We start from the raw sequence: 115,343 nt of genomic DNA, 5'->3' as shown, positions 1-115,343 counted from the left end.
AGCTTATGGGTAGATCAAAAAAAGATGAGATATATTATTAGTAAAAAGCACCAGTAATTAGCTGGTGTTTTTTTGCTAATTAAAATAAAAACTTGGAATATTTAAATCTTTTTATAATAGAATCTTATTATAAAAGAAATATATGCCTTGCTAAAAATTTTATAAATTTTATTAGAAAGTTGTATACTTTTTTTAAAAACAGAATATATATATACTGTTAATAATAATTAGGAGGGTATAACGTGGACAGCTTTAATATATACAAGGATATAGCTGAGAGAACACAAGGAGACATCTATGTAGGTGTTGTGGGGCCAGTTAGAACAGGTAAATCAACATTTATAAAAAAATTTATGGACCTTATGGTAATACCAAAGATTGATAATACTTATAAAAAGGAAAGGGCAAAGGATGAGTTACCACAAAGTGGATCAGGTAAAAGCATTCATACAACAGAACCCAAGTTTGTACCAAATGAAGCTGTAGAAATAACTGTAGATGAGGATATAAAATTTAAAATTAGAATGGTGGATTGCGTAGGATACATTGTAAAAGGAGCATTAGGATATATGGATGGTGATGAGGCTAAAATGGTTAATACACCATGGTATGACTATGAAATACCTTTTGAAGATGCAGCTGAAATAGGAACAAGAAAAGTTATAACAGATCATTCAACAATAGGTCTTGTAGTAACTACTGATGGTAGTATTACAGGGATAGAAAGAGATGAGTACTTAGAAGCAGAAGAAAGAGTAATTAATGAATTAAAATCAATTAATAAGCCATTTATTATTGTACTTAATACTAAAAATATAAATTCTCCTGAAACTAGACAATTAAAAAAGGAGTTAGAAGAAAAATATAATGTAACTGTTCAAACTATGGACATTGCAAATATGAATGAAGATGATATAGAAGAAATTTTAAAACATGTACTTAAAGAATTCCCAGTAAAGGAAATTAATATTGATATGCCAACATGGGTAGAAAAGTTAGAACCTGATCATTGGCTAAAAAAAGATTTCTTTAACATAGTTAAGGAAATGTGTACAAACATATTTAGAGTTAGAGACATAAAGAAAACTTTAAGTTTATTAAAAGATGAAGAGTACTTAGGGGCAACTGAAATTACAGAAGTTAGTTTAGGAGAAGGAACTGCTAGGTTAATGATGAAACCAAAAGATGGAATATTCTATAAAATATTAAGTGAAATTTGTGATTTAGATGTAGAGTCAGAAAGTGATTTATTATCTTTAATTAAAGAACTTAACTTTGCCAAAAAAGAATATGATAAAGTTAAAGATGCTTTAATAGATGTAAGAGAAACTGGATATGGGTTAGTAGCTCCACAACTATCAGAAATGAAATTTGAAGAACCAGAAATGGTTAAACAAGGAACAAAATTTGGAGTTAAGCTTAAGGCATCAGCACCTTCATTACATTTTATAAAAGCAAATATAAAAACCGAAATAAGTCCTATAATGGGTTCTGAAAAGGAAAGTGAAGAACTTGTTAAATCTTTAATGGAGCAATTTGATAAAGATCCTTCATCATTATGGCAAAGTAATATGTTTGGTAAGTCTCTTGAAGTTTTAGTTAAGGAAGGACTACAAAATAAATTATATAAAATGCCTGAGGATGTACAAGTTAAGATACAAAAAACTCTTCAGAAAATTATTAATGAAGGTAACGGTGGTTTAATTTGTATTATACTTTAATATAAGTTAGAAATAGAGGATTGTATTAGATACAGTATGTATTTAATACAATCTTTTCTTTTGTGATAAAATAAAAATATAAAAATAGTCAATTTAATATGCTATATAGAATACAATATAATAAAAGTGTTTAAAATTGTTGCTTATGTTCAGTATGCAGAATTGAGGGGTATTATGGAAAGAAGATTTTGTACCTATAAAAGAGTTGGATACTTTAAACAAATAATGGCTGAATCTTTGGGGCTTAAATACACAGGTAATATTTATGCTTCGCCAGGGGTGCTTAAGCATATTAGAAAAAGGCATGGAAGACATTTAAGTAAAAAAGTTAGGGATAATATAATTGAAACTATGAAGAATGTTATTGAAGACCCAGATTATGTTGGAATATATAAGTCAACTGAAGAAGAAATTTTAGTTGAACTTATAAAAAAAATAGATAGAAATATATTGGTTGGTATAGAAATTGATAATAATACTGATTATATTCAAGTATTAACCATGTATCCAATTACTGAGGCGAAAATAGATAGTAGATTATATAGTTGAAAACTTATTAAATGGGAAGATATTAAATGAGTTGAAAGATTTTTACTGAAAATGTATAATAAATATATTGATTTTAAATACTGAGATTATTGAGGTGAGAAATGGCTCCTCACGCGCTGGATGCAGTAAACAGAGATGCAGGATACGCCGCCCTGCCTATAATCAATAAATAACTTTTGGGAAACCAAGAGTTTTTTTATATATCGTATTAACATAGGAGGAATTATGAAAAAAATAGCAGTAGTTTTTAATGGTGGAACTATTTCAATGAAAGTTGACGAAAGAATAAAAGCAGCAGTACCTAGTTTAACAGGAGAAGAAATAATGTCTATGGTAACTGGAATAGAGGAGTTTGCAGAAATAGAATCATATAGCTTTTCTAGTATGCCATCCCCTCATATGTCTGTAGAAAATATGCTAGAGCTTAGTAAATTTATTAAAGGGTTAATTGATAGTGATGATTGTGATGGTGTAGTAGTAACACATGGAACAGATACATTGGAAGAGACAGCATATTTATTAGATTTAACATTAGATACAGAAAAGCCAGTAGTGATTACAGGAGCTATGAGGAGCAGTTCAGAACTTGGTTATGATGGACCTTCAAATTTAGCAGCGTCTATTTGTACAGCTATATCTGATGATTCAAAAGGGAGAGGAGTATTAGTATGTTTTAATGGGGAGTTAAATTCAGCGGCAGAAGTTACTAAAGCAAATTCCATGGCGTTAAATGCTTTTAAAACTCCTAATTTTGGACCAATAGGAATTGTTGATAATAATAATGTTATATTTTACAGAAAAACAAAGAAAGTCTGTACTTATAGTGTAAATAATATAGAAGGGGACGTAGCTCTTATAAAATGTGTAGCTGGAATGAACTCTGATTTTATAGAATTTTCATTAGAGAAGGGATCTAAAGGAATAGTTATAGAAGCTTTAGGAAGAGGAAATGTCCCACCTCTTATGATAGAAGGAATAAAGAAAGCATTAGTAAAAAATATTCCTGTTGTTGTTGTTTCAAGATGTTTTGAAGGAAGAGTATTTGAATCATATGGATATGAAGGTGGAGGTAAAATGCTTAAAGATTTAGGTGTTATATTTGGTGATACTCTACCAGGACAAAAAGCTAGAATAAAACTTATGTTAGCTATATCGGCAGGTTTATCTATAGAAAGTATAGAGAAACATTTTGAATAAATCGAACGTTCGTTGAAATAAATAAAAATTTATACGTTTATATTGACACAAAAAGAAGTATTATATATAATAATATTCGTAAACAGAAATAACTCATATAAATATGATAATAAGGATCATACGTTTCTACCAAGATACCGTAAATATCTTGACTATGAGTGCGAATATTAAATAGATTATTTTATATAATGTACATAAAAGGTTGTTTTATGTAGTATATATTATATATGTCTATTTCCGCAATGAGTTATTTTAATATATAAACTCATTGCGTTTTTTTTATTAATTTCTAGGAGGTTAAGTATGGAAAACTTATCAATTAAAGAACAGGTATTACCTATTCTGACAAATAAAAATGTTAATTTTAAAAAAGAAATTGTAGCAGGAATAACCACATTTTTAACTATGGCATATATCATTGTAGTTAATCCTAATATATTATCAGAGACAGGTATGCCAGCTGGACCTTTAGTTACTGCCACATGCTTATCAGCAGCTTTTGGATGTATTTTAATGGGGTTGTTTGCTAATTTACCTTTTGCTTTAGCATCTGGTATGGGACTTAATGCATTTTTTGCATTTTCAGTAGTTTTAGGACAAGGAATTTCATGGGAAATGGCATTGACAGCAGTTTTTGTTGAAGGTATTATATTTATATTATTATCATTATTTAAGGTAAGAGAAGCTGTAGTAAATGCAATTCCTGTAAATATGAAACATTCAGTTACAGCTGGAATAGGTATATTTATAGCTTTTATAGGCTTAGTCGGATGTGGACTAGTTGTTAATGACGACGCAACATTAGTTGCTATGGGAGAGTTTACTCCAGCAGTAGTTATTGCCTTAGTAGGAGTTGTAGTAATTGCTGTATTAGATAAAAAACAAGTTAGAGGATCAATTTTGTTTGGTATTCTAATAAGTACATTATTAGCTTGGGGATTTGCATTTATAAAGCCAGAAGAAGCAGCGAATTTAGGTATGTATCTTCCAAGTGGTGTGTTTAAGTTTGAAAGTATTGCACCAATAGCAGGGAAATTGGATTTTGGATTTATTACAAGTAAAGAAACTATAGGAACTTTTATAGCTGTAGTATGCACATTCTTGTTTGTAGACTTCTTTGACACAGTAGGAACACTAGTTGGAGTAGCTTCAAGAGCTAATATGCTAGATGAAGAAGGGAAGGTTCCTAATGTAGGTAAAGCGTTGTTGGTAGATGCAGTTGCAACTACTGCAGGGGCTGCAATGGGAGTTTCAACAGTTACAACTTATGTTGAAAGTTCAACTGGAGTAGCAGCAGGAGGAAAAACTGGATATACAGCTATAGTTACAGGGATTTTATTCTTAATTTCTATGTTTTTTTCACCAATCTTTATATCAATTCCAGCATGCGCTACTGCACCAGCATTAATATATGTTGGATATTTAATGCTTGGAGCAGTTAAAAATATAAATTTTGATAATATTACTGAAGGGGTACCAGCGTTCTTAACAATAATTACAATGGCATTAACTTATAGTATCGGAGATGGCTTAACTGTAGGAATATTATCATATGTAATAATTAATGTATTATATAATGTTTTCTTTGCAAATAAAGAAGAAAAAGTAAAGATATCTTGGGTTATGATATCATTAGCAGTAATATTTATTTTAAAGATAGCATTCCTTGGATAATTTATATAAAATTAATATAAATTAAATATGAAAAGAATTAACCCTTTCATATTCGTAAATCCCTAAAATAAAGAAGTAGGCTTAAATTAGTCTACTTTTTTGTTTGTAATAGGCTGAATTTAAATGTTAATATTTTGTTAACAAACCATTGACATTAGTAGTTGATGTAAATTAATATATGATATATAGTAAAAGAAAAAGTAAAACCTTGGAGGAAGATATGGTTAAAAGTATGACTAGCTTCGGAAGAGCAAGTAGTAGTGAGGGAAGCAAACATTTATTTTCAATAGAAATGAAAAGTGTAAATAGTAGATATTTAGATATAAATGTTAGAATGCCTAAAAGTATAATTGCTTTAGAAGAAGATATTAGAAAAATAGTTAGTGAAACACTTTCAAGAGGGAAAGTAGATATTTTCATTAATCAAAAAAGTTATTCAAAGGGTGACGGAGTAGCAAAGGTGAATTTAAAGCTTGCAGAAAGTTATTTAAATTCCTTAAAAGAATTAGAAAGTACTTTTGGAATAAAAAATGATATAACCATAAGTCAATTAGCAAGATTCCAAGATATAATAACAGTAGTAGAAGAAGAGGATTCAATTGAGGAAATAGCTACTACTATCAAACCTCTTATAAAGGAATCACTTTTAATGATGGATAAGATGAGATCCATTGAAGGAGAAAAACTAAAAGAAGATATATTAAACAAAGTAAATGATATAGAGTTACTAGTTAAGAAAATTGAAGAAATATCTGAAACAGTTCCAAAAGCATATAGAAAAAAATTAGAAAATAGATTAAAAGAATTAACTCAAGGGTTAGAAATAGATGAAAGTAGAATAGCTCAAGAAATAGCTATATTTTCGGATAAAGCTTGTGTAGATGAAGAAATTACAAGACTTTATAGTCATTTGAATCAAATGAGAAAAACATTTGAAGAAGAAGGAACAATAGGAAGAAAACTTGACTTTATAATTCAAGAAATGAACAGAGAAGCAAATACAATAGCTTCAAAATCAAGTGATATGGATATGACTAATTTAGTCATTAACATAAAAAATTTAATCGAAAAGATTAGAGAACAAGGACAAAATATTGAATAATTAGGAGGAAAGCCATGGGAATTAAGTTAATTAACATTGGATTTGGAAACATAGTTTCAGCAAATAGATTAGTTGCTATAGTAAGTCCAGAGTCAGCACCTATAAAAAGAATAATCCAAGAAGCTAGAGATAGAGGGATGTTAATAGATGCAACATATGGTAGAAGAACAAGAGCTGTTATAATAACAGACAGTGATCATGTTATATTATCAGCTGTTCAACCAGAAACTGTAGCACACAGACTTGTAGCTAAAGACGAAGCTGTAGATGAGGTTGATGAATAATGCATAAAAAAAATAGGGGAGTTTTAATTGTTATTTCAGGTCCATCTGGAGCAGGTAAAGGCACTATTTGTAAAGAATTACTAAAAAACAATGATAACTTATACCTTTCAGTGTCAGCAACAACAAGAAATCCAAGAGAGGGAGAAATTGATGGTGTAAACTATTATTTCTTAACTAGAGAAAACTTTTTAAAAAGAGTAGAAGAAAATGATTTTTTAGAGTATGCTGAAGTATATGGTAATTGTTATGGTACACCAAAATCAAATGTTGAAAAGATGCTTGAAGAAGGTAAAGATGTTATATTAGAAATAGATATTCAAGGAGCATTAAAAGTAAAAGAAAACTTTAGTGAAGGTGTATTTATATTTGTACTTCCTCCATCAATGGAAGAGTTAAAACAAAGAATAATAAAAAGAGGAAGTGAAACAGAAGAATCATTAATGCGAAGATTTAAGTCTGCATATAAAGAAATAAACTATGTTTCAAAATATAACTATGCAGTAGTTAATGATACTCTAGAAGTTGCTGTTTCAAAAGTAGAAGGAATTATAGCAGCTGAAAAATGTCGAGTTGATAGAATAAAAGATAATACAATATTAGATTCTAAGGAGGGTTTAATTCATGAACAACTCTATGATTAATCCATCAATAATGGACTTATTAGAAAAGGTAGATGATAGATATTCACTAGTAATAGTGACTTCAAAAAGAGCAAGACAATTAATAGATGGTAAAGAAGCACTTATAAAAACAAAATCACATAAACCATTAACTATAGCAATAAATGAAGTTAATGAAGGTGCAGTTGGATACGAAAGACCAAAGGAAGGCAATAAATAATTATGAAAAAAAAGTGTGTATGCATAGGAGTAAGTGGAGGAATAGCTGTTTATAAGGCTCTTGATATTATAAGTGCACTTAGAAAAAAAGATGTAGAAGTAAGAGTTATTATGACATCTTCTGCAAAAGAGTTTGTAACTCCATTATCTTTCCAATCTCTTAGTCAAAATATGGTAATTACAGATATGTTTGCAGAGCCAAAGGCTTGGGAAATTCAGCATATATCACTAGCTAAAAAAGCAGATTTGTTTTTAATTGTGCCAGCTACAGCTAATATAATAGGTAAAGTTGCAAATGGTATAGCAGATGATATGCTATCAACTACTGTTATGGCAACTAAGGCTAAAGTAATATTTGCCCCAGCAATGAATACAAATATGTATGAAAATCCTATAGTTAAAGGAAATATAAAGAAACTTAAGGATTATGGATATGAGTTTATTGAACCAGAAGCAGGAAGGTTAGCCTGTGGAGATACAGGAAAGGGTAAGCTTGCAGATGTTAATACAATTGTAGAGAAAGTTTTAGAAGAGCTTGAAGGTAGTAATAAAGAAAAAGATCTTCTAGGAAAAAAAGTATTAATTACAGCAGGGCCAACTAGATCTCATATAGATCCAGTAAGATATATAACTAATAGATCAACTGGTAAAATGGGTTATGAAATCGCTAAAGAAGCAAGAGATAGAGGGGCAGAAGTTACTTTAATTTCAGGACCAACTTCTTTAGAAAATCCAAAAGGTATTAATTTTATAAAAATTGATACAAATGAGGAAATGAAAGATATTGTGTTACAATATTTCCATAATAGTGATATTGTTATAAAATCTGCAGCTGTTGCAGATTATAAGATAAAAGAGTATAGCAATAAAAAGATTAAAAAAGGTGATGGGGATTTAAATTTAGCTTTTACTAGGGATAATGACATTCTTCAGTTACTTGGAAATGAAAAAACAAATCAGATACTAGTAGGTTTTGCAGCTGAAAGTAATGATGTTTTAGAAAATGCTAAAAGAAAACTATTTAAGAAAAATCTAGATTTTATAGTAGCAAATGATATTACAAGTAATGAAACAGGCTTTGGAAGTGAAGACAATAAAGTTATTATCATATCTAAAACAGGAAAAGAAGTGCATTTAGATAAAATGAGTAAAAGAGAAGTGGCATCAAATATTTTTGAAACTATTTTGGGAAAGCGCTAATTGCGCTTTCTTCTTCTTATAATGGAAAGTTTGAAATAAACCTAAATAAAAAGGTGATAAAATTGAAAATATATGCAGATATAATAGTAAATAGCGATGCATTAGATATAGATAGAACATTTACTTATGAGGTACCTGAAAATTTAAAAAAGTTAGTAGAAATTGGTCAGTTAGTTAAAGTTCCATTTGGTATTAAAAATAATATTACTTATGGTTTTATTATAAATATTATAGAGAAAGAACAAATTGCAGGAATTAGAATAAAAAAGATAAAATCAATTTTCTTACAAGATCCTATATTAACAGCTGATGATTTTAAATTAATTAAATTTTTACGGGAAAACTATTTATGCAAGTACATTGATGCTATAAGGATTATGATTCCTCACGGAGTTTTACGAGGAGTTAAACCTAAAAATAAAAAAGTTATAGTTTTTGTAAAAGATATACTTGATTATAAAAAAAATCAAAGATATAAAGATGTATTAGAATTCGTAAAGTCTAATAGCAGAAAGTTTACTAAAGCTGAATTAACAAAAGAATATTCATTATCTTTGTATAAAATAAATAAACTTATTGAAGAAGGATATATAGAAGTAGAAGAAGAAAAAGTAAATAGATATAATAGTAAAGCATATGATAATTTTGATGAAAAACCATTAACAGAAGAACAATTTTTGGCTCTAAAAAAAATAAAATCTACGGATAAAAATATTATTCTTCTAAAAGGTGTTACAGGTTCAGGAAAAACAGAAATTTATATGAGACTTGTTGATGAAGGATTAAAGGCTGGAAAATCTTCTATAATATTAGTGCCAGAAATATCATTAACTCCACAAATGATAGAAAGGTTTAAAGGTAGGTTTGGAAATGAAGTAGCTTTATTCCATAGTAAGCTTTCAGACGGAGAACGCTTTGATGAATGGTATAGAGTAAAAGAAGGTAAAGCTAAAGTAATTATAGGAGCAAGAAGTGCAGTATTTTTACCAGCCAATAATATTGGTTTTATAATTGTAGATGAAGAGCATGAAAATACTTATAAATCAGAACAAAATCCTAAATATCAAACAAAGGAAGTTGCAGAGTTTATAAGTAAGTTAAAAGGATGTAAAGTTATATTAGGTTCAGCAACTCCAAGTATTGAAAATTACTATAGAGCAATTTCAGGGGAAATAGAACTTGTTGAATTAAAGAATAGAGTAGATTCAAAAGATATGCCCAAAATGGAAATTGTTGATATGAGGAGAGAATTAAAGTCTGGTAATATATCATTATTTAGTAGTAAATTATATAATGAGATAAAAGAGGCATTAGATAGAAAAGAGCAAATAATATTATTTTTAAATAGAAGAGGATTTTCTACTTTTGTTTCATGTAGAAGCTGCGGATATGTATTTAAATGTCCAAATTGTGATATTTCTATGACTTATCATAAAAATGGATTTTTAGTTTGTCATTATTGTGGTAAAGTAGAAAAGCAGCCTAAACTTTGTCCAAAATGTCAAAGTAAATATGTGAAATTTTTTGGAGCAGGAACACAGAGGGTAGAAGAAGAGGTTTTAAAATATTTTAAAAATGTCAAAGTTTTAAGAATGGATGCAGAAACCACAAAAAACAAGAACTCTCACGAATTAATATACAATTCTTTTAAAAATGGAGAAGCTGATATTTTAATTGGTACACAAATGATATCGAAAGGTTTAGATTTTGAAAATGTTACACTTGTAGGAGTTTTAGCCGCTGATATTTCAATAAATGTACCTGATTTTAGAGCAGCTGAACGAACTTTTCAAATAATAACTCAAGTTTCAGGAAGAGCTGGAAGAGGAAATAAAGAAGGAAAAGTAATAATACAAACATATACACCAGAACATTATAGTTTATTGTATGCAAGGAATTATGATTATGAAGGATTTTATAATGAAGAGTTTGCAATAAGAGGTTTGATGTCTTATCCGCCTTTTGGTAAAATACTATTAGTCAATGGTATATCGAAAGATGAGGGTAAGCTTAAAGCTTTTATGAATAGCATAAGTATGGAGTTTAGAAATATAAAAAAAGAATATGAAAATATAGAAATGTTAGGGCCTGTACCATGTATAATAACTAAAATAAAAGAAAATTATAGATGGCAAATTTTATTTAAAGGAGATATTTCTATAGAATTTTGTAAAAAAATTAAGGATAGACTTTATGACTTAAATAAGAATGTATATAATGAAATTAGAGTAACTATTGATATCAACCCAAATAATTTAGCATAGGAGGAAATGAAATGGGAATTAGAAATATAAGAAAAAATGGAGACGAAGTTTTAAGAAAGAAATGTAAACCAGTTGAAAAAATAACAAATAGAACACTACAAATATTAGATGACATGGTAGATACAATGTATGAAGCAGATGGCGTTGGCCTTGCTGCACCTCAAATAGGAATACTTCAAAAGATGTTTGTAATTGATGTTTATGATGGAGAAGGCGTTAGAGTTTTTATAAATCCAGAAATATTAGAAATGAGTGGTTCTCAAACAGGAGAAGAAGGGTGTCTTAGTATTCCGGGTGAATTAGGAGAAGTAGAAAGAGCAAATTACGTTAAGGTAAAGGCTTTAAATGAAAAAGGAGAAGAATTTACTTTAGAAGCTACAGAACTTTTAGCAAGAGCTATTCAACATGAAAATGATCATTTATATGGAAAATTGTTTATAGATAATATTAAATAATTTTTGGAGGACATCTTATGAAGATAGTATTTATGGGAACACCAGATTTTTCAGTTCCTTCTTTAAAAAAACTTATAGAGACTTATGGAGTGCAAAGTGTTTTTACTCAACCAGATAAACCAAAGGGTAGAGGAAAGAAAATGACCTTTTCACCAGTAAAGGAAGTTGCACTAGAAAATAATATACCAGTATATCAGCCTATAAAGCTTAAAGATGATAGAGAGTGTATAGAATATTTAAAAGAATTAAAACCAGATTTTATAATAGTTGTAGCTTTTGGTCAAATACTAACTAAAGAGGTTTTAGATATACCTAGATATGGATGTATAAATCTTCATGCATCATTATTACCTATGTATAGAGGTGCAGCACCTTTAAATTGGGTAATAATAAATGGAGAAAATAAGTCAGGGAATACAACTATGTTAATGGATGTAGGTCTTGATACAGGAGATATGCTTTTAAAAAATGAAGTAGATATTACGGAAGATATGACAGCTGGAGAACTTCATGATATATTAATGAGTACAGGTGCAGATCTTCTAATAGATACTATTGAAGGCTTAGTAGATGGATCTATAGTTCCTAAAAAGCAGGAAGGAGAAACTTTCTATGCTAAGATGTTAAATAAGGAGCTTGGACAAATAAACTGGAATAATTCAGCTAAAAATATCAATAATTTAATTAGAGGATTGAATCCATGGCCAATTGCGCATACTAAATATGAAAGCCAGCCTATGAAGATTTATAGTAGTAGTGTTTTAAATGAAAATAGCAGCAAAACTCCAGGAACTATATTAAATGTTACAAAACAGGGAATTAAAGTTGCTACTAGTGATGGGGTATTATTAATAAGAAAAGTACAGTTTCCAAATGGAAAGCCTTTAACTATAGAACAATATATAAATGGAAATGAAATTAAAGAAAATATTATTTTAGGATAATAATTTTAAGGAGTGGATGTTATGTTTTATCCAGGTTTTTATTTTGATACAACATATCTAATTTTAATTCCAGCAGTTATAATAGCATTTTGGGCTCAAATGAAAATAGATAGTACTTATAAAAAGTATAAAGATGTTAGAACTGTAAATGGAAATACTGGTAGTGAAATTGCAAGAAATATATTAGATTCTGCTGGACTTTTTGATGTAAGGTTAGAAAGAGTAAATACAAATTTAGGGGATCATTATGATCCAACGGCAAGAGTAGTTAGACTTTCTCCAGAAGTATATGATGGAGCTACTATTGCAGCAGCAGGTATAGCAGCACATGAATGTGGGCATGCAATTCAACATCAAACTAGTTATAAACCATTAGTTTTAAGAACTAAGATAGCACCTGTAGTTAATATAGGCAGTCAACTTTCAATAATCTTATTTATGATTGGAATATTTTTTAGTTCACCTATGTTAGCTAAAATAGGTATTATATTCTTTGGTGCAGCTGTTATATATCAAATAGTAACACTTCCAGTAGAATTTAATGCTTCAACTAGAGCCCTTTCTATTTTAAAAAGTCGAGGATTTTTATATGCCGATGAGGTAAAAGGAGCTCAAAAAGTATTAGATGCAGCAGCTATGACTTATGTTGCAGCTACATTAATGGCTATTTCTCAATTAATTAGGTTAATAGCTTTAAACAATAGATATAATGATAATTAAAGAGGTATAAAGATGAATATTAGAAAACTAGCAAGACAAATAGTTCAAAGAGTTTTAGAAGAAGGAGCATATTCAAATATAGTCCTTTCAAAAGAACTTAATAATAATGAAATATCAGATTTAGATAAAGGATTAATAACAGAAATAGTATATGGAACTTTAAGAAGAAAGAAAACTTTAGATGTTATAATTGGAAACTTCGTAAAAGATATTAAACTTATGGATGAAACTGTATTAAATATATTAAGGGTTGCAATTTACCAAATACATTTTCTAGATAAGATACCAGAATATGCAGCTTGTAATGAAGCAGTAGAAGAAGCTAAAGAGGTTTCTTTAGAAGCTTCAAAGCTTGTAAATGGAATTTTAAGAAATTATATAAAGGATGAAAAAGATTTAGTTGTACCTGGAAATAGAATAGATGAATTAGCATATAAATTTTCTCTTCAACCATGGATGATAAGACTATTTATTAAACAATATGGAGAAGAAAGAACATTAAAGCTTATGGCAGGATTAAATGAAACTCCTAAAGTAACAGTAAGAGTTAATAGTGTTAAAGCTGATTATGATGAAGTTTATGAGAAATTAGAAGCAATGGAATATAATATAGAAGAAGGATATGCTTGTCCAGAAGCTATTGAAATAATAGGTGGAAAAGGTTTAGAAAGTAATGAATTATTTAGAGATGGTTTAATAACTGTTCAAGATGAAAGCGCTATGCTTGTAGCTCCTATTTTAGATATTAAAGAAGGAGATTTAGTTTTAGACCTTTGTGCAGCACCAGGTGGAAAAACTACACATATTGCAGAACTTTTAAATAATACAGGAGAAGTTTTAGCTTTTGATTTACATGAAAATAAATTATCTTTAATAGAGGAAAATGCAAAAAGATTAGGATTAACAAATATAAAATGTAAAAGCATGGATGCATCTAAATTAGATGTTAAATATGTATCATCATCAGATAAGGTTCTTATTGATGTTCCATGCTCAGGACTTGGAATTATAAGAAAGAAGCCAGAAATAAAATGGAATAAAACTAGACAACAATTAAAGGATCTAGTACCAATTCAAAGAGAAATAATGGAAAATGCATGGCAATATTTAAAGCCTAATGGAACTTTAGTATATTCAACATGTACATTAAATAAAGAAGAAAATGAAGAAAATATACAATGGTTTTTATCAAAGCATAAAGATGCAAAGGTAGAAAAAATATTTATAGGTAACAATAGTAATTTTATATATAATCAAGATGGAACATTAACAATATTACCAAATGAACATATGGATGGATTCTATATTGCTAAAATACAAAAAACAATGTAGGTGAAAAAATGAAAAATATATTAGATTATACTTTAGAAGAGCTTAGTATTTGGATGAAAGAAAATAATGAAAATGCTTTTAGAGCAAAGCAAGTTATTTCTTGGTTGTATAAAGAAGTTTGGGACTTTTCGGATATGAGAAATATTTCCAAAACTCTTCAAGATAAGTTAACTAGTAATTTTTATATTGGAATTCCTAAGATAGTAGATATGTTTGAATCTAAAATAGATGATACTAAAAAGCTCTTACTTGTCTTTAAAGATGGAAATATTATTGAAAGTGTAATTATGAAATATAAACATGGTTATTCTATATGTATTTCAACACAAGTTGGGTGCAGGATGGGTTGTAAATTCTGCGCTTCAACCCTTGATGGAAGAGTAAGGGATTTAACTGCAGGAGAAATATTATCTCAGATAATGGTTGCACAAAAGATTATAGGAGAAAGAATTTCAAATGTAGTATTAATGGGAAGTGGTGAACCATTAGATAATTATGAAAATGTACTTAAATTCTTAGAGTTAGTGAATGCTGAGTATGGATTAAATATTGGACAAAGACATATTACACTTTCAACTTGTGGATTAGTACCGAAAATATATGATCTTGCTGATAGAAAATCAAGCATAACTTTAGCAATTTCTCTTCATGCATTTAGTGATGAAAAAAGAAGAGAAATTATGCCAATAGCAAATAAATATTCCATTAAAGAGATATTGGAAGCTTGCAAATATTACATAGACAAAACTGGAAGGAGAATAACTTTTGAATACTCATTAGTTTCAGGAGTTAATGATGGGTTAGAAGATGCGAAATCTTTAGCTAAACTCTTAAAAGGATTATTATGTCATGTAAATCTTATTCCAGTTAATGAAATAAAGGAAAATACTTTAAAAAGACCTTCTAAAAAGACTATTATAAATTTTGAAGAAATCTTAAAAAATAATGGAATTGAAGTTACAGTAAGAAGAGAAATGGGAAGCGATATTAATGCAGCTTGTGGTCAATTAAGACGTAAGTTTTTAGAAACCCAAATATAAGGAGTGGGTATTAATGGTTGGTATAAAAAGTGATGTTGGCAATGTTAGAAAATTAAATGAGGATTACGCACTATATAAAGAAGGGGATAAGTATAAGATTTTCGTGGTAGCAGACGGGATGGGCGGTCACAATGCCGGTGAAGTGGCAAGTGAGATGGCATCAAGAAAAGTTATAGAGTTTATTGAAAGTAATTTTAACTATGAAAATAGATATAATATATTAAAAGATGCTGTAGAGTATGCAAACCTTAAAGTTTACGAGTTTTCACATGGAGAAGCAGAATACAGAGGCATGGGAACAACTTTAACAGCATGTTTGGTAACTAAGGAGTTTATTCAAGTTGCAAATGTTGGAGATAGTTCTTGTTATGGAATAAAAGGTGAGAAATTAAAAAAAATAACTAGAGATCACTCATTAGTACAAGAACTGTTGGATTTTGGAAGTATTACTGAAGAGGAAGCAGAAAAGCACCCGCAAAGAAATATAATTACAAGAGCCATAGGTACTAAAGAGTGGGTTGAAGTAGATATATTTAAAATTAACCCAGATGAGTATGATCTATTTCTATTGTGTTCAGATGGTTTAAGTAATGAAGTAAAAGGAAATGATGTGTTATCAATTTTAAGCGAATACTCAGATTTAAATAAAATTTGTGATATTTTAGTAGATTTGGCTAAATCAAGGGGCGGAAGAGATAACATTACAGTACTATTATTTGAAGGAGAGGTGTAGAATGATAGGGATGATATTAGGAGATAGATATGAACTTCTTGAAAAAGTTGGCGAAGGTGGAATGTCAGAGGTTTTTAAGGCTAAATGCAATAAGTTAAATAGATTTGTTGCAGTTAAAATACTTAAAAAAGAGTTTTCTAATAATGAAGAAATATCAGAAAAATTTAAAAGGGAGGCAACTGCCATTGCCAATTTATCAGACACTAATATAGTTAATGTTTTAGATGTTGGCAGTCAAAATGATATTAATTATATTGTTATGGAGTATATAAATGGTAAAACATTAAAGGATGTTATTCAGTATAGTGGAAAGCTTAGTTATAGTACAGCTATAAAAATAGGACTTCAAATAGCTAAGGCGTTAGAGTGTGCTCATAAAAATAATATTATTCATAGAGATATAAAACCACAAAATATATTAGTAACAGAAGGTGGAGAAATAAAGGTTACAGATTTTGGAATTGCCAAATCTACTGATTCATCAACAATAACAAATACAACAAGCATAATAGGATCAGCTCATTATTTATCACCAGAGCAAGCTAAAGGTACTTATATTGATTTTAGAACGGATTTATATTCATTAGGAATAGTTTTATATGAGATGGTTACAGGAAAACTTCCTTTTGAGGGGGAATCCCCAGTTACAGTAGCTCTTAAGCACTTACAAGAAGAACCTGTATCACCTAAAAGTTTAAATCCAGCTATTCCGGATAGTTTAAATAAGCTTATATTAAAGGCTATGGAAAAAACTCCTATAAAAAGATATCAAAGTGCAAAAGAAGTTATACAAGATCTTCAAAAAATACAACAAAATCCAGATGTTATTATTGGAGAAAAAGCTTTAAATGATAATCAACATACAATCGTAATGACACCAATTATATCAAATGATGATAAAACAAAACAAATGTCAAGTTTAAAAGATGAATATTATGATGATGACTATGATGATGACTACGAAGAGTATGAAGAAGAAGATGATGATGATGATGGATTTTTTAAGAAGAAGAACAAAAAAGAACCTAAACTCAAAAAGAATAATAATTCAAAAAAGATAGTTTTAATATTATTAAGTATAGTAGCTTTACTTGGAATAGGAATGGGAGCATTTATGTTATCTAAAGGTTTTGCCAATCAAGATGTAACAATTCCTAATATAGAAGGTAAGAAGGTTGAAGATGCTAAAAAAGAACTTGAGAAAATTGGATTAGAAATTGAAGAAGTAGGAGTTGAAAAAAGTGACAAACCTGAAGGAACAATAATTAATGTTGATCCAAAGGTTGGAACTTCCATTAAAAAGAAATCAAAGGTTAAAGTTATTGTATCAGGTGGAGAAGAAAAATTTAAAATGCCTGATTTTAGAGATTATGAAGTTACAAATATAAAACAATATTTAGATTTACAAGGCTTTACTAATTATACTATAACAGAACAATTTAGCGATAATGTAGAAAAAGGATATTTTATAAGTCAAAATCCATCTGCTAAAACAGAGATAAAAAAAGATACTAAAATAGATATAGTTATAAGTAAAGGTGAGGAAGTAAAACTTGTTAAAGTTCCAAATGTTCTAGGAGAGGCTGAAGATGAAGCAAAATCATCTTTAGAAAATCTTAAATTAAAAGTATCAGTAGAGTATAAAACTACAAATAAAAAAGAAGAACATGGAAAAGTACTTTCACAAACAATAGTAAATAGTAAGGTAGAAGAAGGAACTTCAGTTACTATTGTAGTTGGAAAATATGAAGAAAAAGAAATTAATATTATTGAATTGGGTATATATGTAAATATGCCAATAAGTGAAGCTAAAACACTTCTTGAAAATAAGGGTATAAAATATGTAATTTCAGGAGAAGGCGATTTAATAGCTGACTTTACAAAAAGTATAAAAGAAGGTGGAACAGTTACATTAACTACTAACAAGAAACAAACTATTCCTCCAGATAATAATACTGGAGGAGAAGATAAACCACAAGAAAATCAAGTTAATAATCGCCGTTAAAAAAATCAGCATAATGCTGATTTTTTTATTTAAAGGTGAAATATAATTTAATTTATATATAATATAAAAAATTATTTGCATTTTTTGGTGAAATCTGTTTATTATAAATAAGGAGAATAAAATATATGGAGGTATTATGAAAGGAAAAATAATTAAGGGAATAGGTGGATTTTATTACATTAAAACCGAAAAGGGGCTTATAGAATGTAAAGCAAGAGGTAAATTTAGACATAGAGATATGAAGCCCATCGTTGGAGATAATGTTATTATAAATGTTGAAAATGGTAAAGGAGTTATAGAAGATATATTAGAAAGATCTTCAGAACTTATAAGGCCTACTATAGCAAATGTCACTCAAGCCTTTGTTGTTTTTGCAATTAAGAACCCAGATATTAATTTTGATCTTTTAAATAGATTTTTAATTCTTTGTGAACATAATAACATAAAATCAATAGTTTGTTTAAATAAAGTGGATTTAGTATCAAATGAAGAAAGAGAAGAAATAAGGAAAAAAATTAATGATATAGGTTATGAAGTATTATATATAAATGCAAAAAAAGGCGAAGGAATAGAGAGTCTTAAAGAAAAACTTAGGGGAAATGAAACAGTTTTATGTGGTCCATCAGGAGCAGGAAAATCTACACTAATAAATAAACTAATAAATAGAGATCATATGGAAACAGGAAAAGTTTCAGATAAAATAGGAAGAGGTAAGCATACAACTAGACATAGTGAGCTTATAGAGATATCTGATGGTTATTTAGTTGATACACCAGGTTTTTCAACTTTAGAAGTAAATTTTATTGATAAGGAAGAACTTAGATATTGTTTTCCGGAGTTTGAAGAATATAATCATAATTGTAAATTTAGAGGATGTCTTCATAACAAAGAACCTAAATGTTCAGTTAAACAAGCTGTTCAAGAGGGGAAAATTAATGAATATAGATATAAGTTTTATATTAGAACTTTAGAAGAAATAATGGATGGGAGGAATAATAAATGGTAAGGATAGCACCTTCAATTTTATCAGCAGATTTTTCAAAATTAGGAGAAGAAATACAAAGTATAGACAAGGCAGGGGCAGAGGTAATTCACATAGATGTAATGGATGGTTCATTCGTTCCTAATATATCATTAGGATTACCAGTTATAAAATCAATAAGAAATAAAACAAGTAAAATATTTGATGTACATTTAATGATAGATAATCCTGCAAATTTTATAGATGCTTTTGTAGAAGCGGGAGCAGATATAATAACAATTCACTATGAAGCAGACAGACATATAGATAGAGCAATTCAATATATTAAATCAAAGGGAGTTAAGGCAGGAGTTGCTATAAATCCTGGTACGCCTACAACTGTTTTAAAGGATATAATAGGCAATTTAGATATGGTTCTTATTATGTCAGTAAATCCAGGTTTTGGAGGGCAAAAATTTATTCCATATGCTTTAGATAAAATCAGAGAAGTAAAGGAAATGAGTAAAATTTCTAATAATGATTTATTAATTGAAGTTGATGGCGGTGTAGACAAGACAAATGCAAAGGCGTTGATAGAAGCAGGAGCTAATGTTTTAGTTGCCGGTTCAGCTGTTTTTGGTAATGGGAAATATGAAGAGAATATAAAAGCGCTAAGAGGATAATAAATGAAAGCTGTTATTGTTTCAGGGGGAAAAGCACCTTCAGAGAAGATTTTAAAAAACGCAATAAAAAATGCTTCTATTATTATAGGAGCAGATAAAGGTTGTGAAGTACTTTTAAAAAATAATATAACTCCAAGTTATATATTAGGTGATTTTGACTCAGCTTCAAAAGAAACAATTTTAAAATTTGAAAACCTTGGTGTTCCCAAAACCAAATTTAAAGAAGAAAAAGATTTTACAGATACAACTAGTGCCTTTAATTTAGCAATAGATAAAGGTTGTACAGAAATATTGCTTCTAGGAGCTACAGGAACTAGATATGATCATGTATTAGGTAACATAGGCCTTTTATTAAAAGCTATTAAATTAGATATAAAAGCAGAAATAATAGATGATAATAATAGAATATATCTAATTAATAAAAATTGTACTCTTTATGGAAATTATGGAGATACAATATCATTTCAAGCTTACTCAAAAAAAGTAATTGGACTTACTATAAAAGGATCTAAATATAATTTATATAATTATGATTTAGAGATAGGAGATTCTTTAACTGTATCTAACGAATTTTTAGATAGTCCTATTGAAATTAGTTTTAAAAATGGTCCATTAATGGTTTTATATACAAATGATTAAACTTTTTTAAAAAAGTAATCACTCAATTCTTATATGCTGCATACAATAAGTATATAGGAGTGAGTGATTTTTTTATTAAGATAAGGGGGAAAAGAAATGAAGATAATTGCTATAAAGTTACCAAAATTTTTATCAAACTTTATAAAATTTTTTAGAAGAAAATAATTAGTACATATGAGAAAATTAGACTATATGTATAATAAATAAAGAGTTAAAATATACTCTTTATAATGTAAAAAATGCAATTGATTAATCAATTGCATTTTTTATCTGAACTTATATTGCTCTTTGAACCTTACCAGATCTAAGGCATCTTGTACATACATGAACTGTTTTTGGTGTTCCATTAACTAAAGCCTTTACTCTCTTTATGTTAGGAGCCCAAGTTCTCTTTGATTGACGATGTGAGTGGGAGTATTGAGTTCCTGATACTACACCCTTGTTACAAACTTCGCATCTTCTTGCCACTTGAAAACACCTCCTTATGTTGTGAAGATAATTTCTCTTCAATAGGACAGATTACATTTTATCACATAAAGCAATAATTTTGCAAGTAAAAATTAAAAAAACTTGAACATAATATAAAATATGATTAATTTCTAAAGGAATAGAAGGGAATTATCAAAATACTACATATAATATTTACACTTGAATAATAATTATAAGTAATATAGAATATAGTATAAGGATATTTATAAGGAGGAGTCTATTATGGTAGGATATTCAAATGAACTTGGAAATGTACATTACTCAGAAGAGGTATTAGCCAAGATAGTTGGACTTTCAACAATGGAATGTTATGGAGTAGTAGGAATGGTTTCTAAGAATGCTACAGAAGGTTTCTGGGAACTTATGAGAATAGAAAATTTAAGTAAAGGCGTTAAGCTAAACTTTAATGATGATGATAAATTATTAATAGAATTATTTGTTATGGTAGAGTATGGAACTAAAATTTCTGTAATAGCTAATAATATAATACAAAAAGTACGTTATAGCGTAGAAAACTTTACTGGTTTAAAAGTTTCATCTATTACAGTAAATGTTCAAGCCGTTAGAGTCTAGGAGGTAAGATGATGAAATATCAAAAAATAAATGGCCATGATTTTTATAATATGGTTGTTAATGGTAGCAATAGATTATTAGAGCAAAGTGATTTTGTTAATTCGTTAAACGTATTTCCAGTTCCAGATGGAGACACCGGAACAAATATGTCAGCAACTTTTAAGGCAGCAGTTAAGGAAATAGAAGGAATTAATTCAAATTCTATAGGAGAAATGTCTAAGAAACTTGCGAAAGGTGCTCTTATGGGAGCAAGAGGTAACTCTGGAGTTATTCTTTCTCAAATACTTAGAGGAATTTCAAAAGGCCTTGAAGGTAAGGATGAAGTTGATGCAATAGAATTTGCAATAGCTTTAAAGGAAGGTAGTAATTCAGCATATAAGGCTGTTATGAGACCAACGGAAGGAACTATTTTATCAGTTATAAGAGCAGCAGCAGAAGGAGCTATTGTATCGGATTCACAAGACTTAACAAGTCTTATGGACACAGTTGTTTTAGAAGCTAAGAAAATGTTAGATAAGACTCCGGAATTATTACCAGCTTTAAAAAAGGCAAAAGTAGTAGATTCTGGTGGAATGGGCTTATATATAATTCTTAAAGGGATGTATGATGCTTTAAGAGATAATATAAAAGCAGAAATTAAGGATATAAATCCATCACAAAGTGCAAGTGTTGCAAAAGGAATAGAAGATATAGATATTAAATTTGGATATTGTACAGAGTTTATTGTATTAGGAGATGCAAAAAAAGCAGAAGCATTTAGGAGTGAAATAGAACCTTTAGGGGATTCAGCAGTGGTTGTAGGATATGAAGATGTAATAAAAGTGCATATCCATACAAATGATCCAGGAAATGTTTTATCAAGAGCTGTTAAGTTGGGAGAATTGTCAAAAATAAAGATAGACAATATGAGAGAAGAACATAGAGAACTTATGGAAAAAGAATTCTATAATAATGAAGAAGTGGCAGTTGTTGAAGAAACTGAAATGAAAAAATATGCTTTTATTTCAGTAGCTATGGGAAGTGGAATTACAAACATATTTAAAGATCTTGGTGTTGATTATGTAATTGAAGGTGGCCAAACAATGAATCCATCAACTCAAGATATAATGGAGTGTGTGTCAAAAATAAATGCTGAACATATATTTATACTTCCAAATAACAAGAATATAATTATGTCTGCAAATCAAGCAGCAGAAATTTCAGATAAAGATGTAAGAGTAATAGAAACAAAAACTATTCCTCAAGGAATAACATGTATTACTATGTTTAACCATGAGGGTGAAGTTGATGAAAATGAAGAAGCATTAAAAGAAGCTATAAGTATGGTTAAAACTGGATCAGTAACATATGCTGTTAGAGATACTGAAATTGATGGTATAGAAATAAAACAAGGAAATATGTTAGGTCTAATGGAAGGTAAGATTAAAAAAGTTGGAGAAGACTATTTTAATGTTGCAGAAGAAATTTTAGAAGAAATGATAGATGAAGATAGTGAACTTATAACAATATTTTATGGTAAAGATGTAGATGAAGAAAAGTTAAATGAATTTATGGCTAAATTAGAAGAAAAATATAGTGACTTCGATGTTCAATGCTATAGTGGAGAACAACCACTTTATTATTTTATAATGTCAGTTGAATAATAATTTTATTTAATTTATAAGCACAGGGTATTAAACTGTTTACAGTTAATAATACCTTGTGCTTTAATATTATATGATGATTTATTAGAGGTGAGTATATGAATATTTCAGAAGATATATCTTCTGTAAAGGGAGTAGGACCTAAGCTTACAGAAAGACTAAATAAATGTGGTATTTTTACAATTTTAGACTTATTATTATATTTTCCAAGGGATTATGAATTTATAAGAGGAAATATAAGTTTTCAAGAAATAGATGAAAATGAAAAGCAGATATTATCTTGCAAAGTAATTGAATTTGGAAAAGATATAAAGACAAAAACCGGAAAAACTATATCCACAATTAATTTTCACTATATGGGTCATTTAGTTCAGGGGAAATGGTTTAATCAAAAGTATATAAAGTCTTCATATAGAATTGGAGAAACGTATGATTTAGTTGGGAAATTTAAGAAAATAGGAAGTAAACTAGAAATAATAAATCCTATAATAGGATGTAAAGAAGCTAAAAATAATGAAATAATACCTAAATATCCTTTAAAAGGAGATTTAACAGATAGAATTTTAACAAAGTTAATTAATCAGGTTTTACAGGAAATAATAATTACAGAGAATTTACCTAAGGATTTAATTGAAAAGTATAACTTATATTCTTTAGATAAAGCAATTAGAAATATACATTTTCCAAGTGGGAAAAATGAATTAGATATGTCTATAACTAGACTTAAATTTCAGGAGTTATTCACATATTCTATGAAGCTACTATTATTAAAAAATAAATTGAGAAGTAGTAAAGGAATAAACTTTAAGTGGGTAGATGAACTTAAAGACTTAAAAGAATCCCTTCCATTTCAATTAACAGAAGCTCAAACCAAAGTTGTTAGAGAAATATTAAGGGATCAAAAGAGTATATATTCTATGAATAGATTAGTTCAAGGAGATGTAGGAAGTGGGAAAACGATAGTGGCATTAATTGCTATGTTTAATGTTGTAAAAAATGGATATCAAGCGTCTTTAATGGTGCCTACAGAAATACTTGCAAATCAACATTATGAAGAAGCAAAAAAATTATTTGAAAATTTTAATGTAGATATAGAATTATTAACTGGAAGTACAAGTTTGAAAGAGAAAAGAAGAATAAAAGAAAAGATATCATCGGATAAGGCTTTTATTGTAATAGGAACTCATGCACTTATTCAAGAAGATGTTGAGTTTAAAAATTTAGGTTTAGTTATTACAGATGAGCAACATAGATTCGGAGTAGAGCAAAGAAGTAAGCTTATTAATAAAGGAAGGAGACCAGATGTACTTGTTATGACTGCTACTCCAATTCCTAGAACATTAGCTTTATATTTATATTCAGACTTAGATGTTTCTATAATAGATAAACTTCCTCCAGGTAGAAAAAAAATAGATACTAAGTTCTTTAATGATGATAAAAGAAATTTGGCTTATGAATTAGCTCTTAGTGAGATTAATAAAGGAAGGCAAGTTTATATAGTATGTCCTCTTATTGAAGAAGATGAAAAATTAGAGTTAAATTCAGTAGAAAAATTATTTTCAGAATTGAAAAGCGGTGTGTTTAAAGATACTACAATAGAAATTTTGCACGGAAAAATGAAAGCGAAAGAAAAAGATGAAATTATAAATAGATTTAAAGAAAATAAAACCAAATTAATTATATCAACAACGGTAATAGAAGTTGGAGTGAATGTTCCAAATGCTTCAGTAATGATAATCGAGAACTCAGAAAGGTTTGGATTAGCACAATTGCATCAATTAAGGGGAAGAGTAGGAAGAGGTGAATATGAATCATATTGCATACTTATAGGTAAAGCTAAAAGTAAGATTACTAAAAAAAGAATGGAAATAATGACAGAGTCGACAGATGGATTTTATATATCCGAAGAGGATTTAAAGCTTAGGGGTTCAGGAGAAATGTTTGGTTTAAGACAAAGTGGTGATGAAGGACTAATACTTGCAGATATATATGAAGATATAAATATTTTAAGATGTGCAAGAGGTGAAGCAAATAGGCTTTTAAATTCTAAAGAAATTGAAGCTATTAGAATATGCAAAGAAATAGCAAAATCAATAGAAAGATGGAGTAGATATATTTGTTTTAATTAAATAAATTGTATATATAAAAATATTATGATAAAATTAGAACAATAGTACCTAAGGAGGAATTCAAATGAGAATAATAGCAGGAAAAGCCAGAGGACGTAAGTTAATCCCTCCTGCAACTATGGAAACTAGACCAACTTTAGATAGAGTAAAAGAAGCTATGTTTAGTATTATTCAGGGGTATGTACCTGATTCTGTAGTTATTGATGTTTTTGCAGGAACAGGAAGTCTTGGGTTAGAGGCGGCAAGTAGGGGAGCTAAGGAAGTTTATTTAGTTGATAAGAGTCAAATAACATTTCCTTTACTTAAAGAAAATATTGAAAACTTAAAGTTTGAAGATTTCTGTACTGGACTAAATATGGATTCATATGAAGCTTTAAGGACTTTAGCAAAAAAAGATAAGGTGTTTGATATAATTTTCATAGACCCACCTTATTGTAAAGAAATGATACCAGAAGCTATTAAAATAGTTAAAGAAAATAACTTACTAAAAGAAAATGGTATAATTGTAACTAAAATAGATTCTATAGAAGATATATATGAAGGTTTTGAAGATATAATATTAATAAGAAGTAAAAAGTATGGAAATACAACAATTTGTTTTTATAAATATAAGTAGAGGATAGGTTAAGGGGGATAAAAATGAAAGTAGCAGTTTATCCAGGAAGCTTTGACCCTATAACAAATGGACATTTAGACATTATAAGGCGAGGTGCAAAGGCTTTCGATAAACTTATAGTGGCGGTTTTGGTAAATGTAGATAAAAAAGGGTTATTTAGTTCAGAAGAAAGGGTTTCTTTAATAAAGAAAGTAACTAAAGATTTAGATAATGTAGAGGTTTTAAGATTCGAGGGGCTACTGGTTGATTTTGCAAGGCTTAATAATTCAAATATTATTTTAAAGGGATTAAGAACAGTTTCAGATTTTGAGTATGAGTTTCAGATGGCTCTTATGAATTCAAAATTAGACTCAAATATAGAAACAGTTTTTATGATGACATCATCTGAGTATTCATATGTAAGTTCTTCTTCAGTAAAACAAGTTGCTAAGTTTGGGGGCTGTATTAAGGGTCTTGTTCCAGATGAGATTATTCCAGATATTATAGATAAAATAAGATAAAAGAGGGGTGGATTTTTTTATGGATAAGCAAGAATCAAATATACTTGAACTTTTAGAGTATCTACAAGAAATAATAGATAATGCACCAAAAGTTCCTATTACAGGAAAGACTATGATAGATAAAAGAGAAGTTGATGAAATAATAGATCAAATAATAAATTATATGCCGGATCAACTTAAAAAGGCTAAGTGGGTAGTAAGTGAAAAGGATAGAATACTTCAAGATGCACAAAAAGAGTATGAAAACTTAAAAAAAGATACATTTGAATTAATGAAAAAAAATGTAGAAAATCATGATATAGTTAAAGAAGCTAAAATAAGAGCAAATGAAATAATCGCCCTAGCACAAAGGGATGCTAAGGCAATTAGACTAGGATCAAGAGAGTATTCTAATGAAATTTTAACGCAGCTTGATAGAGAAATAGAAAGTAAGAAAATAGCCTTAATTCAAACTATGCAAACTTCATTTGAACAGGTGGCAAAGGAAATTGATGAAAGTATGTCTCAAGCAGCAGTAGTTATAAAAGAAAATATAGCTGAATTAAGAAGTATGTAGCTTCTTAAATGTTTTAAATATAACTTTAAAAATTAAAGTTAAAGTTAAAATTAATATTACTGGTATAAAAGATATAAAATTATTAGTATATATTTTTTCAGTTGAAACAATTATGCTTGAAGTTGTAGTTGTTGTAATTAATATTTTTGAAGCAAAAAAAGTTATAAAAAAACTTAAAATACCTTGGATGAATTTCCATAATATATATTTACCTAGTGGAGGATTACATTTACTAACAACAGAACTTACTTGGGCTATAACTGATAAACTTGAAAAGGAACAAATAAAGCTTATAATACTAAGTTGTAAACTAATAGGAAGAGATGTTGTAGATATTAATTTACAACCATTAGTAAATTCTATACTTCCTAAAAAAAGTCCATATAAAGAATCAGCCGGTAAGTTAATTAGATTCTCCAAATTGTGTAAAACAATGCTTATTTGAGCATTGTTTTTTATTATGCTTATAAATACAGAAAACATAACTACAAAAGCTCCAACAGTAAGCGTTGTATTTATTCCGCTTTCAATTGCATCTTTTAAAGCAGTACCAAAGTTTTTACTTTTAAAATTTGGAGTAATATTATTAGTTATTTGGCAATTACTATAGTTTTTCTTTGTTAAAAATCCTACAATGATTATAGATAAATAATTAGCTATAAGTAAAATATACCCATATTTGGCATTAGAAAGCATAGCTGCTCCTACTGAACCTATTAAAAAAATAGGACCTGCATTTGTTGCTATATTTAGCACACGTTGATATTCTTTTTCGTTTATATATCCCATTTCATATATGTCGCTACAATATTTTGCGCCAAGAGGATATCCACATAAAAAACTAGCTGCAATAGGAAAAGAACAGGCTTTAGATAAACCTAATGGTTTGCAAAATAAAGGTCCCATTATTTTTGAGTATAATTCTATACCATCATAGGATATTAGAATACTACAAATAACAGTAAAGGGAAAAATAGTTGGAACTATTGCCTTAAGTACAAGAGAACAACCAGTTAATGCTGCTGTCATACAGTCCTCTAAATTAATTATAAATAGAATAATTAAAATTGTAGTACAAAAACATACTATGTAATTTTTTTTTATGTTTAATAGCTTTATAAATAAAATACTCAATATAAAAATTAAAAGCCATAAAATATAAATACTATACATACGAAATCACTCCCATCTATAGTATTTATATGCTGATGGCTTAACTTTATTAATGTTTTATTATAGGAGATTTCAGATAATCGCTAAGAGGATTTAATTTATTATTTAAAATTGAATAACATTTAGTACTTTGGATATCGAGATTAAGTAATGGGTTATCTATATTCCTCGGTAATTTTGTTATTATAGGTATAGAAGATTTATTTTTCATTTCCTTTAAAATAAATTTTCCATTACTATTAAAAGCTAGTATTCTTGCATAAAGATTTTCAGTGTTTAGTAATTGGTTACTATCAAAAAGGTCCAAACCTATAAAAATTTTTGTTAGTATTCTAGATATTTTTGTATAAGTATATCTTTTACTTTTAATATTAAACAAAAGTTCTTTAAAAGAATTGCTAACATATATTTCTTTTAAAATCTTTTTATCTAGGCCTTCTGAAATATCTAAAAGATTGTTAAATTTTACACAGTTAGATATTAATTTATATTTTATTAGATTAAACATTTTTTCTTCAAAAACAAATTCATAATTATTATCTTTTAAATTTTTTAATATTTCATAAGATTTATAAGGCATAGAAGATTTAATGTCATTTAATGATCCTGAATTTTTTATAGATTCTCTTATACTGGTAGCAGAAGAAAAATCATTATTTAATGTTTTATCGTTATAGGTTCCTCCAACTCTTGTTAAAGTAAGAGGATTAATATTGCTATTTAAACGAATTAAAGTTTTTATGTATTCAATTCCTAAAATATTATTAGAGTTATTTAGAATTTTAGATATATCAATATTATTGGTAAATTCTTTTAGTGAATTTTCTCTAGCTTTTGCATAGGTAATTCCTTTTTTAAGGTTAGATTTTAATAAATTTTTAAACTCTAAAGGTTCATAAGCTAAAATTTTAGAAATATTTATTAACTCTTCAATGTTTCCGCTTTCACTACCAAAGAAAATTGAATTAACTACACCTAAAGAGTCAAGAATAGTAACTGAACCTTTTGCGAAAATTTCAGCAGAGGATAAAGCATAAAAGCTAGGAAGTTCTATAACTAAATCAACTCCATTTTCAATAGCCATTTCTGCTCGTGCCCATTTATCAATTATAGCTGGAGCACCTCTTTGAATAAAGTTACCACTCATTATACATATTACTCCATCACAATTGGTTATTTCTTTTGCTGAATTTAAATGATATAGATGCCCACTGTGAAATGGATTATATTCTGTAATTATTCCTGTTATATTCATATTTACACTCCTTAATGGAAATTATAAAAAATATTATAGCACAAAAATGACGAATTTAATAAGAATAATAAGGGATAAATACTAGAATAGAAATGATTTTTGGGATATTTCAGAAAATTTTCAATATAAAGAATTAATTATTTGAGGAAATTTTTTGTTGAAAATTATAGTCATTTAGGGGTATATTAGTAATAAGAAGATGGTAGGCATCTTTTTTTGAAAGGAGTAATGATTATGGAGCTAATGGAAAAATTATGGGATGCAGCTAAAGATGACAAGAAAAGAATTGTTCTTCCAGAAGGGGATGAAGAAAGAACTATAGTAGCAGCTGAAAAAATAGAAGAGCTAGGTCTTGCATATCCAGTTCTAATAGGAGACGAAGAAAAGATAAATGCAAAGGCTAGTGAATTAGGGGTAAACTTAGAAGGGGTAGAAATAATTAATCCAAATAAATCAGATAGATTAGAAGATTATGTTAAAGCCTTTTATGAATTAAGAAAGAACAAAGGCATGACTATGGAAAAAGCTGAAATGATAGTTAAAGATCCACTTTATTTTGGTACTATGATGGTTAAACTTGATGATGCAGATGGAATGGTTTCAGGAGCAGTTCATACAACTGGAGACCTTTTAAGACCAGGTTTACAAATAATAAAAACTGCTAAAGGGGTTTCAGTAGTATCAAGTTTCTTTATTATGATGGTGCCAGGCTCAGAATATGGAGAAGGCGGAATGTTATTGTTTTCAGACTGTGCTGTAAATCCAAATCCAAATGCAGAACAATTAGCTGCAATAGCAATAGCTACAGCAGATACAGCAAGAAACTTATGTAAAATTGAACCAAGAGTTGCTATGTTATCTTTCTCAACTATGGGAAGTGCTGATCATGAAATGGTAGATAAAGTGAGAAAAGCAACTGAAATTGCAAAAGAATTAAGACCAGATTTACTTATAGATGGAGAATTACAATTAGATGCAGCTATAGTTGAAAAAGTTGCAAGACAAAAAGCACCAAATAGTAAGGTTGCAGGAAAGGCTAATGTATTAGTATTCCCAGATTTACAAAGTGGAAATATTGGTTATAAATTAGTTCAAAGATTTGCCAATGCAGAAGCAATAGGTCCTATGTGTCAAGGTTTTGATAAGCCAATTAATGATTTATCAAGAGGATGTAGTTCAGATGATATAGTGAATGTTGTTGCATTAACGGCAGTTCAATCACAAAAGTAATTTAAAATTGAAAGGGGCTATAAATATGAAAATATTAGTAATTAATTGTGGTAGTTCATCATTAAAATATCAGTTAATAGATATGAACACCGAAGAATCTTTAGCGCAAGGAGTTGTCGAGAGAATAGGACTTGATGGTTCTATTTTAACTCAGAAGGTTGAAGGTAGAGATAAATACAAAATAGAAAAACAAATGAAAGATCATAAAGACGCTATAAAACTAGTGTTAGAAGTACTAGTAGATAAAGAACATGGGGTTATAGCATCTATGGATGAGATAAGTGCAGTAGGCCATAGAGTAGTTCATGGAGGAGAAAAATATTCAAAATCTGTTTTAGTAGATAATGAAGTTATAAAAAATATTGAAGAATGCTTTAAATTAGCACCTCTTCATAATCCACCAAATATGATAGGAATAAATGCTTGTAAAGAATTAATGCCTAATACACCTATGGTAGTTGTTTTTGATACTGCTTTTCATCAAACAATGAAGGAAGAGGCATATATTTATGCTCTTCCTTATGAGTTGTATGTAAACCATTCAATAAGAAAATATGGTTTTCATGGAACTTCACATAAGTATGTTTCAGAAAAGGTTGCAGATGTTTTAGGCAAAAATGTAAAGGATTTAAAAATAATTACTTGTCATTTAGGTAATGGTGCTAGTCTTTGTGCTGTTAAAAATGGGATATCAATAGATACAAGTATGGGATTTACACCTCTTGAAGGTATAGTAATGGGAACTAGATCAGGAAGTATAGATCCAGCTATAGCTACATATTTAATTAAAGAATGTAATTATACAGCAGATGAAGTAAATGATTTATTAAATAAAAAATCAGGAGTTCTTGGAATTTCAGGAGTAAGCTCTGACTTTAGAGATATTGAAATAGCTGCTTTTGAAAAAAATAATAAAAGAGCTCAATTGGCTTTAGATATATTCCATTATAAAATAAGAGCACAAATAGGCGCTTATGCAGCTATAATGGGCGGAGTAGATGTTATAGTGTTTACTGCCGGCGTTGGTGAAAATTCACCTGAAACAAGAGAGGAATGTTTAAAAGGATTAGAATTCCTTGGTATAGAATTAGATAAAGAAAAGAATAATGTAAGGGGTAAAATTAGAGAAATATCTAAAGAAGGTTGTAAAGTTAAAGCTTTTGTAATTCCTACTAATGAGGAATTAATGATAGCTAGAGATACAGCTGAGTTAACAAAAGGAGAATAGTAATATTTATAGAATAAGTAGATAGTATCTATTATATTTGTCTAAATATGATTAATATTTAGACAAATGATATGTTTTATAAGTAAATTAATTAATTATTATAGAGTGCAGAATTATTATAATAGCAATTTGAAATAAACTGCTTGACTTTTAATCCTGCACTTTATATAATAAGTTGTGTTTATTTGTTCAGTAAATAAATTTAAGGAGTGAAAAGTAGCTTTACTCAAGCTATGTACATAATTTAAAATTTGTACATAATGTGTCCTAAAGGACATGAGAACATTGTTCAGAGTAATACATATGATTATACAATTTTCAGATTTAATATCACAAAAAAATAGAAAAAAAGAAATCAATGTAACATACGATTTGTCTCCTGTTTATTACGATGGAGATAAAATACAAGCAGTAGAAGCTGTTAATGTTGAAGGGGAAGTTAGAGCCTTTGAAGACATATTAGTATTTAAAGCTTCTATAAAAACTAAACTTGAACTACATTGTTCAAGATGCCTAGAGGCCTTTATCTATCCAATAGATATTGATATAGAAGAAAGGTTTACAAATAACAGTGAACTTCTAGAAGAAGATGAAGAAGTGGTATTTGTAGAAGGTGATTCAATTGATATCACCGAAATTGTTGAAAATATTATTATTTCAACCTTACCTATTAAGAGACTTTGCGTAGACAACTGTAAAGGACTTTGTCACCAATGTGGTAAAAATCTTAATATCGACACTTGTCAATGCGAGACAAATGATGTAGACTTAAGAATGGCAAAGCTACAAGAGTTGTTTGGAAATAAGGAGGTGTAATAATGGGAAATCCTGCTAGAAAAACATATAGAGCAAAGAGAGATTCAAGAAGAGCTCAAACTTTTAAGTTAAGCTTACCTGGAATAGTTGAATGTCCACAATGTCACGAAATGAAATTAGCTCACAGAGTTTGTAAGAACTGTGGATTCTACAAAGGTAAAGAAGTAGTTGCTTCATCAGAAGAATAAAGAAAGTCTAATGACTTTCTTTTCTTTATATATAAAGAAAAGGGGCAGTGGTATTTATGAAAATAGCTATTGATGGTATGGGTGGAGACAATGCACCTAAAGCTGTAATAGAAGGCCTTATGTTAGCTCTTAAGGAATACAATGGTATAGAATATTATATAACAGGTAAAGCAGAAGAAATAGAAAAAGAATTAAAAAATTACGATTATGATAAAAACCTTGTAAAGGTTATAGATGCAAGAGAAGTAATATCTACAAATGAACATCCTGTTAGGGCGTTAAAAAGAAAGAAAGATTCTAGCATATGCAAGGCATTAAAGCTAGTTAAAGATAAAGAATGTGATGCAGTTATATCAGCAGGAAGTACAGGAGCATTCTTAGCTGGATGTACTTTGTTGGTTGGAAGAATTAAGGGTGTTGAAAGACCAGCATTAGCACCAATTATGCCAGGTAAAAATGGTAGTTTTATGATAGTTGATGCAGGAGCTAATGTTGATTCAAAGCCAAACTATTTAGTTCAATTTGCTCATATGGGAAGAATTTATTACCAAGAAGTAATAGGAACAAAAAATCCAACAATAGGTCTTGTTAATATAGGTGCAGAAGAAGAAAAGGGAAATGAGCTTACAAAAGCAGTTCATAAACTTTTAAAAGAAGAAAAAGATTTAAATTTCGTAGGAAATGTAGAGCCAAGAGAAACTTCAACAGGTGATGTAAATGTATTAGTTTGTGACGGTTTTGTTGGAAATACTTTACTTAAAATGTATGAAGGAGTTGCAAAAACTCTTTTAACAATGATAAAAGAAGAAATATTATCATCAGGTTTTATGAGTAAAATAGGTGCGGGATTACTAAAACCTGTATTTAAAAAACTTAAAATTAAATTTGATTATAAAGAATATGGTGGAGCACCTTTTTTAGGTGTTGATGGCATTTGTATAAAAGCTCATGGAAGCTCAGATGGAAAAGCTTTTAAAAACGCAATTAGGCAAACTAAAACTTTCTACGATAATGAAGTTCTAGAAAAGATTAAGGAAGAACTAAAAAATAATATGTAATTTATGCCTTTATGTATATTGACTAGATAAATAATATATAATATTATCTAAATGGGTGTATTTAGGAGGTGAAAGTTATGTTTGAAAAGATAAGGGAAATAATAGCTGAGAAGTTAAGTATTAGCGAAGATGATATAACTATGGAAGCATCATTTGTTGAAGATTTAAACGCTGATTCATTAGACTTAGTAGAACTTATGATGGCTCTAGAAGATGAGTTAGACATGGAAATTCCAGATGAAGAAGCTGAAAACTTCAAAACTGTTGGAGACGTTGTTAAATATTTAAAAGAGAACGTTGAAGAATAATACTATCCCGCTGTTAAGCGGGATTTTATTTAGATAATTGGTTTATTCTTGAATTTGTTATTTACAGCAAATTGAAGAATAAACTTCAAGGAGTGTATTAAACATGAACAGATTTAATATTAAAGAAGTTGAAAAAACAATAGGATTCTCCTTTAATGAAAATAAACTTTTAAAAACAGCATTAACTCATAGTTCTTATGCAAATCAACATAAGGATCAAGAATATAATGAACGATTTGAGTTTTTAGGAGATGCAATATTGCAGTTATGTGTAACTGAATATTTATTTTTAAATTATAAAAATAAAAGTGAAGGTGAGTTAACTAAAATTAGAAGTTTAATTGTATGTGAAAACTCATTATATGAAATAGGAAAGAAGTTAAACCTAGGTAACTTTTTAAGAATTAGTAGAGGAGAAGAGTTAACAGGGGGAAGAGAGAGGGTTTCTATTATAGCAGATTCAGTAGAAGCTTTAATAGCTGCTATATATCTAGACAAAGGATTAGAATTTGTTAAAGATTTTATATTGGGATATTTTGAAGAAATTATAACAATGGCAATAAATAATGATATAGTTTTAGACTATAAAACTAAACTTCAAGAAGAACTTCAAAAGTCCGGTGAGGTTTCAATTGTATATGAGCTTCTTAAATATGAAGGACCACCCCATAGAAGAAAATTCTTTACAGCAGTAATAATAGATCATAAAGAGTTTGGAAAAGGTGAAGGATATAGTAAAAAAGAATCAGAACAAAATGCTGCTAAAGAAGCTTTAAAATTGTTGGAGGAAATGAATGAGTAAAAAATACTACATAATTCCTATATTTATATCTCATCAGGGATGTCCACATCAATGTGTTTTTTGTAATCAAAATAGGATAGCGAAAGTTGTAAATGATGAGGTAACAGGTGAAGATGTTAAGAGAACTATTTTAGAATATTTAGAAACCATAAATAAAAATGAATCTACAGTAGAGGTTTCTTTCTTTGGAGGAACATTTACAGCTATAGATGTAAGTAAACAAAAAGAACTTTTAGCAGTTGCTAAAGATTTTAAAGAAAAAGGATTTATTCATAAAATAAGAATGTCTACAAGACCAGATGCTATAAATGATTATATATTAAGTTATTTAAAAGAATATAAAGTAGATATAATAGAGTTAGGTGTTCAATCTTTAGATAATTATATTTTAAAATTATCAGGAAGAGGTCATACTTCAGAAGATGTTTATAAAGCTTCAAATTTAATTAAAAAATATGGTTTTATTTTAGGTCATCAAATTATGCCGGGTCTTCCTGGAGATAATTTTAATAAAGATATAGAGACAGTAAAAAAATCCATTGAGATGAAACCAGATTTATGTAGAATATACCCATCTCTTGTTATAAAAGATACTCCAATGGAGGAAATGTATAAGAGAGGGGAGTATGTTCCATATACATTAGAAGAAGCAGTTAATGTATCAAAAGAAATGTATAAGCTTTATAATAAAGCTAAGGTTCAGGTTATAAGAATAGGACTTCAACCGACAGAATCTATAACTTGGGGGAAAGACATTATTGATGGACCATTTCATCCAGCATTTAGGGAGCTTGTTGAAAGCAATTTAATGTGTGATGAAATAAAAAAGAGGGTTTCAGAAGAGGATAATATTATAATAGAAGTTAACCCAAAAGATTTAAGTAAACTTTACGCAAATAAAAAAATATATTTTAATGAATTTAAAAATAAACATAAAGGCCGTATAGAAGTATTAACTAAGGATAAATTAAAAAGAGGAACATTAAGAGTTATTGTAGTTAAAAAAATAGAAGAGGTAATAATATAAGGTAGGCTTTTATGCCTACCTTATATTGATATTTTATGAAGTTTACTATAAACTTAAATAATATAGAGGAAGTGATATTATGAAAAAACAAACAAGGCAAAAAATGGTATATATTATTACTATAATTATGGTGGTTATGTTTAGTGTAAGTTTGTTAGTATCATTGGTTAGATAAGGAGTGGACTTATGTTTTTAAAATCCCTAGAAATTAGAGGTTTTAAGTCTTTTGCGGATAAAACCGAGTTAAAGTTTAAAGAAGGTGTAACTGCTGTAGTTGGACCTAATGGAAGTGGGAAAAGCAATATATCTGATTCAGTTAGATGGGTACTTGGAGAACAAAGCGTTAAGACTTTAAGAGGTGGAAAAATGGAGGATGTAATATTTGCTGGAACTCAATTTAGAAAACCAGTAGGTCTTGCCCAGGTTTCTTTAACTTTAGATAACTCAGATAACTCTTTAGATACTGAATATACTGAGGTAACTATTACAAGAAGAATATTTAGATCAGGAGAAACAGAATATTTAATAAATAATAAAAAATGTAGATTAAAAGATATAAACTTGCTGTTTATGGATACAGGTATAGGAAAAGAGGGATATTCTTTAATTGGACAAGGTAAAATAGAGGCTATATTAAGTGGTAAGCCTGAAGAAAGAAGAGCTCTTTTAGAAGAGGCAGCAGGTATAGTTAAGTTTAAATCTAGAAAAGAAGAAGCGGAAAAGAAGCTGTCTAATACAGAAAATAATTTAATAAGAATAAGAGATATAATTTCAACATATGAAGAAAGAGTAGGCCCTTTAAAAGAAGAAAGGGAGAAAGCTATAAAATATAAGGCTTTAGCAGAGGAACTTAAGATTAAAGAAGTATCTATTTTAACATATTACATAGAAAAAATTGAAGAAGAAATAAAAAATATCAATAAAGATATTATAGAAAGAAAAAAGGAAATAGAAGAAAAAAGGTTAAAACTTTATAATTATAAAGAAGAACTTTCAAATTTAGAGAAATCTTTAGAAAATCTTGAAAACAAAAATGAAAGTGAAAAAAGAGAATACTATAGCAAAAAAGAAGAATTGTCTCAAAGTATTAATGATATAGAAATATTTAAAGAGAGAATAAAAAATTTAAATGACAGTATAGATAGAGATAAATTTAATTTAAAGGAATTAGAAGAGTCTTTGGTAAAATCTTTAGATGAAAAAGATAACCTTTTAAAAAGTTTAGAAGAAAAAATAAAAGAACAACAAGAAAAAGAAAAAGAAATACACAACTTAGAAAATAAAATAGGTGAATTAAATTCTGAAATTAAAAAGATTACAGATGAACTTAAGGAATTAAAAGAAGATGAATTTGAAGTTCTTAGGAAAATATCAGAAATAAAAAATAGTATAGCTATTTTAAATAAGGATATTATAAGTAAGAAACAATTAAATGTTACTGGAGAAGGTACATTAAAAACAATAGAGGGAAATATTAGTATAAATATAGCAACAGTAAAGGAACTTAAAGAAAATATAGATATCTCTATTAGGGAAAGAAAAAATATACAAAATGAAATATTAAATAATAAGAAGAAAATTGCCATTTTAAATAGCAATTTAAGTAAAAAGGAAGCTATAATAAGGAATATTACAAAAGATACAAATACATTAGAAGGAAAACTTACAACTCTTAGAGATTTGGAAAAGAGTTATGAAGGATATCAAATGTCTGTAAAAAGACTTATGGAAAGAATAGAAAGTGGAAAAATAAATGAAGCAAAAGGAACTAAAGTTTTAGGAGAAGTATTTACAGTAGAGAAAAAATATGAAACTGCTATAGAGATTTCTTTAGGTGGAGCTATATCTAATATAATTACTAAAAACGAAAATACTGCAAAGTTTTTAATTGAATATTTAAAGAAAAATAACTTGGGAAGAGCTACATTCTTACCAGTTAATATAATTAAAGGAAATAGGATTTTCTTATCCAAGGAAATAGAAACTTTAGATGGATATGTTGGAATAGCATCAGATATAATAAAATTTGATCCTTTATTTAAAGATATAATGGATTATTGCCTTGGAAAAACTATTATAGCAAAGGATATGGACTCAGCTCTTGAAATATCTAAAATAGGAAAACATAAAGTAAAAATAGTAACATTGTCAGGAGAAGTTATAAGTCCAGGAGGAGCATTAACTGGAGGTAGTATATATAAAAAAAATAATTCGAGTATATTAGGAAGAAGAAGAGAGCTTTCAGAACTTCAAGAATTAATATCTAAAAATAAAGAAATATATAATAAAGAAATTGAAAAATTAGAAGAAATAAAGAGAGAAGTAAAGGCTTTAGATGATGAGAATTTAAATAAAAGTGATGAAGTTCATAGTAAGACTATAGATATTACTAAGTTTGAAAGTGAAATAAAAGCTTTAAAAAATGAAGAAATAAAATTAAAAAATTCATTAGAGATATCAAAAAAAGAAATTTTGTTTAATAAAGATACTTTAAATAAGCTAGAAGAGGAAATATTAAATAAAAAAAATAAATTAGAATTTTTAGAAGATAAAAATACAAAAAATAAAGATAAAGCTATAAATCTTGAACTTGCTTTAAATGAGAAAAATATAATTGTTGAAAATAGTAAAGAATGTTGTGTAAAATTAAAAATAGAAAAAGCAACCTTAGATGAATCCCTTCAGGGAAAATATTCCGAGATAAAAAGAAAAGAAAGAGAAGAAAAAGAGAAAAGAGAAAAGATAGTAGCTTTAGAGTTAGAGTCAAAAGCCAAAGAAGAAAATATAGTTTATCTAGATAAACAAATTAAAGTTAAAAATGAGTTAATAGAAGAGTTTAAAAAGAGAATAGATATTTTAGATGAAGTTTTTAAAGCTTATGAAATAGAAAAAATTTCTTTAAAGGATAAATCTAAAATAAAAGAGGGACTAATTAACGAGTTAGTTGATATAATAAGAGTTGAAGAAAATGAACTAAATAAAAAAGAAATAATAAATGCTAAAAGTGAAAGTGAACGAGATAGTTATTATAAAAAATTAAATGAAGAACTAAATCTTACTTTAGCTGAAGCTTTAGAAATTGCCTTTAAAATTACAAGTGTATCACAAGTAAAGGATGAGATTTTTAGTATAAAAAGCAATATAACAAGCCTTGGTACTGTAAATTTAGCTGCAATAGCTGAATATGAAGAGGTAATAGAAAAATACGAATTTATGTCTACCCAAGAGGAAGATTTAAATAAGGCAAAAGCAGAGTTGTTAGGTGTTATAAATGAAATGACTGCTAAAATGCAGGAATTATTTAAAGATAATTTTAAGATTCTAAATGAAAATTTTAATGAGACTTTTAATGAATTATTTAAAGGGGGAAATGCTGAACTTATACTTTCAGATGGTGATGAGTTAACAGCTAATATAGATATAAATGTTCAACCACCAGGTAAAAAACTACAAAATATAAATTTAATGTCAGGTGGAGAAAAAGTACTTTCTGCAATAGCTCTTCTTTTTGCTATTTTAAAGATGAAGCCTACGCCTTTTTGTATATTAGATGAAATAGAAGCAGCCCTTGACGATGCTAACGTTTATAGATATGCTGAATTTTTAAAGAAATTTTCAGAGAATATTCAATTTATAGTTATTACTCATAGAAAAGGAACTATGGAGGCAAGTGACATAATGTATGGAGTTACTATGGAGGAAAAAGGAATATCAAAGGTGGTTTCGGTAGATTTAACAAAAAATAATTAGGAGGACACAAAAGTGTTTGGAAAGATTTTTGACAATTTAAAAACAGGATTAACTAAAACAAGGGATGCTTTAACAGATAAAATAAATGAAGCATTAAAACTTGCAATTACAATTGATGATGACCTTTATGAAGAATTAGAGGAAATACTTGTAATGTCTGATATAGGTATGGATACTACCATGGATATTATAGAAGCACTAAAAGCTAAAATAAGAAAAGAAAAAATAAATGATACAAAAGAAGTGTACCCAGCATTAAAAGAAGTTATAAAAGAAATGCTTTTAGACGGAGTTGAATCTAAAGAAGAAGAGGAAGAAAAGAAAGTTCTTCTAGTTATAGGTGTAAATGGAGTAGGAAAAACAACATCTATTGGAAAACTTGCATCTAAAAATAAAGCTGAAGGAAAAAGGGTTCTACTTGCAGCAGCAGATACTTTTAGAGCGGCAGCAATAGACCAATTACAAGTTTGGAGTGAAAGAGCTGGGGTAGATTTGGTAAGGCACCAAGAAGGATCAGATCCAGCAGCAGTAGTTTTTGATGCTATAAATGCATCTAAATCAAGAAATGTAGATATTTTAATATGTGATACGGCTGGAAGACTTCATAATAAAAAAAATCTTATGGATGAACTAGGTAAAATAGGAAGAATAGTAGAAAGAGAATATAGCGAGGCTAAAAAAGAAACATTGTTAGTCTTAGATGCAACGACAGGTCAAAATGCAGTTATTCAAGCTAAACAATTTATGGAGGTATGTCCTATAGATGGTATTATATTAACAAAGTTAGATGGTACAGCTAAAGGTGGAGTTGTAATTTCAATTAAAAATACATTGAATATACCAGTTAAATATATAGGGGTTGGAGAAGGTATTGAAGATCTTCAAGAATTTGATGCTGAAAGCTTTGCAGAAGCATTATTCTAAAAAAATAAAGTGTTAAGTAAAAATACTTGACAGGTTAGAATAGTTTTGTTAAAATCTCTTTTGTGGGTAAGGTGATATTTATGGAAGATAGAGTTGAAATCTCTATGTTAATGGATTTTTATGGAACCTTGTTAACTGACAAACAATATAAAATTATGGAATTGTATTATAATGATGACTTATCTTTAGGTGAAATTGCTGAATTAAATAACACAAGTCGTCAAGCTATCCATGATTTGATAAAGAGGTGTTATAAACAATTTCTATCCTATGAAAGTAGACTTAACTTACTAGAGAAGAGTTTAAAGAAGGAAAAAGTAATCTTAGAGCTTTTAGAGGATTTGAAAATAAAATATTCTCTTTCAGATAAGGATTATGAAAAGTATAAAAATACTTTAGAAGATTTATAATCATAGGAGGGTTAACATGGCTTTTGAAGGTTTATCAGATAAGTTACAGGAAGCATTTAAAAAGCTTAGAGGCAAAGGAAAGCTAACTGAAAAAGATATAAAAGAAGCCATGAGAGAAGTAAAGCTTGCGTTATTAGAAGCTGATGTTAACTTTAAAGTAGTTAAAAAGTTTATATCAACTGTTAGCGAGAAGTGTGTAGGCAGTGATGTCTTAGAAAGCTTAACACCTGCTCAACAAGTTATAAAAATTGTTAATGACGAACTTACTAATCTTATGGGTGGTAGTGAAAGTAAAATAAATTTTGCTTCTGTAGGACCTACAGTAATTATGATGGTAGGATTGCAAGGAGCAGGTAAAACCACAATGAGTGGTAAATTAGCACTACAATTAAGAAAACAAAATAAAAAACCTCTTTTAGTTGCATGTGATATATATAGACCAGCAGCTATTAAACAATTAGAGGTTGTAGGAAAGCAAATAGATATTCCTGTTTTTCAGATGGGAGATAAAATAAGCCCTGTAGATATAGCAAAGGCTGGTATAGCTCATGCAAGGGAAAATGGAAATAATATAGTTATAATAGATACAGCAGGTAGACTTCATATAGATGAAGAGTTAATGGGAGAACTTAAAGATGTTAAGTCTGAAGTTAAGCCAAATGAAATATTACTTGTTGTAGATTCAATGACAGGTCAAGATGCTGTTAATGTTGCAGAAAGCTTTAATAATGCATTAGATGTTTCAGGTGTTATATTAACAAAGCTTGATGGTGACACTAGAGGTGGTGCAGCTCTATCCATTAGACATATGACTGAAAAGCCAATTAAGTTTATTGGAGTAGGGGAAAAGATGAGCGATTTTGAAGTGTTCTATCCAGATAGAATGGCTTCGAGAATACTAGGAATGGGAGATGTTCTTTCATTAATAGAAAAAGCACAAGCAGCATTTGATGATAAAGAAGCTCAAGACTTAGGAGCTAAAATGCTGGAAAATGACTTCAATTATGAAGATTATTTAACAGCAATGGAGCAAATGAAAAAATTAGGTTCTTTAAGTAAGATAATGGAGATGATTCCAGGAATGCCAAAAGAACTTAAAGATGTAGATTTTGATGCAGGTGAAAAACAATTAGCCAAAGTAAAAGCTATAATATATTCAATGACTCCGAAAGAAAGAAAAAATCCAAAACTTTTAGTTGGTTCATCTTCTAGAAAGAAGAGAATTGCTAAGGGATCTGGTACATCATTACAAGAAGTGAATAAACTCATTAAAGGCTTTGATATGATGAGAAAGCAAATGAAGCAAATGAAATCATTACAAAAGAAAGCTAAAAAGGGATTTTTAGGGAAGTTACCTTTTATGAGTTAATATAAATTAACTTATCCTTTGAAGGAGGTGAAAACAACATGGCAGTAAAGATTAGATTAAGAAGAATGGGAGCTAAAAAAGCACCTTTCTACAGAGTAGTAGTTGCTGATTCAAGATGCCCAAGAGATGGTAGATTCATCGAAGAAATAGGTTATTATAACCCATTAACTGAACCAGCTGAAATCAAAATCAATGAAGAAAAGGCTACTAAATGGGTACAAAATGGTGCTCAACCTACAGATGTAGTTAAGAGACTTTTCGCTCAAGCAGGAATAAATAAGTAATTTTTAGGAGGTGAACTCTGTAACATATTTATAAAGTTACAGATGTTTATGAAGGAATTAATTGAAGTTATAGCTAAATCCCTTGTGGATAATCCAAATGAAGTTCATGTAAATGAAATTCAGGGAGAGCAATCAATTATTCTGGAACTAAAGGTTGCTCCTGTGGATATGGGAAAAGTAATTGGCAAACAGGGAAGAATAGCAAAGGCTATTAGAACTGTTGTCAAAGCAGCAGCAATAAAAGAAGATAAAAAAGTAGTAGTAGAAATTATTGATGTAAAGAGTTAGGATAATCCTAACTCTTTTTACACATATAGATTTAATTTTTAATATTTTAAGATAGTGCTTAAATGGATATAATATATTAAAATATGTTAAGAGGTGAAGAGATTGAAAGAAATTTTAAGAGTAGGGAAAATAGTAAATACTCATGGTTTAAAGGGAGAGGTTAAGGTCATTCCACTTACTGACGATCCTAAAAGATACAATGATTTAGAAAAGGTTTTAATTGATAATGTTGAGAGAAAAATAATAGGGTGTAAATTCCAAAAAGATAGAGTTATAGTGAAAATAGAAGGAATAGATAGTATAGAAGAGGCAGAAAAATATAAAAATAAATACATAGAGATATCAAGAGAAGATGCTGTTGAATTAGAAGAGGATTGTTACTTTATAACAGATTTAATTGGAAGTACTGTAGTTGATACAGATGGAAATAATTTAGGAAAGATATATGAAGTTCTTCAAACTAAGAATAATGATGTATATTGGATTAGAGAACCTAAAGAAATACTAATACCAGTGCTTTTAGATATTGTTTTAGATATAGATATAGACAATAAAATAATAACAATAAAACCAGTTGGAGAATGGCAAGATGAAGATTAATATTCTTACGTTATTTCCTGAAATGTTTGAAATATTTAATCATAGCATTATAGGGAAAGCAAAAGAAAAGGAGCTTATACAAATTAATGCTATTAATATTAGAGATTTTACACTAAATAAACATAAGAAGGTTGATGATTATCCATATGGAGGTGGAGCAGGTATGGTTATGGCTCCACAGCCTTTAGTAGATGCAATAAGATTTTGCAAAAAATCTAGTAATAGTAAAGTGATTTTCTTAGGACCTAAAGGTAAAACTTTCAATCAAGAAATAGCAGGAGAGCTTTCAAAAGAAAAAGACTTAACTTTTATATGTGGTCATTACGAAGGAATTGATGAAAGAGTATATAAGCATATAGATATGGAAATTTCACTTGGTGATTTTATATTAACAGGTGGAGAAATGGCTGCAATACCAGTAATAGATTCCATTTTAAGATTAGTACCAGGAGTTTTAGGAAAAGAGGAAAGTTATATAGATGAATCTTTTTCTGATGGATTATTAGAATATCCTCAATATACAAGGCCGGAACTTTTTGAAGGAGATAGAGTACCAGAAGTATTACTTTCAGGACATCATGAGAATATAAGAAAATGGAGAAGGTTGCAGTCTTTAATTGTAACAAAAAAAAGAAGAAAAGACTTATATGAAAAAGTTAAGTTAACTAAAGAAGATATAAAAATGTTAAATAAAAACAAATAAAATTGTTGAATTATAATATTAATTATGTTAAAATAACATTTGTGTTAGTACGGGCGGTCCTCTGTCAAATACATTTGTTAAGAACGTCAAAATTTATACAAGGAGGGACTTACACATGAACGAAATATTAAGAGCTATTGAAGCAGAACAAATTAGAAATGATCTTCCAAACTTTATGGTAGGAGATACTGTTAAGGTATATGTTAAGATCAAAGAAGGAACTAGAGAAAGAGTTCAAATGTTTGAAGGAACAGTTATAAAGAAACAAAACGGTGGATTAAGAGAAACTTTCACTGTAAGAAGAGTTGCTTTAGGAACTGGAGTAGAAAGAACTTTCCCTGTAAACTCACCAATCATCGAAAAGATGGAAATAGTTAGAAAAGGTAAAGTTAGAAGAGCTAAGTTATTCTACTTAAGAGATAGAGTAGGTAAGGCTGCTAAAGTTAAAGAATTAAAGACTAGATAATTTTATTTAGTTGTGGAAAGGGACTTTAATAAGTCCCTTTCTTTAGTTTAAGGCAAAATATAGAAAATTAAATATATGGGTATAATATAGATACTAAGAAAATAAGGAGGATTTTAAATGGCTACTATAAACTGGTTTCCAGGACATATGAAGAAAACACAAAGAGAAATTAAGGAAAATCTTAAATTAGTTGATGCAGTTATAGAAATAAGAGATGCGAGAATTCCTAGAAGTTCAGCAAATCCTGATATAGATAAACTATGTGGTGATAAACCTAGAATAATATTATTAAATAAAAGTGATTTAATAGAACAGAAAGTTATGAAAATGTGGATAAAACATTTAACGTCAGAAAATGTTAAAGTTATTGAAGCAAACTGTATAACAGGTAAAGGATTAAATCAAATAAAACCAACTTTAGATGCTTTACTTAAGGAAAAGCATGATAGATTAAAATCAAAGGGATTAGTAAAAATTCAAGTAAGAGTTATGGTAGTAGGTATTCCTAATGTTGGTAAGTCTACATTTATAAATAAAATGGCAAGAAATAATATAGCCAAGACTGGAGATAGACCAGGCGTTACAAAAAGTAAACAATGGATAAAGACTAAAATGGATATAGAAATGATGGATACTCCTGGAGTTTTATGGCCTAAGTTTGAAGATGAAAATACGGCATTAAATCTTGCATTCACTGGAGCAATAAAAGATGAGATAATGGATATAGAAGAATTAGCATATCTTTTAGTAAAGAAGCTACAGGTACATAATGCTGAAAATTTAAAAGAAAGATATAAAATTGAAGAAGTAAATGAAGAACCTTTAGAAACTTTAAATTCAATTGCAAGAAAAAGAGGTTGTTTAATAAAGGGGGGAGAAATAAATTATAATAGAATAGCTGTTATACTATTAGATGAATTTAGAGGAGGAAAAATAGGAAATATTGCGTTAGAAAGACCTGATGATATATTAGAAGACGATGAAAAATCAGAGGGAGAAATTTAAATGGAACTTCTAAATACAGATATTTCTACTTTAAGCTATAAAATTATAAAAGAAAAAGTAGATAAATTAATAATTAAAGATATTTTAAAAGATGATAGTCTTAATATCCTAATAAAAAAGTTAGAATTAGATTCAAGAAAAAATGTTCAAAGTTTAGGTTCTAAAATAAAAAAGCAAAAGAAAAAAATCGAAGATGAAATAATAAGGGTACAAAACATGTACAATTTTGATAAGTCTTTTGGAAGTTTTAAATATGTAGCTGGAGTAGATGAAGTAGGAAGAGGACCTTTGGCAGGACCTATTGTTTCAGCAGCAGTTATTTTAGATTTAAATGTATTAGAAGAAGATCTTATTTTAGGACTTAATGATTCTAAAAAAATATCAAAGAAAAAAAGAGAGGAACTTTCAGAAATTATAAAGAAAAAGGCATTAGCATATTCTATAAAAGAAGCATCAAATAAAGAAATAGATGAAAAGGGAATAGCTTATTGTAATAATAAAGTGTTCCTTGAAGCATGCAATTCTGTAAATATAAAACCAGATTTAGTATTATCAGATGGATATTTAATTAAAAATATTAATATAGAAAATAAATCTGTAATAAAAGGGGATACTAAATCAGCATGTATTGCAGCAGCTTCTATAATAGCTAAAGTCTATAGAGATAATTTAATGAAAGAATATAGCATTAAATATCCTAATTACGGTTTTGAAGAAAATGTAGGGTATGGGACGGAAAGTCATGTAAAGCATATAAAAGAAGTAGGTCCTTGTGATATTCATAGATTATCATTTCTTAAAAATATATTAGAATTTTAAGATTCTCTAAATGCATCTTCATAATGATTAAGTAAAAATAAGTTGTTTTTTTGATTTAAGAGAATTTCAATAACATCAAATCTACAATTATAATTATAAAGTTTATTTAAAGTAATATAAAATTTGCATAAATTAATAATTTGTTTTTGTTTATAGTAGGTAATAGCTTCAAGTGGAGTTCCATATGAAGAGCTATACCTACTTTTTACTTCTACAAAAATAATTATCCCATCTTTTTTGCATATTAAATCTATCTCACCAAATCTATTTCTAAAATTTCTTTTTAAAATATAGTATCCTTTATGTATTAAGTAATTATATGCTAAATCTTCACCGTAATTTCCTATATCTTTATTAAAACTTTTCATAAAAACTCCTTTAAAAATTAAAAAATAATTTATTATTAATATTTCCATTTTAAATATATTTAGTCAATTTTATAAATTGGTGTTTAAGTTATAATTCTATGTCAATAATCTTAAGGGGTGATTATTATGTCAATAGAAATAATAAGTGCAACACATAATGGATTAGACGGAATTTTAGTAAATGTTGAAGTAGATATAACAAAGGGATTACCTAGCTTTAATTTAGTAGGTCTTCCAGATACATCTGTTAAAGAGGCTAAAGAGAGAGTAAAGTCAGCTATTTTAAATAGTGGATTTAAATTTCCTTTAGGAAGAATTACAGTAAATCTAGCTCCAGCGTATATAAAGAAAATAGGATCTTTGTTAGATTTACCTATAGCAGTGGGAATATTAATGGCTTCTAATCAAATAGATAGAAGTGATTTGAAAGATTTTATAATGTTTGGTGAATTATCATTAAGGGGTGACTTAAAAGGAATTAAAGGAGCAGTTCCTATAATATTTGAAGGAGATAATAAAAACAAGAGTAGTTTTATATTTCCTTTTGAAAATTTAAAAGAAGTTAGGTGTTTTAATTTAGGAAATTTTTATCCTTTTAATAATTTAAAAGAGGTAGTATCATTTATAAATAATAATGATTTATTACCATGTGATAATACAGATATAAAAGATAAAAAAGAAGATTATCTTATAGATTATAGTCAAATAATAGGTCATAGAAGTTCTAAAAGAGCAATGGAAATAGTAGCTTCAGGAAAACATAATATAATTTTATTTGGATCTCCAGGATCGGGAAAGACAATGCTTGCAAAAGCATTACCTTCAATTTTACCACCTTTAAGTAACCAAGAAAAAAAGGAAATTGCAAAAATATATAGCGTATCTGGCTTACTTAAAGATGAAGATTTTATTAAAAGGCCTTTTAGAAATCCACATCATACAATAACTAAAGCAGCTTTAGTTGGTGGAGGAAAAGAAATAAAGGCAGGAGAAGTTACTTTAGCACATAATGGAGTATTATTTTTAGATGAAATATTAGAGTTTAAGAAGGAAATCTTAGAAGTTTTAAGAGAGCCATTAGAAGATAAAGTTATAAATATAAATAGGTTAAATGGTAATTATTTGTTCCCTTCTAACTTTTTGTTAGTTGGAGCATTTAATCCTTGTCCTTGTGGATTTGGAGGGATTGAAGATGATAAATGTATATGTAGTGAAAATGAAAAGCGAAGGTATCTAAATAAATTATCAAGAGCACTTTTAGATAGAATAGATTTATTAAATTTTGTTCCTAGATTAAAATATGAAGATATAAGTACAACTAATGATAAAATAACATCTAAGATAATGAAAGAGAGAGTATTAAAGGCCATAGATATTCAAAAGAATAGATATAAGGATACAGTGTATAATTATAACTCAGAGTTAAAGGGAAACGAATTAGAAGAGTATTGCAATATAAATAGAAGTACTAAAAGTTTATTAGAGTTTTATTATAATAAATATAACTTAACTACTAGAGGATATTTTAAAATGATAAAAGTTGCAAGAACTATTGCTGATTTAGATAATTCTTATGAAGTTTTAGATTATCATATTTTAGAAGCTATAGGATATAGAAAAAATGTAAATGGAGATATTATATGAAAATAGATGAGAAAAAAGAAGATTATATATTATGGTATGTATTGTCAAAAATTAGTAATAAGAGTAAGTTAGTATTATTAAGTAAGTATAAGAATGAAGAAAATATATATAATAATATAGAAGATTTAATTAAAAATTCATTAATTAGAGAAAAATCACTAGATAAAATGAAATTAATAAGAAAAGATGATGTTGAAATATTTCATAAATATTTAAAAGAAAATCAAATTGGATATATTACAATTAATTCAAAAGACTATCCAAAAGAATTATTAAGTATAGAAGAACCACCTTATGTACTTTTTTATAAAGGAGATTTATCACTATTAAATAATAGAAAAATTGCTATAGTAGGATCGAGAAATTGTACTAATTATGGTATTGAAATTACAAAGAGAATAACAGAGGAGTTAATTAAAAATTCTTTGGCTATTGTAAGTGGTGGAGCAAATGGAATCGATTCAGTAGCTCATAAGGTAGCAGTAAGTAGGGGAAAAACCATAGCTATTTTAGGATGCGGAATAGATGTTATTTATCCAAAGAATAATACTAGGCTATATAAAGATATTGAGAAAACTGGCTTGATAATTTCAGAGTTTTTACCAGGAACAAAACCTTTTTCTTATAATTTTCCAAGGAGAAATAGAATAATTAGTGGATTAAGCGAAGCTATTATAGTCGTAGAAGCATCACTTAAAAGTGGTTCTCTTATTACAGTTTCTTTTGCGTTAGAACAAGGGAAAGATGTTATGGCAGTTCCAGGATCTGTTTTTCAAAAATATAGTTTAGGATGTAATAAACTTATAAGAGATGGAGCTATAGTCTTTACAGAACTAGAAGATTTATATACAATGCTAAATATAGAACAGAAAAATTTAACAAATAACGATGAAAATTCAATAAAATCTCTTATTTTATCTGTTATAAGTGATGAACCTAGCCATTTAGATGATATTATGGAACGGGTAAAAGTTGACAGAAAGGTATTATTTGAGTTATTATTTGAAATGCAAAATACAAATGAGATTATTTGCCTTCCGGGCAATTATTATGCGAAATTAACATGAATTTAAGGGGGTGTAAGCTCCAGAATTAGGACTGGAGTCTTAGTATGGGACAAAATCTTGTAATAGTCGAGTCACCGGCAAAGGCTAAAACTATTGGTAAGTACCTTGGCAAGAATTACACGGTAGAGGCATCAATGGGTCACGTGAGAGATTTACCTAAAAGTAAGCTTGGCGTTGATATAGAAGATAATTTTAATCCAAAATATATAACAATAAGAGGTAAAGGTGAATTACTTGATAAATTAAAAAGAGCAGCTAAAAAAGCAGATAAAATATATCTGGCAACCGACCCTGATCGTGAGGGTGAAGCCATATCATGGCATTTAGCTAATATTTTAAAAATTGATGATAAAGAAAATTGTAGGATAGTATTTAATGAAATAACTAAAGGTGCTGTTAAGGCATCTATTAAAGCAGCAAGACAAATAAATTTAAATTTAGTAGATGCTCAGCAAGCAAGAAGAATATTAGATAGATTAGTTGGATATGAAATTAGCCCTATTTTATGGAAAAATGTAAAGTGGGGATTAAGTGCAGGAAGAGTTCAATCAGCAGCTCTTAAACTAATATGTGATAGAGAACAGGAAGTAAAAGCATTTGTTCCTGTAGAATATTGGACTGTAGATTGTAAAATGAAAAAAGAAAGAAAAAAATTTAATATAAAACTATCATCTTATAAAGGAAAAAAACTAGAAATTTCAAGTAAAGAAGATGCAGATAAAATTATAAAGGATTTAGAAGCTGGAGAGTTTGAAATAAGCAAGGTTAAAAAGGGTAAAAAACAAAGAAATCCTCTTGCACCATTTACAACAAGTACACTTCAACAAGATGCATCAAGAAAATTAAATTTTATGACTAAAAGAACTATGTCAATAGCACAAGTCCTTTATGAAGGGGTTGAGGTTAAGGGATATGGTACTGTAGGTCTTATTACTTATATGAGAACTGATTCTGTTAGAATATCAGATGAAGCTAAGGAAAAAGCATTAGACTTTATAACAAATACTTATGGTAAAGACTATATTCCAAACTCACCTAGAGTATATAAAGGAAAGAAAAATATACAAGATGCTCATGAAGCTATAAGACCTTCATATATAGAAATAACTCCAGAAATTGCAAAAGGTTCATTAACTTCAGAGCAGTATAAATTATATACATTAATTTGGAAAAGGTTTATGGCAAGTCAAATGGCTTCCTGTGAATTAAATACAAATAGTATAGAAATTAAAAATGGAGATTATAAGTTAAAGGCAAGTGGTTCAACTATAGAATTTGATGGATTTATGAAACTTTATGATTATTCAACAGAAGAAGATGAAGACTCAGTTACATTACCTAAGTTAGAAGAAGGGGAAGTGTTAACGCCAGATTCAATAATAGGAAGTCAACATTTTACTCAGCCACCTGCAAGGTATACAGAAGCTTCTTTTGTTAAGCTTTTAGAAGAAAAAGGCATAGGAAGACCAAGTACTTATGTTCCAACAATTTCTACACTTTTAAGTAGAAATTATGTTAATAGAGAGAAGAAGAATTTAATTCCAACAGAGCTTGGATTTATTGTAAATAATATAGTAAGTGAATATTTTAAACAAATAGTAGATATTGATTTTACAGCAGATATGGAAAGTAAACTTGACTACATTGAGGAAGGTAGTGAAGAATGGAGAAAGGTTGTTGGAGAATTCTTTGCTCCATTAAAAATAGCTATAGAAAAGGCAGAAAAAGAAATATCTAAAGTTGTAATAGAAGATAAAGTAAGTGATGTTCCATGTGATAAATGTGGACGTATGATGGTAATAAAACACGGAAGATATGGAGATTTCTTAGCATGTCCTGGATATCCAGAATGCAAAAATGCAAAACCAATTGTAGAAGAAATCGATACACCATGTCCTAAATGTGGAAAGAAGATAGTAGTTAAAAAGAGTAAAAAAGGTAAGAAATTTTTTGGATGTTCAGGATATCCAGACTGTGACTTTGTAAGCTGGAATGAACCTTTAAAAGATAGTTGCCCAGAATGCGGATCTTATATGGTTTTAAAATATAGTAAGACAAAAGGAAATTATGCTCAATGTTCTAATAGTGAATGTGGATATAAAAAAGAAATAAAAAAAGATGAAAAAGAGTCTGAAGCAGAATAATATATTAAAATAAAGGTTTAATTTAATAATATATACATTTAAATTAGAAAAAATTATTATCATCCGGAAAAAATGTCGAAAATAGTAAAAAAATTATTGAAAGTATATATTGTTTATGATAGTATATATAAGTAGTTAGATTGAGTCGCAAAATTAAGACAATTTTAAATTTTCTAAAAACAATAATAATTATTAACGATTTGGATGAGGAGGATGATTAAATGTCATCATTATTAAATAAAACTAGAATGCTAAATAAAATTTTACAAAAGTCGGGAACAGATCCAGTAGCATTTGAAGATATATGTTCTTTATTAAGTGAAGTATTAGCTTGTAATGTTTATGTTGCAAGTAGAAAAGGAAAAATATTAGGACATACTTTTTCTAAAAATTTTGAATGTGATATAATGAGAAAGCATGTTATAGATGATAAAAGATTCCCACAAGAATATAATGAAAAGTTATTAAATATACAAGACACTATATCTAATTTAGGAAATAAAGGACTTTGTGTTTTTGAAGGAGAAGGTAGTTGTATTATGGAAGATAAAATAACTACTATAGTTCCTATAATAGGAAATAGAGAGAGACTAGGAACATTAATACTAGCTAGATTTGGAGAAGAATTTACTGATGAAGATTTAGTGTTAATTGAATACAGTGCTACTATAGTTGGTATGGAAGTTTTAAGAGCTAAGCAAGACGAACTTGAAGAAGAGGCTAGAAAAAAAGCAGTAGTTCAATTAGCTATTGGAACATTATCATATTCAGAGTTAGAAGCAGTTGAACATATTTTTGGGGAATTAGAAGGAACTGAGGGATTGTTAGTAGCTTCAAAAATAGCAGATAAAGTAGGGATAACAAGAAGTGTTATTGTAAATGCATTAAGAAAATTCGAAAGTGCAGGTGTTATAGAATCTAGATCTCTTGGAATGAAGGGTACACATATAAAAATATTAAATGAAAAATTATTAGATGAATTAAAAAAGATTAAATAATTAAAAATATGGCACAATATATAATAGTATATTGTGCCATATTTTCATTTATGTACTTTTTATTAATATATTAGTAAAAAATATGTTGCTACCATAATAACCTTATGTTATACTAACAAAGGTAATAAAATACACACATTATCCTATTTACAAAGTCGGTGCCTTTTACAGGAAGCTTTGTAAGCATTAAAGATAGTGGAGGAAAAACCAGGAGGTAACGAAATGTCAGTAATATCAATGAAACAATTATTAGAAGCAGGTGTACACTTTGGACACCAAACAAGAAGATGGAACCCTAAGATGGCTCCTTATATATTCACAGAAAGAAATGGAATATATATCATAGATCTTCAAAAGACTGTTAAGAAAGCAGATGAAGCTTATAACTTTATAAAAGAAGTTGCTACAGAAGGAAAAGACATATTATTTGTAGGAACTAAGAAGCAAGCTCAAGAAGCTATCAAAGAAGAAGCTATAAGATCAAATATGCACTATGTTAATAACAGATGGTTAGGTGGAATGTTAACAAACTTCAAAACTATCAGAACTAGAATTAACAGACTTGAAGCTTTACAAACTATGGAACAAGATGGTACTTTCGATGTACTACCTAAAAAAGAAGTTATAAAGCTAAAGGGAGAAATGGAAAAGCTTGAAAAGAACCTTGGCGGAATTAGAAATCTTGATGCTTCAAACATAGGAGCTATGTTTGTTGTTGATCCAAGAAAAGAAAAGAACGCTATATCAGAAGCTAAGATATTAGGAATCCCTGTTGTAGGTATAGTTGACACTAACTGTGATCCAGAAGAAGTTGACTACGTAATTCCAGGAAACGATGACGCTATTAGAGCTGTTAAGTTAATAACTGCTAAAATGGCTGATGGTATAATCGAAGGAAGACAAGGCGAACAATTAGCTGAATAATTTTTAGGAGGTGAGTGGGGAATACCCATTTACCTTTTAATCTAGATAATAAGGTTTACATTATGTTAGGAGGAATTTAGATTATGATAACTGCTCAATCAGTTAAAGAACTAAGAGAAAAAACTGGTGCAGGAATGATGGACTGCAAAAAGGCTTTAACAGAAGCTCAAGGAGATATGGAAAAAGCTGTTGAAATATTAAGAGAAAAGGGTCTTGCTGCTGCTGCAAAGAAAGCAGGAAGAGTTGCTGCTGAAGGTATAGTTAAGACTTACATATCAGAAGATAAGAAAGCTGCTGGTATAGTTGAATTAAACTGTGAAACTGACTTTGTTGCTGCTAACGAAGAATTTGTTACTTTTGCAACAAGATTAGCAGAAATGGCTTCAACAACAAAATCTACTACTGTAGAAGAATTTGTAGCTGAAAAATATGATGCTGAAAACACTGTATCAGAAGCATTAACTGCATTAATCGCTAAATTAGGTGAAAATATGACAGTTAGAAGATTTGAAAAATTTGCTGTTGAAAATGGAGTGGTTCAAAGCTATATTCATGGCGGCGGAAGAATTGGTGTTGTTGTAGAATTAGCTTGTGATACTGCAAGTGATGTTTTAGCAGAAGTTGCTAAAGATGTTTGTATGCAAGTTGCTGCCGCTAACCCAACATTCTTAAGTAAAGAAGATGTAGATCAAGTTGCTTTAGAAAAAGAAAAAGAAATCTACAGAGTTCAAGCTTTAAATGAAGGAAAGCCTGAAAAGATAGTAGAAAAAATGGTAATAGGAAGAATCCAAAAGTATTATAAAGAAGTATGTCTTTTAGATCAAGCTTGGGTTAAAGATGGAGATAAGAGTATAACTAAATATCTTCAAGAAAAATCAAAAGAAGTTGGTTCTCCAATAACTGTAACTAGATTCGTTAGATTCGAAAGAGGAGAAGGAATCGAAAAAGCTGAAGATAACTTCGCTGAAGAAGTAGCTAAGATGAGCAAATAAAACCGAAGAGAACACTTGTGTGTTCTCTTTTTTTAAAAAATAAGTAGTCATTAAATTTATGGAGGTACTAATTATGGATAAGTGCGCATATAAAAGAGTAATACTTAAAGTTTCAGGTGAAGCATTAGCAGGTCAAAATGGATTCGGATTTGATTTTGATATAATAAAGAGAATAGCTTTAGAGGTTAAGGCTTTAGTAGATATGAATGTAGAAGTTGGCCTAGTTGTAGGCGGCGGAAACATTTGGAGAGGTAGAAGCGGAGAAGGAATGGACAGATCTCAAGCTGATTATATGGGTATGATGGCTACTTGCATAAATGCATTAGCTCTTCAAGATTCATTAGAGCAAATAGGAGTAATGACAAGAGTTCAAACTGCTATTGAAATGAAAGAAATTGCTGAACCATTTATAAGGAGAAGAGCAGTTAGACATTTAGAAAAAGGAAGAGTAGTTATATTTGCAGCAGGAACAGGAAATCCTTATTTCTCAACTGATACTACAGCAGCTTTAAGAGCAGCAGAAATTGAAGCTGATGTAATTCTTTTAGCTAAGAAAGTTGATGGAGTTTACGATAAGGATCCTCATAAGTATTCAGATGCTAAAAAATATGATACTCTAACATATATAGAAGTTTTAGAACAAGGGTTACAAGTAATGGATTCTACTGCAACTTCATTATGTATGGACAACAATATTCCAATATTAGTATTTGGATTAGAACAATCAGGAAATATAAAAAAGGCTATATCAGGAGAAAAAATAGGAACTTTAGTTTCATCTAAAAAATAAGGAGGATATTTATGATTAAAGGAATTATTAAGACTGCAGAAGAAAAAATGCAAAAAACTATTTCAGTTCTTCAAAAGGATCTTTCAACTATGAAAGCTGGAAGAGCTAACCCAACTATGCTTGATAGAATACAAGTAGATTATTATGGAAGTCTTTGTCCATTAAATCAAGTAGCTAATATATCAGCTCCAGAACCAAGAGTATTAGTAATAACTCCATGGGAAAAGAATATATTAAAAGATATAGAAAAGGCTATATTAGTATCAGACCTTGGAATAAACCCATCAAATGATGGATCAATAATTAGGCTTATAGTTCCAGAATTAACAGAAGAAACAAGAAAAAATCTTGTGAAAAATGTTAAGAAAACAGGAGAAGATGCAAAAATAGCATTAAGATCAATAAGAAGAGATGCAAATGATAAAATAAAAGCATTAAAAAAAGATGGAGATATTTCAGAAGACGAAGTTAAAAGTGCAGAAGAAAATGTTCAAAAAGTAACAGATTCTTTTGTTAAAGAAATAGATGCTATAATTGTAGCAAAAGAAAAAGAGATTATGTCAATTTAAAACCTGCTCTTAGCAGGTTTTTTCCTTATATAAATGGAGGAGGAAGGTTTTATGTTTAAGTTTTTTAAAAATAATAAAGAAGAAATAAAGAATATTGAAATAGATAAGAATAATATTCCAAAACATATTGCAATTATTATGGATGGAAATGGAAGATGGGCTAAAGCAAGAAAGCTTCCAAGAACTATGGGACATAAAGCTGGAGTTGAAACTATTAGAAGAGTTTTAAAAGAAGCACATAAATTAGATATAAAATATTTAACTTTATATGCTTTTTCAACTGAAAATTGGAAAAGGCCACAAGAAGAAGTAGGTGCTCTTATGAAGTTACTAGTAGAGTACTTAAGAAGTGAACTTAAAGAGTTAAATGAAAATGGTGTAGTAATAAAAATACTAGGAGATATTTCAAAACTTCAAAAGGAAGTAAGAGAAGAAGTTGAAAATGCAATAAATCTTACTAAAAATAATAAAGGTGTTGTTATGAATATAGCTTTTAACTATGGTGGAAGAGATGAAATAATTAGAGCAACAAAACTTGTATCTGAGGATGTTAAAAAGGGAATACTAAAATCTGAAGATATTACAGAAGAAGTCTTTGAAAAATATTTATACACAAAAAATATTCCTGATCCAGATCTTATTATAAGACCTTCAGGTGAACAAAGAATAAGTAATTTCTTATTATGGCAATGTGCCTATTCAGAATTTTGGTATTCAGATATATGCTGGCCAGATTTTAAAGAAGAACATTTACATAAAGCTATATATGATTATCAAAATAGAGATAGAAGATATGGTGGAGTATAGAAGTTGAGGTGAAAAATGTGAAATCAAATAATAGATATTTAGGAGCGCTGATGATAGCACCTTTTATAATATTTATATTTTTAGGCGGTATATATCTTAAAGCCTTTACAATTGTGCTTTCGATTTGTGGGTTATATGAATTTTTTAATGCACTTAAACAAAAGGAGTTTAGGCCTATTCCTTTAATTTCTTATATAATGCTTGCATTATTTTATTTAACAGGCAATAATTTTAATATATTAATTTTTATTTTAATATTTAGTTCATTTATATTACTTTGTTTTCCAGTAATTGATTTAAAATATACGTTTATAGATGTAGCATTAACTATACTTGGATTTATATATGTTGGAATATTATTTAGCTTTATACCCTTAGTAAATAGTAAAATTTCTGGAGAGTATTTAGTTTGGATTATATTTTTAGGATCTTGGCTTGCAGACACTGCTGCATATTATTCAGGTAAATATTTTGGAAAGAAAAAATTATGTCCAAAAGTAAGTCCTAAAAAAACTATAGCAGGATCTATAGGAGGTTTTTTAGGAAGTACTTTTGGTTGTGGTATATTTGGAATTATAGTAGGTAAATTCACTCCAGAAGTTCAAATAATACATTTCTTCTTAATGGGAGCTTTATGTGGTATTATGGGGCAATTTGGAGATTTAGTAGCATCATCTATAAAGAGATATGTAGGAATAAAAGATTATAGTAATTTAATACCAGGGCATGGTGGAATATTGGATAGATTCGATTCTATTCTCTTTAATGCAACAGTAGTATTTTATTATTTAACATTTATAGTAAAAATTTAAAAAAGAAACTACTTCAAAGTAATTTTGAAGTAGTTTCTTTTTGTAATTATAAAGATATATAAGTAATATAATCATAATATAATTATATTAGGTGGTGAAAAATGAAAATAGATTATAAGTACACAAAGGTTATAAAATTAATGGTGCTTTTTATAACCTTTGTTTTAATTACATTTCTAATAAAAGAATATTTTACTCCATTTTTTATTATAGCTTTTATGTTACTTATAAATCATCCTATATATAAATTTATTAATAAAAGAAATATAAACAAAAATATCTCAGCAATTTTTAGCTTGATAATAGTTAATATAACTTTATTTTTTATAATATTTTATTTTGGAAATACCTTAATAACATTGTTTCAAAAATTTTATGTTGAAAATACTTTAGCTGTAGATAACTTTTTTAATAACATAAAGGTTTTATTAAATTTTGATTTAAATAAGGTTATTGAAAATTTAAGTAAAATATTAAATAGCTCTATAATACTTCAAGGTGCTTCTATAACTGGAGAGGGGTTAATAAGTTATTTTATAGGTAACATTGCTACATATTTTGTTTTAGTTGATAAGGATAAGGTATATAAGCTTTTATCTATGATTCTACCTAAAGAGGTTGTGAGAAATATATATATTAAAAAAAGTAATTTAAAGGAAGTATTTAAAATAGAAATAATATTAGTATTTTTTACAGCATTAATAACAATAATAGGTTTTAAAATTTTGGGGATGAATAATAGCCTGTTTTTAGGAATTATATGTGGTATTCTAGATATTTTGCCTTATGTTGGAACAATAATTGTTTTTATACCAATTATAATATACAATATTATAATGAAAAGATATTTACTAGTAATAGGATTTATAGGATTGTATTTTTTAATTCAAGTTATTAGAGAAGTATTAGAGGCTAAGTTTTTAAGTAATAAACTTGATATACATCCATTAGTAGTAATGATTTCAATTTATGTAGGGGTAAAGATGTTTGGATTTGTGGGTATAATTGCAGGTCCTATTTATTGTATAATAGCAAAAGATATAATTTATAATGAACAAGAAGAAACTATTAGGAGGTAAAGTATGAAAAATATTTCAATTTTAGGGGCAACAGGTTCAATAGGTACACAAACATTAGATGTAATAAGAGAATCAAATGGAGATATAAAATTAATTGGTGTTACAGCTAATTCTTCAGTAGATAAAATGAAGGAAATAATAGAAGAATTTAAACCTAAATATGTTGCTATGATGGATAAAGCTAGTGCTAAAAAAATTAAAGAATATACATTAAAAAATTTTTTAGATATTATAGTTTTAGAGGGGATGGAAGGATTAGAAGAAATAGCTTCCTTAGAAGAAATTGATATGGTAGTAACATCTGTAGTTGGGATGATAGGGCTTAAACCAACTATAAAAGCTATAGAGGCTAGAAAAGATATTGCACTTGCTAATAAAGAAACATTAGTGGTTGCTGGTGAAATAGTAATGAAAAAGGCAAAGGAAATGGGGGTTGAAATTTTACCGGTAGATTCTGAACATAGTGCTATATTTCAAGCTTTAAGTGGTTATACTGAAAAAGATATAAATAAAATAATTTTAACAGCTTCAGGGGGGCCTTTTAGAGGAAAAAAAATAGATGATTTAAAAAATGTCACAGTTAATGATGCTCTTAAACATCCCAAATGGAATATGGGAAAAAAAATATCAATTGATTCAGCAACACTTATGAATAAAGGACTTGAAGTTATAGAAGCACATTTTTTATTTAATTGTCCTTATGAAAATATAGAAGTTGTAGTTCATAAACAAAGTATAATACATTCAATGGTAGAATATAAAGATGCAAGTATAATAGCTCAATTAGGCTCAGCAGATATGAGGCTTCCTATTCAATATGCAATTAATAAAAGAGAAAGAAAAGCTCAAATAGCTAAAACTATAAGTTTTTCAAAAATAAAGGAATTAACCTTTGAAGAACCTGATATTGAAACATTTAAATGTTTAAAATTAGCATATGAGGCAGGAAAAGAGGGGGGATTAGCTACAACAATATTAAATGGGGCAAATGAAGAAGCAGTAGCATTATTGTTAGAGGAAAAAATACAATTCCTTCAAATAGCTGATATAATAGAAGAATGTATGCAGTATTTTGAAAAAGAAAAATATAAAGAGTTAAACTTAGATAATATTATAATTTTAGACAAAAAAGTAAGAGAATATATAAGAGGAAAATGGAATTAGGAGGAAAAGATATTGTATATAATTTTTGCATTACTTGGTTTTAGTTTACTTATAATTGTTCATGAACTTGGACATTTTATAATGGCAAAAGCTAATGGTATAAAAGTAGAAGAATTTGCTATAGGTATGGGGCCTAAAATATTTAAAACTCAAGGAAAAGAAACTACATACTCAATAGGTTTGTTACCTATTGGAGGATATGTAAAAATGATGGGGGAAGAGGAAGATGTTCAAGATGAAAGAAGTTTTTCGGCAAAATCACCCCTTAGAAGAATAAGTGTTATAGTAGCTGGTGCAGCTATGAATTTTTTACTTGCAATATTTATTTTTACAATTTATTTAAGTAAGGCAGGATATGCATTACCAGAAGTAAGTAATATTACAGATAAATCCCCTGCTTATGAGGCAGGACTTCAAGTTGGAGATAAGTTTTTAAAAGCAGATGAAAGTAGAATACTTTCAGCTGATGATATAAGAGTTGCAATAAACATGGCAAAGAATAATCCAGTAAACTTTTTAATAGAAAGAAATGGAGAGAAAAAAGAAATTTCAATAACTCCAGAATTAGTAAAGGAAAATGAAATAGAAAGTTATAGAATAGGATTTTCATTTGTTGTTAAGGAAAATCCAACTATGTTTGAAAGTTTTAAACAAAGTTTCAATAAGACAGCAACTGCGGTAGTTCAAACTTTTAAAGGACTTAAAATGTTAGTAACTGGAGAAGCAAACTTAAAAACAGATGTAGGAGGACCGGTTACTATTATAAGAATGACTGGAGTTGCAGCCCAAAATGGTATTTGGAATCTTATGCATTTTATAGCTTTCATAAGTGTAAATTTAGCAGTGTTTAACATGTTACCTATACCAGCTTTAGATGGAGGGTGGACTATAATATTACTTATAGAGCTAATAACAAAAAGAAAAGTACCAGATAGAATAGTTGGTACAATAAACTATATAGGAATGATAGCGTTATTTGGACTTATGATTTTAGTAACAATAAAGGATATATTATTTCCTATTAAATTTTAATGTGAGGTAAAAATGGAAAGAAGAAAAACAAGAAAAGTTAAGGTTGGGAATGTTTATGTTGGTGGAGATGCTAATGTTTCAATTCAATCAATGACTAATACAGATACAAGAGATACTGAGAAGACTTTAGAGCAAATAAATATTTTATATAAAGCAGGTTGTGAAATTATCAGATGTGCAGTTCCAGATTCTAAAGCAGCTGAAGCTTTAAAGGAAATATGTGAAAAATCACCTATTCCTGTAGTTGCAGATATACATTTTGACTATAGATTAGCATTAGAATCTATTAAAAATGGAGTTTCAGCTTTAAGAATAAATCCAGGAAATATTGGAAGTGAAGAAAGAGTTAAAATGGTTGCAGAGGCAGCTAAAGCAAAAGGGATTCCAATAAGAATAGGGGTTAATTCAGGATCTTTAGAAAAGGATATACTTGAAAGAGATGGAAAACCTACTGCTAAGGGGTTAGTTGAATCAGCAATGAGGCATGTTAAAATATTAGAAGAATTAAATTTTTTCGATATGGTAATTTCAATAAAATCATCAGATGTTACTATGATGATAGAAGCATATAGACTTATGAGTGAAACTGTAGATTACCCTCTTCATTTAGGAGTTACAGAATCAGGAACACCTTTTAGAGGGACTATAAAATCAAGTATAGGACTTGGAACATTACTTGCAGAAGGTATAGGAGATACCATAAGAGTATCATTAACAAGTGATCCTATAGAGGAAATTAAGGTAGCAAAAGAAATTCTTAAAGCTCTTAACTTAAAAGAAAATGGATTACAATTTATATCTTGTCCTACTTGTGGTAGAACTCAAATAAATTTAATTAAAATAGCCCAAGAAGTAGAGAAAAAATTAGAAAATATAAATAAAAATATAAAGGTTGCAGTAATGGGCTGTGTGGTTAATGGACCAGGTGAGGCAAGGGAAGCTGATATTGGAATTGCTGGTGGAAAAGGTGAAGGTATAATATTTAAGAAGGGTAAAATAATTAAAAAGGTAAAAGAAGAAAACCTAATTGAAGAATTAATGAAAGAGATAGAAAATTTATAAAATAATAAAATGAAGAGAATAAAGAAATAGAGATTTCTCTATTTCTTTTAATCTCTTCATTCTTTTAGTTCCATTGATTCTAATTTGGGGGTGATATTTTGAGTGAAGAAGTCATAAAGAAAATAAAAAAAGACATAAATAAAAATGAATCCTTAGAAGATAAAGATATTAAAATTATAAGATTTCAATTTTTAAGGAAAAGCAATTTATTAAAAGTAGTATTAAGAGGAAAAGAATCTTTAGCTGAAGATGAAGAAGAACAAGTTAAAAGGGCTGTAAAAAATAATCTGAATTTAGATATTAATATAGAAATTCTATTTTATAGAGATGTTTCTAATATTTCTATAAAAGAAATAATTGATAATCATTGGATAGAGGTTACAGAAAGCGTAATTAAAAAAACACCATTATCTAAAGTTTTGCTTATGAAGGGTGTTAAAGAAATTAAAGATTCAAAAGTAATAATAAAGACCGGTTATGATACAATACTTGAACATGCAGAATCTAAAAATGTTCCAAAGGAAATAGCAAAAAATATTGAAAACATATTTGGAATTACAGTTAAGGTTTATTTAGAATATGATAAATCACTTGAAATTAAGGAAGATAATAATGAAAAGATTAAAAAAGAGGCTGAAGTATTAAAAGAAATATTTAGTGGAAGAAATATTTCTAATGAGGTATCAAAAGCTAAAAAGGAACCTAAACAAGATAAACCTAAGAAAACTTATGAAAAGAGAGAGTTTAAAAGGGAGCCTAAAACAGAAAATAATATTATAGGAAGAGGAATAAGTAATGAAGTTATTTCTATAGCTGAAATAGATGAAACATCAGGTATAGTAGCAATTTTAGGAGAAGTTTTCAAAACGGATATTGTAGAAACTAAAACAGGAAAAACTATCTTAACATTTTTTATAACTGACTATACAAGTTCTATAACAGTAAAATGTTTCTTAAAGCCACAAGAAAAAGATGATGTTTTAGATCAAATTAAAAAAGGTTTATATTGTAAGGTACGAGGAGAAGCTATTTATGATACCTATGCTAGAGAAGTTGTAATAATGGGTAGAGACATTATTAAAATGAAAAAAAGCGAAAGAATGGATGGTGCAGAAGAAAAAAGAGTAGAACTTCATTGTCATACAACTATGAGTGCTATGGATGGTATAACTTCTGTAGGAAAAATTATAGAAAAAGCAGCTAAATGGGGGCATCCTGCTATAGCAATAACAGATCATGGAGTAGTTCAAGCTTTTCCAGATGCTCAAATAGCAGCTAAGAAAAATAAAATTAAAGTTATCTATGGAGTAGAGGGATATTTAGTAAATGATGGAGTTCCAATAGCTATAAATGAAAAAGGACAAAATTTTGATGATACTTATGTAGTTTTTGATATAGAAACAACAGGTTTTTCGGCTAAAAATGATAGAATAATAGAAATTGGAGCTGTTAAAGTTAAGGGGAAAGAAATAATAGATAATTTTAGTGTATTTATATATCCTGAATGTAAAATACCATATAAAATAACTGAACTTACTGGTATAACTGATGAAATGGTTGAAAGTGCTGAAACTATTGCAACTGTACTTCCAAAATTTTTAGAGTTTGTAGGAGATAGCGTTGTAGTTGCGCATAATGCTTCTTTTGATACAGGTTTTATAAAAAAGAATTGTAAGGATTTAGGGTTAGAATTTAATAATACAATTTTAGATACTGTACCATTATGTAGATTTTTATATACAGACTTAAAAAGGGTTAAGCTTAATGTGGTTGCAAAATATCTTGGAATATCACTTGAAAATCATCATAGAGCTGTAGATGATGCAAAGGCAACAGCCGAAATTTTTCTAATATCTTTAAAAAAAATTATCGAAGAAAAAGAGATAAGTGATTTAAAAAGTTTAAATAAAGAATTTTTAAGTAACATAGATATAAGAAAAGAAAATACTAATCATATAATTGTATTAGCCAAAACACAAGAAGGAATAAAAAACCTATATAAATTAGTTTCAGAATCTCATATTGAGAATTTCTTTAAAAGACCTAGAAGTAAAAAAAGTCGTCTTATGGAAATGAGGGATGGGCTTATTATAGGATCAGCTTGTGAAGCAGGGGAGGTATATAAAGCTGTTTTAGCAGGAAAAGAAGATGAAGAAATAAAAGAAATAATGAACTTTTATGATTACATAGAAATTCAACCTGTAGGTAATAATAGCTTTTTAATAGAAAAGGGGTCAGTTAAAGATGAAGACGAACTTAGGGATTTAAATAAAAAAATATATTATTTGGCTAAAGAATGTAATAAGATTGTCGTTGCTACAGGAGATGTTCATTTTCTAGAACCTCATGATGAAGCTTTTAGAAGAATAATAATGGCAGGTAAGGGTTTTGGTGATGCTGATAAGCAGCCACCATTATATTTAAAAACTACAGAGGAAATGTTAAAAGAATTTTCTTATCTTGGAGAGGAAATAGCAAAAGAGGTAGTTGTTAAAAATCCACAATTAATTGCTGAATCTGTAGAGGTTTTAAAACCAATTCCTGATGAAACTTATCCACCTAAAATTGAAGGTGCAGATGATGATATAAGAAATATGACTATGAAAAAGGTTCATTCAATTTATGGAGATCCTCTTCCAGAAGTAGTTCAAAAAAGACTTGATAAAGAATTAAATTCTATTATAAGTAATGGATATGCAGTTTTATATCTTATAGCACAAAAATTAGTTGCTAAATCCCTAGAAGATGGATATTTAGTTGGATCAAGAGGTTCAGTTGGATCATCTTTTGTAGCTACTATGTCAGATATTACTGAGGTTAATGGACTTCCTCCACATTATGTTTGTCCAAATTGTAAAAAATCTGAGTTCTTTTTAGATGGATCTGTAAGCTCTGGAGCAGATTTGCCAGACAAAGTTTGTCCAGATTGTGGAACTAAATATAAAAAAGATGGTCATGATATACCATTTGAAACCTTTCTTGGTTTTGAAGGAGATAAAGAACCTGATATCGATCTTAACTTTTCAGGTGAATATCAAGGGGAAGTACACAAATATACAGAAGTATTATTTGGTAAAGGATTCGTATTTAAAGCAGGTACAATAGGTACAGTTGCTGAAAAAACGGCATACGGATATGTTAGAAAATATTTGGATGAAAGAGAAATTAGAGTGTCTAATGCAGAAATTGAAAGGTTAACTATTGGATGTACTGGAATAAAAAGAACTACAGGACAACATCCTGGAGGAATAATGGTTGTTCCAAGTGATAATGAAATATATAATTTCACTCCAATACAGCGTCCAGCAGATGATCCTACATCAGATGTAACTACTACACATTTTGATTACCATTCAATATCAGGTAGACTTTTAAAGTTAGATATACTAGGTCACGACGATCCTACAGTACTTAGAATGCTTCAAGATTTAACAGGACTAGATCCTAAGACCATACCATTAAATGATGAAAAGGTAATTTCATTATTTACATCTCCAGATGCATTAGGAGTAACTAAAGAGGAGCTTGGGTGTGAAGTTGGTAGTTATGGTCTTCCGGAGTTTGGGACTAAATTTGTTAGAGGAATGCTTGTAGATACACAACCTAAAAGTTTTGCAGATTTAGTTAGAATATCTGGTTTATCTCATGGTACAGATGTATGGTTAAATAATGCACAACATTTTATAAAGGAAGGTTACACAACACTTAAAGATTGCATATCAACAAGAGATGATATTATGATTTATTTAATGTATGCTGGAGTACCACCTAAAATGGCATTTACAATTATGGAAAGTGTAAGAAAAGGAAAGGGTCTTACAGAGGAATTTGAAAAAACAATGAAAGAAAATAATGTTCCAGATTGGTATATAGAGTCTTGTAAGAGAATAAAATACATGTTCCCTAAGGGGCATGCTGTTGCATATGTTATGATGGCAGTTAGAATAGCATATTATAAAGTTTATTATCCAGAAGCCTATTATGCAACGTATTTTACTGTAAGAGCTGATGATTTTGATGCAGACCTAATATGTAAGGGTGCATCAGCAGTTAAAGCAAGACTAGATGAATTATATGAACTTGGAACAAAGATAACAGTTAAAGATAAAGGTATGATTACAGTTCTAGAATTATCATATGAGCTTTATGTAAGAGGTTTTAAATTTTTAAAAGTAGATTTATATGAATCAGAAGCAGTAAAGTTTAAAATCGAAAAAGATGGAATAAGACCACCTATAAATGCACTTCAAGGTGTTGGAGAAAATGCAGCAAAGAGTATAGTAGAAGCAAGAAAAAATGGAGAATTTATTTCAAAAGAGGATTTAAGATTAAGATCTAAAGTTTCGAAAACTGTTATAGAAACTTTAACTAATCATGGATGTTTAGATGGAATGTCAGAAACTAATCAATTATCATTATTCTAATTAAATATTTAATATATAGTTTAAGTATAATAAATAGAAATAAGGGGTAAGTAATAATTATAGTGTGTTTGTAATTTATCCAGCTTACCCCTTGTTTTAGTTTACAATATGTGATAATATTGTATAAGAAGTAATTTACTAATAGCTGGAGAGTGGAGTGGGAATGTTTATTACCCGCTCTTTCTATTTAAATGCAACTACTCTTAGTTGCTTTTTTAATATAGTTTTTTAGTAAGCTTTAAAAAAATAAAAACTGAATATAGAAAAGGAGGATTAGTATGAAAGTTGATGCCTTAATACAAACTATCGATCAATTAGTAAGACCTATAGCCGATGAATTAAATTATGAAATTTATCATATTGAGTATGTTAAGGAAAATGGAGAATATTATTTAAGAATATATATAGATAAAGATGGCGGCATTGCTTTGTCAGATTGTGAAGCTTTATCAAGAAGAGTAAGCGATGTGTTAGATGAAAAGGATCCTATTGCAACAGCATATTTCCTTGAAGTATCATCACCAGGTCTTAATAGAGGATTATTTACAGATGCTCATTTTGAAAAGCAAATAGGTAAAGAAGTTTTAATTAGATTTACAAAGTCATTAGATGGAAGAAAAAATGTAAAAGGTGTACTAAAAGAAGTAAAAGAAGATGTAATTATTGTAGAAGATAAAGATTTAGTAACAATACCAAAAGATAAAATAAAATCAGCAAATTTAGATGGGGAAATTTAATAAGGAGGATGTAAAAATGAACCAAGAGTTTATAGGTGCTCTTAAAGAAATTGTGAAAGATAAGGGAATTAGCGAAGATTTAATATTTACTACTATAGAGGATGCATTAGTTGCAGCATATAAGAAAAATTATGCAAGTCCAACTACAGCAGCACAAAATGTAAAGGTAACAATTGATAGAGAAACAGGGGAAATACATGTATATGCACAAAAAGTAGTGGTAGAAGATGTATATGATGGTGTAACAGAAATAAGTATAGAAGAGGCTAAAGAAATAAGCCCAAGATATGATTTAGATGATATAGTTGATTTAGAGGTTACACCAAAGAATTTTGGAAGAGTTGCAGCACAACTTGCAAAGGGAGTTGTAACACAAAGAATTAGGGAAGCTGAAAGAACTATAGTATATTCAGAATATAAAGAAAAAGAATATGACATTATAACAGGAACTATTCTAAGAAAAGACAAAGGAAATGTATTTGTTAATTTAGGTAGAATAGAAGGAGCAATTGGTCCAAATGAACAAATGCCAGGAGAAGAATATAAATTTAATGAAAAACTAAAACTATATGTAGTAGAAGTTAAAAATGGTTCTAAAGGCGCACAAGTATTAGTTTCAAGAACACATCCTGGATTAGTAAAAAGGTTATTTGAACTAGAAGTTCCTGAAATATTTGAAGGAATAGTAGAAATTAAGAGTATATCAAGAGAAGCTGGTTCAAGAAGTAAAATTGCTGTTTACTCAAATGATGAAAATGTTGATCCAATGGGAGCTTGTGTTGGTCCTAAAGGTTCTAGAGTTCAAAATATAGTTAATGAGCTTAAAGGTGAAAAAATTGATATAATAAAATGGAGTAAAGATCCAGAAGAATTTATAGCAAGTTCATTAAGTCCAGCTAAAGTATTGGAAGTTAAAGTAGATGAATCAAATAAATCAGCTAAAGTAGTTGTTGATGATAATCAACTTTCATTAGCTATAGGTAAGGAAGGTCAAAATGTAAGACTTGCAGCTAAGTTATCTGGTTGGAAAATAGACATAAAGAGCAAATCACAAGCAGAAGCAGCTAAATTAGAAGCAGCTGAAGAAGTAGTAGAAACAACTGAAACATTAGCAGAATAAGGGAGGAATATTTTATGAAAGTAAAAAAGATTCCACTTAGAATGTGCACAGGATGTATGGAAATGAAACCTAAAAAAGAACTTATTAGAGTTGTAAAAAGTCCAGATGGAGATGTATCTGTAGATTTAACTGGTAAAAAGTCTGGAAGAGGTGCATACATATGCAAAAATTCAGCATGTTTAGAAAAGGCTTTTAAGGCAAAAAGGCTTAGTAGAAATTTAGATGTTACTATTGATGAAGCTATATACAGAAAATTAAAGGAAGAGATAGAAAATGAATAAATTTTTTAACTTTCTAGGATTAGCAAAAAGGTCCGGAAATCTAATTGAAGGATACAGTAAATGTAACGAACAGAGAAATAGAATAAAAATATATCTTTTTATAATTTCTAAGGATGCATCAGAAAGTACAAGAAAAAAATTTTTAAACCATTGTAATATAAATAATATATTATACATTGAAGATTTTTCTAAAGAAGAATTAGGAATATCAATAGGAAGAGAAGAAGTAAAAATATTAGCTATAAGTGATGAAAATATGGCTAAAAAGCTTAATACCCTTTATGAAGAGGGAAAAAACAAAATTTAACCGGGGGTGATTTTATTGTCAAAAATCAGAGTGTATGAATTGGCAAAAGAACTTAACGTAAGTTCAAAGGATTTAATAACAATATTAATGGATGAGTTTAGCGTAGATGTAAAAAATCATATGAGCGTAATAGAAGATGAGGATGCTGAACTAATAAAGGAATTATTAGGTGGAAGCGAATCAGCAAATGGTCAAAAGACAATTGTTGATGAATATGAAGATGAATTAGCAGAAGCTGTTAATAATCAAGCGAAGAAAAAGAAAAAGAGAAAAGATGAATCTGTTGAAGAAGGAACTGTTGGAGAAGGTGGATCTGGAGTTATAGAAATGGGAGAAACCATTACAGTTAAGGAATTATCAGAAAAGCTAGGAAAACCTTCAGCTGACGTTATAAAAACATTAATATTTACAGGTGTTATGGCAGCAATCAATCAAGAAATAGATTTTGCTACTGCTGAAAAGGTATGTGAAAAATATGAATGTTTAATAGTTAAAAAGGAAGAAACAGAAGAATTAGACACTTTTGAAGAAGAAGATATAGAAGAAGAAGATTTAGTAAAGAGACCTCCAATTGTAACAGTTATGGGTCATGTTGACCATGGTAAGACATCTTTATTAGATGCTATAAGAAAAGCAAAAGTTACTGATACAGAAGCAGGTGGAATAACTCAACATATAGGAGCTTATACAGTTAATTTAAATGGAGAAAAGTTAACATTCTTAGATACACCAGGGCATGAAGCATTTACAGCTATGAGAGCAAGAGGAGCTCAAGTTACTGATGTTGTTATATTAGTTGTTGCAGCAGATGATGGAATTATGCCTCAAACTAAAGAAGCCATAAGTCATTGTCAAGCAGCAGAAGTTCCAATGATAGTTGCTATAAATAAGATGGATAGACCAGGAGCAAATCCAGATAAAGTTAAGCAAGAATTAACTGAATATGGTTTAGTTTCAGAAGACTGGGGTGGAGATACAATATGTGTTCCAGTTTCAGCAAAAACTGGTGAAAATTTAGATCAACTATTAGAAATGGTACTTTTAACTTCTGAAATGGCTGAGCTTAAAGCAGATCCTAATAGAAAAGCTAAAGGTACAGTAATAGAAGCTAAACTTGATAAAGGTAGAGGGGCTGTTGCTACACTACTTATACAAAATGGTACTTTAAATGTTGGAGATTCAATTTTAGTAGGTACTACTTATGGTAGAATCAGAGCTATGTTTGATGATAAAGGAAAGAAAATAAAGTCAGCTGGTCCATCAATTCCAGTAGAAATTTTAGGACTTTCAGAAGTTCCATCAGCGGGAGATAGATTTGTTGTAGTTAAAGATGAAAAAACAGCTAGAAATATGGCAGAAGCAAGAAAACAAAAAGCTAAAGATGAAAGCTTCCAAGCATCTAATAGAGTTTCTCTTGAAGATTTATATAGTCAAATACAAGAAGGTTCAGTTAAAGAGCTTTCAATTATAGTTAAGGCTGACGTTCAAGGATCAGTTCAAGCTATAAGACAATCTCTTGAAAAACTTTCAACCGATGATGTTAAAGTAAGAGTAATCCATGGTGGTGTTGGAGCAATAACAGAAACAGATGTTACTTTAGCAACTGCTTCAAACGCAATACTTATAGGTTTTAATGTTAGACCAGACAGTAATGCTAGTGTAATAGCAGATAAAGAAGGCGTTGACATTAAAACTTACAGAATCATATACGATGCAATAGAAGATGTTAAATCAGCTATGATAGGAATGCTTGATCCAGAGTATAAAGAAGTTATAAATGGTAAAGCAGAAGTTAGATTAGTTTATAAAATATCTAATGTAGGAACTATTGCTGGTTCATATGTTTTAGACGGTAAAATATTAAGAAACTCAGAAGTTAGAGTAATAAGAGAAGGAATAGTTATATTCGAATCAACACTAGCTTCATTAAAGAGATTTAAAGACGATGTAAAAGAAGTTAATGCTGGATATGAATGTGGTTTAAGCGTTGAAAAGTTCAATGATCTTAAAGAGGGCGATATTATAGAATCATACACAATGGAAGCAATTAAGAGAAAAGAGCTTTAATAAAGAGGTGATTTTAAATGGCTAGCTATAGAGGTGGAAGAATAAACGAAGAAGTTAAAAAGGAAATAAGCGTTATAATAAGAGATGAAATAAAGGATCCAAGAATGACTGCAATGGTTTCAGTTACTGCAGTTGAGGTTACTAAAGACTTAAGATACGCTAAAGTTTTCGTAAGTGTATTTGGAAAAAATGAAGAAGAAAAAACTGAAACATTTAAAGCATTAAAAAGTGCTAGTGGGTATATAAGAAGAGAAATAGGCAGAAGAGTAAATCTAAGAAATACACCACAAATAATCTTTGAATTAGACGAATCTATAGGTTATGGAATGAGAATAGATGAGCTAATAGAAAGGGCTAAGGAAAAGTAATATGTCTTTAAATGATATAAGTAAGAGCATTTTAAATAGTAATAAAATAGGCATTACCTATCATGCATCACCAGATGGTGATGCTGTAGGTAGTGCACTTGCATTATTAAATGCTTTGAGAAAGTTAAAAAAAGATGCGTATTTAATATCTAAAGATACTCTTTCAGATAATTTGAAGTTTCTTCCTTTGTCAGAGGAGGCAACTGGTAACGTAGATACTCCATTAGAAAATACTACAACTGTGGTAGTTTTAGATTGTGGTAATTTCGAAAGAATATCTGGAAATTTAAAGAATTTTAAAGGTAAAATAATAAATATAGATCATCATATATCCAATGATTATTATGGTGATGAAAATTACGTTGATGATTCAGCAGCTGCAACAGCAGAGGTAGTTTTTGAACTATTAGAATATATGGGGATAAATTTTGAAGAAGAAAGTGAAGATATATTAAAGATTGGACAGTGTCTTTATACTTCATTAGTTACAGATACAGGTGCATTTAGACATTCCAATGTAACTTTTAAAACTCATACAATTGCAGCTAAACTAAAAAAAGTAGGTGTGAATAATACCTTAATTCATCAGAATCTTTTTGATAATAAAAGTTTTGAAAAAGTGAGACTAATAGGTAAAGCACTAAATAATATGGAACTTTTATTGGATAAAAAAGTAGCTTTAATACAGATACCTAAATCTTATGCTGAAGAACTTGGAGTTGAACTTCAAGATACATCCGATATAATTTCTTTTGGGTTACAAATAAAAGGTGTAGAAGTAGCTGTTCTTATTAAAGAAATTGAAAATGGTTCAAAAGCAAGCTTAAGATCAAAGTCAGATTTTGATGTAAGGAATATTGCAGAATCACTTGGCGGCGGCGGACATGTAAAAGCTGCGGGCATAACCCTTAAAGGAATTTGTATGGATGAAGCGAAGGATAGAATATTAGAACAAATAGAGAAAGAATTGCATTAATGAATGGCGTAATAAATATTTTTAAAAATAAAGGAATGACATCATTTGATGTAGTTCGAAAGATAAAAAAAATTACAGGTACAGGAAAAGTAGGACATACAGGAACCTTAGATCCAGAGGCTACTGGAGTTCTTCCTGTTTGTATTGGTAAAGCTACTAAGATAATAGATTATATTATGAATACAGAAAAAGGTTATGAAGTTGAGTTTAAATTAGGCGTTAAAACTACAACCTATGATTTAGAAGGGGATATTATAGAAGAAAAAGATATAAATCATTTAAATGATGATGAAATATTAAAGGCTATATATTCTTTTGTAGGTGAATATTCTCAAGTTCCACCTATGTATTCGGCTCTAAAGCAAAATGGAGTTAGACTTTATGAATTAGCAAGACGAGGAATTGAAGTTCATAGAGAAGGAAGATTAATAACGATATATAATATAGAAAATGTTGTTATTAAAGGAGCCTATATAAGAATGAAGGTTACTTGTTCTAAAGGAACGTATATAAGAAGTCTTTGTTTTGATATAGGAGAAGCTCTAGGGGTTGGTGCTTGTATGACAGATTTAAAAAGATTTAAAACATCAGTTTTTCTTGAAGAGGATTCAATAAATATAGATGATTTAACAGAAGATAATATAAGTAATTATATTATTTCAATGGAAGAAGCTCTTAAAACCTATGAAAAAATTACTGTAGGGAATAAATATGGAAAACTTTTAATAAATGGAGTTAGAGTTTTTGATAATAGAATTTCTAAAGATAAAATTGAAATTGATAAATTATATAGAGTTTACAATGAAGATGAAATTTTTATTGGGCTTGGAAGAAAAAATAATCAAGGCTTTAAAATGGAAAAATTATTAAACAGCTAGGAGATCGTAATATGATAGTATTAGAGGATTCTTTTATAAAAGAAAAACATAAGGCTAATTATGTTGCTCTAGGAAGTTTTGATGGACTACATTTAGGTCATTTATCTCTTGTTAGAAAAGCTGTTGAAATAGCTAATAAAAATGGTGGAAATAGTATGGTTTTTACATATAAGAATCATCCTAAAACATTAATAAAGCCAGAATTTGCTCCTAAATTAATTATGGATATGGATACAAAACTTGAGATTTTAGAGAGAGAAAAAATAGATATCGTAGCCATTAAAAGCTTTACAAAAGAGTTTATGAAAATGTCATCTGAAGATTTTATAAAATTTCTTTGCATAAATTACAATGTTAAAGGAATTATAGTTGGATTTAATTTTAAATTTGGTTATAAAAATCAAGGTGATATCAATATTTTAAGAGATTTACAACAAAAATATAAATACCAATTATATGTTATAGAAGCTTTTAGATATAAAGATGAAATTATAAGTAGTACTAGAATAAGAGAAAGCATTTTAAATGGAGAAGTTTTAGAGGCTAGAGAAATGTTATCAAAGCCTTTTAAACTTAAAGGATTAGTTACACATGGAAAAAAATTAGGTAGAACAATAGGTTTTCCAACAGCTAATATTAAATTTGATTCTAAAATAATAATTCCTAAGATAGGAGTTTATTATACAAATATTATTTATAATGACAAAAAATATAAGGGGATTACATCTGTTGGGAATAATCCAACAGTAAATGGGAAAGAATTAACTATAGAAACTTATATTTTAGATTTCAATAGTGAAATTTATGATGAAGAAATAGAAGTATATTTTATAGACAGAATACGAGATGAAAAGAAATTTTCTTCAGTAGATGAACTAGTTATACAGCTAAAAAAAGATAAAAAATTTGCAGATAGAAGTGGGTTTTTTATATAAAATATAATAAATTTCAATTTACAACCTTTATATCATTTGTTATAATAGCTAATGGAAGAACCTAATTCTAAGATTCAAGGGTGCGATCTTGTTTCATGGATTTAGGGGATAATTTAATGGAGGTGCGCAAAATGGACGCAATAAGAAAGCAAGAAATAATTAAAGAACATGCAAGACACGAAGGAGATACTGGTTCACCAGAAGTTCAAATTGCATTATTAACAGAAAGAATTAATTCATTAACAGGACACTTAAAAGTTCACAAGAAAGACCACCACTCAAGAAGAGGTCTTTTAATGATGGTTGGACAAAGAAGAGGTCTTTTAAATTACTTAGCTGATCAAGATATCGAAAGATACAGAGCTATAATCAAAAAATTAGGCTTAAGAAGATAGTCTGTAGAGCGGTTTTAAGCCGCTCTATTATTTTAAATTTGTAGAAATAAAAACTATAATTTAAAAAGAAAAAGTCTAGAGAGACTTAATTTAAAAAAAGTAAATTAAAGATTATATTTAAAATTATATTCATAATGAAAAGCCTGAAAGGAGGTTATAAAATGAACAATATAATAAAAACAAACATAGCAGGAAGAGAATTAAAAGTTGAATTTGGTAAAGTTGGTATGCTATCAAATGTAGCAGCTTTTATGAGCTATGGAGATACAGTAATTTTAACAAATGTAAATGCATCAGAAAAACCAAGAGAAGGTATTGATTTCTTTCCATTAAGTGTAGAATATGAAGAAAGATTATATTCTGTAGGTAAAATTCCAGGTGGATTTATAAAAAGAGAGGGTAGACCTTCAGAAAATGCTATTCTTTTTGGTAGAGCTGTAGACAGACCTTTAAGACCTTTATTTCCAAAAGGATATAGAAATGATGTGCAAGTTGTTTGTACAGTAGTTTCAGTTGAAAAAGATAACTTACCAGAAATTTTAGCAATTAATGCTGCGTCAATGGCATTATGTCTATCAAGTATTCCTTTCACAACACCTGTTGCAGCGGTGCAAGTAGGTCTAATCAATGGTAATTTTGTTTTAAATCCAACTTCAAAAGAAAGAGAAGAAAGTATTCTTCAATTAACAGTTTGTGCAACAAAAGAAAGAGTTATGATGATTGAAGCAGGTGGTCAAGAGATACCTGAAGATGTTATGATTAATGCGATAGAATACGGATTTGAGAAATGTAAGGATATAGTTAAATTCCAAGAAGAAGCTATGGAGAAATTCGGTAAAGAAAAAATCACACCAGAATTATATAAACCAAGTAGCGAATTAGAAGCAGAAACTAGAGCGTTTGCATCAGAAATGGTTAAAAATGCTATGTGGATTTCAGATAAAGATGAAAGAAATGCTGCCATGGATGAAGTAAATGAAAAGGTTTATGAAGAATTTGAAGAAAAATACCCTGATAATTTATCAGATTTAAAAGAAATATTATATAATATGCAAAAAGAAGTTGTTAGAGATATGCTTTTAAATCATCATAGAAGGCCTGATGAAAGAGCTTTTGATGAGGTAAGACCAATATCATGTGATGTTGGAATACTTCCAAGAACTCATGGAACAGGTTTATTTACAAGAGGATTAACTCAAGTAATGACAGTTGCTACTTTAGGAGCAGTTGGAGATATTCAAATAATAGATGGTATAGGCGAAGAAGAATCAAAAAGATATATGCATCATTATAATTTCCCAGCTTATTCAGTAGGAGAAGTTAGACCACTTAGGGGACCAGGAAGAAGAGAAATCGGTCATGGAGCTTTAGCAGAAAGAGCTTTAGAACCTTTAATTCCTTCAGAAGAAGAATTTCCATACACAATAAGGTTGGTTTCAGAAGTTCTTAGTTCAAATGGTTCAACTTCACAAGCATCAGTTTGTGGAAGTACATTAGCACTTTTAGATGCAGGTGTGCCTCTTAAAAGACCAGCAGCAGGTATAGCTATGGGACTTATAACTTCAGAAGATCTTTCAGAAGAAGAAGTTTTAACTGATATTCAAGGGATAGAAGATTTCTTTGGAGATATGGATTTTAAAGTTGCTGGAACTACAGAAGGTATAACATCTATCCAAGTTGATACTAAAATTAAAGGATTAAGTTTTAAAGTTATTAAAGATGCAATAAAAGGTGCAAGAAAGGCAAGAATTCATATTTTAGATAAAATAGAGAAATGTATTCCAAATGCTAGAGGAGAAGTTTCAGCTTATGCACCAAAAACATCAATAATAACTATTGATCCTGAAAAAATTAGAGATGTTATAGGTGCTGGTGGAAAAGTTATAAATAAAATAATTGATGAAACTGGTGTAAAAATAGATATAAAAGAAGATGGAACAGTTTTTGTGTCATCTCCTGATCATGAAGGCGTAAATAAAGCTATAAATATAATAGAAGGATTAACTAAAGAAGTTAAGGCTGGAGAAATATATTTAGGTAAAGTTATAAAGATAGCTACATTTGGCGCATTTGTGGAAATACTTCCAAATAAGGAAGGATTATGTCATATTTCAAAACTTGATAAAGCTAGGGTAAATAAAGTTGAAGATATTGTTTCTGTAGGAGATGAAATTTTAGTTAAAGTAACTGAAATAGATAATCAAGGAAGAATTAATCTTTCAAGAAAAGATGCTTTAGTTGATGATAGTAGTGAAGAAGAAAAATCAGAATAGTAGATATTTAAAATGAAAGGGCAATATATTGCCTTTTTTCTATATATAGAATAATTTTTATTAATTTGAAATAAACTAAAGAAAAAATATAAAAAGGCAAAAGAGTTATAGGAGGATTTATGTATAATTTATATACTTTAAAAAATGGATTAAGAGTAGTAACGGAATATATAGAACATGTAAATTCAGTTAGTGTTGGTGTTATGGTTCAAAATGGCTCTAGAAATGAGAATAAAGATGTAAATGGAATATCTCATTTTATAGAACATATGTTTTTTAAGGGGACAGAAAAAAGAATATCAAAAGATATAGTACAAGAAATAGAAAATGTAGGTGGGCAAATTAATGCCTATACAAGCAAAGAAGCAACTTGTTATTATATAAAAGCTCTTAATACACATTTAGAACTTTCAATTGATATATTATCAGATATGATCTTAAACTCAAAATTTGATGAAGAAGAAATAGAAAAGGAAAAAGGAGTAGTAATTGAAGAAATAAATATGAGTGAAGATACTCCAGAGGATGTTTTAGATAATAATCAATCTGAAGCTATATTTGGAGATAATTCTTTATCATACCCAATCCTTGGAACAATAGATAGTGTAAAATCATTTAATAGAGAAAAAATAATGAAATTTATACATTCTAAGTACACTCCTTATAATTCAGTTATATCAATTTGTGGTAAATTTGATGAAAATGAATTAAAAAAAATACTAGAAGATTATTTTGGAGAATGGAAAAGCGATAATATATATGTACCAGAATATAAAAATCCTATATTATTAAATGATAGTAAATATACGGATAAACAAATAGAGCAACTTCATATAAATTTAGCTTTTAATGGTCTTCCTTATGCACATGAAAAAGCTTATTCATTAGTTTTATTAAACAATATTTTAGGAGGGGGAGCTTCGTCTATTTTATTCCAAAAAGTAAGAGAGGAACTTGGGTTGTGCTATACAATTTATTCATATGGTCAACCTTATTTAGGAACTGGAATAGTAAATATATATACAGGGCTTAGCAAACAATACGCAGATAAAGCTTTAAGTATTATAAGTAAAGAGCTTGAAAGATTTAGTAAAGAGGGAATAACTAAGAATATTTTAGAAATAAATAAAGAAAAAATAAAAGCAAATTACATATTAGGGTTAGAAAGTACATCATCTAGAATGTTTGCAAATGCTAAAACTGTATTATTACAAAATAAAATAAACACTCAAGAGGATGTTATAAAAAGAATTAACAATATAAATAATGATGACATAAACTATGTATTAGAAAAGTGTTTTAAACCAGGAATTATAAGTTCTGCATATGTAGGGCAAGATGTTGATTACGAAAATTTAAATAATTTTATATGTAAAGATACGAAAGCTTATGATAATTCTGGTCAAAATGGTAAAATTAAGATATAATATATGTAATAAAATACCTCCTTTAAGCATAAATTTTATTTAAGATAAATAAGGAGGTAGCTTTTATGAGAAGAGTAGATAGGCGTAAACAAGAATACTATGATGTTGAAGAAAGACAAGAATCTAGGTATAGATTGTTAAGCGATTTAGAGAGATATGAAATCTTCAATACAGAAGAAGCTGAGAAGTATGATACTCAGCATGCATTAGACTTTATAATAGATGAAGATGGAAATCTACAATTTATAGTAGCAGCCGTTGCAGGAAGTAAATTTGGATTTTTCGGCGGAAGGGAATATGTAGAAATTCCATGGGGATATGTTACAAAGGTTGGGGCTAATGTAATAGTAGTTTCTGCTGATGGAGGAAAAATTAGAAGAGCAAGAGCGTAAATTTTAGGGGGGGATTATTTCTTGAAAATTATAGTGCAAAAATTTGGGGGAACGTCTGTTTCGACAGAGGAAAGAAGAGAACAAGTAATATTAAAAGTAAAGGAAGCAATAACTAATGGGTATTCACCAGTTGTTGTTGTTTCAGCTATGGGCAGAAAAGGAGCACCATATGCAACAGATACGTTACTTTCATTACTTGACAATAACTTCAAAAGAGAAAATCTACAAGCAACTGATATGTTAATGTCTTGTGGAGAAATAATAAGTTCAGTAGTTATGACAAATGCATTAGTAAGTGCGGGAATCCAGGCAGTTCCTTTAACTGGTGGACAAGCAGGAATTATAACAAATGATAAATTTACAGAAGCTCAATTTACAGAAACACATCCAGAACTTATATTAAGTATAGTAAAACAAGGGAAAGTACCTATTGTAACTGGTTTTCAAGGTGTTACTGAAAAAGGATATTTTACTACACTTGGAAGAGGTGGAAGTGATACTTCAGCATGTATATTAGGAATAGCTTTAAAAGCAGAAGCAGTTGAAATATATACAGATGTTGATGGAATTATGACTGCTGATCCTAGAATAGTAAATAACGCTTCTTTAATAGATGTAATAAGTTATAATGAGGTATTTCAACTTGCAGATCAAGGAGCAAAAGTAATTCATCCAAAGGCCATAGAATTAGCAAGAAAGGGAAATATACCATTAGTTATTAAAAATACAATGAGTAATTGTAAAGGTACATTAATTAATAACTTAGGATCAGATCATATAGGTAATGCTCTTTCTGGAATAACTCATTTAGCTAATAGGATTCAAGTTAGAGTTAGGCTAAAAGATAATAAAGAACAAGCCAGTTATAGACAGTTATTAGATATATTGGCCCAAAATCATATTAGCTTAGATTTAATAAATATTTTTCCTGAAGAACAGATATTTACAATAGATTCTTGCGAAAAAGAAGTGTTAGAGAAAATTTTAAGCGAAGCTAAAATTAAGTATAATATAATAGAAAATTGTAGTACTATAGCTATGGTAGGTGCTGGGATGACAGGTGTACCTGGTATTATGGCTAAAATAATAAATACATTAATGTTAAACAATATTGAAGTTTTACAAACAGCAGATTCTCATATGACTATTTGGTGCTTAATTTATTCGGATAAAGTTTCAGAAGCTATAAATTTACTTCATAAAGCATTTAATTTAGGTGAATAAAAAAACTCCTCCTGTGCAAAATACAATGTATAGGAGGAGTTTTTTTATGAATGAATTTTTTAATAAGACAAATTTGGAAACAGATAAGAATATAGAAAATGAAAAAGCAGAAGTAGATAAAGATAGGGAAAAAAGAGAAGAGATAAAGGAATTTGGGAATGCAAATGGTGTAACAAATGATGAGAGTGTACAAATTCTACCTATAATAGGGCAAATAGAAGGTCATCAAGTTTTACCACCACAAACTAAGACAACTAAGTATGAGCATATAATACCTCAATTAATAGCAATGGAACAAAATGATAAAGTAAAAGGTGTTCTTATTATTTTAAATACTGTTGGAGGAGATGTAGAAGCGGGACTTGCAATAGCAGAAATGATAAATTCAATTTCAAAACCAACAGTATCAATAGTGATAGGTGGAGGACATTCTATTGGAGTACCACTTGCAACTTCATCAAGTTATTCATTTATAACACCATCAGCAACTATGATAGTTCATCCAGTAAGAATGAATGGCTTTGTAATAGGAGTAGCTCAAACATTTCATTACTTTCAAAAGATGCAAGAAAGAATTGATAATTTTATATTAAGGACATCTAAAATAGATAAAGATGAACTGAAAAAAATGATGTTAAAATCAGATGAATTATTAAATGATATGGGAACTATTTTAATAGGAAAACACGCTGTAGAATGTGGTCTTATAGATGAAGTAGGTGGAATTAAAGATGCTTTAGATAAGTTAAAACATCTTATAGAAGAAAAGGTTTAAATAAATAATAGTGAAAAATAGTCATTAAATAAATAATGACTATTTTTTATTTATAAAATTAAGAAGTATTTATCATATAACTTTATGTGATATAATACATAATAGTTGTTTTTTTCTAGTTAAGATGTATAATATTATTATGCAAATGGCATTTTACATAATATGGAATAAATTCAAGCTAAAACGAGGTGATAAATTGGCTAGGGGGAAAGGGAAAAATACTAAAACTGAAAAAGATAAAAAAGATCCTAAGAAAAAAAATGGAGATATTAAAGGTATAGTGTATATAGCTATAGGGATATTATTTAGTATTGCTATATATACTAGTTTAGCAGGTGCATTATCTTTATTTGCAAGAGAGGTAATATATAAGTTAATAGGTGTCGGGGCCTTTATACTTCCTGCATATTTAATTTATTTCGGAATAGATAGCATTTTATATAAAGGAACAATACGATTTTCAAGAAGATTTTTTGGAATTACAATGATTGCTTTTATAATAATTTTAGGATGTTCAACAGGAAACTTACATGTAATAAATAGTAGGGATGGATTTTCAGAAACCTTAAAGCAGGTTGTATTAGATGGAGGTTTACATGGAGGCTTTTTTGGATATTTAATAGCTTATCCATTAAGTAAACTATTAGGTTTTATAGGATCTTATGTTTTATATGCTGCATTAGGTGCAATAGGAATTATATTAGTTTTTGATATTACTTTATATGATATTATAATGTGCTTTAAAGAAGAAAAAATAAAGTTTAATGAAAATAGAAAACAAAAAGTGAATAAAACTTCAAAATATGATGAAAATGTTGAGGAAAATAATTTAGTAGAGGTGGTTCCTAAAGAAAAAAATAGGGAAGAATTTATTAATGGAATAAACAATAAAATAAAAATATTAGATTTTATGAAAACAGCATCATTAGAAGATGTTCCATCTATGGATGATATTTCTTCAGTAGAAGTTGCAACAGATAAAACAAGAAGAAATCCTTTTGATATACAGGTTTTTGATGATGATAATAAAGATAAAAAGGAAGAAGTTAAAAATATAGAAAAACATAGTAATAAAAAAGGCAAATTAGATAATGATGATAAAGAAGTTATGACAAAAGAAATAGAAGAAAATATTTCTTTAGACTTAAAAAATGAAGAAAAGATTTATAATTATCCAACAGTAGATCTTTTAAATATAAACTCCAAAATGAAACTGAAAAGTGAAGATAAAAAGGAACTTATAGAAAATGCCAATAAATTAGAAGGTATATTAAATGATTTTGGAGTAGATGCAAAGGTTATACAAGTGACTAAAGGCCCATCGGTAACAAGATTTGAAATTCAACCAAGTCCTGGTGTTAAGGTATCTAAAATAGTTAATCTTCAAGATGATATAGCTTTAGGATTAGCTGCAAGTGGTGTAAGAATGGAAGCACCTATTCCAGGTAAGGCGGCTATAGGAATAGAAGTTCCAAATAGAAAACAAACTCCTGTGTTTTTAAGAGAGGTGTTAGATTCTAAAGAATTTAAAAACTCCAGTAACAAATTAGCATTTGCTCTAGGAAAGGATATAGCAGGAAAATGTGTAGTTGGAGATTTAAGTAGAATGCCCCATATGTTAATTGCAGGAGCTACTGGATCTGGAAAATCGGTATGTATAAATGCACTTATTATAAGTTTGCTTTATAAGTATAGTCCAGATGAAGTAAAGCTTCTTATGGTTGACCCTAAGGTTGTTGAGCTTAGTGTGTATAATGGTATTCCACATTTGTTAATTCCAGTAGTTACCGATCCTAAAAAAGCAGCAGCAGCTTTAAATTGGGCAGTTAATGAAATGACTAAAAGATATAAGTTATTTGCTGATTCTGGAGTTAGAAATGTAGAAAGTTATAATGCTTTATTTGAAAAAGGAATTATAGATGAAAAGCTTCCGTATATAGTTATGATAGTAGATGAACTTGCAGATTTAATGATGGCATGTCCAAATGATGTAGAAGATTATATATGCAGATTAGCACAAATGGCAAGAGCTGCAGGAATGCATTTAATAATAGCAACTCAAAGGCCATCAGTAGATGTTATAACTGGAGTAATTAAAGCTAATATTCCATCTAGGATATCTTTTGCAGTTTCATCAGGTGTTGATTCAAGAACGATATTAGATTCAACTGGTGCTGAAAAACTACTTGGGAGAGGTGATATGCTTTATTACCCAATAGGTGAGAATAAACCTTTAAGAGTACAAGGGGCATTTATTGGAGAAGAAGAAGTAGAAAAGGTAGTTTCATTCGTTAAGGATAGGGAAGAAGAAGCTATCTATAAAGAAGAAATAATAGAACACATAGAAAATGGTCTTTCAAACAATAACTTTCATGGAGGAGATCAAGAGTCTAGTGTAGATGAATTATTAAATCAGGCAATTAATATAGTTGTTGAATATAATCAAGCATCAACATCATTTTTACAAAGAAAATTAAGAATAGGTTTTAATAGAGCCTCAAGAATAATGGATGAATTAGAGGAAAGGGGTATTATATCAGAAAAGGATGGTAGTAAACCAAGACAAGTTTTAATATCAAAAGAAGAATTAGGACAATAGAGTAAAAAAACTTGTAAATATTATATCCTTACATTAAAATAAATTTATGCTTATTTTTAGAGAGTATATAACATAGGAGGAAATAAGATTGCAAAAGTATAAAGTAGGAATGGTAAGTTTAGGCTGTGATAAAAATAGAGTTGATTCAGAACTTATATTAGGATCTATAAACAAATATTATGAAATCACAAATAATCCAAAAGAAGCAGATATAATAATAGTAAATACTTGTGGATTTATAGAAAAGGCAAAGCAGGAGTCTATAGACACAATATTAGAAATGGCAGAATATAAGAATAAGTATAAGTGTAAAATGTTAATTGCAACAGGATGCTTAACTCAAAGATATGGAGATGAACTGCTAGAATTAATGCCAGAAATAGATATATTAATGGGAGTTAATGATTATATGAAATTGCATAAACTTATAATGCAATTTATTAAAGATGAAAAACAAATTTCATCAGCAGAATATAGTGATAATAATATAAATGAAGGCATAAGATTATTAACAACAGATAAACATACAGCTTATGTTAGAATTGCTGAAGGGTGTAATAACTTCTGTACCTACTGTATTATTCCTAAAATAAGAGGGAAGTTTAGAAGTAGAAAAATGGAGAATATACTTGAAGAGGTGAAGTCTCTTTCAAATCAAGGGGTAAAGGAAATTATTTTAATTGCTCAAGATTTAACTTGTTATGGAATAGATATATACCAAGGAAAGAAACTACATAAGCTTATTTCAGAGATATCAAAAGTAGAAGGGATAGAATGGATAAGGTTACTTTATTGCTATCCTGAAGAAATTACAGAAGAGTTAATAGAGGAAATAGCAACTAATAAAAAGGTTGTTAAATATTTAGACTTACCAATACAACATATAAGTAATAATATATTAAGATTAATGGCAAGAAAAACTAATAAGCAGACTATAATTGAAAAGATAGAAAAATTAAAGAAAAAAGTTCCAGGGATAGTTTTAAGAACTTCATTAATAGTAGGTTTCCCAGGAGAAACAGATGAAGATTTTGAAGAGTTAAAGGAATTTTTAAAAGAATATAAATTAGATAATGTTGGAGTATTTAAATATTCAAGAGAAGAAGGAACACCAGCAGCTAATATGGAAAATCAAATTACAGAAGAAATAAAAGATGTTAGAGAAAAAGAACTAATGAATGTTCAAAAAATGGTTTCAAAAAGCTTAAACGAATTGAAAGTTTCTAAAGTTTATGATACTATAATAGAAGGACAAAAAGGTAAATATTTCTTAGGAAGAAGTGCTGAGATGGCTCCAGAAATTGATGGAGTTATATATATAGATTCTAATAAGAATTTAAGTAAAGGTGATATAATTAAAGTAAAAATAAAGGAAGCCTTAGAGTATGATTTAATAGGAGAGGTATATAATGAATTTAGCAAATAAGTTAACAATGCTAAGAATATTTTTAGTACCGCTGTTTTTAATTTTTATAGCAGTAAAAGGAATACCTTATGGAACATTTATTGCAACATTTATATTCATAGTTGCATCATTAACCGATCAACTAGATGGATATATAGCGAGAAGAAGAAATCAAATAACTAATTTTGGAAAGTTTATGGATCCTTTAGCAGATAAACTTTTAGTTACAGCTGCTTTAATATCCTTAGTTGAACTTAGAGTGGTACCATCATGGGCTGCAGTTGTAATAATAGCTAGAGAGTTTGCGGTATCAGGACTTAGAACTATTGCAGCTTCAGAAGGAAAAGTTATAGCAGCTAGCTGGTGGGGAAAGATCAAAACTGTAACTCAAATAATAGCCATAATAATGCTATTATTACAAGTTAATGTAGGTTCTTCAATATATTTAAGCAATTTAGCTATGAAAAATGAATTTTTTAGAGGATTAATTACATATGCGCCAAAATATTTATTACTTTTAGCAATAATTACAACCATACTTTCTGGTTATGATTATTTTAAAAAGAATAAAAATATAATTAATTCTAATAAATAGGTTAAAAACAGAATAATAGGATATAATCATAATAAAAGTTCCACCTAAAGATTAGATGGAACTTTTATTATAAATATTTTTTTATGTAGTTGACTTAATTAATAAAATAAACTATAATTTATTTTAGAACAAACGTTCTAGTATAGAGAGGAAGGTGCTTTATGGGTAATATAGATACAGATAAATTAAAAGCCATAGAAAATGCTATGAGCCAAATAGAAAAACAATTCGGAAAAGGATCAGTAATGAGACTTGGTGCAGATAGTTCTTTAAATGTTGATGCTATCTCAACAGGTTGTCTTGATTTAGATATTGCATTAGGAATTGGTGGAGTTCCAAAGGGAAGAATTATTGAAATATATGGACCTGAAAGTTCAGGTAAAACAACTGTTGCATTACACATAGCTGCGGAATCACAAAAAGCAGGAGGGGCAGTTGCATTTATTGATGCAGAACATGCCTTAGATCCAAGTTATGCTAGAAATTTAGGTGTTGATACAGAAAGTTTAATAGTTTCACAACCAGATACAGGGGAACAGGCTCTTGAAATTGCAGAGGCTTTAGTTCGTTCAGGAGCAATTGATGTAATAGTAATTGATTCAGTTGCAGCATTAGTGCCAAGAGCCGAAATAGAAGGTGAAATGGGTGATTCTCATGTTGGACTTCAAGCGAGACTTATGTCACAAGCTTTAAGAAAATTAACAGGTACAATTCAAAAAACAGGATGTGTAGCTATTTTTATAAATCAATTAAGAGAAAAGGTAGGGGTTATGTTTGGAAATCCAGAAACTACTACGGGTGGAAGAGCTTTAAAATTCTATGCTTCAGTTAGATTAGATGTTAGAAGAATTGATTCTATTAAACAAGGTGAAGGAATTGTTGGTAATAGAACAAGAGTTAAGGTAATGAAGAATAAAGTTGCACCGCCATTTAAACAAGCAGAGTTTGATATTATGTACAATGAAGGAATTTCAAGAACAGGAAATATAGTAGATGTTGGTGTTAAAGAAGGGATAATACAAAAAAGTGGAGCATGGTTTTCATATGGAGATGTAAGACTTGGGCAAGGTAGAGAAAATGCTAAATTATATCTAAAAGAAAATGAGGATGTTGCTTTAGATATAGAAAATCAAATTAGATCTAAGCATGATTTACCACTAGCAGTAAAACCTTCTGTAAAAAAAGAAGAAAAAGTTGAAGGAAAATAATTTCCATAAACAAGAATAAATTTGCTATGACTTGTAAATAATAAGAACTGATATCCTTTGAATCTACTGTAATTGGATATTGGTTCTTTTTTTATATTAAGAATTAAAAATATTAAATTTATTTAGTAATTTATCAATTGTAAACAATTTAAAATTATAAATGTATTTAACGAACTAAACTTGACATAATTTTAATTTTAAGATAAAATAATAGCAAATACTGGTTTATCATATTACAAGTATCAGTGAGGACTAATATGACACCTACTCATTTTCTTATTAGATTATAAAGGTTTTATTATAAAAGAGGAGGTGTTTGTATGGAATATCTTATTTTGGGAATAGTTGATATTGCGCTATTAGTATTAGCTTATATAGTGCTTAAGAAAGCTATACACAAAGCTTCTAAGGCAAAAGTAGAAAGCTTAGAAAAGGAAGCAGAAGTTCTTTTGGAAAATGCAAAGAAAGAAGCGGAAGCGACTAAGAAGGAATCTATTTTAGAGGCAAAAGAAGAGGTTCACAGACTTAGAAATGATTTAGAAAGAGATTCTCGTGAGAGAAGAAATGAAGTCCAAAGGCTTGAGAGAAGAATAATTCAAAGGGAAGAATCACTAGATAAGAAAAGTGATCTTTTAGAAAAGAAAGAAGAAACCATCAATAAAAGAATGCAAGAAATTGATCAAATGGAGGCCAATGTACAAGAATTATATGTTAAAAGAAGAGAAGAATTAGAAAAAATATCTAATTTAACTTCGGAAGAAGCAAGAGTAATTCTTTTAGATGAAGTGAGAAAGGAAGTTTCTCATGAAGCAGCTATGATGGTTAAGGATATTGAATCAAAGGCAAAAGAAGAGGCAGAAAAGAAAGCAAGAGAAATAATTACAACTGCAATTCAAAGATGTGCTGCAGATCATGTATCTGAATCAACGGTTCATGTTGTGGCTTTACCAAATGATGAAATGAAGGGTAGAATTATTGGTAGAGAAGGAAGAAATATAAGGACATTAGAAACCCTAACAGGAGTAGATTTAATTATAGACGATACTCCAGAGGCGGTTATATTATCTAGCTTCGATCCTATAAGAAGAGAAGTTGCTAGAATAGCCTTAGAAAAGTTAATAGTAGATGGAAGAATTCATCCAGCCAGAATTGAAGAAATGGTAGAAAGAGCTAAAAAGGATGTAGAAAATGACATTAAGGAAGAAGGAGAACAAGCTACTCTAGAAACTGGTGTTCATGGAGTGCATCCAGAAATAATAAGACTACTTGGTAGATTGAAGTATAGAACAAGTTATGGACAAAATGTTTTAAAACATTCTATAGAAGTTGCATACTTAGCTGGTTTAATGGCTTCAGAGTTAGGATTAGATGTTAACTTAGCTAAGAGAGCAGGATTACTTCATGATATAGGTAAAGTTGTAGATCAAGAGCAGGAAGGTCCGCATGCCCTAATTGGAGGAGATATGGCTAAGAAATATCACGAATCTCCAGTTGTGGTTAATGCTATTGCAGCACACCATGGTGATGTTGAAATGATGACTTTAGAGGCTGTCTTAGTTCAAGCAGCAGATGCTATATCAGCTGCTAGACCAGGGGCTAGAAGAGAAACTTTAGAAGCTTATATTAAGAGGTTAGAAAAGTTAGAAGAAATCGCAAATTCTTATGAAGGTGTAGAAAAGTCATATGCCATTCAAGCTGGTAGAGAGATTAGAATTATGGTTAAACCAGATCATTTAGATGATGCTGGATCAGTTGAGTTAGCAAGAAATTTAGCTAAGAGTATTGAAGAACAACTAGAATATCCAGGTCAAATTAAAATTAATGTAATAAGAGAAACTAGAGCAGTAGATTTTGCTAAATAAATATAAAGTGCATTTTACTTTTTGTAATATGCACTTTATTTTATTCATGGAATTATATTAATAAAATAAATGCAATTTATCAATAAAATAATAAATAAAAGAGGAATTTTATAAAATATATAGAATATATATTAATATAGTTATATATATATTTATATTTTAAATTGTAAACGATTTTTATCTAGGAGGTAATGACGAAAAAATGGAAGTATTAAAAGTATCAACTAAATCAAACCCTAATTCAGTAGCAGGTGCGTTGGCTGCTATAATAAAAGAAAAGAATATAGTAGAAATTCAAGCTGTAGGAGCAGGTGCTATAAATCAAGCTGTAAAGGCAATAGCAATAGCAAGAGGGTTCGTAGCTCCTAGCGGTAAGGATATTGTCTGTGTGCCAGCATTTACAGATATCGAAATTGATGGCGAAGAGAGAACGGCAATAAAGTTAATTGTACAACCAAGATAATAAATATTTAAGAGAAATAATTAATAAGATTTAATAAAAAATAGCTATATTTTAATATAGCTATTTTTTATTAAAAATTGAAAACCTTTAAAAAAACTTGAAATTTTAATTAATTCCGTATATAATAAAATAGTTAATAGATAAATATATTAAATTTAGTAAAGAGGTGTGTTTCATGGTATCTAAAGAAGTAGTAGTAAATAATGGGACTGGTTTACACGCAAGACCAGCAACTTTATTAGTTAAGAAGGCTTCAGCATTTAAATCAGATGTAAGCATAGAATTTAATGGAAAGAAAGCTAATGTTAAAAGTTTAATAGGAGTTCTTTCATTAGGTGTAACTAAAGGATCAGCTATAACAGTTTCAGCTAATGGAGACGATGAAGCGTTAGCAGTTGAAGAAATTGCAAACTTAATAGCAACTTTAGAAGACTAAAATAAAAAAGTGCCAATGGCACTTTTTTATTTTACTAGAAAAATTATTGTATAATATTTTAAGTAATTCTATTATGTATTTAATTAAGTTTTTCTAAAGCCTTGCATTTAAATACAACTTTAATTAGATTTATTGCGGCAGCAAAAACAAGGATATAAATAATTCTTTGAATTAATACAGAGTTACCAGAAAGTAAAGCTATAATATTAACATTAAAAATTCCAATAATTCCCCAAGTTATAGCACTTATTAAAACTAAAATAAATGAAATTTTATCAAGTAAAGTAATTTTACACATTTTAAAGCCTCCTTAAAATCTATTTTCAATTAATATATATGAAAAAAATTAAAAAATATAACTGAAAAAAATTTAAAAATGTGATATAATACGAATGATGAATTTTAAAAATAAAATTTTATTCGGAGGTAATCTTAATATGAGAGATTTATATAGTACACCATTAAATTCAAGATATGCATCAAAGGAAATGAGCTACATATTTTCAGATGATATGAAATTTTCTACTTGGCGAAAATTATGGGTAGCTCTTGCAGAAAGTGAAAGTGAATTAGGTCTTAACATATCAAAAGAACAAATAGATGAATTAAAAGCAAATATACATAATATAAATTATGAAGAAGCTATAAAAAAAGAAAAAGAAGTTAGACATGATGTTATGAGTCATGTATATGCTTATGGTCTGCAATGTCCTTTAGCAAAAGGTATAATTCACCTAGGGGCTACTAGTTGCTATGTAGGAGATAATACAGATATTATAATAATGAGAGATGCTCTTTTACTTATTAAGAGTAAAATGGTTTCTGTATTAAAGCATCTTTCTGATTTTGCAATAAAATATAAGGATATGCCAACACTTGGATTTACTCATTTCCAACCAGCACAATTAACCACTGTTGGAAAACGAGCAACTCTTTGGATGCAAGATTTAGTTTTAGATATAGAAAACATAGATTTTTTATTATCAACTTTAAAATTAAGAGGAGTTAAAGGAACTACTGGAACACAAGCTAGCTTTATGAATTTGTTTGAAGGAAATGAAGAAAAGGTTAAAGCTTTAGATTCTATGGTGGCAAAGAAAATGGGATTCGAAAAGAGTTATGGAGTTACAGGTCAAACCTATCCAAGAAAACTTGATTCAATAGTTTTAAATACATTATCAGAAATAGCACAAAGTGCTTATAAATTCAGTAATGACTTAAGATTACTTCAAAGCATGAAAGAAATAGAAGAACCATTTGAAAAACATCAAATTGGCTCTTCGGCAATGGCTTATAAAAGAAATCCTATGAGAAGTGAACGAATGGGATCTTTAGCGAGATATGTAATTGTAAACTCATTAAATCCAGCTATAACAGCTGCAACACAATGGTTTGAGAGAACATTAGATGATTCAGCTAATAAAAGAATAGCAGTAGCAGAAGCCTTTTTAGCACTAGATGGTGTGTTGAATCTTTATATAAATATAGCTGAAAACATGGTTGTATATGAAAAAGTAATAACATCTCATGTGAACAATGAATTACCATTTATGGCTACAGAAAATATAATGATGGAAGCTGTAAAAAGAGGTGGTGATAGGCAAGAACTTCACGAAAGAATAAGGTTACATTCAATGGATGCAGCAGCTAGAGTCAAAGGTGAAGGATTGGATAATGATTTAATAGCTAGAATAATAGAGGATGATAGTTTCAAACTTACTAAAAATGAGATATTAGAAATAATAGATCCAAGCAAATTTGTTGGAAGATCACCAAGTCAAGTAATTGAATTTATAAATGAATACATTAATCCTATTTTAAATTCAAATAAAGATGCTTTAGAAATAAAAAGTGAAATAAACGTTTAATTAATATAAAAACTTCTACTATACTAAATGTTAGTAGAAGTTTTTTACATATATTATATTACAACATTTTAATATAATAATATAATATATAGAAAATATAGAAAATATATGGTATTATATTTGTGACTATTAAAATGAAAAAAAGGGTATATTACAAAAGAAAATTTGGAGGCAAACATGAATAAAAGAAAGACATTTAAGAAGACTATTCTAGTAATATGTTCATGTTTAACATTATCACTAGGAATAAATAGTGAAAATTTAGTTTTAGCAGAGAATATGAGTGGATATGAGGAATTAACAGTAGAAGATGGGCTATCGCAAAGTAGAGTAAATAAAATATTGCAGGATAGTAAAGGCTATATGTGGTTTGCAACTATGGATGGACTAAATAGATATAATGGCTTTGAATATGTAATATTGAGGCATGAAAATGATTCAGAAACTTCTTTAACTTCCAGTGATATAACAGATATGATAGAAGGTAATAAAGAAGATTTATGGGTATCAACTCTTAAGGGATTAAATAGAGTAGATAGAAAAACTTTAGAAGTCCAAAGAATATATATTAATAATAAAGGTAAAAAAAAAATTTACAATAAAAGCATATTTGATTTAGAGATGGATTCATCAGGTAACATATGGATTGCAACAAATAGTGGTTTAGATAAATATAATATTGAAAAAGATGAGTTTACTACTATCTCTTTAGGAGAAAAATCTAATGAGTTAATTACTAAGCTATGTAAGGATGGAAATGATGGTTTATGTATAGGAACTAAAAGTGGGGTAAAATATTTAAATTTAAAAAATAATAAGGTAAGTAAGTATGAGGGTAATAGTAGTGTTTTAACTTCAGGAGACATATCTAGTTTATATAAAGATTATGATGGTAAGTTATGGGTTGGAACAGTAGATGGGGAAATTGTTAAATATAATCCTAGTAATAATAATGTAGAGGAAGTTGATTTAAACTGGGATAAAAAATTTTCAGCCATTGGCATAAAGGATTTTTTACAAGTAGATAGAGATAAAATTATAGTTGCTACTGAAAAAGGTATTAAAATAATAGATAAATCTAATAAGTGTACTTTATGTTATAAGAATATGCTTAATATAAATAATAGTAAAGTTAATAATATTCTTAGTTTATATAAAGATAAGAGTGGAATAATATGGATTGGAAAAAGTAATGGAATAAATTTAATAAGCCCATATCAACCATTTTCAAAAGATTTTAATAAAATAGATTCTAATAAAATAATAGAAGATAATAGTATTAGAGGAATTACTTTTCAAAATGATAAAGAAATATGGTTTGGGACAGATAATGGTGGGTTATATCTTTATAATTTTGATAATAGAAACTTCACAAAATTTGTTTATTCTAAAGAAAATAAGAATGCTTTAAGCTCTAATAAAATAAATAATATAGAAATAGATAAGGAAGGTACCTTATGGGTTTCTACAGTAAATGGGATAGATAAAATTGATACGAAAACTCATGAAATAGAGAGGGTTATAGATAGTGATAACTCCGAGATAAATTGCGATTATATAAAAGATATTTTTGTAGATTCAAATAATATTATATGGATAGGAAGTTTAGAGGGATTATATACATATGATAAAAAGAATAATAAGATTACAAACTTAACTAATATTATAGAAAAAAACTTGAAAGACAGTTCAGTACAAGTTATATATGAAGATTCAAAGAATAATATATGGATAGGTTCTGCCATTAATGGTGGTGTATTAATGTACACACCTAAAACTGGGGAAACAAAAATATATCAAAGTAATTCGAAAATAAAAAATACATTAAGTAGCAATGAAATTAGAGATATTCGAGAAGATGAATATGATAATATATGGGTAGGAACTACTGATGGATTAAATAAAATAGATGTTAATAATGATTGTATTACAGTATATAATGATAACAATGGTTTAATTAATAACTATGTTTGTGGAGTTTTAATTGATAATTTAGGAAATCCTTGGGTTAGTACTAAGTTAGGGATATCAAAATATGATGTTAAAAAGAAGCAATTCTATAACTATACTAAAATGGATGGACTTCAGGAATCAGAGTTTCATAATAATTCATGTTGTCAAGCTAAAGATAAAAGAATGGTTTTTGGGGGAATAAATGGAATAAACAGCTTCTATCCTAACAATATAATAGAAAGTGATATAGTAAAAGCTGATGCTGTAATTGATGGTATCAAAGTTAATGATACCTATAGAAATATTTATGAAAATTTAAAGTTAAAATATTATGAGAATAATATAGAATTTAAATTTTTCATTACAGCATATGAAAATTTTAACAATAATATTTATCAGTATAAATTAGAAGGATATGATGAAGATTGGATAACTATTGAAAATAAAAATCAAATTAAATATACTAATTTAAATCCAGGGAAATATGAATTTAAAGTTAGAGGAAGAAGCAGATGGGGAGAGTACTCTGACATAAAGAGTAAAAGTTTTGAAATTAAGCAAAAATTTTGGAAAACACCAATGGCAATTATAATATATATTTTTATTATAATTTTATTTATAACTTTATTATGGAAGTATATATATAATTTAGAAAAAATAGTTTATAATAGAACAAAAGAATTAAATGAAAAGTTATGTCAAAATGAAAAGCTTTATCATAAACTTATACAACAAGAAAAATCTAAAAACTCTTTATTAGTTAATCTTTCACATGAACTTAGAACACCTTTAAATGTAATATTATCTTCAGTGCAATTAATAAAGTTTATTATAAAGGAAAATAAAGTATTAACAGAAGAACAAGGGGACAAGTATTTAAATCACATAGAAAAGAACTCTAAGTCATTATTAGAAGTAATAAATGATTTAATAGATACATCTAAGTTAGAAGTAGGAAAATATAATATAAACATAAAGGAATATGATATAGTATATTTAACTGAAGAACTAGCATTATCTATGAAAGAGTATATTGAAGGTAAAGGAATAGACCTTATAATAGATCCAGAAATTGAAGAAAGATTTATAGAATGTGATAAAATAGCTATAGAAAGGTGTATAAGTAATTTATTATCTAATGCATCAAAGTTTACTAATAAAGGTGGGTTAATATTTGTTTCAGTTAGAGAAATTTTAGAAAATGATTCAGTTGAAATAATAGTAAAAGATACAGGAATAGGAATTCCAAAAGAGCAACAAAAGGTTATATTTGATAGATTTATACAAGCTGAAAATACAGCTAGTGTAAAGGAAGCAAGTAGCGGTATAGGCTTAAATTTAGTAAAAAATCTAGTAAAAATACATCATGGAAAAATAACAGTAGAAAGTGAATTGAATAAAGGAAGTACCTTTACTATAACACTTCCTTGTAAACAAATAGATAAAAATGAAGAATGTAATAGATTATTATAAGTAAAAATATCATATGATGAATGATAAAATAAAAAAATATATTTATGAAAATTACTATTAAATTCTCCATATAGTTCATAAAAACAATAAAATACTATGAGTTATGTGTATTATTTAATATGAAATTTAAATAAAATGGTAAAAGAACACGAATGATTTTAATTATTCTAATCTTAAAATATGCATAATATATATAACGAAAGATAAAAATAATCAATGAAAATAAAATAGAAAAAGAGGTGATATTTATGAATATATTTGATGTTAAACCAGAATTAAATTCCTATGTTGCAAAATTTATGGATGAAACAGGATGTGATTTTAAATCAGCTTGTGATGAGTTAGGAATAAATAATGAGGAAGAACTTGAATTAGAAAATGTTGATTAGAATAAATTAAATATATAAAAAAGACAGCAAACCTATTATTTAACAGGTTGCTGTTTTTTGTTATTAATCAATATTTTTCTTTATTAATCCAATTAAAATGGAAGTTACTATTGAACCTATTATAACAGCTAATGCATACATTAATGGATTATTAACTATAGGGAATACAAATAATCCACCATGTGGGGCAGGTAATGTAACGTTAAATGCCATTGATAATGCTCCAGCTATTCCAGCACCTATTACACAAGGAGGAATAATTCTTAAAGGATCAGCAGCAGCGAAAGGTATTGCTCCTTCTGTTATAAAACAAGCACCCATAATGAAATTAGTTTTTCCAGAATCTCTTTCTTCTTTAGTAAATTTATGTTTAAATAAAGTTGTTGCTATAGCTATTCCAAGAGGAGGCACCATACCACCAGCCATAACAGCTGCATGAGGCATAAAGTTTCCAGCATCTATCATAGCAATACCAAATGTGAAAGCAGCTTTATTTATAGGACCACCCATGTCAATAGCCATCATAGCTGCTAAAGTAAATCCTAGAAGGACTTTGTTAGCAGTACCTAATGAACCTAACCAGTTTTGCATTGTTATATTTATGTAGCTAACTGGAGAAACAATAAATAATAACATTATAGTTCCAGTTATTAATATTCCAAATAGAGGATATAAAAGTACTGGTTTAATACCTTCAAATGAGTTAGGTAGTTTAGAAAATAATTTCTTTAAAAATATTACAGAATATCCACCAAGGAATCCAGCAATAAGTCCACCAAGGAATCCAGCACCATTATGTGCAGCTATTATTCCCCCAACCATTGCAGGAGCAAATCCTGGTCTATCAGCAATACTACTTCCAATGAAACCAGCAAGTACTGGTATCATTAAAGCAAAAGCACTACCACCACCAATTTCGTTAAGTAGAGCGGCTATTGGGTTATAAGATGCATGAGTTATATCAGCTGACTTAATACCGAACATAAATGATATAGCAATTAAAATACCACCTCCAACTACAAATGGAAGCATATTAGAAACACCACTCATTATGTGTTTGTAGAACCCATTTTTCTCACTTTTACTACTTTCAGATGAAGATGATCCAGAGTGAGTGTAAATTTTTACTTCTTCTGAAATTGATTTACTTATAAGTTCTTCAGTATTTTTTATTGCTTTAATTACTGGAACTATAACAACTTTCTTTCCAGAAAACCTAGCCATTTCAACATTTTTATCAGCGGCAACAATTATTCCATCAGCTCTTTCTATGTCTTCTTTTGTTAGTGTGTTTTTTACTCCAGTTGAACCGTTAGTTTCAACTTTAATTTCGTAACCTAGCTCAGATGCTTTTTTCTTTAGAGCATCTGCAGCCATATATGTATGAGCTATACCAGTTGGGCAAGCAGTAACTGCAATTATGTATTTTGAATTAGTACTAGTTATAGATTCACTAGACTCACTAGACTCTTCTTTCTCTTCAAATTCATCTAAAAGATTAAGAACATCATCAGGAGTTTTAGCTTTTAGTAAACCTTCTTTAAAATCACTGTTCATCAAAAGAACTGAAAGTTTTGACAATGTTTCTAAATGTTCGTTATTGGCACCTTCTGATGCAGCTATCATAAATGCTATATTTATAGGTGCATCATCAAGAGAATCATAATCTACACCGTTTTTAAAAATACCTAAGGCTAAAGATGGTTCTTTAACAGCTGATGTTTTTCCATGAGGTATGGCAATTCCATCACCTATTCCAGTTGATGAAAGTTCTTCCCTTTTTAGTATTTCGGCCTTATAAGCTTCTTTATCATTTAATTTTCCAGCTTTGTCTAGAGTATCAACTAAAATATCTATAACTTCTAATTTAGTTGAAGCATTTAATCCAAGTTTAATAGTATTTTTGGATAATAGTTGAGATATATTCATTTCTTATTCCTCCATTTTCGTAATGTTTATTTTAGGTAATAAATCATAAACTTCATCTTTTGTGCATAAATCCATGGAAAAAGCAGATGCACTTCCAGATGCAATTCCCATTTTAAATGATTTAACTATATCGTTAGATATACTATATTCAGCTAAGAATCCTCCAACTAGTGAATCTCCAGCTCCAACGGAGTTCTTAACAACTCCTTTTGGTGCATTACCTTTAAATATACCTTCATTGCAAATTAGTAATGCACCATCACCAGCCATAGAAATAATTACATTTTCTGCACCTAATTTTACTAGTTCAGAGCCATATTTAATTAAGTCTTTTTCACAATTAATAGTTACATTAAAAATTTCTTCTATTTCATGGTTGTTAGGTTTAATTAAAAATGGTTTTTGCTTTACAGCTTCTAAAAGTGCTGGACCTGAGGTATCTACAATAATTTTAACATTCTTGTTTTTTAACATAGTTTGAATTTGCATATATATATCATTAGGTAAAGAATTTTGAACACTGCCAGCTAAGACTAAAATATCATTTTCATCTAAATTTGCTAGCTTAGTCATAAGTTCTTTAAAATTTTCATTAGAGATTTTAGGTCCAGAAGCATTTATTTCAGTTTCTTCAATACCCTTTATTTTTACATTTATTCTAGAGTCTTCAACAACATTAATAAAATCACAGTTAACATTTAGGTTTTTCAGAGAGCTTTCTATAAATTTACCAGTTAAGCCTCCTAAAAATCCAAGAGCTTTATTTTCTATATTAAGATTAGAAAGTACTCTTGAAACATTAATTCCTTTTCCACCTGGAAATTTTACTTCTTTAGTTGTTCTATTTACTAAACCTAAATTTAATGAATCTACTTCTATTATATAATCAATAGAAGGATTTAAGGTTAAAGTATAAATCATGATTTTTCTACCACCTTTACTTCAGTTAAGTTTTTATATGTACTTATATTTTCTATATTATTAGTAATAATAGTTACATCTTGAATATCTCCAAATTTAACTAGACTTACTTCACCAAATTTACTATCATCACATAAGATATAAGATTTTTTTGAGTTTTTAATAGCAGCTTCTTTTATTATGGCTTCTTCAGTATCAGGAGTAGTACAACCCATAGATACATGAATTCCATTACTACCTAAGAAGCATTTATCAAATCTAAATTTATTGATACATTTTAAAGCATCTCCACCTATAATAGCTTTGGTTGTAAATTTGATTTTTCCACCAAGTAGATAACAATTTATATTGTTATCAATTAATTCATCAATATGCTTAAGCCCATTAGTTACAACAAAAATATTTTTATCTTTTAAATATTTAATAATTTCAATTGTAGTTGTTCCAGCATCTAGAAATATAGAATCACCATTATTCACTTCTAAAGATGCAAGTTTTGCTATATCACTTTTAGCTTGAAGGTTTTTGGATGATTTTTCGCTGTATGTAAGTTCTTCTGAAGGAGAGCTTATAGTTTTTGCACCACCATGAATTCTTTTTAAAGCTCCTTTTTCTTCAAGAAATGTTAAATCTCTTCTTATAGTGGATTCAGAACTATTAGTTTCATTCATTATCTCTGATAATGTGATAACACCCTTAGAATTTACTAAATTTAAAATTATTGAGTGACGTTTTTCACTTACCATAAAATAAAACCTCCTTAAGTAATCTATTACAAATAGAATTATAACATCATAAACATTTAAAAACAAGCATAAACATTCAAAAACATTCAAAAATTTTAAAAGATCTTTGTATTAAAAATTACTTTTATGTCAAGAATCATATATGGTGTTAAAAATAGGAGGTGAATTTATGAATAAAGAAAATAACAATAGTATAATTTTATGTTCTAATTGCAATGGTACTGGAAAAATTAAATGTAATTGTTCTGAAGATGATAAATGTTTTTCATGTTTTGGAAAGGGGACTTTTAAGTGCCCTATATGTGATGGAATTGGAAATTTATAATTAAAAGGTTTTTATTATGTGAAAGACCTTATATTTAAATATTTAGTTGCATTCTTTTTAAGCGATTTTATTAATCGCTTTTTTTTATAAACACAAAATATATTGTTTTTTAATAATATATTATAAATAATATATTTAGGAGTAAATATGATCTTAGATGATGATAATATTTTGGGAAAAACCATAATAAAGTCTATTGGAGGAGATGTAAAGGGAAGTAAAAAAGAAGACATAGTTTATCTAGTTGGAGAAAAAGATATAATGTTGAAAAAAGCATACTATAAAAATTTAGAAATAATAGTTTTAGATGGAGGAACAGGAAAATATACAGTGATTAAATTAGAAAATAATCATGGATATAATCCTTATATACAATTAGATAACTTTTCTGGAGATAGTAATAACGAGATTTTATTTGTATCAGATATGGGAAAAAGTGATGGTGAAATAAATGTAGAGATATATGGGTTTATTGGAGATAAGGAAATACAACTATTTTCTGGAAAGCAATTTTATACAAGTTCAAATTATGAAGTTATATATAATGATTGCTATAAAGTAACTATTTTAAATTATGAAAATAATAAAAAATATATATTAGATATAAGTGAAAAAAATAAGGTTTATTTAGATGAATTATATTTAAATGATAAACTTAAAAAGCAAAGAAAAGGAAAAGTTTCTCCAATAAATAATATTTATACATTAAAATCAAATGGTAATAAAGCAGAAATACTAATAATACAAAATATTATTGGATTAAATGATGAAGATAAATTAGGAGTTATGCTAACTAGATTAAAATATACAGGAGGGGAATCTTTTAAAAATATAAATACATTTGTGGCTGAGAAAGGGGTTCCTATAGAGCCTAATATAGAATATAGACACATAAAAGAAGAAATAGAAATTAATAATTTATCAATAGATTTTACTTCAGTAGATTTTTTTGAATCAGAAAGAAATAGAAATTATAAAATAGAAAGATGTTTAGAAAAAGAATATAATTTAATTCCTGGAGTAGATAAATTCTCTTATTATTATAATAAAATAGATTTAAATGATGATAATAGAAGTGAGGTTATAATATATTTAGAAGGACCAGAATTTTGTGAAAAAAATGGAGGAAGTGTTATTGTTTTAAGTGATTTTAATGAAGAATATAGAGTTATATCTAAAATAAAAAATGTACAAACACCTATAATAATTTCTAATGAAAGTACTAATGGATATAAAAATATAATTGTTAAAACAAAAGAAAAAAATAAAATTAGTTTTAGAATATTAAAATTCAACGGAAATTCATATCCAGCTAATCCTACAGATGGTTATAGATTTAAAAAGGGAAGTAAAATCAAGGGTATTTCTCTAATTTCAGATGATTTGTTTTATACAACAGGAATTGAATATAGATAAAAAAATCTAGAGCAATCTCTAGATTTTTTATTTATTACTTATATTCAAAACAGTTATCATAACTAACTGTAATAAATTCATCTTTATTATAAGAAATATGACCAGAAGAATATGGTTTTCCAGCTAAAGTAATTTTTACATGATTAACATTAAAATTATAACCAAAAGTATTTGCAATTGCTTTAAGAGTCATTGATTCTGAACCACTACCTAAATTTTGTTCTTTTACAAAGTTATCTGTAAAATCTATTGTAATTAAATCTTTTTCTAAATTAACAGATGCAGATTTTATATTTATATTTTTTGCAATAGTAGGCGGAATATTTTCATTAATAGGTTTTTTAAGGGCATTTACTATGGCAGTAGCAACAGCCTTATCTTTAACTTCAACAACACTATCTAAATAGATAATTTTATCTTGATTAGAATCATAATAATACAGCCTAACGTTTCTTTCTTTAATTTCAGAAGTAGGTATATTAGAAGATGTTTTATCTTCTTTTTTATTTGTAACATTTTCTTCTGTAGAAGGCTTTTTTATATCAGTATTTGATTCTATAGTAGTATTAGGTTGTTTTTTAGTAGAGTCATTGTTATCTGATGCATCTTTACAAGAAATTAACAAAAATGGAATACATAAACAAAGGAAAAAAGATGATAATTTCTTTTTCATAAAAATAACCTCCATTAAATTTATTTACTATATTATAGCATTGAAAGAAAAATAAAACAAATAATAATATTGTATTTGTTTCATTTTGTTGGATAAAGATATAATAAAAAGAAAATAATAGAACATTGATATTCTTTATTATTTGAAAAAATTATATAAATGTCATATAATAATAAACAGCGGTTTAGATAAAACTTATCTAAATATCCACAAGAAGAAAGAAGGAGAAATTAAATAATGCTTAAGATACCTACGGAATTTGAAGGAAGATACAAAGAGATAGTAGAAATCATTGAAGTTTTTTGTAAAGAAAATTTAAATGATAATTATTTAAAACTTTCTAAAGATCTTTGTAAAGAAATATGTGTAATAGAAGAGAATTCTATAAAAAAGGGAAAGGCAAACTCATGGGCTTGTGGTATAGTACATGCGCTGGGAATGAAAAATGGGTTGTTAAGCGGTAAAGGAAATTTATCTATAAAAGCAAGTGAACTATATGCTGCATTTAAAATAAGTAGTAGTACAGGCCTTTCTAAATCTAAGGAAATCCGTTCCCTTATAAATTTAGAAGATCAAAAGTGGAATATAGATAGTATTGAGGCAAGAGAGGAAATATTAGAAGAGGTTGCTGCAACTGTAATGGAAGAAAAAGTTGAAGATGTAATTGAGGATATTTCTAATTTAAAGATAGAAGATGAAAATCTGTTAAAGGCAATAGCTATTGCAGATAGTGCATGGAATCAAAAAAACTTTAATAAAAAAATGAAGCTAGCTGAAGAAGCATTAAATCTAAGCAAAGATTGCGCTGAAGCATATATAATATTATCATATGATAATTCATTATCATATGATAAACAAAAAGATTTAGTAGTAAAAGCAGTGGAAGCTGCTAAACGAGTTATTGGTGAAGAAAACATAGAAAAGTTTACTGGTAGATTTTTAGATTCAGAAGTATCTAAGCCTTATTTTAGTGCTAAGTATAGATTAGGTAATGTATTATGGAATATGGGAGATAGGTCAGGTGCTATAGTAGAATTTAAAAATCTAATAGAGCTTTGTCCAGAAGATAATATAATGATTAGAGGTGCTTTATTTTCATGGCTTATAATTGAAGATAGAGACGAAGATGTAGAAAATCTATTAGAAAGGTTTAAAAATGATTTTTTAACTGCAACTAAATATAGTAAGGCTCTATACTTATTTAAAAAAGGCGAAAAGTTAGAAGCTGAAAGAGCTTTAAAAATTGCAAGTGTTAAAAATCCTTTTGTTATAGATTATATTACTAAAAATAAAAGAATACCTAAGATATTACCAGAACTTAAAAATTTAGGCACAGAAGAAGATGCTATATATTACATGAAAAATGGTGAAATGGCTTGGAATAGAGTTGAAGGTGCAATAGATTGGGTTAAAAAATTCAAAAAGAATCAACCATTCTAAAATTTAGCAGTAAATATAAAAGAGGATTTCAGTTTGAAATTCTCTTTTATATTTATAAAAATTTAAAGGTTAAGATTTTTATTAACTACTGTTATTAATAATTTATTATATCCATCACAATTTAGATTTATATCAGTCATATTTTTTTCATTGAGTAAATAGTTTTTATACATATATTCTCCATAAAAATAATAACGTATAAGTTTTCTATAATACTCGCTATTACAGCCAATATATACTTTATCCAATATGTTTTTTTCAGGAATAAAATTTTTATATTTAATCTTCGTATATATGAAATATAAGATTATTGAAATAGATGTTTTTTTGGTTTGTCTATAATCAAGAGATTTTATTTTATCAAAGTCATCAATTAAGCTATCTAGAAAACTTTCAGTACTATCATCTAGAAATAATAAGTCTTTATTTATATAACTAAGCAAAGAATTAGTATAAAAATATATATTATTTAAAAAGTTCCATAAGTTATGAACATCAAATTCAGATAAAGAAATAGACTGACTAATTTGAAGATGCTTGTTTGTCATAAATTTTTTTGTGTCATAATCAATATTTCCACTTCCACATAATGTAATATCTCTAACTAAATTAAAAGCAATTCTATAATCTTCTTTTGATCCTATTGCATATTTTCCATCGCTATTAAAGAAGTTTAGTGTGGATATTGTAAAGTGAAATAGAGAGGTTAAAGTTAGGAAAAAGTATTTTGGAATACATAAGCCTATAGAAAACAAAATTACAAATATAGTAAAATCAAATATAGGGCCTATCCATAGAAGTATTTGTAGCTTTTTTATAAGTAAATTATACTCTTTATCAGATGTAATTTTAACAGATTTGAAATGCATTCTACTAGTTGAAACATTTTCAAACCCTTCATTTAATTTAAATTTAAGTTTGTTATCTTTTTTATATAAAGTAAAAGGTATAACGTAATAAAATGTACATTTAAATCCTAAAATTAATGAAGTTATAAAATGAACTATTTCATGAAAGAAAATTAGTAAATATTCTAAAATTATTACTTTTAGAAACATTATTAAATAAAACAAAATACCAATCCTTTTAAAAATAATACTTTATATCAATATACTAAAAACAATAAAAATAGTGATTTATAAAAATAAAATTATAAATGTATTTTAAAGATGAAGTTAATAATGGATAGTAAGTAGAAATGAAAAATGTGTTATAATACATAGATAGAACTTTAAAATAAACATAAGAAAAGCATTAAAAACAATGGTGGAGAAAATGATAAGAATAAAAATAGATAAAAATAAAAAAGAACAACCTATATTTAAAATATATATAAAAGATATAGAAGGATATAAATTTTTAAAAAGATCTTTAATAGAAGGAAAGAAAATTAGTGGAAAATATAATTATGAAATACCACTAAGGTTTTTTGTACCTATATTTAATAATATAAATAAAAATGAAATTAATTTAGATAGCAATAGTAAATTAGAGTTTTTGGAATTTTGGGATGAGTTTGAGGAAAAGTATTACTCTACTTTAGAAGCCACACCTAAATTTATGAAGTTGTGGAGAGAGGAAGGATGTCCTGATATATTTAAGGTAAAGATCAATAGAGAAACCTTAGAATTAAAAAAAGAAGTTGTATTTAAAAAAATTAATCCATTTAAATAGGATAGTGTTGGAGGAATTTATGGTTTTAGATAGTGATTTTATAAAACAATATGAAAAAATAGCATCTAAAGATATTGAGTTAGCTTTAAAGTTTTGTTTTGATGAATTTAATCAAAAAAAAGATCCAGATATACTTATATATATTGGAGAGTCATATATGGTAGATGAAAAATTTGATTTAGCAGTTAATTATATAAATAAAGCTATAGAAAGTAATTGCAAAAATAGGTTATTGGCATATAGTTTAATTGGCGAATCTTTATTTTATTTAGGATTGTATGAAAAAAGTAAAGAGTATTTTTTTAAAGTTTTAGATTTGGATAAAGAAAGTTTTTTTGCAACTATATATTTAATTGATATTAATTTATCAGAAAAAAACTATAAATTAGCAAAAAAAATAGGAGAGGATTTCTTAGAATATAGTAATCTAAATAGTGAAGATAAATCCTTTTTAATTGCAAAGATTGCGTGGATTCAATTAAGATATACTAAAGAGTATACTGAATCAATTAATAATGTGAAAGAGGCTTTAAGTATAAATAAAAATTGTGGAAATGCTTACATAGTTTTAGGATTTTACAATTTGAGTTTAGAAAGATATAAAGAAGCTATGAGGAGTTTTAAAAATGCTATAAAGTTAGGTGAAGAATGTGAAGAGGTCTATTATGGAATTAAAGAATGTACTATGAAAATGGGTATAGAAAAGTAAAAAATAGGTATGTTATAAAAATTTTTTTGATTTAGATAATATGATATAATAATTTTGTATAATTTAAAAGGGATGGAGGAAAAATGCAAAATATAGGTTTTGCATTGTAATATTATGAAAAAAATGGTATTTATTTATTTGATTTTAATTGTAATAATAGCAAATTTACTATTATTCTTTAAGATTAATGCTTTTTTTGTTTTTAATATTTCTTTATTATTAGCTATGTTAATATACTATTTTGCAAATAATAGTGATAGTGAAGAAATAATTATAGACAAGGGTAAGGAAAATAATATAAATAGAACAACTTTTAAAAATTCGATATTAAAGCTTAATGAAACTGGTAAAAGTATATTTATATCTCATAAAAGTTTAAAAAATATTTCAAATAGAGTTAAAGAGTCTTCAGAAGTTATATTAGGATTAACAGAGGAGAATAATGGCAGTGTCAATAATTTAGATAATTCTTGTAAAGATATTAAAAATAAAATTGACATAATGGATAACCTATTAAAAGAAGCTAAAAATAGTTCAAAATTAAGTGAAAAAACTATTGAAGAGCAAAATAATATATTAAATAATGTGGAAAAAAAAGTTCAAACTCTTAAAGAATATTATAAAGAGGTGTTAAGTACATGTATAGAGTTAACTAATTCATTTGATAAAATATATGCATTTACTTCTAATATAAATGATATAGCAAGTCAAACAAATCTTTTATCTTTAAATGCAAGTATTGAAGCAGCCAGAGCTGGAGAGGATGGGAAAGGATTTGCTGTAGTAGCTAAAGAGATTAAAAATTTATCAGAGTTATCTAAGACTTTTAGCTTTAATATAAATGAGCAGTTAAATTTGATGAAAAATGAATTAGATAAATTAAATAAAAATTCAAGAGAAACAGATAATGTAATTATAGAAACATCTAAATCAGTTAATATATTAAATAACTCTTTTTTAGATATTATAAATAATAATAGTAGTTTAAAAGAAAAAATAACAAGCATAAAGAGTAATTCGGTAGAAATATTAAAAATGTCTGATGAAATAGAAAAAATATCAAATGATTTAAAGGGATCTCATTGTATTACATTAAATTCAGTAGAGTCAGTAGTTAAAGATATCGAAGATCAAGTAGATATTTTAGATGGATTCCAGGTTATAACAGAAGAGCTTATAGAAAATTGTAATACTTTAATTGATATATCTATAAGAAAGGACATAGAAAGCAAACTAAAAGATATATGTATGAGTATATACACAACTGAATTAAAAAAAGATAATATATCTTTAAAATCTTTTGCTAATAAAATAGGTGCTAATGACATTTTTTATGTTAATAAAGATGGATATTTTGAATTTACATCTGAAAATAGGAAAAATAAATTTAATTTATTTGAAGTTAATAAAGAGGCTAAAGGATTTTTTAATAGCAATGAAATTTATAAAATATATCCTTTATCAAAAAGAGAGGATACAGGAGAGACTAATTTATATATGCACATAAAGAGAAAAGACAAGCCAGGTATAGTTTCAATAGAAATGCCAATTAATACTTTATTTAAAATGTCTATAAAAAGCTAAATAAAAATAAGAGGTAGAGCATATATTCTACCTCTTATTTTCTAGATTTTAGATAAATATATAATATAGACTTATTAATGTTGCATACCATGAAGTATGAAATAAATAAGGAATATAGCTGATACAACATACATTGCAACAGAAACATCTTTTCCTTTTTTAGTACATAACTTGCATATAGGGTATAATATAAATCCAAATGCAATACCATCTACAATGCTATATGTTAAAGGAATTAATACTATAGTAGCAAAAGCTGGGAATAATTCAGTTAAATCATCAAAATTTAAATTCTTTAAATTTTGTGACATTAAGCATCCAATTATTATAAGTATTGGAGATATAGCAGCATTTGGTATTATTTTTATAAATGGAATAAAGAATAAAGATAATAAAAATAATAACCCTGTTATAGCTGAAGTTAATCCAGTTTTGCCACCTGCGGCTATTCCAGCAGCACCTTCAACAGTTGAAACGTTTGGACTAGTTCCAAATATTCCACAACCGATTACAGAATAAGCAACTGAATGTAATGCTTTTGGAGTTTCTTCAGGTCTTTTTAACATACCTGAAACTTGACCGTGTAAAAGTCCTATATTTTCAAAAACTAACACTAAAGTTAGTGAGAATGTAGCAACCCAAAATGTTGGAGTAGCTATAGCCGAAAAATCCATGCCAAAGAAAATATCTTTATAAGCATTAAAATCAGGTAATGAAAAAGAAACATTTGAAAGATCCACAATTCCAAAACCTATTGATATTATAGTTCCAGCAATAATTGATATTAAAAATGCTCCAGGAACATTTTTTAAAAATAAAATTAAAGTGATTATCATAATTATTATGAAAGCAAGCACTTCTGGACTTGTAATATCCCCTAACTTAACTAATGTACTATCACTTGCAACTACAATACCAGCTTTTTGTAATCCTATAAAAGTAATAAAAAGTCCGATACCAACAGTAATTGCTTCTTTTAGAGAAGCGGGTATTGCTTCAGTAAGTATTTTTGCTAACGGAGTTAAAGCTATTATAACAAATAATAATCCAGAAACAAAAACAGAGCCTAAAGCTTGATAAAAAGTTAATCCTAGAGTATTAACTATTGTATAAGTAAATAGAGCGTTTATACCCATACCAGGCATAATTATTAAAGGAGTATTACTTATAAATGCTACTAATAAACATCCAAAAAGGGAAGCTAATACAGTAGCTATTATAAGAGGCTCCATTGGTACACCTCCATCACTTAATATGCTTGCATTTACAACAATTATATAAACTGCTGCAAAAAAAGACGTGAAGGCAGCTATTGCCTCGGTTTTTACTGTAACACCATTTTCTTTTAATTTAAATAATTTTTCCATCCTTTCAACCTATCTTTCTATTGCTCCCTCACCCACCCACACCCTAAAGTGCTTGATTATTATATCATAAACCATCAAAAATATACAAATTTTTTTGTAATAATGTACATAAATTTTAATAAAAAATCACATACTAATATAGTTTTTTAAAAAATATTTAATTGAAAATTTAGAAAAGTATAAAAATAGCGAGGGTGGTAAGCATAATTTAAAATTTATAATTTATAATTGTATAATAAATATTTTTTATTATATATCTAAATAAGTTTTTCTAATGAAATTTTATAAAGGAAATATGATTTAGCTATAATTAGTAAATTATTATAGAGAAATAGGAGAGTGATTATATTAATTAACGGAGAAATTAAACCAGAAGTTAGAACCAATAAAATATATAAATGAGAATTAGTTTATAAGAAATAGATACTAATTTAATAAGTACATTTATATAATTGAGTGAATATTATTAAAATTAGATAAGCTAAATTATATATTATAAATAGCATAGAAAAATTATTAAATAAAGAGATCGTTTATAAAAATTAAGTACGTAATCAGATATAGTAAGGGCAACTAGTAAGAAAAATTAATCTTACTAGTTGCCCTTTTTTTTGAGTAACCTTAAAATTATAGTTTTATAAAATAATATTTTATTTAGTAGAATTTACTCTTCTATAAATTTAATTTTAGAAGCTTCAATCATAACAAATATAGCAGTAAGGATATGCATTATCCAACCAACGAAAGGGACCCATCCTAAAGCTGATGCTATTATTCCTAAAATATTTCCTGTTATAGGTAAATCTTCTTTTTTACAGAAAACTAATATAGTTATGTGCAAAGCAAGCATTATTGCAAGTGGAATCCATAAAAGGCTAAGTATAATTGATGCACCTAAAATAGGAATAGATAAAAATGCTTCAATTCCTCCAGCAATCCATTTTAAAATTTTAATATTCTTTTTCATAAAATAGCTCCTTTAAAATTCATTACTAAATATATTATGCATAAATAATATAAATATTGTTTATTTTTAATAAATTACAAAAAAATTATAAAGTTTATAATTGAAAACACAAAAAATATACAATATAAATTTATATTAGCATAGGATATAAAATAAGAAGTAAAATAGGGGTGTTTTCATGGTTTCAGAAAAGGAGAATTTTTTTTATAACCCGAATTATGAAGATTTTTTAGTTGAGTACACTGGAAATTTTGATGAAGAAATTAAGAATGTTTCTTATGCTTATGGAAAAGCTATAGATCAAGACTATGCTATAGTTGCTGTAGAAAAAGGTAGATATGAAGAATTAGTTAGTAGTCAGGATTTTATAATATATGCAGTTCCAAGAGGTATATTTACTTTAGAAGCATTAACACCAATAGATGCAGGGAATTTTGAAAATGTAATACAAAATCCATATAATAACTTAAGTGGTTCAGGGATACTTGTTGGAATAGTGGATACAGGAATAGATTATTTAAATAGCGAATTTATAAGAGAAGATGATACAACAAGAATAGATTATCTATGGGATCAGACTATAGAGCCAACTAATGAAAATAATTTAGTCTTTGGTGTAGAGTATTCAAAAGAGGAGATAGATAACGCAATAAAATTATCTAAAGAAGGCAAGGATCCTTATAGTATAGTTAAAACTAAAGATACTAACGGACATGGTACAAATATGGCAAGTATAATAGGAGCTAGAGGTAAAGATATAGAAGTTAAGGGTGTAATGAGTGATTGTACATTTGCAGTAGTTAAATTAAAAGAAAATGAAGTTTATAAGCAAGTGTTAAGGGCTAATGGAATTACTAATGTACCTGTATATAGTAATTCAGATATTGTAGTAGGAATGCTATATATTTTAAGGAAATCAAGAGAGTTACGAAAACCTCTTGTTATTTTATTAGCATTAGGAAGCAACTTTAGTGCACATTCTGGAAGTAGTGTTATTGAAAAATATATTGAGAGAGTATCTTCCTATAGGGGGGTAGCTGTTGTTACAGGAACAGGAAATCAAGGAGCAGCAGAACTTCATGCATCTGGTAGAATACTACAAAATGGTTTAACTAATAACGTAGATCTAAAAATTGACAAAGCTCAAACTGAGTTAGAGTTAGAAATTTGGATAAGAAGGCCTAATTTAATGTCTATAAATATAATATCACCATCTGGTGAAGAAATAGGAAATGTTCCTATAGAAACGGAAAATAAACAGATATTTAATTTTATTTATGAGAACACAGGAGTTTCTATTCAATATATTTCTCCAGATGAAATAAATGGAGATGAAAATATAAAATTAATTTTTAGTAATATAAAGCCAGGAATATGGACTCTTATATTAAAGGGAGAATATATAGATGATGGAAGATATGATATTTGGTTACCAGTAAAATCACTTAATCAGGAAGGAACAAAATTTTTAAATTCTGATCCATACACAACTTTAGTTATTCCATCAACATCAAAAGGAGTAATAAGTGTAGGATATTACAATCAAGAAAATGTATCTATATTAAGCGAATCTGGTAAGGGCTATACACAGGATGACAGAATAAAACCAGATTTAGTTGCAGGTGGAATTAGACAAGCTGTAACTAACCCTGGAGGTGGGGTAAATTATATTTCAGGTAGTTGTGTTGCTGCAGCAGTTACAGCAGGTGCATGTGGATTGATTTTAGAATGGGGTATAATAGATAAAAATGATATAAGTATGACAAGTGAAAAGATTAGAACATACCTAATAGCTGGATCTAGAAAAAGACAAGGAGATGAATACCCAAATCCTAACTGGGGTTATGGAATCTTAGATCTTGAAGGAGTTTTTAAGCAAATATCAGCTACAAAATGGAAATAGGAATTTGGAGGAACCGGTATGTATTTGAGAAATAGTGATTGTATAGAATATGAAGATAATCCTGAATATAGTAAACTAATAGTAGAATATAGAGGTGACTTCCTAGATGAAATGTCTAAAATAGATGATGTATGTGGAAAAGTTATAAATGATACTTATGGAGTTGTATATGTAAAAGAAAAAGATATAGATAATTTAATAAAACAATCTACTACAATAACATATTTTGAATTTGATAGTGTATATGTATTAGAAGACGTATCAGCAATATCTACAGCTTCTATTCCACAAGTGCAGTCAGGTGGATATTTAAATTTAAATGGTGAGGGTACTATAGTTGCAATATTAGATACAGGAATAGATTATTTAAATGAGGCTTTTATAAATGAAGATGGTAGTACAAGAATAGAATATATTTTTGATAAAAGTATAGAAAATGAAGAAGGAAGTTATGGAGTTGTGTACTCAAAAGATGATATAAACAAAGCCATAGGTGCTAAAGGACAAGGAAAAAATCCATACGAAATAGTTAAATCTAAAGATGAAAATGGACATGGAACAAGTATGGCTGCAATAGTTGGAGGAAGGTTAGAAGATAAGAATATAGAAAGTGTAGCAGATAAATGTAGTTATATAATAGTTAAACTTAAAGAAAACGAAAAAATTAAAAAATGGTTTAATACTGATAGTGTTATATATAGTGTAAGTGAAATATTAGAGGGGATTGAATTTATAATAAATAAAAAGTTTGAAATTAATAAGCCATTAGTTATATATATACCACTTGGAAGTACAGAAGGAAGCCACACTGGAAATACTATAATAGAAAAATATATAGACTTAATATCACAGAATAGAGGATTAGTAGTAGTTACAGGTACAGGAAATGAAGGAATAGGAGGAGGACATGCAAGTGGAACAATACAAAATGTTGGAGATACACAAATATTAGAGTTATTAATAGGTAATGAACAAAAGAATATATATTTTGATATATGGGTAAGAAAACCTAGTAGAATATCATTAAATGTAATATCTCCTTCAGGAGAAAGTACTGGTATATTACCAATAACATTGAAAAGTGTTATAGAAAGAAAATTTATATTTGAAAGTACGAATTTAAAAGTATATTATTATTGGCCAGATGAATTAAGTGGAGATGAAGTAATAAGGATAATATTAGAGGGATTGAAACCTGGAATATGGAGATTTAAACTTATAGGAGACTATATATTAAATGGAAAATTTAATTCATGGTTGCCACCTTTAAGTATACTAAAAGAAGGAACAAACTTTATTTCATCTAGTCCATATCTAACAATGACAATACCTGGTATATCATCCTATATAATAGTAAGTTCATGGTATAATCAAGATAGTAATACTATGAGTAGTTATTCTGGAAGAGGAGAAAAATTGAATGGATATGGTGAAAGAATTTTACCTATAATGACTGTGGGAGGAAATAAAATTAAAACCATAGGTAGAAATGATGAGATAGTATATATTACTGGAAGTAGTGCTTCAGCAGCTATTACAGCAGGTGCTTGTTCTTTATTACTTCAGTGGGGAATTGTAAATGGAAATGATAATACAATGAATGCACAGAAGATTAAAACGTATTTTATGAGAGGTGTAAGAAAAAGACCAGGTGATGTATATCCTAATCCAGAGTGGGGATATGGAAAGCTGGATATGTTGACATTATTTCAAAATATTTAATAAAAATAATAAGGAGTATGAAGTTTTAAAATTCATACTCCTTATTATTAGCAAATTGAATTATATAAGTTCTCAATAATATTAAAATCTATTAAATTCCAAATATTATTAACATAATCTTTCCTTAGATTTTTATATTTTAAGTAATAAGCATGTTCCCAAACATCAATTGCAATAAGAGGTTTTTTATTTACACTTAAAGGGGAATTTTGATTGGATGTTGTTATTATTTCAAGTCCACAATATTCATTAACTACTAACCAACCCCAACCGGAACCAAATTTTCCAATAGATAGTTTATTAAGTTTTTCTTTCATATTATCAAAGCTTCCGAAAGTATTATTAATTGCAGTTAGAAGCCTTCCTTCAGGCATAGTTTTAGCATTAGGTGATAATATTGAAAAATAAAAGTTATGGTTATCTACGCCACCGCCTTGATTAATAACACCTTGACGGATCTCTACAGGAATTGAATTAGTATTAGATAGTATTTCATTTAAAGGCTTTTCATCAAAAAATTTAGGATCAATTGCAACTAAAGAGTTAAGATTATCAACATAACTTTGAAGATGTTTTTCATAATGAATTTGTACAGTTAAAGCGTCTATATAAGGTTCTAAAGCATCATAAGAATACGGAAGAATTATTTTATCGTATTTCATACAATAAACTCCTTTCAAATTTTAATTTGCAATACATTTAATAGTATATTTAAAATATTATATTTTATGTGATAAATAAATTAAAAAATAATATAAACTAATGTATCATTAGAAAAATTTTATAACTAAGCAGTAAAGAAATGAATTTTTTCTATTTAAGCTAGATATCATATATATATATTAGAATTTTTAGAATGTTATTTCAAAATTAAGGTTCATTAGGTTATTGACATAAAAATTTAAATATGATATATAAAAAATAAGGAGTTAGCACTCAAACTTTGAGAGTGCTAATAAGGGATTTATACTCAATTTTGAAAGGAGAGGTTTAGTTTGGAAACAAAACAATTTAAAGCAGAGTCTCAAAGACTTTTAGATCTTATGATTAATTCAATTTATACACACAGGGAGATTTTCTTAAGGGAGTTAATTTCTAATGCTAGTGATGCAATAGATAAAATTTATTATAAGACATTAACAGATGATTCTTTAACCTTCAAAAAAGATGATTATTTTATAAAAATATCTGTAGATAAGGAAAATAGAGTAATAAATATTTCAGATACAGGTATAGGAATGACTAAAGATGAATTAGATGATAATTTAGGAATTATAGCTAAAAGTGGTTCTTTACAATTTAAAAAAGAAAATGAAATTAAAGATGGATATGATATAATTGGTCAATTTGGAGTTGGATTTTATTCAGCATTTTTAGTGGCTGATAAAGTTACTGTTATTAGTAAAGCCTTTGGTAGTGACAAAGCTTATAAATGGCAATCTAAAGGAATAGATGGATACACGATAGAAGAATGCAAAAAAGATAGTATAGGAACAGAAATAATACTTAATATAAAAGAAAATACAGAGGATGAAAATTTTGATGAATATTTAGAAGAATACAAGTTAAAATCAATAATTAAGAAGTATTCTGACTTTATTAGATACCCAATAAAGATGGATATAAGTAATAGAAAGCTTAAAGAAGGTACTGAAAATGAATATGAGGATTTTATAGAAGAGCAAACTGTAAATAGCATGGTACCTATTTGGAAAAAGAATAAAAAAGATCTTAAAAAAGAAGATTATGATAATTTTTATTCTGAAAAGCATTATGGATTTGATAAGCCTATAAAGCATATTCATATTAGTGTTGATGGAGTTATAAGTTATAATGCAATTTTATTTATTCCAGAAAAAATACCATATGATTTTTATACTAAAGAATATGAAAAGGGATTAGAGCTATATTCAAATGGTGTTTTAATTATGAATAAATGCTCTGATTTATTACCAGATTACTTTGGATTTGTTAAAGGAATAGTTGATTCAGAAGATTTATCTCTAAATATATCAAGAGAAATATTACAACATGATAGACAATTAAAGCTTATAGCTAAAAATATAAAAAACAAAATAAAAAATGAGTTATTAAATATATTAAAAAATGAGAGAAATAAATATGAAGAATTTTATAAATCATTTGGACAACAATTAAAATATGGAGTTTATAGTGATTTTGGAAATAATAAAGAAATACTTCAAGATTTGTTAATGTTCTATTCATCAAAAGAAAAGGAAATGGTAACATTAGATGAGTATATTTCTAGAATGAAAGAAAATCAAAAATATATTTATTATGCATCAGGAGAATCAAAAGAAAGAATAGAAAAACTACCACAAACAGAACTTTTACTTGATAAAGGCTATGAAATACTTTATTTTACAGATGACATAGATGAATTTGCTATAAGAATGCTTATGACTTATAAAGATAAAGAATTTAAATCAGTATCTAGTGGTGATTTAGGTATAGATGAAGAAGAAAGTAAAAAAGAAGAGGACACTAATGAAAATATAGAATTATTCAAAGGAATGAAAGATATATTATCAAATAAAGTTAAAGCTGTTAGAGCTTCCAAGAGGTTAAGAAAACATCCAGTATGTTTATCAAATGATGGCGAAGTTACAATTGAAATGGAAAAAGTTTTAAATTCTATGCCAAATGGTCAAAATGTTAAAGCAGATAGAGTATTGGAAATAAACGTAAATCATGATGTGTTTAAGTCATTAAAAGATGCTTATGAAAATGATAAAGATAAACTTAAATTATATACAGACTTATTATATAATCAAGCATTGCTTATAGAAGGCTTAACTATAGAAGATCCAGTAGAATTTACAAATAATATTTGTAAGATAATGATTTAAAAATTTAACTTATATAAAATAGTCTGTGCTATATTAGAAAGACAATATTAAAAGTTGTCAATCTAAATAGCATAGGCTAATTTTTTTATTTTTAAAATATAACATATTTAAGAATTGTTAAAATATTACGAAATTCAATCAGAAGTTAAAGCTACAAAAACAAAGGACGAGATAAATAAAATACTAAATATAGCTAGAGCTAATGCTATACATGTGTCTGTGATAAAAATGTGGAGATTTCATTTCAAGGAAAATTAGAACTTG

108 protein-coding genes and 1 riboswitch (1 of these 109 cut by a window edge) are annotated in these 115,343 nt (G+C 28.1%); of the genes, 95 read left to right on the top strand and 13 right to left on the bottom strand.

Annotated features, from left to right (window positions below):
- From CP523_RS01015 to CP523_RS00915, 21 genes are all read left to right on the top strand, one after another.
- On the top strand, positions 1–41 hold the 3' end of the coding sequence (locus CP523_RS01015) for an NAD(P)H-dependent glycerol-3-phosphate dehydrogenase (protein WP_066674503.1). The gene continues 958 nt to the left of window position 1, outside the view; 41 of the gene's 999 nt are visible here — the last part of the coding sequence; its start codon lies beyond the left edge, outside the window; it ends in the stop codon at positions 39–41.
- A 201-nt stretch (positions 42–242) separates the two neighbouring features.
- Entirely contained in the window at positions 243–1,721 is a 1,479-nt protein-coding gene (spoIVA, locus tag CP523_RS01010; protein ID WP_066674505.1) for a stage IV sporulation protein A, read from the top strand.
- A 174-nt stretch (positions 1,722–1,895) separates the two neighbouring features.
- On the top strand, positions 1,896–2,270 hold the full coding sequence (locus CP523_RS01005; protein WP_120140417.1) for a PBECR3 domain-containing polyvalent protein: 375 nt from the start codon (positions 1,896–1,898) through the stop codon (positions 2,268–2,270).
- Positions 2,271–2,495: 225 nt separating this feature from the next.
- A complete protein-coding gene (locus tag CP523_RS01000; protein WP_066674510.1) occupies positions 2,496–3,467 on the top strand; it encodes an asparaginase in 972 nt (323 codons plus the stop codon).
- 73 nt (positions 3,468–3,540) lie between these two features.
- A riboswitch (purine riboswitch) is annotated at positions 3,541–3,642 on the top strand.
- Positions 3,643–3,770: 128 nt separating this feature from the next.
- Complete coding sequence (locus CP523_RS00995) at positions 3,771–5,141, top strand: NCS2 family permease (protein ID WP_066674513.1); 1,371 nt, start codon at positions 3,771–3,773, stop codon at positions 5,139–5,141.
- Between the two features lie 220 nt (positions 5,142–5,361).
- Complete coding sequence (locus tag CP523_RS00990; protein WP_066674516.1) at positions 5,362–6,243, top strand: YicC/YloC family endoribonuclease; 882 nt, start codon at positions 5,362–5,364, stop codon at positions 6,241–6,243.
- Between the two features lie 14 nt (positions 6,244–6,257).
- Positions 6,258–6,527 (top strand): extracellular matrix/biofilm regulator RemA, encoded by a 270-nt coding sequence (gene remA / locus CP523_RS00985; protein ID WP_008678315.1) that lies wholly within the window; start codon positions 6,258–6,260, stop codon positions 6,525–6,527.
- On the top strand, positions 6,527–7,168 hold the full coding sequence (gmk, locus tag CP523_RS00980) for a guanylate kinase (protein WP_066674519.1): 642 nt from the start codon (positions 6,527–6,529) through the stop codon (positions 7,166–7,168). Before remA ends, gmk begins: the two co-directional genes overlap by 1 nt.
- Positions 7,149–7,367, top strand: a complete 219-nt coding sequence (gene rpoZ / locus CP523_RS00975; protein WP_066674521.1) for a DNA-directed RNA polymerase subunit omega — start codon at positions 7,149–7,151, stop codon at positions 7,365–7,367. The genes gmk and rpoZ overlap by 20 nt, the downstream gene beginning before the upstream one ends.
- Positions 7,367–8,566 (top strand): bifunctional phosphopantothenoylcysteine decarboxylase/phosphopantothenate--cysteine ligase CoaBC, encoded by a 1,200-nt coding sequence (gene coaBC, locus CP523_RS00970; protein WP_391489225.1) that lies wholly within the window; start codon positions 7,367–7,369, stop codon positions 8,564–8,566. Before rpoZ ends, coaBC begins: the two co-directional genes overlap by 1 nt.
- A 62-nt stretch (positions 8,567–8,628) precedes the next feature.
- Complete coding sequence (priA, locus tag CP523_RS00965) at positions 8,629–10,830, top strand: primosomal protein N' (RefSeq protein ID WP_176712674.1); 2,202 nt, start codon at positions 8,629–8,631, stop codon at positions 10,828–10,830.
- An 11-nt stretch (positions 10,831–10,841) separates the two neighbouring features.
- A complete protein-coding gene (gene def / locus CP523_RS00960) occupies positions 10,842–11,285 on the top strand; it encodes a peptide deformylase (protein ID WP_066674525.1) in 444 nt (147 codons plus the stop codon).
- Positions 11,286–11,302: 17 nt separating this feature from the next.
- The gene (fmt, locus tag CP523_RS00955) at positions 11,303–12,229 is read left to right on the top strand and encodes a methionyl-tRNA formyltransferase (RefSeq protein ID WP_066674526.1); all 927 of its coding nucleotides are present in this window, start codon (positions 11,303–11,305) and stop codon (positions 12,227–12,229) included.
- A gap of 21 nt (positions 12,230–12,250) precedes the next feature.
- Positions 12,251–12,949 carry a zinc metallopeptidase gene (locus tag CP523_RS00950; protein ID WP_066674527.1) on the top strand — a complete coding sequence of 233 codons (699 nt, stop codon included), beginning with the start codon at positions 12,251–12,253 and terminating at the stop codon, positions 12,947–12,949.
- A gap of 12 nt (positions 12,950–12,961) precedes the next feature.
- The gene (rsmB, locus tag CP523_RS00945; RefSeq protein WP_066674528.1) at positions 12,962–14,281 is read left to right on the top strand and encodes a 16S rRNA (cytosine(967)-C(5))-methyltransferase RsmB; all 1,320 of its coding nucleotides are present in this window, start codon (positions 12,962–12,964) and stop codon (positions 14,279–14,281) included.
- An 8-nt stretch (positions 14,282–14,289) separates the two neighbouring features.
- Positions 14,290–15,321 (top strand): dual-specificity RNA methyltransferase RlmN, encoded by a 1,032-nt coding sequence (rlmN, locus tag CP523_RS00940; RefSeq protein ID WP_066674531.1) that lies wholly within the window; start codon positions 14,290–14,292, stop codon positions 15,319–15,321.
- Between the two features lie 13 nt (positions 15,322–15,334).
- Positions 15,335–16,054 (top strand): Stp1/IreP family PP2C-type Ser/Thr phosphatase, encoded by a 720-nt coding sequence (locus CP523_RS00935; RefSeq protein ID WP_066674541.1) that lies wholly within the window; start codon positions 15,335–15,337, stop codon positions 16,052–16,054.
- 1 nt (position 16,055) lies between these two features.
- The gene (pknB, locus tag CP523_RS00930; RefSeq protein WP_066674544.1) at positions 16,056–18,059 is read left to right on the top strand and encodes a Stk1 family PASTA domain-containing Ser/Thr kinase; all 2,004 of its coding nucleotides are present in this window, start codon (positions 16,056–16,058) and stop codon (positions 18,057–18,059) included.
- A 136-nt stretch (positions 18,060–18,195) separates the two neighbouring features.
- The gene (gene rsgA / locus CP523_RS00925) at positions 18,196–19,065 is read left to right on the top strand and encodes a ribosome small subunit-dependent GTPase A (RefSeq protein ID WP_066674546.1); all 870 of its coding nucleotides are present in this window, start codon (positions 18,196–18,198) and stop codon (positions 19,063–19,065) included.
- Positions 19,059–19,703, top strand: a complete 645-nt coding sequence (rpe, locus tag CP523_RS00920; RefSeq protein ID WP_066674548.1) for a ribulose-phosphate 3-epimerase — start codon at positions 19,059–19,061, stop codon at positions 19,701–19,703. The genes rsgA and rpe overlap by 7 nt, the downstream gene beginning before the upstream one ends.
- A gap of 3 nt (positions 19,704–19,706) precedes the next feature.
- Positions 19,707–20,342, top strand: coding sequence for a thiamine diphosphokinase (locus CP523_RS00915; RefSeq protein ID WP_066674550.1), 636 nt, complete (start codon positions 19,707–19,709; stop codon positions 20,340–20,342).
- A gap of 276 nt (positions 20,343–20,618) precedes the next feature.
- Here CP523_RS00915 and rpmB read toward each other — a convergent pair whose 3' ends face one another.
- Positions 20,619–20,810, bottom strand: a complete 192-nt coding sequence (gene rpmB / locus CP523_RS00910; protein ID WP_008678335.1) for a 50S ribosomal protein L28 — start codon at positions 20,808–20,810, stop codon at positions 20,619–20,621.
- Between the two features lie 243 nt (positions 20,811–21,053).
- Between rpmB and CP523_RS00905 the strand changes: the two genes are divergently transcribed.
- The 6 genes from CP523_RS00905 to CP523_RS00880 all read left to right on the top strand — a co-directional run bounded on the left by CP523_RS00905 (position 21,054) and on the right by CP523_RS00880 (position 26,848).
- The gene (locus CP523_RS00905; protein ID WP_066674552.1) at positions 21,054–21,404 is read left to right on the top strand and encodes an Asp23/Gls24 family envelope stress response protein; all 351 of its coding nucleotides are present in this window, start codon (positions 21,054–21,056) and stop codon (positions 21,402–21,404) included.
- 11 nt (positions 21,405–21,415) lie between these two features.
- Entirely contained in the window at positions 21,416–23,047 is a 1,632-nt protein-coding gene (locus tag CP523_RS00900; protein WP_066674553.1) for a DAK2 domain-containing protein, read from the top strand.
- Between the two features lie 98 nt (positions 23,048–23,145).
- Entirely contained in the window at positions 23,146–25,176 is a 2,031-nt protein-coding gene (gene recG / locus CP523_RS00895) for an ATP-dependent DNA helicase RecG (protein WP_066674555.1), read from the top strand.
- Positions 25,177–25,240: 64 nt separating this feature from the next.
- Positions 25,241–25,792: a 16S rRNA (guanine(966)-N(2))-methyltransferase RsmD gene (gene rsmD, locus CP523_RS00890; RefSeq protein ID WP_066674558.1), complete on the top strand. Its 552-nt coding sequence runs from the start codon at positions 25,241–25,243 to the stop codon at positions 25,790–25,792.
- A gap of 23 nt (positions 25,793–25,815) precedes the next feature.
- Positions 25,816–26,292 (top strand): pantetheine-phosphate adenylyltransferase, encoded by a 477-nt coding sequence (coaD, locus tag CP523_RS00885; RefSeq protein ID WP_066674560.1) that lies wholly within the window; start codon positions 25,816–25,818, stop codon positions 26,290–26,292.
- Between the two features lie 19 nt (positions 26,293–26,311).
- Positions 26,312–26,848, top strand: coding sequence for an ATPase (locus CP523_RS00880; RefSeq protein WP_066674562.1), 537 nt, complete (start codon positions 26,312–26,314; stop codon positions 26,846–26,848).
- Here the strand turns inward: CP523_RS00880 and ylbJ are convergent.
- Together ylbJ and CP523_RS00870 are read right to left on the bottom strand one after the other, a co-directional pair.
- Positions 26,834–28,021, bottom strand: coding sequence for a sporulation integral membrane protein YlbJ (ylbJ, locus tag CP523_RS00875; protein WP_066674564.1), 1,188 nt, complete (start codon positions 28,019–28,021; stop codon positions 26,834–26,836). The genes CP523_RS00880 and ylbJ overlap by 15 nt on opposite strands.
- Positions 28,022–28,070: 49 nt before the next feature.
- Positions 28,071–29,276 (bottom strand): nucleotidyltransferase, encoded by a 1,206-nt coding sequence (locus tag CP523_RS00870; RefSeq protein WP_120140416.1) that lies wholly within the window; start codon positions 29,274–29,276, stop codon positions 28,071–28,073.
- 234 nt (positions 29,277–29,510) lie between these two features.
- Between CP523_RS00870 and pta the strand changes: the two genes are divergently transcribed.
- The 19 genes from pta to CP523_RS00775 all read left to right on the top strand — a co-directional run bounded on the left by pta (position 29,511) and on the right by CP523_RS00775 (position 46,551).
- Positions 29,511–30,506: a phosphate acetyltransferase gene (gene pta, locus CP523_RS00865; protein WP_066674569.1), complete on the top strand. Its 996-nt coding sequence runs from the start codon at positions 29,511–29,513 to the stop codon at positions 30,504–30,506.
- A gap of 25 nt (positions 30,507–30,531) precedes the next feature.
- Positions 30,532–31,734, top strand: coding sequence for an acetate kinase (locus CP523_RS00860; protein ID WP_066674572.1), 1,203 nt, complete (start codon positions 30,532–30,534; stop codon positions 31,732–31,734).
- A gap of 303 nt (positions 31,735–32,037) precedes the next feature.
- Entirely contained in the window at positions 32,038–32,550 is a 513-nt protein-coding gene (locus tag CP523_RS00855; RefSeq protein WP_066674574.1) for a YceD family protein, read from the top strand.
- 2 nt (positions 32,551–32,552) lie between these two features.
- Positions 32,553–32,738, top strand: coding sequence for a 50S ribosomal protein L32 (gene rpmF, locus CP523_RS00850; protein ID WP_021875537.1), 186 nt, complete (start codon positions 32,553–32,555; stop codon positions 32,736–32,738).
- 56 nt (positions 32,739–32,794) lie between these two features.
- Entirely contained in the window at positions 32,795–33,796 is a 1,002-nt protein-coding gene (gene plsX / locus CP523_RS00845; RefSeq protein WP_066674585.1) for a phosphate acyltransferase PlsX, read from the top strand.
- A 77-nt stretch (positions 33,797–33,873) separates the two neighbouring features.
- Positions 33,874–34,104: an acyl carrier protein gene (gene acpP / locus CP523_RS00840; RefSeq protein WP_066674587.1), complete on the top strand. Its 231-nt coding sequence runs from the start codon at positions 33,874–33,876 to the stop codon at positions 34,102–34,104.
- Between the two features lie 103 nt (positions 34,105–34,207).
- Complete coding sequence (gene rnc, locus CP523_RS00835) at positions 34,208–34,906, top strand: ribonuclease III (RefSeq protein WP_066674589.1); 699 nt, start codon at positions 34,208–34,210, stop codon at positions 34,904–34,906.
- Positions 34,899–35,933 carry an elongator complex protein 3 gene (locus tag CP523_RS00830; RefSeq protein ID WP_066674591.1) on the top strand — a complete coding sequence of 345 codons (1,035 nt, stop codon included), beginning with the start codon at positions 34,899–34,901 and terminating at the stop codon, positions 35,931–35,933. Before rnc ends, CP523_RS00830 begins: the two co-directional genes overlap by 8 nt.
- 186 nt (positions 35,934–36,119) lie before the next feature.
- Positions 36,120–39,683, top strand: coding sequence for a chromosome segregation protein SMC (gene smc / locus CP523_RS00825; RefSeq protein ID WP_066674594.1), 3,564 nt, complete (start codon positions 36,120–36,122; stop codon positions 39,681–39,683).
- A 12-nt stretch (positions 39,684–39,695) separates the two neighbouring features.
- On the top strand, positions 39,696–40,607 hold the full coding sequence (gene ftsY / locus CP523_RS00820) for a signal recognition particle-docking protein FtsY (protein ID WP_066674596.1): 912 nt from the start codon (positions 39,696–39,698) through the stop codon (positions 40,605–40,607).
- A gap of 80 nt (positions 40,608–40,687) precedes the next feature.
- Positions 40,688–41,017 carry a putative DNA-binding protein gene (locus CP523_RS00815; RefSeq protein WP_066674599.1) on the top strand — a complete coding sequence of 110 codons (330 nt, stop codon included), beginning with the start codon at positions 40,688–40,690 and terminating at the stop codon, positions 41,015–41,017.
- A 16-nt stretch (positions 41,018–41,033) separates the two neighbouring features.
- On the top strand, positions 41,034–42,386 hold the full coding sequence (gene ffh / locus CP523_RS00810) for a signal recognition particle protein (RefSeq protein WP_066674602.1): 1,353 nt from the start codon (positions 41,034–41,036) through the stop codon (positions 42,384–42,386).
- 38 nt (positions 42,387–42,424) lie between these two features.
- Entirely contained in the window at positions 42,425–42,670 is a 246-nt protein-coding gene (rpsP, locus tag CP523_RS00805) for a 30S ribosomal protein S16 (protein WP_066674605.1), read from the top strand.
- 48 nt (positions 42,671–42,718) lie between these two features.
- Positions 42,719–42,958: a KH domain-containing protein gene (locus CP523_RS00800; protein WP_066674656.1), complete on the top strand. Its 240-nt coding sequence runs from the start codon at positions 42,719–42,721 to the stop codon at positions 42,956–42,958.
- Between the two features lie 102 nt (positions 42,959–43,060).
- On the top strand, positions 43,061–43,558 hold the full coding sequence (gene rimM / locus CP523_RS00795) for a ribosome maturation factor RimM (RefSeq protein ID WP_066674608.1): 498 nt from the start codon (positions 43,061–43,063) through the stop codon (positions 43,556–43,558).
- Positions 43,548–44,261 (top strand): tRNA (guanosine(37)-N1)-methyltransferase TrmD, encoded by a 714-nt coding sequence (gene trmD, locus CP523_RS00790; RefSeq protein WP_066674611.1) that lies wholly within the window; start codon positions 43,548–43,550, stop codon positions 44,259–44,261. The genes rimM and trmD overlap by 11 nt, the downstream gene beginning before the upstream one ends.
- A 115-nt stretch (positions 44,262–44,376) precedes the next feature.
- Positions 44,377–44,727: a 50S ribosomal protein L19 gene (gene rplS, locus CP523_RS00785; RefSeq protein WP_066674614.1), complete on the top strand. Its 351-nt coding sequence runs from the start codon at positions 44,377–44,379 to the stop codon at positions 44,725–44,727.
- A 117-nt stretch (positions 44,728–44,844) separates the two neighbouring features.
- Entirely contained in the window at positions 44,845–45,732 is an 888-nt protein-coding gene (gene ylqF / locus CP523_RS00780) for a ribosome biogenesis GTPase YlqF (protein WP_066674617.1), read from the top strand.
- Positions 45,733–46,551 carry a ribonuclease HII gene (locus tag CP523_RS00775; RefSeq protein ID WP_066674622.1) on the top strand — a complete coding sequence of 273 codons (819 nt, stop codon included), beginning with the start codon at positions 45,733–45,735 and terminating at the stop codon, positions 46,549–46,551. It begins immediately after the preceding gene.
- Here the strand turns inward: CP523_RS00775 and CP523_RS00770 are convergent.
- On the bottom strand, positions 46,548–46,919 hold the full coding sequence (locus tag CP523_RS00770) for a YraN family protein (protein WP_066674623.1): 372 nt from the start codon (positions 46,917–46,919) through the stop codon (positions 46,548–46,550). The genes CP523_RS00775 and CP523_RS00770 overlap by 4 nt on opposite strands.
- A 126-nt stretch (positions 46,920–47,045) precedes the next feature.
- On the opposite strand from CP523_RS00770, the gene CP523_RS00765 reads away from it, so the two are divergent.
- The 37 genes from CP523_RS00765 to CP523_RS00585 all read left to right on the top strand — a co-directional run bounded on the left by CP523_RS00765 (position 47,046) and on the right by CP523_RS00585 (position 89,150).
- The gene (locus tag CP523_RS00765) at positions 47,046–48,563 is read left to right on the top strand and encodes a YifB family Mg chelatase-like AAA ATPase (protein WP_066674631.1); all 1,518 of its coding nucleotides are present in this window, start codon (positions 47,046–47,048) and stop codon (positions 48,561–48,563) included.
- Positions 48,560–49,630, top strand: coding sequence for a DNA-processing protein DprA (gene dprA / locus CP523_RS00760; RefSeq protein ID WP_066674633.1), 1,071 nt, complete (start codon positions 48,560–48,562; stop codon positions 49,628–49,630). The genes CP523_RS00765 and dprA overlap by 4 nt, the downstream gene beginning before the upstream one ends.
- A gap of 44 nt (positions 49,631–49,674) precedes the next feature.
- Positions 49,675–51,774: a type I DNA topoisomerase gene (gene topA, locus CP523_RS00755; protein ID WP_066674635.1), complete on the top strand. Its 2,100-nt coding sequence runs from the start codon at positions 49,675–49,677 to the stop codon at positions 51,772–51,774.
- A 221-nt stretch (positions 51,775–51,995) separates the two neighbouring features.
- Entirely contained in the window at positions 51,996–52,772 is a 777-nt protein-coding gene (gene codY / locus CP523_RS00750) for a GTP-sensing pleiotropic transcriptional regulator CodY (RefSeq protein ID WP_066674637.1), read from the top strand.
- Positions 52,773–52,994: 222 nt separating this feature from the next.
- A complete protein-coding gene (gene rpsB / locus CP523_RS00745; RefSeq protein WP_066674638.1) occupies positions 52,995–53,696 on the top strand; it encodes a 30S ribosomal protein S2 in 702 nt (233 codons plus the stop codon).
- An 83-nt stretch (positions 53,697–53,779) separates the two neighbouring features.
- On the top strand, positions 53,780–54,688 hold the full coding sequence (gene tsf / locus CP523_RS00740) for a translation elongation factor Ts (protein ID WP_066674640.1): 909 nt from the start codon (positions 53,780–53,782) through the stop codon (positions 54,686–54,688).
- Positions 54,689–54,761: 73 nt separating this feature from the next.
- Positions 54,762–55,478, top strand: coding sequence for a UMP kinase (gene pyrH, locus CP523_RS00735; protein WP_066674642.1), 717 nt, complete (start codon positions 54,762–54,764; stop codon positions 55,476–55,478).
- Positions 55,479–55,489: 11 nt separating this feature from the next.
- Complete coding sequence (frr, locus tag CP523_RS00730) at positions 55,490–56,047, top strand: ribosome recycling factor (protein ID WP_066674644.1); 558 nt, start codon at positions 55,490–55,492, stop codon at positions 56,045–56,047.
- A gap of 51 nt (positions 56,048–56,098) precedes the next feature.
- A complete protein-coding gene (locus CP523_RS00725; RefSeq protein WP_066674646.1) occupies positions 56,099–56,854 on the top strand; it encodes an isoprenyl transferase in 756 nt (251 codons plus the stop codon).
- A gap of 17 nt (positions 56,855–56,871) precedes the next feature.
- A complete protein-coding gene (locus CP523_RS00720) occupies positions 56,872–57,666 on the top strand; it encodes a phosphatidate cytidylyltransferase (protein WP_066674648.1) in 795 nt (264 codons plus the stop codon).
- 101 nt (positions 57,667–57,767) lie between these two features.
- The gene (locus CP523_RS00715; protein WP_120140415.1) at positions 57,768–58,745 is read left to right on the top strand and encodes an AI-2E family transporter; all 978 of its coding nucleotides are present in this window, start codon (positions 57,768–57,770) and stop codon (positions 58,743–58,745) included.
- 3 nt (positions 58,746–58,748) lie between these two features.
- Positions 58,749–59,909 (top strand): 1-deoxy-D-xylulose-5-phosphate reductoisomerase, encoded by a 1,161-nt coding sequence (gene dxr / locus CP523_RS00710; RefSeq protein ID WP_066676394.1) that lies wholly within the window; start codon positions 58,749–58,751, stop codon positions 59,907–59,909.
- Positions 59,910–59,921: 12 nt separating this feature from the next.
- Positions 59,922–60,941, top strand: coding sequence for an RIP metalloprotease RseP (gene rseP / locus CP523_RS00705; RefSeq protein ID WP_066676389.1), 1,020 nt, complete (start codon positions 59,922–59,924; stop codon positions 60,939–60,941).
- A gap of 12 nt (positions 60,942–60,953) precedes the next feature.
- Positions 60,954–62,003, top strand: a complete 1,050-nt coding sequence (ispG, locus tag CP523_RS00700; RefSeq protein ID WP_066676388.1) for a flavodoxin-dependent (E)-4-hydroxy-3-methylbut-2-enyl-diphosphate synthase — start codon at positions 60,954–60,956, stop codon at positions 62,001–62,003.
- 98 nt (positions 62,004–62,101) lie between these two features.
- Positions 62,102–66,427: a PolC-type DNA polymerase III gene (locus tag CP523_RS00695; RefSeq protein ID WP_066676385.1), complete on the top strand. Its 4,326-nt coding sequence runs from the start codon at positions 62,102–62,104 to the stop codon at positions 66,425–66,427.
- Positions 66,428–66,705: 278 nt separating this feature from the next.
- Positions 66,706–67,164, top strand: a complete 459-nt coding sequence (gene rimP, locus CP523_RS00690) for a ribosome maturation factor RimP (RefSeq protein ID WP_066676384.1) — start codon at positions 66,706–66,708, stop codon at positions 67,162–67,164.
- 16 nt (positions 67,165–67,180) lie between these two features.
- Positions 67,181–68,284 (top strand): transcription termination factor NusA, encoded by a 1,104-nt coding sequence (gene nusA, locus CP523_RS00685; RefSeq protein ID WP_066676383.1) that lies wholly within the window; start codon positions 67,181–67,183, stop codon positions 68,282–68,284.
- A 14-nt stretch (positions 68,285–68,298) separates the two neighbouring features.
- The gene (gene rnpM / locus CP523_RS00680) at positions 68,299–68,565 is read left to right on the top strand and encodes an RNase P modulator RnpM (RefSeq protein ID WP_066676382.1); all 267 of its coding nucleotides are present in this window, start codon (positions 68,299–68,301) and stop codon (positions 68,563–68,565) included.
- Positions 68,558–68,872 carry a ribosomal L7Ae/L30e/S12e/Gadd45 family protein gene (locus tag CP523_RS00675; RefSeq protein ID WP_066676378.1) on the top strand — a complete coding sequence of 105 codons (315 nt, stop codon included), beginning with the start codon at positions 68,558–68,560 and terminating at the stop codon, positions 68,870–68,872. Before rnpM ends, CP523_RS00675 begins: the two co-directional genes overlap by 8 nt.
- Positions 68,873–68,887: 15 nt before the next feature.
- A complete protein-coding gene (gene infB / locus CP523_RS00670; protein WP_066676377.1) occupies positions 68,888–70,939 on the top strand; it encodes a translation initiation factor IF-2 in 2,052 nt (683 codons plus the stop codon).
- A gap of 17 nt (positions 70,940–70,956) precedes the next feature.
- A complete protein-coding gene (gene rbfA, locus CP523_RS00665) occupies positions 70,957–71,307 on the top strand; it encodes a 30S ribosome-binding factor RbfA (RefSeq protein WP_066676374.1) in 351 nt (116 codons plus the stop codon).
- 1 nt (position 71,308) lies between these two features.
- Positions 71,309–72,283 (top strand): DHH family phosphoesterase, encoded by a 975-nt coding sequence (locus CP523_RS00660; protein ID WP_066676369.1) that lies wholly within the window; start codon positions 71,309–71,311, stop codon positions 72,281–72,283.
- A complete protein-coding gene (truB, locus tag CP523_RS00655) occupies positions 72,283–73,161 on the top strand; it encodes a tRNA pseudouridine(55) synthase TruB (protein WP_066676368.1) in 879 nt (292 codons plus the stop codon). Before CP523_RS00660 ends, truB begins: the two co-directional genes overlap by 1 nt.
- An 11-nt stretch (positions 73,162–73,172) precedes the next feature.
- Positions 73,173–74,096: a bifunctional riboflavin kinase/FAD synthetase gene (locus CP523_RS00650; RefSeq protein WP_066676367.1), complete on the top strand. Its 924-nt coding sequence runs from the start codon at positions 73,173–73,175 to the stop codon at positions 74,094–74,096.
- Positions 74,097–74,227: 131 nt separating this feature from the next.
- Positions 74,228–74,491, top strand: coding sequence for a 30S ribosomal protein S15 (rpsO, locus tag CP523_RS00645; protein ID WP_083089479.1), 264 nt, complete (start codon positions 74,228–74,230; stop codon positions 74,489–74,491).
- Positions 74,492–74,652: 161 nt separating this feature from the next.
- The gene (locus CP523_RS00640; RefSeq protein ID WP_066676364.1) at positions 74,653–76,764 is read left to right on the top strand and encodes a polyribonucleotide nucleotidyltransferase; all 2,112 of its coding nucleotides are present in this window, start codon (positions 74,653–74,655) and stop codon (positions 76,762–76,764) included.
- 119 nt (positions 76,765–76,883) lie between these two features.
- Positions 76,884–78,191: a M16 family metallopeptidase gene (locus CP523_RS00635; protein WP_066676362.1), complete on the top strand. Its 1,308-nt coding sequence runs from the start codon at positions 76,884–76,886 to the stop codon at positions 78,189–78,191.
- A 65-nt stretch (positions 78,192–78,256) separates the two neighbouring features.
- Entirely contained in the window at positions 78,257–78,583 is a 327-nt protein-coding gene (locus tag CP523_RS00630; RefSeq protein WP_083089478.1) for a YlmC/YmxH family sporulation protein, read from the top strand.
- Positions 78,584–78,604: 21 nt separating this feature from the next.
- Complete coding sequence (dapG, locus tag CP523_RS00625) at positions 78,605–79,807, top strand: aspartate kinase (protein ID WP_066676360.1); 1,203 nt, start codon at positions 78,605–78,607, stop codon at positions 79,805–79,807.
- A gap of 46 nt (positions 79,808–79,853) precedes the next feature.
- Positions 79,854–80,582: a ClpP family protease gene (locus CP523_RS00620; protein ID WP_120140414.1), complete on the top strand. Its 729-nt coding sequence runs from the start codon at positions 79,854–79,856 to the stop codon at positions 80,580–80,582.
- A gap of 196 nt (positions 80,583–80,778) precedes the next feature.
- Positions 80,779–83,181 (top strand): FtsK/SpoIIIE family DNA translocase, encoded by a 2,403-nt coding sequence (locus tag CP523_RS00615; protein WP_227909501.1) that lies wholly within the window; start codon positions 80,779–80,781, stop codon positions 83,179–83,181.
- An 88-nt stretch (positions 83,182–83,269) separates the two neighbouring features.
- Positions 83,270–84,607, top strand: coding sequence for a 30S ribosomal protein S12 methylthiotransferase RimO (gene rimO, locus CP523_RS00610; protein ID WP_066676358.1), 1,338 nt, complete (start codon positions 83,270–83,272; stop codon positions 84,605–84,607).
- Complete coding sequence (pgsA, locus tag CP523_RS00605; protein ID WP_066676356.1) at positions 84,591–85,181, top strand: CDP-diacylglycerol--glycerol-3-phosphate 3-phosphatidyltransferase; 591 nt, start codon at positions 84,591–84,593, stop codon at positions 85,179–85,181. The genes rimO and pgsA overlap by 17 nt, the downstream gene beginning before the upstream one ends.
- Positions 85,182–85,342: 161 nt before the next feature.
- Entirely contained in the window at positions 85,343–86,389 is a 1,047-nt protein-coding gene (recA, locus tag CP523_RS00600) for a recombinase RecA (protein WP_066676351.1), read from the top strand.
- 320 nt (positions 86,390–86,709) lie between these two features.
- On the top strand, positions 86,710–88,251 hold the full coding sequence (gene rny, locus CP523_RS00595; protein WP_066676349.1) for a ribonuclease Y: 1,542 nt from the start codon (positions 86,710–86,712) through the stop codon (positions 88,249–88,251).
- Positions 88,252–88,453: 202 nt separating this feature from the next.
- On the top strand, positions 88,454–88,714 hold the full coding sequence (locus CP523_RS00590; RefSeq protein WP_016206312.1) for a stage V sporulation protein S: 261 nt from the start codon (positions 88,454–88,456) through the stop codon (positions 88,712–88,714).
- A gap of 175 nt (positions 88,715–88,889) precedes the next feature.
- The gene (locus tag CP523_RS00585) at positions 88,890–89,150 is read left to right on the top strand and encodes an HPr family phosphocarrier protein (protein ID WP_066676347.1); all 261 of its coding nucleotides are present in this window, start codon (positions 88,890–88,892) and stop codon (positions 89,148–89,150) included.
- Between the two features lie 79 nt (positions 89,151–89,229).
- Here the strand turns inward: CP523_RS00585 and CP523_RS00580 are convergent, their stop codons facing one another.
- On the bottom strand, positions 89,230–89,448 hold the full coding sequence (locus tag CP523_RS00580) for a DUF378 domain-containing protein (protein WP_120140413.1): 219 nt from the start codon (positions 89,446–89,448) through the stop codon (positions 89,230–89,232).
- A 139-nt stretch (positions 89,449–89,587) separates the two neighbouring features.
- Between CP523_RS00580 and purB the strand changes: the two genes are divergently transcribed.
- From purB to CP523_RS15865, 3 genes are all read left to right on the top strand, one after another.
- Positions 89,588–91,018, top strand: coding sequence for an adenylosuccinate lyase (gene purB, locus CP523_RS00575; protein ID WP_066676343.1), 1,431 nt, complete (start codon positions 89,588–89,590; stop codon positions 91,016–91,018).
- Between the two features lie 177 nt (positions 91,019–91,195).
- Positions 91,196–94,444 (top strand): ligand-binding sensor domain-containing protein, encoded by a 3,249-nt coding sequence (locus tag CP523_RS00570; protein ID WP_066676341.1) that lies wholly within the window; start codon positions 91,196–91,198, stop codon positions 94,442–94,444.
- Between the two features lie 248 nt (positions 94,445–94,692).
- Positions 94,693–94,833, top strand: coding sequence for a hypothetical protein (locus CP523_RS15865; protein ID WP_162925926.1), 141 nt, complete (start codon positions 94,693–94,695; stop codon positions 94,831–94,833).
- A gap of 63 nt (positions 94,834–94,896) precedes the next feature.
- Here the strand turns inward: CP523_RS15865 and CP523_RS00565 are convergent, their stop codons facing one another.
- From CP523_RS00565 to CP523_RS00555, 3 genes are read right to left on the bottom strand one after another with little or no spacing between them, the layout of a single operon-like run.
- On the bottom strand, positions 94,897–96,762 hold the full coding sequence (locus CP523_RS00565) for a PTS fructose transporter subunit IIABC (RefSeq protein WP_066676339.1): 1,866 nt from the start codon (positions 96,760–96,762) through the stop codon (positions 94,897–94,899).
- Positions 96,763–96,765: 3 nt separating this feature from the next.
- Positions 96,766–97,683 (bottom strand): 1-phosphofructokinase, encoded by a 918-nt coding sequence (gene pfkB, locus CP523_RS00560; RefSeq protein ID WP_066676337.1) that lies wholly within the window; start codon positions 97,681–97,683, stop codon positions 96,766–96,768.
- Positions 97,680–98,429, bottom strand: a complete 750-nt coding sequence (locus tag CP523_RS00555) for a DeoR/GlpR family DNA-binding transcription regulator (protein WP_066676335.1) — start codon at positions 98,427–98,429, stop codon at positions 97,680–97,682. Before CP523_RS00555 ends, pfkB begins: the two co-directional genes overlap by 4 nt.
- 169 nt (positions 98,430–98,598) lie before the next feature.
- On the opposite strand from CP523_RS00555, the gene CP523_RS15860 reads away from it, so the two are divergent.
- Together CP523_RS15860 and CP523_RS00550 are read left to right on the top strand one after the other, a co-directional pair.
- Positions 98,599–98,754, top strand: a complete 156-nt coding sequence (locus CP523_RS15860) for a hypothetical protein (protein WP_162925925.1) — start codon at positions 98,599–98,601, stop codon at positions 98,752–98,754.
- A 147-nt stretch (positions 98,755–98,901) separates the two neighbouring features.
- A complete protein-coding gene (locus CP523_RS00550; RefSeq protein WP_083089474.1) occupies positions 98,902–100,170 on the top strand; it encodes a hypothetical protein in 1,269 nt (422 codons plus the stop codon).
- A gap of 34 nt (positions 100,171–100,204) precedes the next feature.
- Here the strand turns inward: CP523_RS00550 and CP523_RS00545 are convergent, their stop codons facing one another.
- Positions 100,205–100,843, bottom strand: a complete 639-nt coding sequence (locus CP523_RS00545; protein WP_066676332.1) for a GerMN domain-containing protein — start codon at positions 100,841–100,843, stop codon at positions 100,205–100,207.
- Between the two features lie 237 nt (positions 100,844–101,080).
- On the opposite strand from CP523_RS00545, the gene CP523_RS00540 reads away from it, so the two are divergent.
- Positions 101,081–102,283, top strand: coding sequence for a DUF6398 domain-containing protein (locus CP523_RS00540; RefSeq protein WP_066676329.1), 1,203 nt, complete (start codon positions 101,081–101,083; stop codon positions 102,281–102,283).
- 62 nt (positions 102,284–102,345) lie between these two features.
- Here CP523_RS00540 and CP523_RS00535 read toward each other — a convergent pair whose 3' ends face one another.
- On the bottom strand, positions 102,346–103,341 hold the full coding sequence (locus CP523_RS00535) for a hypothetical protein (RefSeq protein WP_162925924.1): 996 nt from the start codon (positions 103,339–103,341) through the stop codon (positions 102,346–102,348).
- A 217-nt stretch (positions 103,342–103,558) separates the two neighbouring features.
- Between CP523_RS00535 and CP523_RS00530 the strand changes: the two genes are divergently transcribed.
- The 3 genes from CP523_RS00530 (at position 103,559) to CP523_RS00520 (ending at position 106,250) form a co-directional block, all read left to right on the top strand.
- Positions 103,559–103,957 carry a hypothetical protein gene (locus CP523_RS00530; protein WP_066676325.1) on the top strand — a complete coding sequence of 133 codons (399 nt, stop codon included), beginning with the start codon at positions 103,559–103,561 and terminating at the stop codon, positions 103,955–103,957.
- A 19-nt stretch (positions 103,958–103,976) separates the two neighbouring features.
- Positions 103,977–104,666 carry a tetratricopeptide repeat protein gene (locus tag CP523_RS00525; RefSeq protein WP_066676323.1) on the top strand — a complete coding sequence of 230 codons (690 nt, stop codon included), beginning with the start codon at positions 103,977–103,979 and terminating at the stop codon, positions 104,664–104,666.
- A gap of 114 nt (positions 104,667–104,780) precedes the next feature.
- Positions 104,781–106,250 (top strand): methyl-accepting chemotaxis protein, encoded by a 1,470-nt coding sequence (locus CP523_RS00520; RefSeq protein WP_128499547.1) that lies wholly within the window; start codon positions 104,781–104,783, stop codon positions 106,248–106,250.
- 74 nt (positions 106,251–106,324) lie between these two features.
- On the opposite strand, the gene CP523_RS00515 is transcribed toward CP523_RS00520, so the two are convergent.
- Both CP523_RS00515 and CP523_RS00510 read right to left on the bottom strand, forming a co-directional pair.
- Positions 106,325–107,617: an NCS2 family permease gene (locus CP523_RS00515; protein ID WP_120140412.1), complete on the bottom strand. Its 1,293-nt coding sequence runs from the start codon at positions 107,615–107,617 to the stop codon at positions 106,325–106,327.
- Between the two features lie 664 nt (positions 107,618–108,281).
- A complete protein-coding gene (locus CP523_RS00510; protein WP_066676317.1) occupies positions 108,282–108,584 on the bottom strand; it encodes a hypothetical protein in 303 nt (100 codons plus the stop codon).
- A 178-nt stretch (positions 108,585–108,762) separates the two neighbouring features.
- Here CP523_RS00510 and CP523_RS00505 point away from each other — a divergent pair, with 178 nt between their 5' ends.
- Both CP523_RS00505 and CP523_RS00500 read left to right on the top strand, forming a co-directional pair.
- Complete coding sequence (locus CP523_RS00505; protein WP_120140411.1) at positions 108,763–110,487, top strand: S8 family peptidase; 1,725 nt, start codon at positions 108,763–108,765, stop codon at positions 110,485–110,487.
- An 18-nt stretch (positions 110,488–110,505) separates the two neighbouring features.
- The gene (locus CP523_RS00500; protein ID WP_066676315.1) at positions 110,506–112,209 is read left to right on the top strand and encodes a S8 family peptidase; all 1,704 of its coding nucleotides are present in this window, start codon (positions 110,506–110,508) and stop codon (positions 112,207–112,209) included.
- A 47-nt stretch (positions 112,210–112,256) separates the two neighbouring features.
- Here CP523_RS00500 and CP523_RS00495 read toward each other — a convergent pair whose 3' ends face one another.
- Entirely contained in the window at positions 112,257–112,871 is a 615-nt protein-coding gene (locus tag CP523_RS00495; protein ID WP_066676314.1) for a superoxide dismutase, read from the bottom strand.
- Positions 112,872–113,204: 333 nt separating this feature from the next.
- Here CP523_RS00495 and htpG point away from each other — a divergent pair, with 333 nt between their 5' ends.
- On the top strand, positions 113,205–115,079 hold the full coding sequence (gene htpG / locus CP523_RS00490; RefSeq protein WP_066676313.1) for a molecular chaperone HtpG: 1,875 nt from the start codon (positions 113,205–113,207) through the stop codon (positions 115,077–115,079).
- Positions 115,080–115,343: the final 264 nt, after the last annotated feature.

This window comes from Clostridium septicum (genome assembly GCF_003606265.1).
Lineage (GTDB): Bacteria > Bacillota > Clostridia > Clostridiales > Clostridiaceae > Clostridium > Clostridium septicum.
This window is presented reverse-complemented; position numbering and strand designations above follow the sequence as displayed.

What these genes read in the sequence shown, in the direction of transcription:
- CP523_RS01005 (WP_120140417.1), top strand. Translation starts at nt 1,896, where the DNA reads ATGGAAAGAAGATTTTGTACCTATAAAAGAGTTGGATACTTTAAACAA.
- CP523_RS01000 (WP_066674510.1), top strand. Translation starts at nt 2,496, where the DNA reads ATGAAAAAAATAGCAGTAGTTTTTAATGGTGGAACTATTTCAATGAAA.
- CP523_RS00995 (WP_066674513.1), top strand. Translation starts at nt 3,771, where the DNA reads ATGGAAAACTTATCAATTAAAGAACAGGTATTACCTATTCTGACAAAT.
- CP523_RS00990 (WP_066674516.1), top strand. Translation starts at nt 5,362, where the DNA reads ATGGTTAAAAGTATGACTAGCTTCGGAAGAGCAAGTAGTAGTGAGGGA.
- remA (WP_008678315.1), top strand. Translation starts at nt 6,258, where the DNA reads ATGGGAATTAAGTTAATTAACATTGGATTTGGAAACATAGTTTCAGCA.
- gmk (WP_066674519.1), top strand. Translation starts at nt 6,527, where the DNA reads ATGCATAAAAAAAATAGGGGAGTTTTAATTGTTATTTCAGGTCCATCT.
- rpoZ (WP_066674521.1), top strand. Translation starts at nt 7,149, where the DNA reads ATGAACAACTCTATGATTAATCCATCAATAATGGACTTATTAGAAAAG.
- def (WP_066674525.1), top strand. Translation starts at nt 10,842, where the DNA reads ATGGGAATTAGAAATATAAGAAAAAATGGAGACGAAGTTTTAAGAAAG.
- fmt (WP_066674526.1), top strand. Translation starts at nt 11,303, where the DNA reads ATGAAGATAGTATTTATGGGAACACCAGATTTTTCAGTTCCTTCTTTA.
- CP523_RS00950 (WP_066674527.1), top strand. Translation starts at nt 12,251, where the DNA reads ATGTTTTATCCAGGTTTTTATTTTGATACAACATATCTAATTTTAATT.
- rsmB (WP_066674528.1), top strand. Translation starts at nt 12,962, where the DNA reads ATGAATATTAGAAAACTAGCAAGACAAATAGTTCAAAGAGTTTTAGAA.
- rlmN (WP_066674531.1), top strand. Translation starts at nt 14,290, where the DNA reads ATGAAAAATATATTAGATTATACTTTAGAAGAGCTTAGTATTTGGATG.
- CP523_RS00935 (WP_066674541.1), top strand. Translation starts at nt 15,335, where the DNA reads ATGGTTGGTATAAAAAGTGATGTTGGCAATGTTAGAAAATTAAATGAG.
- pknB (WP_066674544.1), top strand. Translation starts at nt 16,056, where the DNA reads ATGATAGGGATGATATTAGGAGATAGATATGAACTTCTTGAAAAAGTT.
- rsgA (WP_066674546.1), top strand. Translation starts at nt 18,196, where the DNA reads ATGAAAGGAAAAATAATTAAGGGAATAGGTGGATTTTATTACATTAAA.
- rpe (WP_066674548.1), top strand. Translation starts at nt 19,059, where the DNA reads ATGGTAAGGATAGCACCTTCAATTTTATCAGCAGATTTTTCAAAATTA.
- CP523_RS00915 (WP_066674550.1), top strand. Translation starts at nt 19,707, where the DNA reads ATGAAAGCTGTTATTGTTTCAGGGGGAAAAGCACCTTCAGAGAAGATT.
- CP523_RS00905 (WP_066674552.1), top strand. Translation starts at nt 21,054, where the DNA reads ATGGTAGGATATTCAAATGAACTTGGAAATGTACATTACTCAGAAGAG.
- CP523_RS00900 (WP_066674553.1), top strand. Translation starts at nt 21,416, where the DNA reads ATGAAATATCAAAAAATAAATGGCCATGATTTTTATAATATGGTTGTT.
- recG (WP_066674555.1), top strand. Translation starts at nt 23,146, where the DNA reads ATGAATATTTCAGAAGATATATCTTCTGTAAAGGGAGTAGGACCTAAG.
- rsmD (WP_066674558.1), top strand. Translation starts at nt 25,241, where the DNA reads ATGAGAATAATAGCAGGAAAAGCCAGAGGACGTAAGTTAATCCCTCCT.
- coaD (WP_066674560.1), top strand. Translation starts at nt 25,816, where the DNA reads ATGAAAGTAGCAGTTTATCCAGGAAGCTTTGACCCTATAACAAATGGA.
- CP523_RS00880 (WP_066674562.1), top strand. Translation starts at nt 26,312, where the DNA reads ATGGATAAGCAAGAATCAAATATACTTGAACTTTTAGAGTATCTACAA.
- ylbJ (WP_066674564.1), bottom strand. Translation starts at nt 28,021, where the DNA reads ATGTATAGTATTTATATTTTATGGCTTTTAATTTTTATATTGAGTATT.
- CP523_RS00870 (WP_120140416.1), bottom strand. Translation starts at nt 29,276, where the DNA reads ATGAATATAACAGGAATAATTACAGAATATAATCCATTTCACAGTGGG.
- pta (WP_066674569.1), top strand. Translation starts at nt 29,511, where the DNA reads ATGGAGCTAATGGAAAAATTATGGGATGCAGCTAAAGATGACAAGAAA.
- CP523_RS00860 (WP_066674572.1), top strand. Translation starts at nt 30,532, where the DNA reads ATGAAAATATTAGTAATTAATTGTGGTAGTTCATCATTAAAATATCAG.
- CP523_RS00855 (WP_066674574.1), top strand. Translation starts at nt 32,038, where the DNA reads ATGATTATACAATTTTCAGATTTAATATCACAAAAAAATAGAAAAAAA.
- rpmF (WP_021875537.1), top strand. Translation starts at nt 32,553, where the DNA reads ATGGGAAATCCTGCTAGAAAAACATATAGAGCAAAGAGAGATTCAAGA.
- plsX (WP_066674585.1), top strand. Translation starts at nt 32,795, where the DNA reads ATGAAAATAGCTATTGATGGTATGGGTGGAGACAATGCACCTAAAGCT.
- acpP (WP_066674587.1), top strand. Translation starts at nt 33,874, where the DNA reads ATGTTTGAAAAGATAAGGGAAATAATAGCTGAGAAGTTAAGTATTAGC.
- rnc (WP_066674589.1), top strand. Translation starts at nt 34,208, where the DNA reads ATGAACAGATTTAATATTAAAGAAGTTGAAAAAACAATAGGATTCTCC.
- CP523_RS00830 (WP_066674591.1), top strand. Translation starts at nt 34,899, where the DNA reads ATGAGTAAAAAATACTACATAATTCCTATATTTATATCTCATCAGGGA.
- smc (WP_066674594.1), top strand. Translation starts at nt 36,120, where the DNA reads ATGTTTTTAAAATCCCTAGAAATTAGAGGTTTTAAGTCTTTTGCGGAT.
- CP523_RS00815 (WP_066674599.1), top strand. Translation starts at nt 40,688, where the DNA reads ATGGAAGATAGAGTTGAAATCTCTATGTTAATGGATTTTTATGGAACC.
- ffh (WP_066674602.1), top strand. Translation starts at nt 41,034, where the DNA reads ATGGCTTTTGAAGGTTTATCAGATAAGTTACAGGAAGCATTTAAAAAG.
- rpsP (WP_066674605.1), top strand. Translation starts at nt 42,425, where the DNA reads ATGGCAGTAAAGATTAGATTAAGAAGAATGGGAGCTAAAAAAGCACCT.
- CP523_RS00800 (WP_066674656.1), top strand. Translation starts at nt 42,719, where the DNA reads ATGAAGGAATTAATTGAAGTTATAGCTAAATCCCTTGTGGATAATCCA.
- trmD (WP_066674611.1), top strand. Translation starts at nt 43,548, where the DNA reads ATGAAGATTAATATTCTTACGTTATTTCCTGAAATGTTTGAAATATTT.
- rplS (WP_066674614.1), top strand. Translation starts at nt 44,377, where the DNA reads ATGAACGAAATATTAAGAGCTATTGAAGCAGAACAAATTAGAAATGAT.
- ylqF (WP_066674617.1), top strand. Translation starts at nt 44,845, where the DNA reads ATGGCTACTATAAACTGGTTTCCAGGACATATGAAGAAAACACAAAGA.
- CP523_RS00775 (WP_066674622.1), top strand. Translation starts at nt 45,733, where the DNA reads ATGGAACTTCTAAATACAGATATTTCTACTTTAAGCTATAAAATTATA.
- CP523_RS00770 (WP_066674623.1), bottom strand. Translation starts at nt 46,919, where the DNA reads ATGAAAAGTTTTAATAAAGATATAGGAAATTACGGTGAAGATTTAGCA.
- CP523_RS00765 (WP_066674631.1), top strand. Translation starts at nt 47,046, where the DNA reads ATGTCAATAGAAATAATAAGTGCAACACATAATGGATTAGACGGAATT.
- dprA (WP_066674633.1), top strand. Translation starts at nt 48,560, where the DNA reads ATGAAAATAGATGAGAAAAAAGAAGATTATATATTATGGTATGTATTG.
- topA (WP_066674635.1), top strand. Translation starts at nt 49,675, where the DNA reads ATGGGACAAAATCTTGTAATAGTCGAGTCACCGGCAAAGGCTAAAACT.
- codY (WP_066674637.1), top strand. Translation starts at nt 51,996, where the DNA reads ATGTCATCATTATTAAATAAAACTAGAATGCTAAATAAAATTTTACAA.
- rpsB (WP_066674638.1), top strand. Translation starts at nt 52,995, where the DNA reads ATGTCAGTAATATCAATGAAACAATTATTAGAAGCAGGTGTACACTTT.
- tsf (WP_066674640.1), top strand. Translation starts at nt 53,780, where the DNA reads ATGATAACTGCTCAATCAGTTAAAGAACTAAGAGAAAAAACTGGTGCA.
- pyrH (WP_066674642.1), top strand. Translation starts at nt 54,762, where the DNA reads ATGGATAAGTGCGCATATAAAAGAGTAATACTTAAAGTTTCAGGTGAA.
- frr (WP_066674644.1), top strand. Translation starts at nt 55,490, where the DNA reads ATGATTAAAGGAATTATTAAGACTGCAGAAGAAAAAATGCAAAAAACT.
- CP523_RS00725 (WP_066674646.1), top strand. Translation starts at nt 56,099, where the DNA reads ATGTTTAAGTTTTTTAAAAATAATAAAGAAGAAATAAAGAATATTGAA.
- CP523_RS00715 (WP_120140415.1), top strand. Translation starts at nt 57,768, where the DNA reads ATGAAAATAGATTATAAGTACACAAAGGTTATAAAATTAATGGTGCTT.
- dxr (WP_066676394.1), top strand. Translation starts at nt 58,749, where the DNA reads ATGAAAAATATTTCAATTTTAGGGGCAACAGGTTCAATAGGTACACAA.
- ispG (WP_066676388.1), top strand. Translation starts at nt 60,954, where the DNA reads ATGGAAAGAAGAAAAACAAGAAAAGTTAAGGTTGGGAATGTTTATGTT.
- rimP (WP_066676384.1), top strand. Translation starts at nt 66,706, where the DNA reads ATGAAAGTTGATGCCTTAATACAAACTATCGATCAATTAGTAAGACCT.
- nusA (WP_066676383.1), top strand. Translation starts at nt 67,181, where the DNA reads ATGAACCAAGAGTTTATAGGTGCTCTTAAAGAAATTGTGAAAGATAAG.
- rnpM (WP_066676382.1), top strand. Translation starts at nt 68,299, where the DNA reads ATGAAAGTAAAAAAGATTCCACTTAGAATGTGCACAGGATGTATGGAA.
- CP523_RS00675 (WP_066676378.1), top strand. Translation starts at nt 68,558, where the DNA reads ATGAATAAATTTTTTAACTTTCTAGGATTAGCAAAAAGGTCCGGAAAT.
- rbfA (WP_066676374.1), top strand. Translation starts at nt 70,957, where the DNA reads ATGGCTAGCTATAGAGGTGGAAGAATAAACGAAGAAGTTAAAAAGGAA.
- CP523_RS00660 (WP_066676369.1), top strand. Translation starts at nt 71,309, where the DNA reads ATGTCTTTAAATGATATAAGTAAGAGCATTTTAAATAGTAATAAAATA.
- truB (WP_066676368.1), top strand. Translation starts at nt 72,283, where the DNA reads ATGAATGGCGTAATAAATATTTTTAAAAATAAAGGAATGACATCATTT.
- CP523_RS00650 (WP_066676367.1), top strand. Translation starts at nt 73,173, where the DNA reads ATGATAGTATTAGAGGATTCTTTTATAAAAGAAAAACATAAGGCTAAT.
- rpsO (WP_083089479.1), top strand. Translation starts at nt 74,228, where the DNA reads ATGGACGCAATAAGAAAGCAAGAAATAATTAAAGAACATGCAAGACAC.
- CP523_RS00640 (WP_066676364.1), top strand. Translation starts at nt 74,653, where the DNA reads ATGAACAATATAATAAAAACAAACATAGCAGGAAGAGAATTAAAAGTT.
- CP523_RS00635 (WP_066676362.1), top strand. Translation starts at nt 76,884, where the DNA reads ATGTATAATTTATATACTTTAAAAAATGGATTAAGAGTAGTAACGGAA.
- CP523_RS00630 (WP_083089478.1), top strand. Translation starts at nt 78,257, where the DNA reads ATGAGAAGAGTAGATAGGCGTAAACAAGAATACTATGATGTTGAAGAA.
- CP523_RS00620 (WP_120140414.1), top strand. Translation starts at nt 79,854, where the DNA reads ATGAATGAATTTTTTAATAAGACAAATTTGGAAACAGATAAGAATATA.
- pgsA (WP_066676356.1), top strand. Translation starts at nt 84,591, where the DNA reads ATGAATTTAGCAAATAAGTTAACAATGCTAAGAATATTTTTAGTACCG.
- recA (WP_066676351.1), top strand. Translation starts at nt 85,343, where the DNA reads ATGGGTAATATAGATACAGATAAATTAAAAGCCATAGAAAATGCTATG.
- rny (WP_066676349.1), top strand. Translation starts at nt 86,710, where the DNA reads ATGGAATATCTTATTTTGGGAATAGTTGATATTGCGCTATTAGTATTA.
- CP523_RS00590 (WP_016206312.1), top strand. Translation starts at nt 88,454, where the DNA reads ATGGAAGTATTAAAAGTATCAACTAAATCAAACCCTAATTCAGTAGCA.
- CP523_RS00585 (WP_066676347.1), top strand. Translation starts at nt 88,890, where the DNA reads ATGGTATCTAAAGAAGTAGTAGTAAATAATGGGACTGGTTTACACGCA.
- CP523_RS00580 (WP_120140413.1), bottom strand. Translation starts at nt 89,448, where the DNA reads ATGTGTAAAATTACTTTACTTGATAAAATTTCATTTATTTTAGTTTTA.
- purB (WP_066676343.1), top strand. Translation starts at nt 89,588, where the DNA reads ATGAGAGATTTATATAGTACACCATTAAATTCAAGATATGCATCAAAG.
- CP523_RS00570 (WP_066676341.1), top strand. Translation starts at nt 91,196, where the DNA reads ATGAATAAAAGAAAGACATTTAAGAAGACTATTCTAGTAATATGTTCA.
- CP523_RS15865 (WP_162925926.1), top strand. Translation starts at nt 94,693, where the DNA reads ATGAATATATTTGATGTTAAACCAGAATTAAATTCCTATGTTGCAAAA.
- CP523_RS00565 (WP_066676339.1), bottom strand. Translation starts at nt 96,762, where the DNA reads ATGAATATATCTCAACTATTATCCAAAAATACTATTAAACTTGGATTA.
- pfkB (WP_066676337.1), bottom strand. Translation starts at nt 97,683, where the DNA reads ATGATTTATACTTTAACCTTAAATCCTTCTATTGATTATATAATAGAA.
- CP523_RS00555 (WP_066676335.1), bottom strand. Translation starts at nt 98,429, where the DNA reads ATGGTAAGTGAAAAACGTCACTCAATAATTTTAAATTTAGTAAATTCT.
- CP523_RS15860 (WP_162925925.1), top strand. Translation starts at nt 98,599, where the DNA reads ATGAATAAAGAAAATAACAATAGTATAATTTTATGTTCTAATTGCAAT.
- CP523_RS00550 (WP_083089474.1), top strand. Translation starts at nt 98,902, where the DNA reads ATGATCTTAGATGATGATAATATTTTGGGAAAAACCATAATAAAGTCT.
- CP523_RS00545 (WP_066676332.1), bottom strand. Translation starts at nt 100,843, where the DNA reads ATGAAAAAGAAATTATCATCTTTTTTCCTTTGTTTATGTATTCCATTT.
- CP523_RS00540 (WP_066676329.1), top strand. Translation starts at nt 101,081, where the DNA reads ATGCTTAAGATACCTACGGAATTTGAAGGAAGATACAAAGAGATAGTA.
- CP523_RS00535 (WP_162925924.1), bottom strand. Translation starts at nt 103,341, where the DNA reads ATGTTTCTAAAAGTAATAATTTTAGAATATTTACTAATTTTCTTTCAT.
- CP523_RS00530 (WP_066676325.1), top strand. Translation starts at nt 103,559, where the DNA reads ATGATAAGAATAAAAATAGATAAAAATAAAAAAGAACAACCTATATTT.
- CP523_RS00525 (WP_066676323.1), top strand. Translation starts at nt 103,977, where the DNA reads ATGGTTTTAGATAGTGATTTTATAAAACAATATGAAAAAATAGCATCT.
- CP523_RS00520 (WP_128499547.1), top strand. Translation starts at nt 104,781, where the DNA reads ATGAAAAAAATGGTATTTATTTATTTGATTTTAATTGTAATAATAGCA.
- CP523_RS00515 (WP_120140412.1), bottom strand. Translation starts at nt 107,617, where the DNA reads ATGGAAAAATTATTTAAATTAAAAGAAAATGGTGTTACAGTAAAAACC.
- CP523_RS00510 (WP_066676317.1), bottom strand. Translation starts at nt 108,584, where the DNA reads ATGAAAAAGAATATTAAAATTTTAAAATGGATTGCTGGAGGAATTGAA.
- CP523_RS00505 (WP_120140411.1), top strand. Translation starts at nt 108,763, where the DNA reads ATGGTTTCAGAAAAGGAGAATTTTTTTTATAACCCGAATTATGAAGAT.
- CP523_RS00500 (WP_066676315.1), top strand. Translation starts at nt 110,506, where the DNA reads ATGTATTTGAGAAATAGTGATTGTATAGAATATGAAGATAATCCTGAA.
- CP523_RS00495 (WP_066676314.1), bottom strand. Translation starts at nt 112,871, where the DNA reads ATGAAATACGATAAAATAATTCTTCCGTATTCTTATGATGCTTTAGAA.